The organism is Streptomyces lancefieldiae, from assembly GCF_031845825.1.
GTDB lineage: Bacteria > Actinomycetota > Actinomycetes > Streptomycetales > Streptomycetaceae > Streptomyces > Streptomyces lancefieldiae.
The window spans coordinates 55,631-137,395 of record NZ_JAVRFH010000020.1; the positions used below are offsets into that span (position 1 = coordinate 55,631).

The following is an 81,765-nucleotide window of genomic DNA, read 5'->3' on the forward strand; positions in this document are numbered from 1 at the left end:
CGGCCAGGAGGACACCGACCCGCACACCGAGCGCCGCCCCGGTGTGCCCCTCGGGCGGCCCGGCGACGCCCGCGAGGTCGCCGCCGTGATCGCCTTCCTCGCCGGGCCCGACGCCTCGTACGTCACCGGCGCGTCCTGGAGCGTGGACGGCGGCATGCTCCGGATGGGCCCGATGGCCGGGTCCCACCTGACGGGCGACGACTGGCGGCGCCCCTGAGGCGGCGCGCCCCCCTGAGACGGAGCCCCTGAGACGGAGCCCCTGAGACGGAGCCCCTGAGACGGAGCCCCCTGAGCCGGCGTGCCCCGAGGCGGGCGAGCCGCTCCGCGGCCCGCTCGCCCGGCGGCTACCGCGGGTTGCGGCCTACCCTCGGTTGCATGACCGAAATCGCGACCCCGCACATCGGCAGTCCGCGGATCCTCGTGCTCCGGGTGCAACCGGGCACGCCGCCGTTCCGGATCGTGGAGATCGACGGCCAGGTGGTCGGTGAGGCCAAGGCCGTCACCGACGTACTGGAGGCCGCCGCGGCCTTCGGCATCACGGTCCACGACCTGGACGACCCGGACGTGGTCCGCTGGGTGGGCGGGGACAAGTTCACCTGGACGCTGCACTGAGGCCTGTCGGACAGGCCCCGGGCCCCGTCCAGGACCTCAGCCGACCGTCCACTTCTGGTTGGCGCCGCCCGTGCAGGTCCAGATCTGCAACCGGGTGCCGTTGGCCGAGGCGTTGCCGGTGACGTCGAGGCACTTGTCGGCCTGCGGGTTGACGATGTCGTTCGCCGCGGTGACCACCCAGCGCTGGGCGCCGCTGCCGTTGCAGTCCCAGAGCTGGACGGCCGTGCCGTCCGCCGTGCCACCGCCGTTGACGTCGAGGCACTTGCCGAGCGCCCGGATCGTGCCGTCGGAGCCCACCGTCCACCGCTGCGCCGCGGTGCCGTTGCAGTCGTAGAGCTGCACGGGGGTGCCGTTGGCGGTGTTCGCCGCGGCGACGTCCACGCACTTGCCCGCGAGGCCCCGGATCGCGCCGCCGGTCCCCGAGTCGCTCGTCGTCACCGACACGTGGTCGACCACCAGCGTCTGCGGGAAGACCGTGGAGCCGTCCGGGTCGCCGGGCCAGTATCCGCCGACCGCCAGGTTCAGGATCAGGAAGTACGGCCGGTTGAACACCCACTGCTTCCCGCCCAGGTCGGCCGGGGTGCGCCGCTGGTAGACGTTGCCGTCCACCGACCAGGTGATCGAGTCGGGCGCCCAGTCGACGGCGAAGGTGTGGAAGGCGTCCGCGAAGGCCTGGCCGCCCGGCAGGGTGTAGCCGGCTCCGATGCCGCCAGAGCCGGAGTAGCCGGGGCCGTGGAGGGTGCCGTGCACGGTGGAGGGCTCGAATCCGACGTTCTCCATGATGTCGATCTCGCCGGAGTCCGGCCAGTTGACCGGTGTGCCCAGCATCCAGAACGCGGGCCACATGCCCTGCCCGCGCGGCACCTTCATCCGGGCCTCGACGTGTCCGTACTGCGCCGTGAACTTCCCGGAGGTGTTGAGCCGGGCGGACGTGTACTGGCAGGTGCCGTACCAGCACTGGTAGTTGGCCGGGTTCTCCTTGCGGGCGGTGATGACCAGGTGCCCCTGGCCGTCCAGGGCCGCGTTCCTGTTGCCGGAGGTGTAGTACTGCCGTTCGTGGTTGTTGACGTTGTCGCCGGTCTCGATCTGCCACTTCGAGGAGTCGACGGCCGCACCGGCAGGTCCGTCGAAGGTGTCGGAGAACGTCACGGCGGCGGCCGAGGCGTCGGCGGCGCCGACGGTCCGGGGTTCCGCCTGGGCGGGACCGGTCACGAGGGACGCGGCCAGTCCCGCGGACAGGGCGGCGGCGAGGAGACATCTGCGGAGCAGGCGTGGACGGGCCACGGCTCTCCCTTCCGTACGGCGTCCCGGGGGACGGGAGCGCCGACCGAGTGGGGGTAAGGGTGTCACCTCTTGATTCAAGTAGTGAGGTAAGGGCCGGTCAATACCCTGGTACGGACCACCTTGGTACGGAGGTACGGACCGCGTTCCCTTCCCTTGCTTCCCTCACGTACGGGCCGAGCGCCTGTGCACCGCCCGGCTCATCCGCCGGCCCAGGAGCAGGTAACCGACCAGCGCGCCCGTGGTGTTGAGAATGACGTCGTCGATGTCGAAGGCCCGCCCGGTGACCAGCGCCCCCTGGGCGGACTCCACCAGCAGCATCACGACGGCCGTCAGCAGCAGCACCCGCAGCAGCCCGCGCGTGCGCGGGGCGACGACGGGGACCAGCACGCCGAAGGGGACGCCCAGCAGGAGGTTGCCGCCGATCTGCCTGACGGCGTCCCGCAGCGCGGGCTGGTCCAGGTAGGCCTTCAGCGAGCGTCCGGGCCGCAGGTTGGTGTGGGTGAGCGCCTCCGAGGCGGGGGAGGGGTGCAGGGTCAGCCGCGCCAGCACCACCGCGAACGCCACCATGAAGACGAACGCGCACACCATCGCCGACAGCCGCAACAGCAGGGCGAGCGGGCGCCGTTCGTGCCGGTCGGCGTCCTCCGCCCCGGCGGCGCGGGGGCGGGACGGGAAACGCGACCCTGAGGCGGCACGAGCCATTTCGGTCCTCCAGTCGTCAACGTCCCCGCGTGGTAGGGCGGTTACCCGCCGAACCGCCGAGGATGCCGGGCCGCCGTACGCGGAACCGGCCGCACCCGCCCCCCGGTTTCGCCCCGCCCGGCCGGGGCACTCCGGCCGGGAAGCCACCGCGCGCCGTCGTCCGCCACCCTCCGCGCGGTGCTTGGATGACGGCGAAGACGGGACGAACATCGACAAGAGCAGCGTACTGGTCATACCGGGCCGCGAGGCGGCCGGTACGGGCCGTGGAGGTGGCGTGTGAAGGGCCGTAGGACACTCCTCGCCGTGGCCGAGGTGGCCGCCTGGTGGGTCCCGACCGCCGCGCTGTGGCTGGTCCTCGTCAGCACCGTCGACACCCTGGAACTCGCGGTGGGCGCCGGCGCCTCGGCCGTGGCGGCGCTCGTGGCCCGGGGCGCACGGCGGGCGGTGTCCGGGCGGTGAACGGCTGGATCCTCGCCGCCGCCGTCGTCCTCACCGCCGGGGTCGGAGCCACCCTGTGGGGGGTGGCCACCGGGCCCCTGCGCCGCCGCGCCGCCGCGCAGAACCTCTCCACCGCCCTGGCCTGCCCGGTCCTCCTGCTGCTGGCCCAGGGCTACGACCGCCCCGCCTACGTCGACCTCGCCCTGGTCCTCGCCCTCCTCGGCCCCGTCGGCACGCTCGTCTTCGCCCGGATGCTCGCCGACGAACTGGCCGACGACCCGCCGCACGCCCGGGGACCGACCTGGTCGGCCGCCGCCCTCGGCGCCGCGGTGGTGGTCGCCGTGTGCGTGGCCACCGGGCCGGGCAGGGCCCTTGTCAAGCTGCTGGTGATCGGCGCGCTGCTGGTCGGCGGCAACCTCGTCGCCTCCCGGGCGCTCGCGGGCGGGATGCGGGAGGCACGCCGTGGCTGAGGCCGTGATCGTCGTCGCGCTGCTGCTCGTCGCCGCGTCCGCCACGGTCGCGGTGGCGGTCCGCGACCCCGTGCGCCAGTCCCTCGTCCTGGCCGTCCTCGGCGTCGTCCTCGCCGTGCTGTTCACCGTGCTGCAGGCGCCCGACGTCGGCCTGTCCCAACTCGCGGTGGGCTCCGCCCTGACCCCCCTGCTGCTGCTCCTGACGGTCCGCAAGGTGAAGCGCCGCGGCCGGCGGCGGAAGGAGAGCGAGTCGTGACCCCCCGCCTGCGGCTGTGGCTGGTGGTCACGGGCGGCGCGGGCCTCGCCGTCCTCCTCGTCGCCGCCTGCCTGCGCCTGCCCGACTTCGGCGGCGACCGGCACCCGTACGGCGACCGGGCCGTCGTGGCGTCCCTGGCCCGGCACACCGCCAACACCGTGGCCTCCGTCAACTTCGACCAGCGGGCCTTCGACACCCTCGGCGAGATGACCATCCTGTTCGCGGCCGTACTCGGCTGCATGGTCCTGCTGCGGCAGACCCGCGACGAGCACCGGGCCCGCCCCGAACCCGAAGCCGTCGCCCTCCCCGTGCGCCGCTACGCCCTGCTCGTCCTGCCCGTCGCCCTGCTGAGCGGCCTGTACGTCGTCGCGCACGGCCAGGTCAGCCCCGGCGGCGGCTTCCAGGGCGGAGTCGTCGCCGCCACGGCCCTGCACCTGCTGTACCTGGGCGCCGACTACCGTGCCCTCGAACGCGTCCGGCCGGTCGCCCCCTACGAGGTGGGCGACGCGCTCGCCGCCTCCGCCTACCTCGTCACCGGCCTCGCCGCCCTGATCGGCGGTTCCGCCTTCCTCGCCAACACGCTGCTGCCGTACGGCACGTTCAACACGCTCTCCTCCGCCGGCACCGTTCCCCTGCTGAACGCCGCGATCGGCATGGAGGTGGCCTGCGCCGTCGTCGTCCTGCTCGCCGGGTTCCTGGACCAGGCCGTGGAGATCGAGGACGAGGGCGAGAGCGGTGACCGCCTCGACGACCCCGAGGAGCCCGGGAAGTGAGAGCGCCGTGACCGACCTGCTGCACGTACTGCCCTACCTGGTCGCCGCCTGGATCTTCCTGGCCGGCTGCTACGGTCTCGCCACCAGCCGCAACCTCATCCACGCCGTCGGCTGTCTGTCCGTGTGCCAGGCCGCCACCTACGTCCTCCTGCTGGCCGTCGGCTACCGCGACGGCGCCACCGCGCCGGTGTTCTCCGACATCGAGCCCGGCTCGCGGCCGGTGGTCGACCCCGTCGTCCAGGCCCTCGCCCTCACCGACGTCGTCGTCGGCGCCACCGTCACGGCCCTCCTGCTGGCCCTGGTCGTGCAGGTCGCCAAGCGGCACGGCACGGTCGACCCCGACGAACTGAGCGAGCTGCGCGGCTGATGCACCACCTGTTGCCCCTCCTCGTCGCCGTTCCGCTGCTCGGTGCCGCGCTGCTCGCCGCCGGGGGCCGGGTGGTGCCCCGCTTCGTCGCGGAGAGCGTGGCCTGCGCCGTCTCGGCCGGTACCGCGGCGCTGGCGGTCGTCCTGCTGACGCACTCCTCCGAGCCGCTGACCGAGTGGGTGGGCGGCTGGGAGCCCGTGGACGGCCACAGCGTCGGCATCGTGCTGATCGGCGACGGCCCGGGTCTCGGCATGGCCGCGCTGGTGTCCGTGCTGACACTCGCCGCCCTGGCGTACTCCTGGCGCTCCTTCGACGCGCCGCCGCACGGGCACGCCGGGGCGTTCCCGGCGCTCGTGCTGGTCTTCCAGGCGGGCATGAGCGGCTTCGCGATCGCCGGCGACCTCTTCAACGCCTTCGTGTGGTTCGAGCTGATGAGCGTCGTCGCGTACGCCCTGACCGGTCATCGGGTCGAGGAGGCCAGAGCCGTGCAGGGCGCGCTGACCTTCGCCGTGGTCAACTCGCTGGGCGCGTACACCCTGCTCATGGGCATCGCCCTGCTCTACGCCCGCACCGGTGAACTCGCCATGGCGGAGATCGGACGCGCCCTGGACACCCACGGCCCGCCCGACGCGCTGATCCTGGCCGGCTTCGTCCTCGTCCTGACCGGGCTGCTGGTCAAGGCGGCGGCCGTGCCCTTCCACTTCTGGCTGCCGGACGCGCACGCGGTCGCCCCGACCCCGGTGTGCATGCTGCTGTCCGGAGTCATGGTCGAGCTCGGCGTCTTCGGCGTCTGGCGCGTCCACGACACCGTGTTCTCCGGCCCCGGCGGACTGCCCGCCACCGACGTGGAGCGGGCCTTGACGGTGCTCGGCGCGCTGACGGCGGCGATCGGCGCGGCGATGTGCTGGTACCAGCGGCACATCAAGCGGCTGCTGGCGTACTCGACGATCGCGCACACCGGCCTGTTCCTGCTCGGGGTCGGCACCCTCACGCCCGAGGGCGACGACGGGATCGCGCTCTACCTCGTCGGGCACGCCGGGGTCAAGGCCGCGCTGTTCGCCTGCGCGGGCATCCTCCTCGACCGGTACGGCAGCGTCGACGAACACGTCCTGTACGGCCGGGCCCGCCCGCTGCGCGGCGTCGCCGTGATGGTCGCCGTCGGCGCGCTGGGCCTCGCGGGGCTGCCGCCGTTCGGCACGGCGCTCGGCAAGTCCGTCGCGGAGGAGGCGGTGGGCGGCCCGCTCACCGTGCTCTACGTGCTGGCGAGCGCGGTGACCGCCGCAGCGGTGCTGAGGGTCGCGGCACGGGTGTTCCTGGGCCTCGGCCCCAGACCGCGCGACGGCGACGGGGAGGGCGCCCCCGACGCCTACGAGACGACCGGTTCCGGGGAGGAGCCCGAGACCCGCCAGCGGCTCGGCCGCGTGCCCGACACCATGACGGCGGTACCCGCCCTCCTGCTCGCCGGGGCGCTCGCCGCCGGTGCCGTCCCCGGCTTCGGCGACGCGGTGGCCCACGCGACGAGCGGGGCCACCACCGCCGGGCTGGTCCGCACCTCCGTGCACTGGACATGGCACGGCGTCGGTCTGGGGCTGCTGTCCACCCTCCTGGCCGTGGGACTGGCCGCCGTGGCCGTCACCCGCCCGGGGCTGCTCACCGCCCCCGGGTGGGCGCTGCCGCTACGGCGGCTGCAGTCCGGTCACGTCGGGGACTACGTGGCGTGGCTGCTGGTGGGCACCACCGTGCTGGGGGTGCTGGCCCTCCCGGCCCTCCTGCCCGGGTGAGCGGCGACGCCCCGCCCGTCCGGGCCCCACGGCCGCTCAGCCCCCGTGGACCACGCGCACCTCCTCGCAACCGAGGGAGCGCGGCAGCCCGCCGACAACAACCACACGGACAAGCCGCGGCGAGTCGGTCAGCGCCCTGTTCGGCGCTCCGCCGGCCGGGTGACGCCGAGCGCCTCCTGAAGGGTGGACCGCGGGGGCAGCAGCCGTGCCAGGCCGGTCATCCGCAGCATGCGCAACGTCAGCGGGTGGGTGCACACCAGGTGCACCTGCCCGCCCCGGTCGAGTGCCTGGCGCCGGGCGCGGTACAGCAGCCGCAGTCCGGAGCAGTCGAAGAACTCGATCCCGCTCAGGTCGATCACGACCCGGGCCCGGGGACGCCCCGTCTCGCGGTCCAGGTGCGGGGCGATCTCCGCCGCCGACGCGATGTCGATCTCGCCCCGTAACTCCAGCACCGTGTGACCGCGGTGGCGGTGGACCCGCAGATGCCGGGTGGGCGACGCCGGTTCCTGCCGCACCACGACTGCCTCCAGCCTGCGGGTGGGGGCCTGGGGGGACCTCAGGGTCCCAACAGGCCTACTTACTCTGCAAGTTACCCTCGATGGAACGAATTTGAGCATGCTCGACTGACATATGTCACCGGTTTCTCACACCCTGATCGATCAGTCGACCACCAGAACGAGTTTCCCCGTGGTGCGGCCGGTCTCGCCGAGCGCGTGCGCCTCGGCCGCGTCGGCCAGCGGGAACGTCTGCGCGATCGTGGCCTCCAGTGCGCCCGACCCGACCAGGCCGGCGATCTCCCGCATGCCGCTCTGATCGGCGTCGACGAGCATCCGCACCGCCCGCACGCCGAGCCGCTCCGCCTCCTCGTAGAACTCGCCCGACCCCACCGGCAGGATGGACACCACCACCCCGCCCGGGCGCAGCACGCGCAGCGAACGCAGGGACGTGTCGCCGCCGATCGTGTCCAGGACCACGTCGACGTCCTTCACCACTTCGGCGAAGTCCGTCTCCCGGTAGTCCACCGCCTCGTCCGCCCCGAGGGAGCGCAGGAACTCGTGCTTGCCCGCGCTGGCGGTGCCGATCACGTACGCGCCCCGGGCCTTGGCGATCTGCACCGCCACATGGCCGACGCCGCCGGCCGCCGCGTGGATCAGCACCCGCTGCCCCGGCTGGACGTCCGCCCGCTCCACGAGGGCCTGCCACGCCGTCAGCGAGACCAGGGGGAGGGCCCCCGCCTGGACGTGGTCGATCCCGGCGGGCTTGTGCGTGAAGGCGCGGGCCGGGGCCGTGACGTACTCCGCGTGGGAACCGTGCCCGAACGGGTAGGACAGCATGCCGAAGACCTCGTCACCCGGCCGGAACGCGGCGACGCCGATCCCCACCGCCTCCACCACGCCCGAGACGTCCCAGCCCAGTACGAACGGCGGCGCTCCGAGGAAGCCGCCGTTCTCCCGGTGCTTCCAGTCGGTCGGGTTCACTCCGGCGGCACGCACCCGCACCAGCACCTCGTTCGGGCGCGGCTTTGGGCGTTCCAGCCGTACTTCCTTCAGGACCTCGGGACCGCCGAGGGTGTCCTGGCTGATGGCTCGCATGGTCTCCACATCGCTCATGGTCACCCAGCCTGCCCCGCGCCGCCCGTCCAGGAAATGGCACGAATGCCAATCTCCGATAAGATCGTGCCATGCGACAGGCGAAAGATCCGGCGGGGAACGGGCCGACGGGCACGGCGAGGCGTCCGGAACGGGTCGTGGTGCTGGCCCTCGACGGGGTCTACCCCTTCGAGCTGGGCATCCCCAGCCGCATCCTCGGCGCCGCCGACGGCCGGTACGAGGTGATGACCTGCACCGTCGACGGACGCCCGGTGCGCACCGAATCGGACTTCACCGTCACCCCGGAGCACGGACCGGAGATCCTGGCCACGGCCGACACGGTCGTCATCGCCGCCGTCGCCCCCTCCCGGGTCACCGCGGAACCGTCCCCCGAGGTCACCGCCGCCCTCGCGCTCGTCCGTCCCGACGCCCGCATCGTCTCCATCTGCACCGGTGCCTTCGTGCTGGCCGCCGCCGGGCTTCTCGACGGCCGCCGGGCGACCACCCACTGGCAACTCGCCGACGTGTTCCGGCAGATGTTCCCGCACGTCCCCCTGGACCCGGACGTGCTCTTCGTCGCCGACGGCCGCATCCTCACCTCGGCGGGCGCCGCCTCCGGCGTCGACGTCTGCCTCCACCTCGTCCGCGAGGACCACGGCACGGAACTGGCCAACAAGGTCGCCCGTCGCTGCGTGGTGCCGCCCTTCCGCGACGGAGGCCAGGCCCAGTACATCGAGCAGCCCGTGCCCGAGCAGGGCGCCACGAGCACGGCCGCGACCCGGGCGTGGGTCCTGGACCACCTCGGCGAGGCCCTGACCCTGGCCGACCTCGCCGCGCACGCCCGCATGAGCCTGCGCACCTTCGCCCGCCGCTTCCACGACGAGGTGGGCCTGAGCCCGGGCCGCTGGCTCATCCAGCAGCGCGTCGCCCGGGCCCGGTACCTGCTGGAGTCCACCGACCTGCCGGTCGACCACATCGCGGGCCGGGTCGGCTTCGCCACGGGCGCGTCACTCCGTCAGCACCTGCACACGTCGATCGGTGTCTCACCCCAGGCCTACCGTCGTACGTTCCAGTCGACGCGCTGAGCGGGCGCGGCCCGCCGGCCGACTGAATCCGCCGGGCCGGGATATCAGCAAGGGGAGGGCGGCGCGGCACGACGGCCCCGCGGCCCGGAATCCTTCGGAGGAGACATGGCACTGGTCAACGCGGGCGTCGTGGTGCTCGACTGCGCCGAGCCCGAGAAGCTCGCCGAGTTCTACAAGGGGCTGCTGGGCGCGGAGGAGACCGACGTGTCCGCCAACCGGATCGAGATCCTGGGGCCCGACGGCTTCCGCATGGCGTTCCGACGGGACGTCAACGCGACCCCGCCGAGCTGGCCCCGCCCCGAGAACTCCCTCCAGGTCCACCTGGACCTCGTGGCCGAGGACCTGGACGAGGCCGAGCGCGGGATCGTGGGTCTGGGCGGTCGCCCGGTGGAGGCGAAGGACCCGGCGGGCCCGCACGAGGAGCGCGGTTTCTCCGACCCGGCGGGCCACTCCTTCACCCTCCGCCGCAGCGCCGCCCCGACGGCACCCAAACAGGGCTAGGGCCTGTCCGACCCTTCCCGCCTGCCTCGCCCTCCGGGCGGACGCCGGGAATGGTCGGACAGGTCCCCGCGGCTGCCGGATGCCGTCGGCGACCGGGGAGGTCCGGGCCGCGGTCCGGTCAGTCCCGGCCGGCCCTGTCGCCGGTCGGCCAGACACCGGTCGAGCGCTGGATGGCCTTCGCGCCGGTCCGGTCCACGGCACTGCGCACCGCGGCGAAGATGGCGCCCTGGATCGCGGCCGCCAGCAGGATCTCTCCCCAACGGCGGTCCGGGTCCAGCGCGTCGGGCGCGTCGTCCTCGTGACGGAGCAGCTTCCAGGTCTTCTGGAAGGCCATTCCGGCGAGCGTGCCGCCCACCCACCCCAGCGCGAAGCCGATGGGCTTGTAGGCGAGGGGGAGCTTCTGCTTCTTCTTCCTTGCCACGTGGATCTCCTTGGGTTCGGTGGGTGGATCGGGGCTCGGGCAGGCGCGGGTCAGGGCCTGCCGCGCACCGGAACCTCCTCGTCGGCGGGGACCGGCCCGGGCGGGGTCCCGTCGCCGAACGGCCGACCGCCCAGTTCCTGCCGGTGATGGGGCGTGAGCCAGCCGGACAGGTCCGGGCCCAGGGGCACGATGGCGGTCGGATTGATGCCCGTGTGGACCTGGTAGTAGTGCCGCTTGATGTGGTCGAAGTCGACGGTGTCGCCGAAGCCGCGCGTCTGGAACAGGTCACGGACGTACCCCCACAGCACCGGGTTCTCCGTCAGCTTCCAGCGGTTGCACTTGAAGTGGCCGTGGTAGACGGCGTCGAAGCGGACCAGCGTCGTGAACAGCCGGATGTCCGCCTCGGTGATCGTGTCGCCCACCAGATAGCGCTGTCGTTCCAGCCGTGGCGTCAGCTGCTCCAGGCGCCGGAAGACGCCCGCGCACGCCGCCTCGTACTCCTCCTGACCGGTCGCGAACCCCGCCCGGTACACACCGTTGTTGACGTCCTCGTAGACGTCCGCCATCACCTCGTCGATCTCGTCGCGCAGGGCGTGCGGATACAGGTCGGGCGCGCCCGGCCGGTGCAGGGACGTCCACTCCGTCGCGAGGTCCAGGGTGATCTGCTGGTAGTCGTTGGTGACCAGCTTCCCGCTGGGTACGTCCACGATCGCCGGCACGCTCACCCCGCCCGGGTAGCCGGTCTCCCGCCTGTCGTAGGCCTCGCTCAGATAGCGGATGCCGAGGACCGGGTCACGGCCGTCCGGGTCCAGGGTGAACCGCCAGCTGCGGTCGTCCTGGACCGGATCGGTGATCGCCAGGGACAGGGCGTCCTCCAGGCCGAGCAGCCGCCGCGACACCAGGGCCCGGCTCGCCCATGGACAGGCGCGGCTCGCCACCAGCCGGTAACGGCCGGGAGTCACCGGCCAGCCGTCCCGGCCGTCCGCGGTGATCCGGTCCGTGAAGTGGCTCCTGGACCGCTTGAACGCCTTCCTGCCGTAGCCGCTGTTGCCGGGCGTCCCGTCGTCACCGCTCATGAGCCTGCCTCCCAGTCGTTGGTGCGCCCTGGTGGACGCGTTCCCCGTTTTCGGCCGTCGGCACTGGTGGGCCACTCACAAGGCGGGTGTGAGCGGCGCCGCCCGGGGCAGTCGGCCCCACGTGAGTGGGACAGTCGTGGAAGAGAAGCCGGACCGCAAGAGCGACCGCAGGACGCGCGTCACGGTGCTGGTGGCCCTGGCCGCCAACCTGGTGATCGCGGCCGCCAAGGCGACCGGTGGTGTCGTCGCGGGGTCGCCCGCTCTGCTGTCGGAGGCGGCGCACTCGGTGGCCGACAGCATGAACGAGGTCTTCCTCCTCGCCGCACTGCGCCGCAGCCGCCGCCCCGCCGACCGGAGGCACCCCTTCGGCTACGGCAAGGAACGGTTCTTCTGGTCGCTCCTGGCGGCCGTCGGCATCTTCGTCATGGGCGGCTGCTTCTCCTTCTTCCAGGGCGTGGAGGCCCTGCGCACGGGCGCCGAGGAGGAGCTCAGCGGCTATGTGGCCGGACTGATCGTGCTCGGTGTCGCCCTGCTCGCCGAGGGCGGCTCGCTGCTGCGGGCCCTGCACCAGGTGCGGGGACGGGGCGGGGCCGCCGCCAATCTGCGCGACCCGGCCCTGCGCACGGTCGTCGCCGAGGACGGCACCGCGGTGCTCGGGGTGACCCTCGCCATGATCGGCATGGTGCTGCACATGGTCACCGGACAGGTGGTGTGGGAGGCCTGCGCCTCCCTCGCGATCGGCGCGCTGCTCGTGTACGTCGCCTACCGGCTGGGCCGTGAGGCCCGCGACCAGCTGATCGGCGAGGCCGCCGACCCGGAGGCCGACCGCCGGATCCGGTCACTGCTGCGGGCGCAGCCGGAGATCGACAGCGTCGAGGCGCTGTTCACGATGAAGACGGGCCACGACTCCGCCCTGGTGGCGGCCCGCGTCGACCTGGCGCCGGGCCTGGACAGCGAGCGCGTGGAGGAGGTCGCCGTGCGCATCAAGAGGTCGATCGCGCGCACCGTCCCCGAGGCGCGGCAGATCTTCCTCGATGTCACCGACCGGCCCGCGCGGGAGGCGGCGGAAAGCCCCGCCGCGACGGGGGAACGCGGCGGGGCCTGACCGGCGTGTGCCCGGCGGGCGCCGGTCCATGCACGCGGATCCGGGAGAATCCTCCGTCCGTACGGTTCAGTTCCCGTCGGCCGGTTCCAGGACGAACACCGGGATCTCCCGGTCCGTCTTCTCCTGGTACTCGGCGTACGGCGGAAACGCCACGACGGCACGCTCCCACCACTCGGCCTTCTCCGCGCCGGTGACCTCACGGGCCGTCATGTCCTGCTTGACCGGGCCGTCCTGGAGTTCCACATGGGGATCGGCCTTGACGTTGTGGTACCAGACCGGGTGCTGGGGAGCGCCGCCCAGGGAGGCGACCGCGGCGTAGCGGCCGTCGTGCTCGACGCGCATCAGCGGCGTCTTGCGGAGCTTGCCGCTGCGCGCGCCCCGGGTGGTCAGCACGATCACGGGCAGGCCCGTGTCCATCAAGGTCGTCCCCTTCGTGCCGCCCGAGCTCTCGTAGAGCTCGACCTGTTCGCGCACCCACTGCGTCGGGCTGGGTTCGTACTCGCCGTCAAGAGGCATGGCATCCGTCCCATTCGTACGTCGTACGGCTGACTGGCACTGCGGTTCAACACCGACCGCTGCGAGATCCATCCCTACCCCATCCCGCCCGCGAACTTCCCGCGCCGCGCGATCGCCTCGCGCGGCGTGGTGCCTCCGGAGGCGTCGGGGACCCCGCGGTGCCCGGCGAGATCCGGCAGACCGCCGCGGCCACCGGGCGGCCCTATCGCGCCAGGTTCGCCCCGCACCCGGCCTTTCCGGACGTCCCGGTCGTGGCACCATGGGGATGAGGTGGCGATACTCGGCCAGTCTGCTCCCGCCTGTGGTCTGGCCGAACCTGACGTCGCCACATAGATGCCCGAGGCATCTAATGAAGAGCGGCACGACGCACTCTTCGTCTGCGAGGTCTTCCATGACGGACACGACGGACATAACGGATACGGCGGATAGGGTGAAGCCCGTCGCCTTCCCCCAGGACCGGACCTGTCCCTACCACCCTCCCGCCGCCTACGATCCACTGCGCGCCACCCGCCCGCTGGCCCGGATCACCCTCTTCGACGGCCGCCCGGCCTGGCTGGTGACCGGGCACACGGCCGCCCGCAGGCTGCTGGCCGACCCCCGGCTGTCGACCGATCGCACCCGCCACCGCTTCCCCGCCACGTCGGCGCGCTTCGCCGCGGTACGCGACCGGAGGACCGCCCTGCTCGGTGTCGACGACCCGGAACACCGCGCCCAGCGCAAGATGGTGCTCCCCGAGTTCACCCTGAAGCGCGCCGCGGCCCTGCGCCCCCGCATCCAGCGGATCGTGGACGAACGGCTCGACGCGATGATCGCGCAGGGTCCGCCGGCCGAGCTCGTGACGGCCTTCGCGCTGCCCGTCCCCTCCATGGTGATCTGCGCGCTGCTCGGCGTCCCCTACGGCGACCACGACTTCTTCGAGGAGCAGTCCCGTCGGCTGCTGCGCGGCCCCACGGCCGCCGACACCCAGAACGCCCGCGACCGACTGGAGGCCTACCTGGGCGAGCTGATCGACCGCAAGCAGCAGGCACCCGGTACGGGGCTGCTGGACGACCTGGTCCGGTGCCAGCTGAACGAGGGCGCGGTCGACCGCGACGAGGTGGTCGCCCTGGCGATCATCCTGCTCGTCGCGGGCCACGAGACGACCGCCAACATGATCTCGCTGGGCACCTACACCCTCCTGACCAACCCCCGGCGGCTGACCGAGTTGCGGGAGGACCCCGCGCTGCTGCCCGGCGCGGTCGAGGAGCTGATGCGCGTCCTGTCGATCGCCGACGGGCTGCTGCGGATGGCCACCGAGGACATCGAGGTGGACGGGCAGACCATCCGGGCCGGCGACGGCGTCGTCTTCGCGACCTCCGTCATCAACCGCGACGAGAGCGTCTACCCCGAGCCGGACACCCTCGACTGGCACCGCCCGGCCCGCCACCACGTCGCCTTCGGGTTCGGCATCCACCAGTGCCTCGGCCAGAACCTGGCCCGTGCCGAACTCGAGATCGCCCTGCACACCCTCTTCGACAGGCTGCCCACGCTGCGCCTGGCCGCCCCGGCCGAGGAGATCCCCTTCAAACCCGGCGACACGATCCAGGGGATGCTCGAACTCCCCGTGACCTGGTAGGGGGCGCCCCGCATGCCCCACATGCACATCGACATCGACAAGGACACCTGCATCGGCGCGGGCCAGTGCGCACTGACCGCCCCGGACGTGTTCACCCAGGACGACGACGGCTACAGCACCCTCCGGCCCGGCCGGGAGGACGGCGGCGGCAGCCCACTGGTACGCGAGGCGGCCCGGGCGTGCCCCGTGGGGGCCATCACGGTGTCGCAGACGGTGGACTGACGGCGGGAGCGTCCGGCGCCGGGAGACCGGCGCCGTCGGCGCCCAGCAGCACCCGCGCCACCTCGCGCGCCTGACGCGCGGGTTCGGTGCCGCCCGTGACGCCCGCCGTCACCATGGCACCCTCGGCCAGCAGGAACAACTGCCCGCCCACCGCGGCGGGCAGTTGCGCGTCGGCCGTCAACCCGTCGAGGAAATCCCGGAACGCCCCCTTGTGCGCCCGCACCCGCTCCGCCACCCGGGACGACGTGGCGCCCAGTTCGCCGTAGACGTTGAGCCACGCGCAGCCGCGGAAGTCCGGCTCGGCGAACCACTGCCCGAGCCAGTCGAAGACGGCCAGGATCCGCGGGCCGGCCCCCTCGTGCCGGTCGACGTACCGCGCCAGCTCCCCGCGCCAGCGCGCGTCGCGCCGGTCCAGATACGCCACCACGAGCTGCTCCTTGGCCGGGAACAGCTGGTAGAGGCGCTTGAGCGAGACCCCGGACGTGCGGCGTACGTCGTCCATGCCCACGGCCTGGACGCCCCGCCCGTAGAAGAGCCGCTCCGCCGCGTCCAGCGCGCGCTCCCGGGCGACCTCGCTGTCCATGCGGCACCTCTTCCTTGACGTGAGAACGGGCGTTCTCCTACGGTAGCAGCACGCCGGAGAACGCACGTTCTCCGCTTCTGCCACGGAGGCCGCGCCATGACGACCGACCGCCCGCCCCTGCCGCCGTTCACCCGCGAGACCGCCGCTCGGAAGGTGCGGGCGGCCGAGGACGCGTGGAACACCCGCGACCCGCACAAGGTCGCGCTCGCCTACGCGCCGGACTCGCAATGGCGCAACCGCGACACCTTCCTGACGGGCCGTGCCGCCATCGTCGAGTTCCTGACCGCCAAGTGGGCGCGCGAGCAGGAGTACGCGCTGCGCAAGGACCTGTGGGCGCACGACGGCAACCGCATCGCCGTCCGCTTCCAGTACGAGTCCCGGGACCTCGACGGCCAGTGGTGGCGCTCCTACGGCAACGAGCTGTGGGAGTTCGACGAGCACGGCCTGATGACCCGGCGGGAGGCGAGCATCAACGACGTGCCCATCGACGAGTCGGACCGCCGCATCCACGGCCCGCGGCCCGTCGACGATCAGGGGCAGGACCTGTTCGAACAGCGCTGACCTCGCCCCGGCTTCGACGCGCTGGAAGACGTACGCTGCCCACTGGTACTGATGATCCCGAAGACAGGAGCGGCAACGATGCAGTACGTGAAGCTCGGTTCGACGGGCCTGGACGTGTCACGGATCTGCCTGGGCTGCATGACCTACGGCGTTCCCGACCGCGGCGCGCACGAGTGGACCCTCGACGAGGAGGCCTCGCGTCCGCTGATCCGGCAGGCGCTGGAGGCCGGCATCACCTTCTTCGACACGGCCAACGTCTACTCCGACGGCACCAGCGAGGAGATCGTCGGCAAGGCGCTGCGCGACTTCGCCCGCCGGGACGACGTCGTGGTCGCCACCAAGGTGCACGGCCGGATGCGGCCCGGGCCCAACGGCGGCGGACTGTCCCGCAAGGCGATCATGACCGAGATCGACCACAGCCTCAGGCGCCTGGGCACCGACTACGTAGACCTCTACCAGATCCACCGCTTCGACCCGCACACGCCGGTCGAGGAGACGATGGAGGCGCTGCACGACCTGGTGAAGGCGGGCAAGGTCCGCTACATCGGGGCCAGTTCCATGTACGCCTGGCAGTTCTCCAAGGCCCAGTACACCGCCGAGCGACACGGCTGGACCCGCTTCGTCTCCATGCAGAACCACTACAACCTCATCTACCGCGAGGAGGAGCGCGAGATGCTGCCCCTCTGTGCGGACCAGGGCGTCGGCGTGCTGCCCTGGAGCCCGCTCGCCCGCGGCCGGCTCACCCGCGACTGGGACACCGCCACCGGGCGCAGCGCCACGGACAACTTCGGCAGCACCCTCTACCAGGAGGGCGACCGCACGATCGTCGAGGCCGTCACCCGCATCGCGGGCGACCGCGGCGTGCCCCGCGCCCAGGTGGCCCTCGCCTGGCTGCTGCACCAGGACACGGTGACCGCGCCGATCATCGGTGCGTCGAAGCCCCGGCACCTCGACGACGCCGTGGCCGCGGTCGAACTGACGCTCACCGAGAAGGAGATCGAGGAACTGGAGCGTCCCTACGCGCCGCACCCGATCGCCGGTCACTGATCCACGCACCCCGGGGCCCTCCCACGGCGTCCCGGGGTTCAGGGACCGGTGCCCGCGTCCAGGACGGTGACGGACACCGATGACGCGTTGCCCCCCACCGGGACCTCGCCGGCCGTCCACGTCACCTTGATGGGCTCCCGTTCGTCCGGCGGCGTGACGAGCAGCGCCGCCGGAGTGGCCGTGCGGGCCCCGCTGATCTGCGGGCTGGAGAACGACAGCCCGGCCCACGCGCTCTTCCCCGGCGCCAGGGTGACCGTCTGCGGTGACGCGGGCGCGCGTCGGGGATCCGGGCCGAGCTGCTTGCCGGACGCGTCCACGAAGGCAGCGCCCGGATAGCCGTAGAGGGTGCAGGTGCCTTCGGAGGTGTTGGTCAGCACGATCGGGAAGTTCCGCTGCCCGGCACCCGGGTCGACGCGGCCGACGGCGGCGCTGAGCGCCGAGGTGTGGCAGCGGCCGTCGGTGCGGACGGAGGCGGACGCGGACCCGCCCGTGTCGCCCGGTGCCGCGCCGACGGCCGGTGCGGTGGTGGTGCCGCTGTCCGGACCGGCCGTGCGAGAGGCCTCGACTGCCCCGGACGGCCGTGGTGCGCTCGACGTGCCGCTGTCGTCGCCGCAGGCGGTCAGCAGGCCGAGAACCGCGACCGCGCTCGCGAGCAGGGCCGTCCGGCGCATCGGCTGGGACGTGTTCGCCATCGCTTCTCCACACTCCCGTCAGGTCTTCTGGCGCACGGACCGGCCCAGAGGCGGCACCGTGCGCGCTGTTCCTCCGAGTGTCCCGCCGGGCGGGCCGGGAAACGAACGGCTCACTCCTCGTCGAGCAGCCCCAGCTCCGCCCAGATCGTCTTGCCCTCGGACGTGTGCCGGCTGCCCCAGCGCTGGGTGAGCTGGGCCACCAGCAGCAGACCGCGGCCGCCCTCGTCCCAGGTCCTGGCCCGGCGCAGATGCGGCGCCGTGTGATTGCTGTCGGAGACCTCGCAGATCAGCGTGGTCGCGTCGTGGATCAGCCGTAGCCGGATGGGTGGTGCGCCGTACCGGATGGCGTTGGTGACCAGCTCGCTCACCACCAGCTCGGCGGTGAAGGACGCCTCCAGCAGGGCCCAGGCGGACAACTGCTCGAGAACCTGCTTGCGGACGGGGGCGACCAGCGAGGGGTCCGCGGGGATGTCCCAGGTGGCGACCTGGCCCGCGGGCAGTCCCCGGGTACGGGCCAGCAGCAGGGCCACGTCGTCGGTGGAACTGCCCGACGGCAACAGGGTGCGCAGCACCCGGTCGCAGGCCGCGTCCAGCGAGTCGACGGCGATCGCCAGCGCCTCGCACAGCAGCACCTGACCGGCGTCGGCGTCCCGCTCCCGGCTCTCGACCAGCCCGTCGGTGTACAGCGCCAGCACGCTGCCCTCGCGCAGCTCCAGTTCGGCCGACTCGAACGGCAGCCCGCCCACGCCCAGCGGCGGACCCGAGGGCAGCTCGACCTGCCGGGGCGGGCCGGCCGGCGGAACCAGGACGGGCGCCGGATGCCCGGCCCGGGCCATGGCGCAGCGCCGCGACACCGGGTCGTACACGGCGTACAGGCAGGTGGCGCCGACTTCGCCCGCGCGGTCGTCGCCGGACTCCTCGGACAGCCGGACGACCAGGTCGTCGAGGTGGGTGAGCAACTCCTCCGGCGTCAGGTCGATGTCGGCGAGGGTGCGGACGGCGGTGCGCAGCCGGCCCATGGTGGCCGAGGCCTGGATGCCGTGGCCGACGACGTCCCCGACGACCATGGCGACCCGCATCCCGGACAGCGGGATGACGTCGAACCAGTCGCCGCCGACCCCGGAGCGGGCGGCCGGAAGGTAGCGGGAGGCCGCCTCCACCGCGGCGGTGGGCGGCAACCACCGGGGGAGCAGGCTGCGTTGCAGGGTCAGCGTCGCCTCGCGCTCGCGGGAGTAGCGACGGGCGTTGTCGATGCAGACGGCGGCGCGGGCGGTGACCTCCTCGGCCAGCAGCACGTCGTCGTGCGTGAAGGGGTAGGGGCGCCGGAACCGGGTGAACACCGCGACGCCGAGGGTCGTGCCGCGGGCCTGGAGCGGCACGGACATCGTGGCGTGGACGCCGTACTCCTCCACCCGGCGGAGGCGGACGGGGTCCCACTCCAGCCATCGTTCGAGGTCGCCGAAGGAGACCGCGGCCACGATCGCCTGCCCCGCGACCAGGCACTCGGCCTGGGGCGAGCCGGCCGGGTAGACGTGCAGCTGCCCCGGTTCGGCCACCGCCTCAGGGGATCCCGGGTTGACCGACCGGTGGGCCGTCCGGCGCAGGCCGACCGGCGGTGACACGGAGGCGGGTTCGGCGCCGTGATCCTGAGGGTCCAGCAGGTCGACGCTCACGAAGTCGGCGAGCGCCGGGACGCACACGTCCGCCAGCTCCTGCGCCGTTCGGGTGACGTCGAGCGTGGTGCCGATGCGCACGCTGGCGTCGTTGACGAGGTACAGCCGCTCCCGGGCGAGGTGCTGCTCGCTGAAGTCGTGCGCGGTCGCGCAGACGCCGCGCACCTGTCCCTCGGTGTCGGTGAGCGGGGCGACGCGGACGAGCCACGGGTGGGCGCGGGTCTCACCCACGGCCTTGAAATGCGAGTGCAGGTCGTACGGTCGGCCGGTGGCGAGGACCTCTCCCATGCGCTGTTCGAGTTCCGCGTTCTGCGGCCGGCCGGAGAGGTCCGTGGGCCGCAGTCCGCGGACCAGGTCCGGCGGGAGCCCGAGGAGCCGCGCGCACGCGTCGTTGACGCCCCGCAGCCGGAGTTGGTCGTCGAAGATCATCGTGGCGCAGGGGGACTGCGTCAGAGCCGCCCCGACCAGGGGGTCGGTCGGCTGGTCGGGGCCGCGGTCCAGCGGGGTGACGGCGAGCCAGGCGCCCGGGCCGCCGTCCGTCGACGGTCTGCGGGTCGCGAGCACCCACACCGACACGGTGTGCCCGTCACGGTGCCGCAGCGCCAGTGTGCCGCTCCAGCGCTCGTCCTCGGGTCCGGGAGGCGTGTCGTCGCCGTCGGCCAGCAGCTCGGCGGCGGGGCGCCCCACGACATCGGCGGCCGGGTGCCCCAGCAGCAGGCGCGCGCCCTCGTTCCACTCCCGCAGTGTGCCGGAGTCGTCGACGACGACACGGGCGGTGGCGGCATCGTCGAACGGGTTGACCGGACTCATCGTCGCCACTCCATTGCGCACACCCACAGTGAACAGCGCGTCACCTGGTTCCCAGCCTAGTGCGTCCGGGCCGCGCGTGGACCCGAACCACAGGGACCACGGAGCAGTCCCGTCGGCACACGGGCAGCACCGCGGCGGTGGGCCGTCCGCCGGCCGTGCCCGTCCGGTGGCCGAGGGGTGCCGACGGACCGGGCCACCGCGTCCGACACCGCCCTCCGACGCCGTGGCGCACCGGGACCGGGCGGGAACCAGTCCGGTCCGGACCGTTGACGGGGTGTCATGTCTGCCACAAGCATGGCCCCGACCGCTTTTGGGAGCGCTCCCATAAAGGTGAGCGCCACCTCCCCCGAGGAGCCCGGACGTGAAAAGACGCAGAACCGCCCTCGTCTCCCTGACGGCACTGCTGGCGGCGGCCGTCACCGCGCTGCCCGCCGCGCCGGCCGGAGCCGACGAGACCGAGCAGGTCAGGAACGGCGCCTTCGACAACGGCACCGACTCATGGTGGACCAGCAGCAACGTCACCGCGGGTGTCACCGACGGCCGGCTGTGCGCCGACGCCCCCGGTGGCACCACCAACCGCTGGGACGCGGCCGTCGGCCAGAACGACATCACCCTGGTCGCGGGGGAGTCGTACAAGTTCTCCTTCACCGCGACCGGCACGCCCGCCGACCACGTGGTCCGGGCGATCGTGGGCCTGTCCGTGTCCCCGTACGACACCTACTACGAGGTCAGCCCACAGCTGAGCGTCTCCGGCAACACGTACTCCTACACCTTCACCTCGCCCGTCGACACCACTCAGGGACAGGTCGGCTTCCAGCTCGGCGGCACGCCCGAGGCCTGGCGGTTCTGCGTGGACGACGTGTCCCTGCTGGGCGGCGTGGCGCCCGAGCCGTACGTGCCGGACACCGGGCCGCGGGTCCGGGTCAACCAGGTCGGCTACCTGCCGTCCGGCCCGAAGAACGCCACGCTCGTCACGGAAGCGACCTCGCGCCTGCCCTGGCAGTTGAAGGACGAGGGCGGCCGGGTCGTCGCCCACGGCTGGAGCGTGCCGCGCGGCGTCGACGCCTCCTCGGGACAGAACGTCCACTCGATCGACTTCGGCCGGCACACCAGGCGCGGCGAGGGCTACACGCTGGTCGCCGACGGGGAGACCAGCCGCCCGTTCGGCATCGGCACGGCCGCCTACGAGCGGCTGCGCGTCGACTCCGCGAAGTACTACTACACGCAGCGCAGCGGCATCGCCATCCGCGACGACCTGCGCCCGGGCTACGCCCGCCCGGCCGGACACGTGGGCGTCGCGCCCAACCGGGGCGACACCGAGGTCCCCTGCCAACCCGGAGTGTGCGACTACACCCTCGACGTCTCCGGCGGCTGGTACGACGCCGGCGACCACGGCAAGTACGTCGTCAACGGCGGCATCTCCACCTGGGAGCTGCTGAGCACCTACGAACGCTCGCTGCACGCCCGTACGGGGGAGCCGTCGAAGCTCGGTGACGGCACGCTCGCCATCCCCGAGAGCGGCAACAAGGTGCCGGACATCCTCGACGAGGTCCGCTGGGAGCTGGACTTCCTGCTGAAGATGCAGGTGCCGGACGGGCAGCCGCTGGCGGGCATGGCCCATCACAAGATCCACGACGAGGGGTGGACCGGGCTCCCGCTGCTGCCCAGCGACGATCCGCAGAAGCGTGAACTGCACCCGCCGACCACCGCGGCAACCCTGAACCTGGCGGCGACGGCCGCGCAGGCGGCCCGCCTCTACCGCCCCTACGACCGCGAGTTCGCCGCCAAGGCCCTCGACGCGGCCCGCGAGGCCTGGGCGGCGGCGCTGGCCCACCCGGACGTGCTCGCGTCGGAGAGCGACGGCATCGGTGGCGGGGCCTACCCCGACAGCCGCGTCGACGACGAGTTCTACTGGGCGGCGGCCGAGCTCTATCTGACGACGGGGGAGCGGGACTTCAAGGAGTACGTGCTGAACTCCCCGGTCCACACCGCCGACATCTTCGGCCCGATCGGTTTCGACTGGGCGAGCACCGCGGCCGCGGCCCGGCTGGACCTGGCGACCGTGCCGAACCGGCTCCCCGGCCGGGACAAGGTGCGCCGGTCCGTCGTCCAGGGCGCCGACGGCTACCTGGCCACGCTGAAGGCGCACCCGTACGGCATGCCCTACGCACCCAAGGGCAACGTGTACGACTGGGGCTCCAGCCACCAGATGCTGAACAACGCGGTCGTCCTCGCCACCGCCTACGACATCACCGGCGGCTCGAAGTACCGTGACGGCGCCGTCCAGAGCATGGACTACATCCTGGGCCGCAACGCGCTGAACATGTCGTACGTCACCGGCTACGGCGAGGTCAACGCACACAACCAGCACAGCCGCTGGTACGCCCACCAGCTCGACCCCGCGCTGCCCGCCCCGCCGGACGGCACCCTCTCCGGCGGTCCGAACTCGAGCATCCAGGACCCCTACGCGCAGAGCAAACTCCAGGGATGCGTCGGCCAGTTCTGCTTCATCGACGACATCCAGTCGTGGTCGACCAACGAGCACACCATCAACTGGAACGCCGCGCTGGCCCGGATGGCCTCCTTCGTGGCGGACCAGAGCTGATCGCACGACAAGCCCCGCCCGTCTCCCGCGGTACCGCCGGGTACGTGCTCTGACCTGCTGCTATTTACGGGTCAGTACCCGCGCGGTACCGTGGGGGGCATGCCAGCTCTGAACGTGGAGTTCAGCGACCGCGAGCTCGAGGACCTGCGGCAGATCGCCAAGGAACGCGGTACGTCGATGAAGGCGCTCGTGCGGGAGGCCGCCGCCGCCGACATAGCCCGGCACCGGGCGCTGCAGGAGGGGGCGGAGGCGTTCCGCCGGTTCTTCTCGGCCCACGCCGACGAGTTCGCCGCCGCCTTTCCCGACGACGAACCACCGCCCGTCCGGGGCGAGGGGCGGGCCGCCTGACCCATGGCGCAGGTCCTGCACATCGACGTGCCCTGGCTGCTCCAGCGCCACGAGGAGGTGCTGCCGGAGCAGCCCACGATCAACGACTTCTCCGCGCTGGTCGCCGCCGTCGCCCGGCACCGCGTCGACCCGCCCCGCCTCGGCGTCGACTCCGACCCGGCCTGGCGGGCCGCCGCGCTGCTGCACACCCTCGCCGTGCTCAAGCCCCTGCCCTCGGCCAACGCCCGCTTCGCCTGCGCGACGGCCGTGGCCTACATGTTCGCCAGCGGCGTCGGCATCGATCCGCCCTACGGCGCCCTGGTCGACCTCGCGCGTGACCTGATGTCCGGCGAGGCCGACGTCTACGGTGCCGCCGGCCGGCTGCGTTCCTGGCAGATCTGAGCGCCGGGCGATCGGTGACCGCGCGTCACCGGGGCCCCGGACCCGCGGAGCAGGCCGAAATCCGTTGCCGGATGACTCGCAGGCGGAGGCCGGGGTCGTCATCCTCGGTACCTGCGCCGACGAGGGCACCGAGCGGGGCGACGACGTGCGCCACGCCCTGACCGCGCGGGGGGAGTTGCTGCCGCGCCGGCAGAAGCAGCTCGCCCTGGCCGCCGCCACCGGAGCCCCGGACGCCGACATCGTCGTCGAGGTGCACGACGGCTTCGAGGACCGGCGCCGGCGGACCGACCCGGTGCCGACGACGGAGGGCTCCGTGACCATCGCCGGCACCGGCGCACCGGACGCACGGTCCGTGGAACTGCCGGGCGACTGAGCGACTCCGGGCCCGGCCGGCCGGTCAGGCGCGGTCCTCGACGAGGTCGGCGGGGCCGGGCGTGGCGGGCGAGGCGTGCCCGGACAGGGCCAGCGTCAGGTCCAGTTCGGCGAGCAGGCAGCGGATCACGTGCTCGACGCCCGCCTGCCCGTCCAGGCCCAGACCGTAGACGTAGGGCCGGCCGAGGAGCACCGCCCGGGCGCCGAGCGCGAGTGCCTTGAAGACGTCGTCGCCGGTGCGGACGCCGCTGTCGAACAGCACGGTCAGCCGGTCGCCCACGGCCTCCACCACACGCGGCAGGGCGTCGGCCGCCGCGACGGATCCGGCCACCTGGCGGCCGCCGTGGTTGGAGACCACCACGCCGTCCATCCCGGCGTCGGCGGCAAGCCGGGCGTCGTCCGGGTGCAGGATTCCCTTGAGGACGATCGGGCCGTCCCAGTTCTCCCGCAGGAAGGCCAGATCCGGCCAGGACTTGGCGGGGTCGGAGAACATGCCGACGAAATGCATCACCGCCGCGTTCGGGTCCTCGTGCACCGGCTTCGCCAGCCCCGCCCGGAACGCCGGGTCGGAGAAGTAGTTGGCGGTGCCCACGCCGTGCAGGAACGGCAGATACGCCTGGTCGAGGTCGCGCGGGCGCCAGGACAGCAGCGGCGTGTCCAGCGTGACGAACAGCGCGGTGTATCCGGCCGTCCTCGCCCGGTCCAGGAAACTGCGGGCCACCTCGCGGTCCTTGGGCCAGTAGAGCTGGAACCAGCGCTCGGCGTCCCCCATCGCCTCGGCGACCTGTTCCATGGGTGTGCTGGACGCGGAGGACAGGATGTAGGGGACGCCCTGCGCGGCGGCGGCCCGGGCGGCGGCCGGCTCCGCCTCCGGATGCATGATCGACAGGACGCCGACCGGCGCCAGCGCCAGCGGGGCCGGCAGGGGGCGGCCCAACACCTCGACCGAGAGGTCGCGTTCGTGCACGTCCCGCAGCATGCGCGGCACGATCCGGCGCCGCTCGAGAGCCACCCGGTTGGCGCGCGCGGTGCTGCCGTCACCCGCGCTGCCCGCGACGTACCCGACGGGACCGGGGCCGAGCCGTCGCGCGGTGAGCTCCTCCAGCCGGGTCAGGTCGGTGGGCAGCCGGGGCACGGCACCCGTCATCCCGTTCAGGTAGATCTCGTACTGGAAGTCCGCCCAGTGCTTCGCCATTCCCGGGTCCCGCCTCTCGTCGTCGAGCTCGTGCCGTCGGCACCATACTCGCGGGTAGGTCGGGGCCGGCGGCCGGCGAACCGGCGCGTTTCGGGGGTGTTTCAGGCCTATTGAAGAACGTGTGGATCACGCCAATCGGCCCGTTCACGCCTCAAGAACCGATCAAGAACCGTGCCGTTCCGGCCTTGGAACGTTCGAATTCTGTGACTTCACGCCACTGATTCAATACGCAAGGTTACCGAAATCCATGGGGTCGAGATGAGTTTCGGCGGCGGACTCGGCAGACTCGCGCTCGCCGTTCCGGCACCGACCGAGCCGGGCCGGCGTCACCCTCATCCCGAGCGGAAGGATGCACACAATGCGGAACACCGCGCGCTGGGCAGCGACTCTGGGCCTGACGGCCACCGCCGTCTGCGGGCCCCTCGCCGGGGCCTCCCTCGCCTCCCCGGCCACCGTCCCCGCGTCGCTCCACGCCCCCTCGGCCCTCGTGCTGACCGTGGGGCGAGGAGAGAGCGCTGCCACCACCGCACCGGTACGCGCGGTCAGCCTGACCTGTGCCCCGACGGCCTCCGGAACCCACCCCGCCGCCGACCTGGCCTGCGCCGAACTGCGCGGTACCGGCGGCGACTTCGACGCCCTGACGGCGGACGCAGGCGTGCTGTGCACCCGGGAGTACGCCCCCGTCGTCGTCACCGTCGACGGGGTCTGGCAGGGCCGGCGCCTCTCCTACGAGCGCACCTTCGCCAACGAGTGCGTGAAGAACGCCGGAAGCACGAGCGTCTTCACGTTCTGAGAGACCGGGACCGCCCGGGCCCGCGCGGCGTGACCGGCGGCTCGCTACTGGGGAGTGCGAGCCGCTGCCGCAGGGGCCCGGCGGTCCCACACCGGGGGCGGCGGACGGAGTGGGGCCGTCCGCCGTTCCTCGGGACCTGCGGAGCCGGCGAGGCCAGGGGGACCAGCCGGAGCCGGGAGCCGGCGGACTGGGGTCGGCCGGCCGGGGATCAGTCCTTCGCCGACGCCTCGTCACCGGTGTCGGACGAGCGGGCGCGGTGGCTGGTGTCGCACCAGGGGTAGCGGCGACTGCGGCGGCAGGTGCACAGGGCGACCCGGAAGCGGTCGCAGAACACCGTCGTGCCGTCCTCCAGTTCCACCTCCACCGGGCCCTCCACCAGCATCGGCCCCCGGCGCTGGACCTTGATCCGGCGAGGAGAGCCCGAGTCGGAGGGACGCCTGGGCTCAGACGGGGAGTTCGGCACGGACCACCACCAGCTCCTCCTCGTTGTCGGCCACGGACAGCAGCCCGCGCTGCCGCAGCCAGCGTTCCCGGCCGCGTACCACGGGCCCGAACGCGATCCGCTGCCGTCGGGTCACGGCCGCCTTCAGACCGGCCCCGCGCAGCAGTCCGACGGTCCGGTCGGGATCGCTGAGCGCCGACTGCACGAGCAGCAGTACGCCGCCGGGGCGCAGCAGGCCGGGCACCTCGCGGCAGATCCGGTCCAGGACCAGCCGGCCGTCGTGGCCGGCGTCCCAGGCCCGCGCCGCACCCCGGGGCCGGCGGCCACCGCCCGGCGCCGGGACGTACGGCGGATTGGCGAGGACGAGGTCGAACGACTCGCCGCGCACGGGGGCGAAGAGGTTGCCGCGCCGGACCCGGACCGGCAGTCCCGTCCGGGCGGCGTTCACCCGTGCGGCGCACACCGCACGCCAGGACACGTCCACCGCGGTCACCCGGGCGCCGCGCCGTGCCGCCGCCAGGGCGAGGGCGCCCGTGCCGGTTCCCACGTCGAGTACCGCCGCGCCCAGGGGCAGCGCCTCGTCGGACAGCGCCCCGGCCAGCAGGGCGGTGTCCTCCTGAGGGGCGTAGACGCCCGGTGGCACCAAGAAATTCACGGCACCCAGGTACCCCGGCCGTCACGAAATATGGGAGGTGCCGGACGGCTCGAGGGACAGCTCGGGCAGTGGCGTGCGCAGCGACGAGCGGCCGGCCCGCCAGTCGGCGAGCAGCCGGGCGCCGAAGCGGTCCTCGACGTGCCCGGTGGCGTCGATGCCGAAGGCGACGTCCGCCGCGAGCTGCGGCTCCTGCTCCAGCAGCCCGCCGATCACCTCGTGCCGCACGATCTGCTCGTGCACCGCGTCGGCCTCCACGTGCTCGTCGTAGAAGTACTCGGCGGCGGGCCCGGCGCCGGTGCGGCGCATCGCCTCGGCGAGCCGCCGGGAACCGGGCGACGACGTGATCTCGACCGCCGCGAAGTGTCCCACCAGGGCGCCGCGCAGGGCCCGGTGCAGACCGAACAGGGACATCATGTTCACGGTGGCCAGGCACTCGGCGGAGGACGCGTCCAGATGACGACCGTATGTCGTGTCCAGACCGAGATCGGTCATCAGATCCGCGAACAGGCGGGCGTGTACCCGGTCGGCACGGCCGCCGCCGTACTCGTCGAACTCCACCGCCGCCATCGCCGCCTTGGCGCGCCCCCACAGCCGCGGCAGCACCCAGGTGTGCGGGTCGGCCTCCTTCAGGTGGTACAGGGAGCGCTGGGCCGCGTACTCGCGCAGGTGCCACAGTTCGCCCTCGTCCCGCAGGAAGTGGCTGACGCCCTTGCCGTCGACGGGTTCGACGAGCAGCGCGGCGACCGCGTCCTCGACGCTGTCGTGGACCCGGGTGTCGGCGCGCAGGGCGGCCAGGAAGCGGCGCTCCAGCGCGGCCCGGACGCGCAGCAGTCCGGGGTCCCACTCGAGGCCGGGGGGCACGCCGGCGAAGCCCCGGTAGTGCAGCTCGTAGCACTGGTACAGGGCGAGCTGCAGGTCGTCCCCGTACGCCGGTGCGGCGCAGGCCGTCCCGGGGCCGGGCAGCGGGCCCGCGCCGAGCAGGTACGCGCCGACGGCCGCGGAGAGCGGACCCCGGGCCGCCGGTAGCTGTGGTCCTTCGCGGTCGTACTCCATGGCGTCGCGAGTACCCGGGCTCCGCCGCGGCACCCCCGCCCGTGCGACGCGGTGTGTCACTCGCCCTCGGCGTCCTCCTGGGCCCCGGTGTTCGGCGAGATGGCGTCCCCCGCCTCGCCCCGGTGACGGCCCTCCTCGGACTCCGCGTCACGCGGCTTGGCCTCCTTGATCTCGCGCAGGACCTCGTCGATGGCCGTCTCGGGCCGCTTGTCGGTGTGGTCGCCGTCCTGGGACACGAAGGTCTCCTTTCCCTCGTACGGTTCGGTCGTTCGTTCCCGGCACCGTTCGTTCCCGGCGGGGCCGCCGGGCCCGGCCCCACCCCCTTCGCCCGGTCAGCCGGACGTGGTCGCGACGCGCAGGGGCACCGGGGCCGCGGCGGTGGCCTCCTCGTTGCGTCGGGTGATCTCCGCCCACCAGGCCGGGCCGTCCTCGATGTGGCGCAGCAGGACACCCTCGCGGATCGCCCACGGGCAGAGCGTGACCGCTTCCAGCCCGGTCAGCTTCATCACGGTGTGCCCGACCACGGCCCCGGCCAGGCTCTGCGCCGCGCGCGGTGCGGAGATGCCGGGCAGCCGGGCCCGTTCGGCGGCGGACAGGGCGGCCAGCCGGCGGGCCGCGTCCCCGAGGTCCGAGCAGCGCATCTGCCGTTCCACGAACGGCCCGTGCCGGCCCGGCGAGGCCCCGCACAGCCGGCCGAGCTGCTGGAAGGTCCGCGAGGTGGCCACCGCGGTGCGCGGCCCCTCCCAGCGGATCCGCGCCGCGACGTCCCGCAGCTGATGACGGACCTTGCGGCGCAGCGCCCGCACCTGCTCCTCAGGCGGCGGATCCTCACCGCCCCCGAGGAACTCGTGGGTCAGCCGGGCCGCCCCCAGCGGCAGGGAGGCCACGAAGTCGGGCAGCCGGCCGCGGCCGAAGGCGACCTCCAGCGAGCCGCCGCCTATGTCGAGCAGGGCGAGCGGACCCGCCCGCCAGCCCATCCAGCGCCGGGCCCCGAGAAAGGTCAGCTCGGCTTCCACCTCACCCGGCAGGGTGCACAGCGCGACCCCGGTGCGGGCCCGGACGGCGCGCAGCACCTCCTGGCGGTTCGGCGCGGCCCGCACCACGGCGGTCGCGAAGGCCAGCGGACCGGCCGCGCCCCACCGGGTGGCGGTCCTGCTCGCGTCCGCGACCGCGTCCACGAGCCGCTCCACGGCCTCCTCGGGGACCGGACCGCCCGGCTTGACCTGTTCCGACAGTCGCAGCCGCCACTTCGCGGTGTGGACCGGCAGCGGCACCCCGCCCTCCGCGTCCGCCACCATGAGCCGGACCGTGTTCGACCCCACATCCACCACGCTGATACGCATGAAGGCCCACGTACCCATTTACGCGCCGGTCCAACGGCCACCGGGGCGGTACGACGGAAACCGGGCGGCCGTCGTCCGGGCCCCGTCAGGTCAGCTGCCGCCGCACCAGCTCGTGCAGCCGGCCGCCGGTGTCCGCGAGCAGCCGGTCGGGCGGGCCCTGCTGCGTGACCTTGCCGTCCTCCATCACGATCACGCGGTCGGCGTCCAGCACCGTGGACAGACGGTGCGCGATCACGATCCGGGTGGCGTTGAGCGCCTTGGTCGACTCGATCACCGTGCGCTGCGTCTCGTTGTCCAGGGCGCTGGTCGCCTCGTCGAAGAACAGGATCCGCGGCCGGCGGATCAGCGCCTGCGCGATCATCAGCCGCTGCCGCTGGCCCCCGGAGACCGCCCCGCCGCCCGAGACGATGGTGTGCAGGCCCATCGGCATCCGCCTGATGTCCTCCGCGAGCCCCGCCATCTCGGCCGCCGCCATCGCCTCCTCGGGCGTGTACGCCTCGGTGCCGCAGATGACGTCCAGGATCGAGCCGGTGAACGGCTGCGCGTGCTGGAGCACCACCCCGCACTGCCGGCGCACCGCCGCCTGGTCGAGCGCGGCCAGGTCCTGGCCGTCGTAGAGGACACTGCCCGACAGCGGCCGGTCGAAGCCGATCAGCAGCCTCAGCAGGGTCGACTTGCCGCAGCCGCTGGGACCGACGACCGCCACGAACTCGCCCGGCCGGACCTCGAAGGACACGTCGTCCAGCACCAGCGGCCCGTCGTCGGTGTACCGGAACGACAGCCGCCGCGCCTCGATCGCCCCGGACAGCGGCCCCGGCCGGGTGCTCGCCGTACGCACCTCGGGTGCGGCGTCCAGCACCGGCCTGATCTCCTCGAACAGCGGCAGCGCGGCCACCGCCGACACGAACGCGCCGGTCAGCTGGGTGACCGAGGTCAGCAGCATCGTCACCGAGGCGTTGAAGGTGAGGAACTCGGCCGCCGACATCGAACCGCGCGCCGGACCGGCCAGCAGCATGAACATCAGCAGCGTGCACAGCGGCAGGTACACCGCGCCCAGCACCGCGTTCAGGTTCTTGACGCGCCCCGCCCTCCGCTGGAGCTCGCGGCTGCGCGCGAACCGCTCCGCCCAGGCCGCGTACGCGTAGTTCTCGGCCGCCGCGACCCGTAGCTTGGGCAGCCCGCGCAGGGTCTGGAACGCCTGGTTGTTCAGCTTGTTGGTGAGCTGGACCAGCCGCCGCTGCCAGCGCACCTGCCACAGCCCGAGCCCCAGGAACACGGCGGCGACCACCACCAGCATGCCGATCGCCGCGAGTGCCATCGGCACGCTGTACCAGAGGAGCAGCCCCAGGTTCATCGCCCCGACGGTCACCGACTGGGTCACCGTCGGCCCGACCCCCGCCAGCAGTCTGCGGATGGCGCTGACGCCCATGGCCGCGCTCGCCAGCTCACCGGTGGAGCGTTCGGTGAAGAACTTCGTCGGCAGGCGCAGCAGCCGGTCCCACACGGCCGGCTGGAGCGTCGCCTCGATCCGGCCCTCCAGCCGCAGGATCGTGAGGTTCTGCAGCAGCATGAAGGCCGCCGCGACGACACTGCTCAGCATCACCGCGAGACACACCTGCACGATCAGTCCCGTCTGGGCCTTCGGCACGAACTCGCCGAGCACCTTGCCGGTCGCGACCGGCACCAGCGCGCCGAGCGCCACCGTCACCAGTCCGCCGAGCAGCAGACCGGTCAGATCACCGCGCGTGCCCCTGAGACAGAACCGGAACAGCCCCAGCGGACCGAGCCGGCGCTCGGGCAGTGGCCGGTAGAACATCACCGCACGGGGCTCGAACTCCTCGGCGTTCGCCTTCTCCACCGGGGTCTCGCGGCCGGTCGCCGGATGGACTGCCACGTAGCCGCCGCGCCGCCACAGCAGCGCCACCGGTGCCCCCGACAGGGCACGGTGACCGACCAGCGGGCCGACGTCGTCCCGCCACCAGCGGCCGTCCAGTCGCACGGTCCGGGTGCGCACGCGCGAGGCGACGGCCACCCGCTCCACGGGGTCGAGCCGGTCGCTCTCCGTGCCGTTCCGCACGGGCTCGGCGAGCGGGATGCCGGCGGCGCGGGCGACCAGCTCGCAGGCCGCGTAGGTGGCGTCGGCGTCGGCGGCCGTGGTGCGCCGCCCCGACCGCCTGCCGATGGAGGCCAGCAGCGTCCGGTCGGCCCGGGCGCGCACCGCCTCACCGGCCTTGAGGCCGGCCGCCGTACGGGTCTCGTGGGTGCGTTCCACCTGCTCGATCCAGCGGTCCAGGGCGGTCAGCAGCCGGTACTGCTGGTCGACCATGCTCTGCCACAGCGCCGGGTCCATGAGCAGGTCGGCGGCCGCCTCGTCGCCGTACAACGCCCCGTACTGCACGCTGCCCGGCGGGACCTGCATCCAGAACACGTCGTCGTCATGGGGTGCCGCGGTCCGCTCGGTGGCCTGCGGCGCCTGGAAGAGGACGGTCAGGCCGCGGCCCACGCCGAGGGCGAGGGCGTACTCCAGCGGGCTCGTCGTCGGCGGCACGTACTGGGGATTGCCGTACGCGTCGTACGACCACGTCTGGGTGCTCGCGGGCTGGTACAGCTCGCGCAGTCCGATGCGGTGCACCACGCAGTCCCGCAGCGGACGGGCGACCAGTGTGTGCCGCGGTCCGGACACCGGCCCGAGCAGCACCGAGCCCGCCTCCAGACGGCCGAGGTGGTGCCAGTGCCCCTGCTCCCCGGCATCGACCGCGAACAGGTCCACCGCGCCGGACACCACCAGCCACAGCACCTGCGGACCCTCCAGGTCCAGGCGGCCGGACCCGGCGCAGTCGACACGGGTCCCCAACGCGCCGAGCGCCCCCAGGACGAGGTCGTCCTGCCCTTCCCGCACGGCTCTCATCTCACCGCTCCCTGACCAGCGCCGCGTACGCGCCACCGCGCGCCACCAGCTCTTCGTGCCGTCCGCGCTCCACGACCGTGCCGTGGGCCAGGACGACGATCTCGTCGCTGTCCCGCACGGTGCTGAGCCGGTGCGCGATCACCACGCAGGCACAGCCGCGCCGGCGCAGGTTGTCCATGACCACCAGTTCGGTCTCGGCGTCCAGGGCGCTCGTCACCTCGTCGAGGACGAGGACGCTGGGCCGGCGGACCAGGGCGCGCGCGATCTCCAGGCGCTGGCGCTGTCCGCCCGAGAAGTTGCGGCCGTCCTGCTCGACCCGGCTGTGGATGCCGCCCGGGCGGCGCATCACGACGTCGTACAGCGCGGCGTCCCGCAGGGCGTCCACCACCGCGTCGTCCGGGACCGACGGGTCCCACAGCGCCACGTTGTCGCGCACGGAGCCCTCGAAGAGGAACACGTCCTGGTCGACGAAGGAGACGGAGGACGCCAGCGCCCCGCGCGGGAGGTCCTCCAGGCGCTGCCCGTCGATCCGGATCACGCCGTCCCACGGGGCGTACAGGCCCGAGATCAGCCGGGACACCGTGGACTTGCCGCTGCCCGAGCCGCCCACCAGGGCCACCTGCTGCCCGGGCCCGACGGTCAGGTCGAAGCCGGTGAGCAGCGGCTTGTCGAGGGGGCTGTAGCCGAAGGAGACGTGTCGAAGCTCGACGTGGCCGTGCAGCCGGCGGGTGGAGTCGACGCCGCCGGGGCGGTCGTGGAGCGGGTCGGCCCGGAAGTTCTCCACGTCCTTGAGACGGGCCACGTCGGCCGCGAAGTCCTGGATGCGGCCCGCGACGCCGTTCAGCCGGGTCAGTGGGGCCGTGAAGCGGACGACCAGCGCCTGGAAGGCGACCAGCAGGCCGATCGAGATGTGGCCCTCGACCGCGCGCATCCCGCCGATCCACAGGATCAGCGCGCTGTTGAGGGTGGCGAGCGTCGGCGCCACCACACCCAGCCAGGCGCTCGGCACCCCGAGCCGCTGCTGCTCCTCCAGGGTGGTGGCGTGCTGCCCCGCCCACTTGCGGAAGTAGCCGTCCTCACCACCGGTCGCCTTCATCGTCTCGATCAGCTGCAGGCCGGTGTACGCGGTGTTGGTCAGCCGCGCCGTGTCCGCCCGCAGCTTCGCCGTACGCGTGGCGCGCAGCCGGATCACGATCCGCATCGCGAGGATGTTGAGCAGCGCCACGCCGATCCCGACGAAGGTGAGCTGGGGGTCGTACGTGTACAGCAGCACGGCGTACAGGACGACCACGATCGCGTCGACGCCCGCGGCGGCGAGGTCGCGGGCCAGTGTCTCGGCGACGGCGTCGTTGGACTGCAGCCGTTGCACCAGGTCGGCCGGGCTGCGCTGGGAGAAGAAGGTCACCGGCAGCCGCAGCAGGTGGCGCAGGAAGCGGGCGCTGGAGAGGGTGGAGGAGATGATGCGGCCGTGCAGCAGGTTCGCCTGCTGGAGCCAGGTCAGGACCACCGTGAGCAGCACGCAGGCCGCCATCGACGTGAACAGCACGCCGAGCAGCGAGGTCTGGCCGCCGATCAGGAACATGTCGATGTAGGTGCGGCTGAGCGCGGGCACCGCCGCGCCCACCGCCACCAGCAGCAGGCTCGCCAGCACGGCGGCGGGCAGCGTGCCCGCGGTGCCGCGCAGCCGGGCCGGCATGGCGCCGAGCACGCCGGGCCTGCGGCCGCCCCGGGTGAAGTCCTCGCCGGGCTCCATGGTCAGCACGACCCCCGTGAAGGACCCGTCGAAGTCCTCCAGGGACACGAAGCGGCGTCCCTTGGCGGGATCGTTGACGAACACCCCGCGGCGGCCGAAGCGGCGCCCCATGCCCTCGTAGACGACGTAGTGGTTGAACTCCCAGAACAGGACGGCCGGCGCCGTCACCTCGGCGAGGGCGGCCAGGTCCATCTGCATGCCCTTGGCGGTGAGGCCGTAACCGCGCGCCGCCTTCAGCAGGTTGCCGGCGCGTGAGCCGTCGCGGGAGACACCGCACGCGATGCGCAGCTCCTCCAGCGGGACGTGCCGGCCGTAGTGGCCGAGCACCATCGCGAGGGATGCGGCACCGCACTCCACGGCCTCCATCTGGAGCACGGTGGGTGTGCGGACGGTCTTCACCCGGCTCGTGGGCGTCCTGCGCCCGGTCGGCGCGGCGCGGCGTCTGCCCCGGGTCTCCTGTGCGGTGCTCACGGCAGCAGCCAATCGACGGGACGCTGGTCGGCCAGGCGGATCGAGCCCGTGGCCAGGGTCATGGAGGTCAGTTCGAACGGCGGTCCGTCGGCCGACGACCAGGCGTAGCCGCTCTTCGTCGACCTGGAGGTGTCCAGCCGTACCGTCACGGCCACCGGCCTGCCCTCCTTGGTGAACTGCTCGCCGAGCTGGCTGTCGCCGAGGAAGGCGGCGATCGTCTGCGCCGACTGGGCCGAGCGGTCCACCGACTTCACCTCCCCGCGCAGCACGCCGTACTGCTGGGTCGGCACCGACTGGACGGTCAGGTCGACGGAGGCGCGGGCGGGGATGGCGGCGGCGTTCTCGGCGGGGACGTAGACGGTGGCGTAGAGCGGGTCGCCGACGTGGGCGACCTTCTCGACGGAGGCGACGTTCGCGCCGGTTTGGATGATCTGGCCGACGGTGGCGGCCAGCGCGCTGACCCGGCCGGCGTCGACCGTGCGGACCACGCTCTCGCCGTCGGCGGTACGGACCTTGAGCACGGGGGAGTCGGCGGGCAGCCGCTCGCCCTGTCGTGCGAGGACGGCGGTGACCTGACCGGAGACGGGGCTCTGGAGGAGGTAACTGCCCTGTCCGTGGGTGAGGATGGCGGGTGCCCCGACCGTGGAGGTCACCGAGCCGCTCACCGCCCACACGGACGCGGCGGCCATCGCGACCACGGTCACGGACAGCACCAGCCATCCCTGCGGGCGGGCGAAGCGCACCGGGAGGTCCAGTTCCTGTGGGGACTGGAGTTTGGTGAGGGCCTGTTGGCGGAACTGCACGTCGGACGTATCCCAGAGATTCCCGAAGAAGCCGGAGAGGAAAGGCCGAAGAGCCCCGGAGCCGGGGTGGCTCCGGGACTCGGCGGCGCGGCGGGCGCGATCAGAGACCGGCGACCAGGTTGGTGACCGGGGCCGTGTTCAGGCCGGTGACACCCTCGACAGTGCCGATGGCCGTGTTGAGCAGGCCCGAGACCGGGGCGATGCCGTCCACCAGGCCGGTGACGGTGCCGACGGCGTTCACGGACAGGCCGCCGGAGACGTTGTCGAGCTCGGCGTCGGAGATCTCGACGGTCTCGACCTGGGGGGTGGAGTTCATGATGGAACTTCCCTTCGTATAGCCAGTTCACAAGGGGGGAGCGGCCCCCTCTGGGGACAGATGACGGCCGCCACCGTGGGCGCCGGGCGCCCTTCTCCAGAGCCCTCCGCGGCCCCCGCGGTGCGATGGATCAAAGCACGCGGCCGGTCCGCGCTTCCACTCGATCACCCCTCCCACCAGGGAACTTGCAACGCCGAGGCACCCAACCGTGCAGGTCCGCGCACGCCTTCGCGGCGACTTCTTCACAGGGGCCGTCACATCGACCCGTACGACCCCTTGCCCGCGAGGTGGCGAATCCGGCACTCCCGCCCCAAAGGCGTGCGGGGCGCCCCGGGTTTGTGCAGATCCCCCAACGGGGGTGACCGGGATGGGCATTCGATGTGCAGATTCGCCGAAGCGGGGATTCCGCTCCGCGATCGGTACGGACTGTGGCCGGACGAATGCGCAGGGTGCCTGGCGTCGGCGGGGACGTGGGCGCCGACGGCGAGGGCGACGGCTCAGCCGCCGGTGACGCGGGCGACGGTACGGGCGTCGGGAGCGGGGCGGGGCCGGACCCGGGCTGACCGGCTCACGCGAACGAGCCGCACCTCCGGGACGCGTTCCGGACCGGAGGGCCGACCCCCGCGGGAGTGCTCGCCCGCCGCGCACCGGACGCACCGATCGCCTCTCGCCCGTCCGTCGGCCCGCGTGGTGGCGCACCGGTTCGCCTGCGTCCGAGGGCGTGCCGGACCGAGGTGAGTACCCTGCGGGCGCGTTCCCGCCGTCTGCGGAACGTGTGCCTCCGGGATACGTTCCGGATCGGTGGGCGGCCCCCGGCGGGAGTCGCCGCCGGGCCGCCGCCCGCCGGACAGGCCGATCGCCTCTCGCCCGTCCGTCGGCCCGCGTGGTGGCGCACCGGTTCGCCTGCGTCCGAGGGCGTGCCGGACCGAGGTGAGTACCCCGTGGGCGCGTTCCCGCCGTCCGTGGAGCGTGCAGCCACGAGCCCCTTCCGTGCCGCTGACCGCAGGTACCCGGTCCGCAGGGGCTGCGCAGGTGTCCCATAGGCGCTGTAATGGGCGGCGTGGTCAGTGAGGGCGCTGCGGAACGCGGAACGAGAACGCTGCGTGCCGAGAGTGCCCTGAAGGCGCTCGGGCCCGGCCCGGACCGGGGCGAGCGCCTGCGCCGCGCCCTGGAGCAGGCCCTGGTCTTCGCGGGCGCGTCCTTCGTCGGCCTCTACACGCCCGGCGAGGACCGCGAACTGCTGTGCCTGGCCGAGTCCGCCGGCGTGCCCAGGACCCTGTACGGCGTGCGCGACACCTACCCCGCGTCCGGCGGCACCCCGGTCGCCGACGCCCACCGCGGCGGGGCGCCGGTATGGCTCGGCCCCGAGGAGTTCGCCGGGTCGGCCGAGTCCCGGCGCGTACCGTCGAGCGGCTTCTCCCTGGCGGCCCTGCCCGTACGGGGGAACGGCGGTGGCTGCCTCCTCGCCCTGACCGAGCGCCCGGGCGGCTTCGACGCCGAGGACCGCACCTGCCTGGAACTGGTCGCCGAGGCCGTCGTCTGCCCCACCCCGCCCGTCGCCGTGGAGGCCGAGGGCGAGGGCGAGGAGCTGCCGCCGGGCGCCTTCAGCCTGGCCATGGACACCGGCCGCGTCGAGGTCGGCGACGACATCAGGCGCCTGTTCGGCCTCGCCCCGGGCGAGTTCGACGGCAAGGTCGAGACGCTGCTCGGCCTCACCGTCCCCGAGGACCTGCCCTCGCTCATGTCGGTGACGGAGGCCGACCACATGTCCATCGGCGACCGCGAGCTGGAGTTCCGGGTGCTGCAGCCCACCGGCCCGCCGAAGTGGCTGCGGCTGAACGGGCGCCTGCTGCCCGGCGGGGAGGGTCAGCCGGCCCGTCTCGTCGGCACCGTCGCCGACGCCTCCACCCTGCGCCCCGACGTCACCGACGTGACCCGCGTCCAGCGGCTGGCCGCCGCGCTGGCCACCGCCGGCACCGTCCGCGACGTCAGCCAGGCCGTGGTCGCCGCCCTGCGCAGGCCGCTGCGCGCCGACCGGATCGCACTGGCCGAGCTGGAGAACGACCGGCTGGTCGTCACCGTCCTCGACCCGCCCGAGCCCGAGTCCTGGCCCGAGCTGTGGCGGCTGGAGTGGCGCACCGAGTGGCCCGACGCCCCCGTACGGGCCATGCCCACCCTCGCCGCCGCGCTGCGGGAGGGCCGCGCCCAGATCTGGCCCGCCGGCACCGCTCTGGAACCCGCGCTCGCCGAGGTGGGGCCCGGCGGCCTGGCCGTACTGCCGCTGCCCGCCGCCGGCCGCATGGCCGGTGCCTGTCTGATCGGCTGGGACACCCCGCACGACTTCGGCCCCGACGAACGCGCCCTGCTCACCGCCTCCGCCGGCCTGGCCGGGCAGGCCCTGATGCGCGCCCGCGCCTTCGACGCCGAACACGAACTCGTCGGCATGCTCCAGCGCCAGCTGCTGCCGCGCCGCCTGCCCGGACTGCCCGGCGCGGTCGCCGTCGCCCGCTACCTGCCCAGTACGGCCGGACTGGAGCTGGGCGGCGACTGGTACGACGTGATCCCGCTGCCCGACCACCACGTCGCCCTCGTCATCGGTGACGTCCAGGGCCACAGCGCGGGCGCCGCCACGCTGATGGGCCAGATGCGCACGGCCCTGCGCGCCTACGCCGTCGAGGGGCACCCGCCGGACGTGGTGGTCTCCCGCGCCAACCGGCTGCTGGTGGACATGGAGAGCGACCTCTTCGCCACCTGCGCGTACGTCGACCTCGACATGGAGGAGGGCTCCGCCTGGTGCGTCCGGGCCGGGCATCCGCCGCCCGTGCTGCGCCACCCCGACGGCACCACCGAGATCCCGGAGGTGGAGGGCGGCCCGCCGCTCGGTGTGGTGGCACAGGCCGACTTCCCGATGAGTCCGCTCCGGCTGCGGCCCGGCACGCTCATCGCCCTCACCACCGACGGCCTCGTGGAGTCCGCCGACACCGACATCGACGAGGGCATGGACCGGTTCGCACACGCGCTGGCCGTCTCCGACCCCGCCCACCTCGGCCCGGTCGCGGACGCCCTGCTCGGCCCCGCCCACCGGAGCGACGACGTGGCCCTGCTGCTGGTGCGCTACGACGGCATGGCCATACGTCCGCTGCGGGAGAGCTGGACGGTCTGGCGGCTGCCCGAGGCCGTGCGGCACGCACGCCGCTTCACCCGACGCACGCTGCGCTCCTGGGACGTACGGGAGGACGCCGTCGATTCCACCCTTCTGATCGTCTCCGAGCTGGTCACCAACGCCCTGGTGCACACCGACGGCAAGGTCCGCCTCGACCTCACCCTGGTGGGCGGCCGGCTGCGCGTCGCGGTCGCCGACGCCTCGCCCCGTACGCCCGTCAAACCGACCAGCATCGGCTGGGAGGCCACGGGCGGGCGCGGCATCCTTCTCGTCGAGGCGATGTCGGGGTCCTGGGGGGCGCTGCCGGTCAGCGGGGGCAAGCAGGTGTGGAGCGAGATCACGCTGGACCGGTGAGCGGAGCGTTCGGGCGTTTGGACCATTTGGACCGTTCGGACCACGTGGACCGGAGCCCCGGCGAGGTGCGGGAACCGCCGCGCGGGGTACCCGGCGGGCCGCACCACGAGCGAACGAAGGATCGAGGATCACGTCATGACCCAGTACGTGCGCGACATCATGGCCGGCGACCCGGTGACCGTGGAGCCGCAGACCTCCGTCACCGCGGTGGCCCGCATCATGCGCGACCAGGACCTCGGCGCCGTCCTGGTCACCGACGGCGACCGGCTGCGCGGACTGGTCACCGACCGCGACCTGGTGATCCGGGCGGTCGCGGAGGGCGGCGACCCGGACGAGACCACCGTGGCCGGCGCGTGCAGCGACGACGTGGTGACCGTACGGCCCGACGAGGAGCTGGACCACGCCGTCGAGGTGATGCGCGAGCACGCCGTGCGCCGTGTCCCGGTCGTCGACGACGGCCTCGCGGTCGGCATCGTCTCCCTCGGCGACCTGGCCATGGAGCGCGACCCGGAGTCGGCGCTGGGCGACATCAGCGCGGCCCGCCCCAACCCGTAGGGCCCACCCGCCCCGTGTTTCACACCGGCACGCCCGGGGACCCGGAGCGGAACACCGGACGCAGAAGGAGGATGATGCCCCGTGACCACGGACGCCGGCCGGAAACCCGTTGTCCGTCGCCTGGAGACGGGCTGGTCGAAAGCCCGCCGCCTGCGGAGCAGGGGTGCGATGCGCACCTGGATACCGGCCGTCGAGGACGGCAACGTCGCACGCGCACCGCAATCGGGCCAGGAGTCGAACATCGTCCGGGGCGAGGACTGACCGAGCCCCGGGGGCGGTGGAGACCGCCCGGCGCGCCGGCCAGAGTGCCGGCGCGGTGCGCGTCGGGGTCGGACGAGGTCCGGCAAGGGGACGCCGGTAACGTCGGCGGCGCCCGTCCCACCTCCCTCCGCCCGACCGCAGCAAGGCTCAGCACCGTTCATGAACATCCTGGTCACCGGCGCCGCCGGATTCATCGGCTCCCAGTACGTCCGTACGCTCCTCGACTCCCGCACGCCCGAGCCCGCGCACGTCACGGTCCTGGACAGCCTCACCTACGCCGGCATCCTCGACAACCTCGAACTCGGCCACCCGCGGTTGCAGTTCGTGCACGGCGACATCCGCGACACCGGAGTCGTCGACAAGCTGATGGCCGGGACCGACCAGGTGGTGCACTTCGCCGCCGAGTCCCACGTGGACCGCTCGATCCACGCCGCCTCCGACTTCGTCCTCACCAACGTCGTCGGCACCCAGGTCCTGCTGGACGCGGCCCTGCGCCACGGCGTGGGGCCCTTCGTGCACGTCTCCACCGACGAGGTCTACGGTTCCGTCGACTCGGGATCGGCGACCGAGGAGCACCCGCTGCGGCCGAGTTCCCCGTACTCCGCCTCGAAGGCGTCGGGCGACCTGCTGGCCCTCGCGTACCACCGCACCCATGGCCTGGACGTACGGGTCACCCGGTGCTCCAACAACTACGGCCCGCGCCAGTTCCCCGAGAAGCTCGTGCCCCTGTTCGTCACCCACCTCCTCGACGGCCGGCGGGTCCCGCTGTACGGGGACGGACGCAACGTCCGCGACTGGCTGCACGTCGACGACCACTGCCGGGGGGTCGAACTCGTGCGGACCCGAGGCCGGGCCGGCGAGGTCTACAACATCGGCGGCGGCACCGAACTGAGCAACCGCGACCTCACGGGCCTGCTCCTCGACGCCTGCGGCGCCGGCTGGGACCGGGTCGTGCACGTCGAGGACCGCAAGGGCCACGACCTGCGCTACTCGGTCGACTGGAGCAAGGCCCGCGACGAGCTGGGCTACCGCCCCCGCCACGACTTCACGGCCGGGCTGGCCGGGACCGTCGCCTGGTACCGGGACAACCGGGCCTGGTGGGAGCCGCTGCAGCGGCGCGCCGCCACGGAGGTATGAGCCCGGCGGCCCGAGTGCCCGGGCGATCCTCCGCCACTAGCCTGGAATCCGTGCGCCTGCTGCTCATGTCCGACACCCACCTGCCGAAGCGGGCGAAGGAACTGCCCGCCCGGCTGCTGGCGGAGATCCCGCGCGCCGACGTCGTCCTGCACGCGGGGGACTGGGTCGACACGGCCACCCTCGACCTGCTGGAGAGCCGCAGCCGCAGGCTCGTCGGCGTGTACGGCAACAACGACGGGCCCGGCCTGCGTGCCCGGCTGCCCGAGGTGGCGTACGCCGATCTCGGCGGCCTGCGCTTCGGCGTCGTCCACGAGACAGGCGCCGCGCAGGGGCGCGAGACGCGCTGCGCCGCCCGCTTCCCCGACCTCGACGTCCTGGTCTTCGGGCACAGCCACATCCCCTGGGACACCACCACCGGCACCGGACTGCGCCTGCTCAATCCTGGTTCGCCGACGGACCGGCGCCGTCAGCCGTACTGCACCTACATGACGGCCACGGTCGCCGACGGCCGGCTCGAGGAGGTCGAGCTGCACCGGCTGCCGCGGCGGTAGGCGGTCACACCGGCGAGCGCCGAGCCCGGGACGCAAGAAGAACGGGCGGCGCCCGCGAGGACGCCGCCCGGTGCGGACCGGGCCGCTCCGTGTCGGGGGAAGCGGCCCGGGCGCTTTCTGGAGTGCGCTGTCACGGACCTCCTTCCGAGGGGAGTGGGAGCGAGGACATGCATGCCTCATCCGATACCGGGCGGCTACCCCTCCCGGGCAGCCTCACACCCGATTTCCGGACGACATGTTCCGCCGCGGTCCGGGCGGCCCGTCGGCCGACCACGCAGGCGCCGGCCGCGCCGCCCGGCCAGCCCGAGGGCTCGCCGTCACCGCCGTCGTCACCGTGACCGCGCCGGCGCTGCCGCTCGACGGTCCGAGCACCGCGCCCGCCGCACCCCGCCCGCCGGTCGTGCGGGCCGACGCCACCGGCGCGCCCGGCGTGCGCGTCAGCCGCCGGCGGCCAGGAACTGGGTCGCCGCCAGCTCCGCGTACAGCGGATCGGCGCTCACCAGCTCCCGGTGGGTGCCGACCGCGCGGACGCGCCCCGCGTCCATCACCACGATCCGGTCGGCCATCGTCACCGTGGACAGCCGGTGGGCGACGACCAGCACCGTGGTCGTGCGGGCCACATCCGCCACGGTGTCGCGCAGCGCCGCCTCGTTGACCGCGTCCAGCTGCGAGGTGGCCTCGTCGAGCAGCAGCAGCCGGGGACGGCGCAGCAGGGCCCGGGCGATGGCCACCCGCTGGCGCTCGCCGCCGGACAGCTTGGTGCCGCGGTGCCCGACGAGCGTGTCCAGGCCGTTCGGCAGCCGGGCGACCAGACCGTCGAGGCGGGTGGTCTTCAGCACACGGGCGAGGGCGCCGTCGTCCGCCTCCGCGTTGCCCAGCAGCAGATTGTCCCGCAACGATCCGGACAACACCGGGGCGTCCTGCTCCACGTAGCCGATCGCGGCCCGCAGCGAGGCCAGGTCCCAGTCCGCCAGGCTCCGGCCGTCCAGCGTGATCTCCCCGGAGCCGGGGTCGTAGAACCGCTCGATGAGGGAGAAGACGGTGGTCTTGCCCGCGCCCGAAGGGCCGACGAACGCCGTCATGCCCCGGGCCGGCACGGCGAAGGTCACTCCGTGGTGGATGTACGGCAGGTCGTCGGCGTAGCGGAAGCGCACGTCCTGGAAGGCGATGGAGGCCGGCTCCGCGCCGGGGGACGGCAGCGGGGCGGGGCGGGTCGGCGGCTCCGCCGGCAGGCGCAGCGCGTCCTGGATGCGGGCGAGCGCCGCCTTGCCCGTCTGGTACTGCGTGACCGCGCCGACCACCTGCTGTATCGGCGACATGAGGTAGAAGACGAACAGCAGGAACGCGACCAGCGTGCCGACGTCGATCGCCTCCGTCGCCACCCGTGCCCCGCCCACCGCGAGCACCGTGATGAAGGCGATCTGCATCGCCAGCCCGGCCGTGTTGCCCGCGGCGGCCGACCACTTGGCGGCCCGCACGCTCTGCCGCCACGACTCCTCGGCCGCGTCGTGCAACGCCCGCTCCTCCCGGGGCTCGGCGCCGGACGCCTTCACCGTGCGCAGCGCCCCGAGGATCCGCTCCAGCGCGGCACCCATCACGCCCACCGCGTCCTGCGCCTGCCGGCTCGCCCGGTTGATGCGCGGCACGATCAGGCCGAGGACCGTTCCCGCGCCGAGGACCACCGCCAGGGTGACCCCGAGGAGCACCGGGTCGACCAGGCCCATCATCACCAGGGTCGCCACCAGCGTCAGCCCGCCGGTGCCGAGACCGACGAGGGAGTCCGTGGTGACCTCGCGCAACAGGGTCGTGTCGGAGGTGATCCGGGCCATCAGGTCGCCGGGCTCCGTGCGGTCCACGGCCGTGACGCGCAGTCGCAGCAGGTACGACGACAGGGAGCGCCGCGCGCCGAGGACGACCGACTCGGCGGTGCGCCGCAGCACGTACGAACCCAGCGCGCCGAGCGCCGCGTTGGTGACCACGAGCCCCGACATCGCCAGCAGCGCGCCGGTGATGGTCCGGTCGTGCGCCAGGTCGTCGATCAGCTCCCGCGCCACCAGCGGCAGCAACAGCCCCGTGGCACCCGTGACCAGTGAGAGCACGGCGCCCGCGAACAGGGCCTTGCGGTGCGGCCGTACGTAGGACAGGAGCAGCCGCCAGGCGGGCGGTCCGGTCTCCGGCTCTGCGGTGCTCACGATGCTCCTTCGACGGGCGGACGGGGGACTCAGGCTACGTGGGCGCCGTACGGCGGTGCCCGCGGATATGCGGGAGGTGCCCGGCACACCCTTCCGACCGCCCTGTCACCCGCCCTTCACCGATCCGTTGCGCGTAGGGTCGGGGGGAACGCTGAACAGCAGAAGAAGGGGTCAGGACCATGGCGCAGGAAGTACGCGGCGTGATCGCACCGGGCAAGGACGAGCCGGTGCGGATCGAGACGATCGTCGTGCCCGATCCCGGCCCGGGCGAGGCCGTGGTCAAGGTCCAGGCGTGCGGGGTGTGCCACACCGACCTGCACTACAAGCAGGGCGGAATCAGCGACGACTTCCCCTTCCTGCTCGGCCACGAGGCCGCGGGCGTGGTGGAGTCGGTCGGCGCGGGCGTCACCGACGTCGCCCCCGGCGACTTCGTCGTCCTCAACTGGCGCGCGGTGTGCGGCACGTGCCGGGCCTGTCTGCGCGGGCGGCCCTGGTACTGCTTCGACACCCACAACGCCGAGCAGAAGATGACCCTCGCCTCCACCGGCCAGGAACTCTCCCCGGCCCTCGGCATCGGCGCGTTCGCCGAGAAGACGCTGGTCGCCGCCGGACAGTGCACCAAGGTCGACCCGGCCGTCTCCCCGCAGGTGGCCGGCCTGCTGGGCTGCGGCGTGATGGCCGGCATCGGTGCCGCGATCAACACCGGGAACGTCGGCCGTGGTGACACGGTCGCCGTCATCGGCTGCGGTGGCGTCGGCGACGCGGCGATCGCCGGCTCCCACCTGGCCGGTGCGGCGAAGGTCATCGCCGTGGACATCGACGACCGCAAGCTGGAGACCGCCCGGGGCATGGGCGCCACCCACACCGTCAACTCCCGCGACACCGACCCCGTCGAGGCGATCCGCGAACTGACCGGAGGCTTCGGCGCCGACGTCGTCATCGAGGCGGTCGGCCGCCCGGAGACGTACCGGCAGGCCTTCTACGCCCGCGACCTGGCCGGCACCGTCGTCCTCGTCGGCGTCCCCACGCCCGAGATGAAGCTGGAACTGCCCCTGCTGGACGTCTTCGGGCGCGGCGGGTCGCTGAAGTCGTCCTGGTACGGCGACTGCCTGCCCTCCCGCGACTTCCCGATGCTCATCGACCTCCACCTCCAGGGCCGCCTGGACCTCGGCAAGTTCGTCACGGAGACCATCGGGCTCGACGAGGTGGAGAAGGCCTTCGAGCGGATGCACGCCGGCGACGTCCTGCGTTCGGTGGTGGTGCTGTGATGACCGCCCGCATCGAACGCCTCGTCACCTCCGGGCAGTTCAGCCTCGACGGCGGCACCTGGGACGTCGACAACAACGTCTGGCTCGTCGGCGACGACCACGAGGTCGTCGTCATCGACGCCGCCCACGACGCCGACGCCATCGCCGAGGCCGTCGGGGACCGCCGGCTCACGGCCATCGTGTGCACCCACGCCCACAACGACCACGTGAACGCCGCGCCGGCCCTGGCCGAGCGCACCGGCGCCACCATCTGGCTGCACCGCGACGACCTGCCGCTGTGGCAGCAGACCCACCCGGACCGGGAACCGGACGCGTGGCTGAGCGACGACCTTGTCCTCGAGGCCGCCGGCGCGGACCTGACGGTCCTGCACACCCCCGGGCACGCACCCGGCGCGGTCTGCCTGTACGACCCGGGCCTGGGCGCCGTCTTCACCGGCGACACCCTCTTCCAGGGCGGGCCCGGTGCCACCGGCCGCTCCTACTCCCACTTCCCGACCATCATCGACTCGATCCGCGACCGGCTGCTGGTGCTCCCGCCCGAGACCAGGGTGCTCACCGGCCACGGCGACGAGACCACCGTCGGCGCCGAGGCCCCGCACCTCGAGGAGTGGATCAAGCGCGGCCACTGACCCCGGCCCGCGCCGGCGGCTGGAAGACCGGCGGGGAGACACAGCTGGGAGACACGCGAAAAAGGTGACAGAGGATGTCCGGTTTCCCGGGCACTCTCGAGCACGAGCCCGCTTGTGCGGGCGTTCGAGCGAGAGGAAAACGGGAACCGGACATGGCACGTTCACTGGAAGGCAAGGTCGCACTGGTCGCCGGAGCGTCCCGGGGTGCCGGACGCGGCATCGCGGTCGAACTGGGCGCGGCCGGCGCCACCGTCTACGTCACCGGCCGCAGCACCCGCGCCCGGCGCTCGGAGTACGACCGCCCCGAGACCATCGAGGACACCGCCGACCTGGTCACCGAGGCCGGCGGGCACGGCGTCGCCGTCCCCGCCGACCACCTCGACCCGGCGCAGGTCGCCGCGCTCGTCGACCGCATCGCCCGCGAGCAGGGCCGTCTCGACGTCCTCGTCAACGACATCTGGGGCGGCGAGAACCTCTTCGCGTGGGACAGCCCCGTCTGGGAGCACGACCTCGACAAGGGGCTGCGGCTCCTGCGGCTCGCGGTGGAGACCCACGCCGTCACCAGCCACCACGCCCTGCCGCTGCTGCTGCGCCGTCCCGGCGGACTGGTCGTCGAGGTCACCGACGGCACCGACGACTACAACCGCGACCACTACCGCACCTCCTTCTTCTACGACCTCGCCAAGGCTTCCGTCCTGCGGATGGCCTTCTCCCTGGGTCACGAAGTCGGGCCGCGCGGTGCCACCGCCGTCGCGCTGACCCCGGGCTGGATGCGCTCGGAGATGATGCTCGACCACTTCGGCGTACGCGAGGAGAACTGGCGCGACGCCCTCGACCGCGTCCCGCACTTCGCCATCTCCGAGACGCCCCGCTACGTCGGCCGCGCCGTCACCGCCCTCGCCGCCGACCCGCACGTGGGGCGCTTCAACGGCCGGTCCTTCTCGAGCGGCGGCCTCGCGCAGGAGTACGGCTTCACCGACCTGGACGGCAGCCGCCCGGACGCTTGGCGCTACATCGTAGAGGTCCAGGACGCGGAGAAGCCGGCCGACGTCACCGGCTACCGCTGACGGGTGGCAGTGGCCACCGGGCCGCGTGACCCGGTGGGAGGGCCAGGTCCTCTCGCACGGCCCTGTAGTAGCCCTCACGGCCGGCGCGCTGCCGCTCCAGCAGGGCCTGCCAGGCGTCCGGGTCGCGCGTCCCGTCGCGCAGGAACCGTTCCATCTCCATCACCGCGACGACCCAGACGCGCGCCTTCTCCACCACCCGCTCGCTGCCCAGCATGAGCAGCGCCTCTCCCGCGGGGTCCCGGGCGAGCGTGGCCTCCGCCTGCGCCGGCGCGGCCTCCTGGGGAGCCAGGGGATGCGGGTGCGGGTCGTTGCCGAGGTGGGCGGCGACCCGGTACGCCAGCGTGACGGAGGCCTTGAGTGCCCGGGCGTAGTCGCCGTAGACCGCGAGCCTGCGCTCCTCCCAGCGGGCCGCGGTCTCCCCTCGGAACCGGGCCCGGTCGCTGCGGACCACGGCGAGATACGAACCGAGCGCACCGATGACGACACCTATGAGCGCGGGGAGTTGCTGCAGGAACGCGGACATGGGCGCACGCTATCCGCCGGGTGGTCGTTCGGGCAGTGCCGTCACGGACCGACGGGGCGGGCCGCGTGGTGCGGTATGTCACTGTTTCGTCGCGACACGGGTCGGCGGGCAACCGGGACGGCCGTACGGCGGTCTATCTCCAGCAGACGGAGGAGCGCACCACGGGCGCGGTCCTCCGCCCGTTCCATCCCTTCGACGCGAAAGGCTGACCGGCCATGGGGGACGTACGCAGACGGGGAGTCGTCGTACTCGGGGTCACCGCGCTGGTGGCACCGCTCACGTTCGCGCTCGGCGCCGCACCGGCACAGGCGGCGAGCTGCACCACGAAGACGGGTCCGCACCAGAAGAAGGTGGAGAAGTTCCTCGGCCGTCCGGCCGACGGCAAGCAGTCCACCGCCGACTGCAAGGCGATCCGTGCCTTCCAGACCAGGCACGGCATCACGCCGAACATCGGCTACGCCGGGCCCGTCACATGGGGCGTGATGGACCTGATGACGAAGCAGAAAGCTGTCGGGAAAAATCCGAACAAGTCGGGCAAGTGCCCGGTGAACAAGGGCCGCATCGCCTGTGTGGACCTGTCCCTCCAGCTGAGCTGGATCCAGGACGGCAAGAAGCTCGTCCACGGCCCCGTCCCCGTCCGCACGGGCCGCGACGGCCACGAGACCCGCACCGGCCTGAAGAAGGTGTACTGGCGCAACATCGACCACGTCTCGACCATCTACGACGTGCCGATGCCCTACAGCCAGTTCTTCGACGGCGGTCAGGCCTTCCACTCGGCGGGTGTCAGCATGTGGAACCCGCCGGGCTCGCACGGCTGCGTCAACATGACGAAGGCCGACGCCAAGAAGTACTGGTCGCTGCTGAAGAAGGGCGACGACGTCTACGTGTACGGCCGCAAGCCGGGCACCTGACGGACGCGGGCACCCGGCGCGCGGGCGGCGCAGGCGTGAACCAAGGGGGCGTTGTGCGGCAGGACACAGTCGCAGTGAACGAACTCGCCGGTAGCCCTTGACAGATGGGGAGATCGACGTGATCAGTAACACGGTCCGCTATGTCCGTTTGGCTCGTGATTACTCACATCCTCTTCACGCCTGGCGCCGTATGCTTCACAGCATGTCCACCACTGTTGAACCCTCCTCCGAGCGATCGGCTGCCGAGGTCAACGAGGAGATCCGGGCCCTGTGGCTCCGGTCGGGCGGGACACTGAGCGTCGAGCAGCGCGAGGAGTACCAGCGGCTCGTCATGGAGTGGGCCACCGCGGCCCCGGAGTCGGTGAAGGCCGCCTGACCGCTGCCTGGGACTCCTCGGCGCATCGGAGCCCCGGCCCCCGGCACCCTCCGCAGGACGGGTGCCCTTCTCGTACCGGCCTCGGCCGTCCGTCACGGCGTCGCCGACTTCGCCGACGCCCCGCTGTCCCGGCCCGGCCGGGCTCAGGGCGGCGCTCGCCCTCGCCGGACCCGCCGCCGCCGCCGACCTCGCGCGGACGCCCGAGGAGGTCGGTCACGCCGCACGGGCGTACGGACCCGGACTCCGGGGCATGGGCGACGCGTCACCGGCCCGGCTCGGCGCCGGCAAGCGCCTGCTGCTCACCACCTACCGCAAGAACGGCACACCGGTCGACCCCCCGGTGCGGGTCGTACGCGACGGGGACGCGCTCGGTGTGTGGACGGCCGCCGACTCCTGGAAGGTCAAGCGCGTCCGCAACCACGCCGACGTCCTGGTGGGCCCCTGCGACGTGCGCCGCAGGCCGACCGGAGACCAGGTCCCGGCGACCGCCGAGATCTGCGACCCGGCCACCACCGCCCACTACCGGCGGCTGATCGTCCGCAAGTACGGCGTCCTCGGCCGGCTGACCCTCTTCGGCAGCCGGCTGCGCCGGGGCACGAGCGGCACCCTGGGCATCCGGGTCACGCTGGAACCCTGACCCGGCCGGGCACGGCCCCTCCCGGCGGGCCGACGTCCGGACCGGGCGGTCCGCCGCGGGGACTGACCGGCACTCAGGTCCACGCCCGGTAGGGCTCGTCGACCAGTTGGAAGACCGGCTCGCCCCGTACCGGGTCCTTGGCCGTGGACAGCCGCACCCGGTCCCCGCTGTGGATGCCGATGAGGGGGCCCATGACCCGGCCGCGGAGCACGAACCCCTCGGCCATCTCGATCAGGGACACGTTGCGTGCGGCGGGGGTGTTGCGGTGCACCACCGTGGAGTGGCGTACCGTGCCGGTGCCTTTGCTGCGTTCCGTCCGCAGGTCGCTGCCGCGACACACCGGACACAGCACCCGGTGGTGCATCGCGGTGCCGCACCAGGTGCAGCGCTGGAAGAAGAGGGCCTCCGCGTCCGCGGCCGCGGGGTCGAGCACGCCCGTCGCGGCGCCGACCGTCTGCTGAGCGACGTTTCCTGAGGGGTGGTACACGCTGGTCAACTCCCTGCACTCGGGCCGGAATCCCGCGTGCCCGGTCACCCGGCACGCGTGTGCGCGGCTCGCCGTGCCACCGTGCACGCCCGCCAGCGTATGGCACTGAGTGCCACCCGTAAAGGCACTCCGTACCCTCGGCAACGCGGCCCGCCTGTCGCCTCGGCACCCTTCCTGTCACCGTGTCGCCCAGTTGTGCGACCGCTTACGATCGCTTCCCACCAGCCCGCGAGGAGTTCCGCATGCCATCCGCCCGCCCCCGCATCCTGTACGTCACCGACCTGGCCTATGCGGCGCGCGGACGGCGCTACTGCGACGAGGACATCTTCCTGACCTCCCGCCTGCGCGAGGACTTCGACCTGGCCCTGTGTCATCCCCGGGACGCCGCCGCGCTGCTGGACGCCTTCGACGCGGTCGTCGTCCGCAACAGCGGCCCCGTCCTGGGGCACCGGGCCGCGTACGACGCCTTCCGCGAGCGCGCGACCGAACGCGGAACCCCTGTCTACAACCAGCTCACCGGCAGGGCCGACATGGCGGGCAAGCAGTACCTGCTCGACCTGACCGCGGCGGGATACCCGGTCATCCCCACCGTGGACCGGCCGGAGGACCTGCACCGGCTGCCCCCGGCCGACGAGTACGTCGTCAAGCCCAGGCTCGGCGCCGACTCGATCGGACTGCGGATCGTGCCCGCGGACCGCGTCCGCGAGGCGGTGCGGGGCGACGCCGGGGACCTGCTCGTCCAGCCGCGCGTCGACTTCGCCCACGAGATCTCCTTCTACTTCGTCGACCACGACTTCCAGTACGCCCTGTACGCGCCGGACCCCGGTCGCCGCTGGGAGCTGGAACCGTACGACGCCACCCCGGACGACCTCGCGTTCGCCCGGCGGTTCATCGAGTGGAACGGCATCGACCACGGCATCCAGCGCGTCGACGCCTGCCGCGCGCCCGGCGGTGAGCTGCTCCTCGTCGAGCTGGAGGATCTCAATCCCTATCTGTCGCTGGACGCCCTCGACGAGGCCGGCCGGAACGCCTTCGTCACCGCCCTGCGGGACGCCCTGCGACGCCTCCTGGCGGCCTGACTCCGCCTACGGCCCGTCTGACCATTCCCGCCTGCCTCGCGACGCCATGCAGCACTCTCGCCGCACCGGGCGCAGAGCCGAGTACATCCCGTACGAGGCTCTGCGCCCGGCACGCCGAGAGCACGCACCTGACGCCGCGAGGCCGCCCTCCGGGCGACGACGGGAATGGTCGGACAGGCCCTACTAGCATGGCCGCCATGGACGTGTTTGTCGGCCGGCTCGACCCGGAGATGTGCGTCGTGACGGCCGCGGCGGACGGGGAACGGGCGGGCTGCCTGGTCGGCTTCTCCTCGCAGTGTTCCCTGGAGCCGGTGCGGTTCGTCGTGTGGCTGTCCGAGGTCAACCGGACCTACCGGGTGGCGCGGTCCGCCGAGTTCCTCGCCGTCCATCTGCTCGCCCGGGACCGGCGAGAGACGGCCGAGGTCTTCGGCGGGCAGACCGGCGACCGGGTGGACAAGTTCCGGCAGGTCCGCTGGCGTGAGGGGTACGGCGGGGCCGCCGTGCTGGAGGACGCCGAGGCGTGGTTCGTCGGCCGGGTCGTGTCGCGGGCCGACGGGGGCGATCACGTCGGCTTCGTCCTCGACCCGGTCGAGTGGGGCGGGCGGGACCCGTCCGGCGGACCGCTGCTGCGGCTCGCCGACGCCCGGGCCATCGAGCCCGGCCACCCGGTGGACTGACCGGCGCTCACGCCGGTCCGGCAGGATCGTCCGGCGCCCGGATGTCGTCGTCCGGCACGCGTATGTCGAGGACACAGACGTCGTCCCTGCGGTCCTCCTCCTCCAGCATGGCGGCCAGCAGGGGCTCCAGGAAGCCGGGGGAGCCGCGGTGGTGGGCGGCCGCGGTCTCCGCGAGCCGATCCAGCCCGCGGTCGATGCCCTCGGTGGGCCGCTCGACCAGACCGTCCGTGTACAGGACCAGACGGTCACCCGGCTCGAGGAAGCACTCGGCCTCCGTGAAGACCGGCGTGGTGCTCGCCCCCAGGAGCATGCCCCTCGGCCGGTCGAGGTAGCGCGCCGTTCCGGAACGCAGTAGCAGCGGCGGCAGATGTCCGGCCTGGGCCCAGACCAGCCGGCGCCGGGTGGGCTCGTACCGGGCCAGGACCATGCTCGCGGTGCCGTGGGCGTCCCCGGAGTGCAGCAGCAGCGTGTTGAGACGGACGAGCGCGCCGGTCAGCGACGAGCCCGTGATGATCATGCCCTTGGCGGTGAACCGGAGCTGCGCCATCGTGGCGACGGCGTCCACACCGTGTCCGGCCACGTCGCCGACCACGAACAGGGCGTCGCCCTCGGGCAGTTCTATGGCGCTGAACCAGTCGCCACCGACCTGCACCCCCGACTGGGCGGGCAGATAGGCGACCTCGACGCGCAGCCCGGCCCGCCGCACCGGCCGCCTGGGCAGCGGTAGCAGCGCGTCCTGCAACCGGGCGGCCAGTGACCGCTCGGCCCGTAGTACGTCGTGCTGCGTGAGCATCGCCCGCTCGCTCTCCACCAGGGCCAGCTCCGCGCGCCGCCGCGCGGTGAGATCCTGCACGAAGCCGTGCACCTCGACCGGCGTGCCGTCGGCGTCCCTCGCGGCCTCGGCGACCATCCGCAGATGCCGGACACCGGCCGGTGTCCTGGCCCGGAACGGAACGTCGCACGGCCGCCCCTCACACACCAGGGCCCGCACCGCACGGTCCAGCGCGGCAGCGTCTTCGGGCAGCGCCAGCTCCGGCAGTCCGGTGAGACGGACCGGGCCGTGCGAGGGGTCGCGGCCGAAGATGGCGAAGACCTGCGCGGACCAGGCGGCCTCCCCGGTGACCGGGTTCCAGTTGACCCAGCCCAGGTTGCCCAGCCGCTGCAGATCGGCCAGCCGCTGCTCCTGCCGGTCGACGGGACCGCGTGCGCCACCGGCCGCCATCTCGTACGACTCCCAGGCGGCGGAGGCGGAGGCGGCGGCACGAGCCGGGGCGCTCGGAGTCGCGCGAGTGGGCTCGGCGCGGCCAATGGGTCGTGTGGCAGGGCCGGGCAGCCCCGGGGGCGCGGAGGCGGGGTCGGGGGAGCCCGGTGTCCCTGTCGCGGGGTCGGGGGAGGGCCGGGAGGCGGGTGCGAGGGCGGGCGACTGCGGGGGTGCGGGCGGGCGGTCGGGGGAGCCGGTGGTGCCGGACGCGGCGGGCCCGGAGTCAGGGAGGTCGCCGTGCGGGGGCGGTGCCAGCGAGCCGAGGGTGAGCCGGCACTCCTCCAGCAACGTGCGCCCCTTCGCCTCCGCACGCCGCGTCAGCGTCTCGTGCGCGGCCTCGGCGGAGCCGCCGGTCAGTGCCATCACCGCGCCCTTGGCCCGCTCGACGACCGCCGACGTCGCCGTCGGCTCGCGCAACCGGTCCGACTCGGCGCGCTGCTCGGCGACGACCCGGGCCAACGGGGCCGGGTCGGGCGCGGCCCCGGCGCCCGCCGGCGTGGCGTGCTCGCTCGTCACGCGACGAGCATCGCACACCGGGCCGGATTCGAAGACGCCTCGGGTCCCCTGATTTCCCCGGCGGGCGGCCTGCGGCCGTGCCGCGCCGGTCAGCGTCCGGGGCCGCCCCGCGCGACCAGCGCCTCGGTGACCGCCCGCACGCTGCGCGCGATGTGCTGCAACTGCAGGATCTCCGCCGCGTACAGCTTGATCGTGTGCTCGATGACCGACTCGGGCAGCCCCAGCCGGGGCAGGTCGGCCCGGGCGGTCCGCAGGGCGGTGCGGGCCACCCGGATCTCCTGCTGGACCTGGATCTGCGCGTGGCGGGCGAGCAGCACGGGGTGGCGGATCAGCGCGGGGTAACCGGCGTAGCGGGCCGGTACCAGCTCACGCAGCCACCTGGCGGCCGAGCGCTCCCAGTCGTAGCTGCCGGGGGTCTTGACCTGGCACGGCCAGTCCGGGCTGATGCGCGTGGTCGTCAGGGGCATGATCATCGCTTCCGGGTGTGCGGCGTCGGCGGGGTGGTGCGACGGGTGTGGGGCGGCCCCGGTCCACGGAATGACCGGGAGCGCCGGGGGCGCTCGTGCGGGCGATGCCCGACGGAACACCCCGGGGTGCGGCCGGAGCGGGTGGGGAGTCGGCGACCAGAGAGGTTCGCGCAGGTGCGGACGCGGTCCGGTGCGGCCGGGTTGCGCTCCGTGAGCAGTATTTATATATGCCATCCGCTTTGCAAGACGTATGAAAACATTCATGTCTGCTTTATGGGGTCGGCCTTGTCCGAGCCGCCCTCCCGCCGGCCCGGTCGCGGACGCGGGGCCGACTCAGTCCCGGAGGAAGAACTGGTACTGGTCGGCGACGTGCTCGTACTCCTCGAGCCGGGCCTGCGTCCGCTCGGGGTCGGCGTCGGTCATGGCCTGGAGCAGCGCCGCGCACATCACACCGGGCGCCGCGTAGGAGTCGAAGACCAGCCGTGACCCGGTGCCCGTGGCGAAGGCCACGTCGGCCTCGTCCACCAGCGGGCCGAGCGCGAGGTCGGTGATCAGCGCCACCTTCAGTCCGGCACCGCGTGCCACCCGGACGGCGCCCAGGGTCTCGTGGGCGTGCCGGGGCATGGAGAAGGCCAGCACCCAGGTGCCGCCCGCCTCCCGGGACTGGAGCAGGGCGTCGTAGGCGACACTGCCGCCCCGGGTCACCAGGCGCACGTCGGGGTGGACCCGGCGGGCGGCGTAGGCGAAGTACTCGGCGAGCGAGACGGAGATGCGCAGCCCCAGGACGGTCAGCGGTGCCGACGCCGCCAGCTCGCGGCCGACGTCGATCACCCGGTCGGCGTCGGCGAAGTCGCGCCGCAGGTTCTCCAGGTTCTCGATCTCGGCGTCGACGGCCGCCTGGAGTTCGTTGCCGCGGTTCTCCTCGGCCGGGGAGCCCCGGCCGCCCAGCGCGATCGACTGGAGCTGCTCCCGAAGCGCGGGGTAACCGCTGAAGCCGACCGCCGAGGCGAACCGCGTCACCGACGGCTGACTCACGCCGACCCGGTCGGCGAGGTCGGTGATCGACAGGAACGCCGCCTCGGTGAGGTGATCGATCAGGTACTGCGCGATGCGTCGCTGGCCCGGGGAGAGCCGGGGCCGGTCGAAGAGCGTCCGGAGCCGGGACGTGGGGGAGACCTCCGTCTGCGGGACCGCCCGTCCCGAGGTGATCGCCGATGCCTGCGCGCGAGCCTGCTGCGGCGATGACACGGGTGCGCCTCCTTCGTCTCCCACGGAGGTCAACATAGCCCACCGGCCGTGGACGTCAGGGCCGCTCGACGGGCCCCACCGCGGTCCGCCCGGGCCGGGGTCCGCCCGGTGCGGAACCGGCGTCCGCACCCCGTGGGGGATAGCACCGCGCTGCCCGGGAACCCGCTGTCACGGAAGCGACCGACGGTACGGAAGTACCTGACAGCACGGACGAGGAGTCACCGTCATGACCGTCCCGGAAGAGAACCGGCCGAAGACCGACACCACCGACGACGTTCTCGAACAGCGCGAGGAGGACGCGCCCCGCCCGCCGGGCGGCACCGGCCGGACCATGCGCGAGGCCCTGGAGGAGGCGCACGTCCATCCCGACGACTACGACGAGCGGTGAACAGCGGGTAACCGCGCCCCACCGGCGGCAGACCGGCCGGGCGACCACCCCGGCCGAGCCACCGCCCGTCACCCGCCCGCCTCCGCGACGGGCAGCGCCGTCGCCGGTACGACCAGGTCCGCGCGGTCCCGGGTCGCGGCGACCAGGCCGGCGTTGCGCTGGTCCGTGCCGTGCACCCAGGCGACCGCGCCCTCGGGGGACTTGCCGAACTCCACGTGCCGTGCCACCAGCCGGCGGATGCGCTCCTCCTCGTCCAGCTCGCAGAACCACACCTCGTCGAGCCAGGACCGCACGCGCGGCCAGGCCCCGCTGTCCAGCAGCAGGTAGTTTCCCTCCGTCACGACCAGCCGCGCCGTCGGCGGCACCGGGACGGCCCCCGCTATCGGCTGCTCCAGCACGCGCTCGAAGCCCGGCGCGTACACGGTGTCCCCGTCCCCGTCCTCGCGCAGGCGGCGCAGGAGCGCCGCGTACCCGGCCGCGTCGAACGTGTCGGGGGCGCCCTTGCGGTCCCGGCGGCCGAGCCGGTCCAGTTCGGCGTCGGCGAGGTGGAAGCCGTCCATGGGGACGTGCGCGACCCAGGCCTCGCCCGCACCGTTCAGCTCCCGCACCAGCGCCTGTGCGAGCGTCGACTTCCCGGCACCGGGGCTCCCGGCGACACCGAGGATCGCGCGCCGCCCGCCCAGGGGGAGGCGGCGGGCCCGGGCGAGGAGGTCGTCGAATGTCAGCGGCACACCGCAGAGTGTCTCACCCGACGAACCGCCCCTCGGAGGGCTTCGCGGCCTTCGATCGCCCTGTGGCCCGTACCACCCGATGGGACGCGCCTCGCCGGGGAACCTGTCGGGTATGACGACGCAGCTCGGACTTCCCGACGACATCCAGGCCTGCCTCTTCGACCTCGACGGGGTCGTCACCAGGACGGCGGTGGTGCACGCGGCCGCCTGGAAGGAGACGTTCGACGCCTTCCTGCGCGAGCGCGAGGGCGCGGACTTCCGTCCGTTCACCGACTCCGACTACGACGAGTACGTCGACGGCCGCCCCCGCGCCGACGGCGTCCGCTCCTTCCTCGCCTCCCGCGGCATCGAACTGCCCGAGGGCGGTCCCGACGACCCGGCGGACGCGCACACGGTCAACGGCGTCGGCAACCGCAAGAACGAGCTGCTCCTCGAGAAGATCCGCACCGACGGCGTGGAACCGTACGAGGGCACGCTGCGCTACATCGACGCCGTCCGCGCCGCGGGCCTCGCCACCGCGATCGTCTCCTCCAGCGCCAACACCCGGGACGTGCTGCACTCCATCGACGCCGAGCGCCTCTTCGACGTACGGATCGACGGGGTGGTGGCCCGGGAACGGAGACTGCCGGGCAAACCACACCCGGACACCTTCCTGGCCGCGGCCCGGGACCTCGGCGTCGAGCCGTCCCGCGCCGCCGTCTTCGAGGACGCGCTCGCCGGCATGGACGCGGGACGCTCGGGGCACTTCGGCTACGTGGTCGGCGTCGACCGCGTCGGCCAGACCGACGCCCTCTACGCCCACGGCGCCGACCGTGTCGTCAAGGACCTCGCGGAGCTGGGAGGCCAGGCGTGATCACCAACCGGACGTACGCCGTCGAACCCTGGTCCGTACGCGAGACCGCCCTCAACCTCGACCTCCTCGCCCAGAGCGAGTCCGTCTTCGCCCTCTCCAACGGCCACATCGGCTGGCGCGGCAACCTCGACGAGGGCGAGCCGCACGGCCTGCCCGGCAGCTACCTCAACGGCGTGTACGAGCTGCACCCGCTGCCGTACGCCGAGGCGGGTTACGGCTACCCCGAGTCCGGCCAGACCATCATCAACGTCACCAACGGCAAGCTGCTGCGGCTGCTGGTCGACGACGAGCCGTTCGACCTGCGCTACGGGCGGCTCGTCAAGCACGAACGCACCCTGGACCTGCGGCGCGGCGTGCTGGAGCGGGCCTGCGAGTGGACCTCCCCGGCCGGCAAGACCGTCCGGGTGCGCTCCACCCGGCTGGTCTCCCTCACCCAGCGGGCCATCGCCGCCGTGCAGTACGAGGTCGAACCCGTCGACAGCCGCACCCGGGTGGTCATCCAGTCGGAACTGGTCGCCAACGAGAGCCTGCCCGACCCCAAGGGCGACCCGCGCACGGCGAAGGCCCTGCAGTCCCCGCTGGAACCCGAGGAGCACCTGGCCATCGGGCCCCGGCTGCGACTGGTGCACCGGACCCGGCGCAGCGGCCTCAGGGTCGCCGTGGCCGCCGACCACGAGCTCGACGCCCCCGGGGAGACCACCACGAGCAGCGAGAGCGACACGGACGTGGCCCGCCTGACCATCACCTCCGTGCTGGAGCCGGGACAGCGGCTGAGGGTGCGCAAGACGGTCGCCCACGGCTGGTCGAGCGCCCGGTCCCGGCCCGCGATGAGCGACCAGGTCGAGGCCGCGCTCGCCGCCGCCGCACACAGCGGCTGGGACGGTCTGGAGGGCGAGCAGCGCGCCTACCTCGACGATTTCTGGGCACGGGCGGACGTCGAGGTGCACGGCGACGAGGAGATCCAGCAGGCCGTGCGCTTCGCCCTGTTCCATGTGCTGCAGGCCGGGGCCCGCGCCGAGCAGCGGGCGATTCCGGCCAAGGGACTGACCGGCTCCGGTTACGACGGGCACGTGTTCTGGGACACCGAGATGTTCGTGCTGCCCGTGCTGACCTACACCGAGCCCAGGGCCGTCGCCGAGGCGCTGCGCTGGCGCCGGGACACCCTGCCCGCCGCCCGGGACCGCGCCGCCCAGCTCGGCCTGCGCGGCGCCGCGTTCCCGTGGCGGACGATCGACGGCTCGGAGGGCTCCGCGTACTGGCCGGCCGGCACGGCGGCCTTCCACGTGGCCGCCGACATCGCGCACGCCGCGGTGCGGTACACGGCGGCGACCGGTGACACCGACTTCGAACGCGACACGGCACTGGAACTCCTGGTGGAGACGGCCCGGCTGTGGCGCTCCCTCGGCCACCACGACCACCACGGCGTCTTCCACATCGACGGCGTCACGGGTCCGGACGAGTACAGCGCCATCACCGACGACAACACGTACACCAACCTCATGGCACGGGCCAACCTCCTGGCCGCGGCCGACGTGTGCGAACGCCACCCGGACGAGGCGAACCGGCTCGGCGTCGACGACGAGGAGAGCGCCAACTGGCGGGACGCCGCCGAGTCCGTGAACATCCCCTACAACGACGAGATCGGCGTCCACGAGCAGCACTCGGGCTTCACCCGCCACCAGCGCTGGGACTTCGCCGCCACCGCCGCCGACCAGTACCCGCTGTTGCTGCACTTCCCCTACTTCGACCTCTACCGCAAGCAGGTCATCAAGCAGTCCGACCTCGTGCTGGCGATGTACACCTGCGGCAACTGGTTCGACGCCCACTGCGACGAGGACCAGATCGCCCGCAACTTCGCCTACTACGAGCCGTTGACCGTGCGGGACTCCTCGCTGTCCGCCTGCTGCCAGGCCGTCGTCGCCGCCCAGACCGGACATCTGCGCCTGGCCTACGACTACGCCGCCGAGGCCGCCCTGATGGACCTGGCGGACCTGGAGCACAACACCCGCGACGGGCTGCACATCGCCTCGCTGGCCGGCACCTGGATGGCGCTGGTCGCCGGGTTCGGCGGCACCCGGCGCTTCGGCGACAGCCTCCGGTTCACACCGCGCCTGCCCGAGAAGTTCAGCCGCCTCGCCTTCCGGCTCCAGTTCCGCGGCCGGTGCCTGAGCGTGGAGATCGACGCCGACAAGGCGACGTACACCCTGCTCAACGGCTCCCCCCTGACGATCCACCACCACGGGAGCGCGGTGGCCCTGAACGGGGACGGCCCCGTCACCCTTGCCATCCCCGCACCCAAATGGCGTCCCACACCCGAACAGCCCCCGCACCGCCGCCCCAACGCTCGCTGACCGGCCCGACGGGGGCCCGACGGGGGCGGGTGACGGACGAGGCGGCGCGACTGGCCGAGAGCCCGGGCGCGACTGGCCGAGATCCGACCTGCACTTCCATGACACACGGGTTAGTTTGGCTTCGCTTTCCGGGATTCCGGGCTCCCGCCACGGGCGGCAGGAGGTGAGGACCGAGGGCCGAGCGGCCCCGCGACGCGCGGGGGTGAGGGGTACACGATGGCCGACGGTGCCGACACCGTTCTCGTCGGCAGACGGCGGCGTGATCCGACGACGACGTCCCGTACCCCCCGACGCCTGCGCGGTGACGCCCTGCTCGCGGCGGTGGCGGCCGTCTTCACCGTGGCCCAACTGGTCCTCGTCCACCCCGGTATGGGTCTCGGCTGGGACGAGACGGTGTACGTCAGCCAGGTCACCTCCCACCACCCGGCCGCCTTCTTCAGCGCGCCGAGGTCCCGCGGTGTCTCCCTGCTGGTGGCGCCCGTGGCGTCCTGGTCGTCCTCCACCGAGCTGCTGCGCGTCTACCTCGCCGTGCTGTCCGGCGTCGGCCTGTATCTCGCCCTGCGGGCCTGGAAGGGCCTGTACCCGTCCCGGGTCCTGGCCACGGCCGGCGCGTTCTTCGCCACCCTGTGGGTGACCCTCTTCTACGGTCCGCAGGCCATGCCCAACTACTGGGTCGCGATCGGCGCCCTGATCTGCGTGGGCTGCTTCCTGCGGTCCTGGCAGGGGCTGTCCGGCCGGGCCGCCCTGTGGGGTGTGGTGGCCGGGACCGCGCTGATGGCATGGATGCGGCCGACCGACGCGGTCTGGGTGACCCTGCCCCTGCTGGTCCTCGTCCTCGTACGCCGCCGCCGGCTGCCGCTGCTCGCCCTCGTGGGCGGCCTCGCGGCCGGGGGAGTGGAGTGGGTGATCGAGGCGTACGGCTGGTACGGCGGCCTCGGGGAACGGCTGTCCCGGGCCTCCGAGATCCAGGGCGGCCTCGGCTGGAACATCGCCGTCGACGACCAGATGCGCAGCCTGGGCGGGCGGGCCCTGTGCCGCCCGTGCAGCGGTTCGCTGCCGCACCCGGTGGTCACCCTGTGGTGGGTCGTCCTCCCGGTCGTCGCCGTCCTCGGAGTCGTCGTCGCGGTCCGGGCCGGGCGCGCGGCCCGCGCGCTGATCCCGTTCGCCTGTGCCGTGACGGCCGCGGTGCCGTACCTGTTCATGATCGGCTACGCGGCGCCACGCTTCCTGCAGCCCGCCTACGCCCTGCTGGCCGTCCCGGTCGCCGACGCGCTGTGGCACCTGGTCAGGACGGAGCGCGGCCGGTGGCGTCCGGTGGCCGCGGCGGTGGTCGCGCTCGCCCTGGCCGGGCATCTGGCGGTGCAGTTCGCCGTCCTCGTGGGCACCGTGGACCGCAACGTCGCAAGCCGCCAGGACTGGACCCGCCTCGCCGACGAGCTGCACCGGCTCGGCGTCCGCCCGCCCTGCCTGATCACCGGGCACGAGTCCATCCCGATCGGCTACTACACCGGCTGCTCCTCCGGAGCGACCAGCGGCAACAACGAGAACACCACCGTCGCCGAGATCGTCGACACCGCCCGCAGGATCCCGGTCGCCACCGTCATCGGCCCGGGCGGCACCCCGCCCGGGTACGCCCGCACCTGGACACCGCACCGCATCGTCGACCTGGGTGTCCGCGTCGCACCCCGGGAGTGAGGATCCCGGACCGGGAACGGGTTAGAGATCGCGTATCGGGAAACGCGAACCGACACCGAGACCACCGAGCCGACGCAGCGCGAGAGGGAGGCAGCGATGGGCACGGACCCGATGGCCGACGACGCCTACCAGCCCACCGGAACCAACGAGGAGCAGGAGGACGCCGCGCCCCTCGACCTCCAGGACGCCGTCGACGAGCGGAACTACGACGACACGCTCGACGAGGGGTACTCCCCGCCGGAGAAGCCCCTCGGCGTGACCAAGCACGGCACGACGGCCGCCGAGCAGCACGACGGCGAGACCCTGGACGAACGGCTGTCCCAGGAGGTTCCCGACGTGTCCGCGCCCGCCGGGGACGGTGTGGGCGACAAGCCCGGCGGGGAGGGCGAGCCCGTCGATCCCGAGGCGGGCACCGACCGCTCCGGCCGGCTGGTCGCCCCCGACGAGGGCGTACGCACCGACACGACCAAGGAGACGATCGCCGACGACGTGGGCATCGACGGCGGAGCCGCGGGTGCCGAGGAGGCCGCGGTGCACGTGGTGGAGGACGAGACGGCGCTGCCGGAGGGCGAGGAGGACCGGGAGGGCGGCGACCGGACCGGCTGACCGCCCGGCCGGGACCGCCCAGCCAGGACCGGCAGGGGCGGTCCCGCCGCGGCCGGTCCTGGCTGGGCGGTCCCGCCGCGGCCGCTTGTCCACCGACCGGGTCCGGTGCGCCCGCACCGGACCCGGCGTCGTGCTTTCCGGCGGCCCTCGGTCAGGGCAGCAGCTTGTCCATGGCCGCGGGACCCTCCTCCGCCAGCTTGCGCCGGGCCCATTCCAGGTTCTTCGGGGTGACGTCCCGGCCGGCCGCGAGAACGAGGTCCTCCGGTGCCACGTCGGTGCCGGTACGGGTGTGGAGCAGGTCGTCCGGGGTGGCGCGGTCGTCGCCCGCGCGGGCTTCGGACGCCCGGGAGGCGTCGGGCTGTGACGTCGACATGATCAGTGCTCCTCGGATCCGGATCGCTGCTTCGGTGCCGTGCTGTTGTCGGTGCCGGATATCCCGATAACACCATTCAATGCGTGAACGGTCCGCGCATCCGGAGCGCCGGAAGGTCCGACGGGCCGCACGGCGTCGCCCGCACCGGCGTGGTGGCGGAAGGGACACCGTTCACACCACCACGCTCCTATGCCGCCCCGCCCTCCGCACGCCGAGCCGTCCGCTCCGGGAAACCAGTGGCGCGACCCGCACGGCGCCCCGTACTGTGCGCACCACGCCCGAGACCGAGGGAAGGAGGGCAGAGCCGTGCAGTGCACCTCACCCATGCGCTCCCTCCCCGTTGGCCCGGCGTGCTTCGACTGACCGGGAGCGCACCCCGCATGACGCATCCCGGAGGAATCCGTGACCGATCCGGTCATCCGCGTACTCGACGCGAGCGACGCCCCTCTCTTCGACACCATGCCCGACCCGCTGGGCGCCCGTGAGGGCCACCGGCTCACCCGCCACCGCCCCGACTGGAAGCGGGTCGCCCTGCGCGACGGCACCGTGGTCGCCCGCGCCGCCTGGTGGGGTGGCCCCGACGACACCGAACCCGTCACCGTCAACTGGTTCGACGTGGCCGAGGGCGAGGAGGAAGCGGGAGCCGAACTCCTGCGCTCCGCCCCCTGGCAGGTCGAACTCGAACTGAACCCGCCCGGCACCTGGCGCGAGGAGCCCGCCCTGCGTGCCGCCACCGAGGCACGCTTCACCGCGGCACGGGCGGCCGGGTACGACCTCCTCGTCGAGCGCTTCCTGTACCGCTGGACGCCGGAGTGCGGGCTCCCCGAGAGGCCCGGGCGGCTGGACTTCCGTCCCGAACCCGACGACGCGGTGTTCTTCGACGCGCTGCGCCGTATCCACTCCGTCACCCTGGACGCCCACGCGTTGATGGACATCGAACAGGGCGGTCTCGACCAGGCCGCCCAGGCGGAGCTCGACTTCTTCCACTGGTGTCCGTCGCCGCGTGAATGGTGGCAACTGGCGTACACGGCACGGGGCGAGTTGGCGGGCATCCACGTCCCCGCGCACAATCCGTCCGGCCCGTGCGTCGGATTCATCGGCGTCCTGCCCGAGCACCGCGGACAGGGGTACGCCTACGACCTGCTGGCCGAGTGCACCCACTTCCTGGTCGAGCGGGGCGCGGAGTTCGTCTCCGCCGCGACGGACCGGGGGAACCGCCCCATGGCCGCCAACTTCGCCAAGGCCGGCTACCCGGTCGTGCGGGAACGGATCAACTTCCGCCCCGCGGAGAGCGGTCGGTAGCCGAAACCGACCGGGCCGGGGCACCTCCGGCCCGGTGACGGTGCCGGGTGGGATGCTGTCCCGCACGGTGATCACCAGCGCGGGCGGCGGAGGCGACGTGGGATTCGAGGGCGAGACCTGGCACGTGTGCGGGGTGCCGGACCCCGGGCAGGACGGGGAGGACGGCGCCGGGACCGGGGGGACCCGAGAGACGGGGGAGATCGGCGAGATCCTGATCGACGACGCCGACTTCCCCTGGCTGTCGGGCCGGTTCCGCGCCGGGCCGGCGTACGGTGCCGTCCAGGACCTGTTCGCCCGCGAACTCGCCCTCGCGGAGCGGGACGACGCGGGACACTGGGCGGAGTGGGAGAGGGTCTACGCCGAGATCGGACACCGCGTACGGCTGGTCTCGCCCGACGGCCCGGTCGCCGAGTTCCTGCTGCACATCAAGGGCGACCGGGCCTGGTTCCGCTGGAGCGACGAACCGTTCGGGCGCGAGCCGGCCGACGGCTGAGAGCGTTCACCGCCGGTCGGCCAGCACGGCCTCGGCCTCGGCCAGGATCTCGGTGACCCGCAGCCCGAACGCGGCGTCGCACGGGTGTGGGCGCCCACCGCCCGCGGCGGCGAGCAGAGCGTCCGCGGCCCGTCGAAGGGCGGGCACCGGCCCCTCGGTGGTCTCCGGCAGCAGCGTCGCGCCGGCCCGGCCGCGCAGTTCCACCGTCGCGCCCGCCGCGGCGGGCGGCGCCGTCAGGCTGAGCGTGAGCGTGCTGGACGCCCCGCCCGTGTGGTCGAGGACCAGATGCACGGTGTCCCCGGGGCCCGGTGCGGCCGCCGCCACGCGCCGGGCGTCGCCGAGGACCGGCAGCAGCACCGACAGGGCGTGCGGCCCCACGTCCCACAGGGCGCCCTTCTCCCGTCGCCACGGTGAGTCGGCGAACGGGCTGTCGCCGGTGAACACGGCGCCGAGCCACTGCGCCCGGGCCGTGAACCAGCTGTCCGAGGCGGCCTGTTCGGTGATCCATGCCTCGGCCTCCGGCTGGAACCGGGTGGTGAGGAAGACCACCGAGGCGACACCTGTCGCACGCACCGCCTCCACCACCGCGCGCCCCTGCGCCACCGTCGCCGCGAGCGGCTTGTCGAGCAGCAGATGGCATCCGGCCCGGGCCGCGCGCACCGCCAGGTCGGGCTGCACGGCCGGGGGCAGGGCGACGGCGACGGCCTCCACGTCGGCCAGCAGGGCGTCGACGTCGTCGTAGGCTCGTGTGCCGTGCCGCTCCGCCAGCTCCTTGGCGGCGTCCGGGCGGCGCCCCCACACCCCCACGAAGTCCAGGTCGTCGTGCCGGCCCAGGGCGGGGGCGTGTGCCAGGTCCGCCCACGGGCCGGTGCCGAGCAGTCCGATACGCATGCGGCCACCTCTCCACGGTGCCGGACCCGGTGCCGGGCCCCGGCGACGTTCCTCCATGACGGCCGGCGCGCGACAGTCCGGCCGACGCCGAGCGTGTCACACCTGCCGGTGAGCGGACAGGGGCGCGGGGCCCCGAACGAACCCGTTCCCGACCCTTCCGGGGACCGGGGGCCGGGGGCTGGGGGCCACCAGGTGTTCCGCCCCTGCGTCGCCCTTGTCCCACCCCCGCGGGCGCACCAGGAGGCCCCCCGGGCCGGCGTACACGCTCCGGGCTCGTCCCGCGGCCGGCCGGGCGCTCAGGCTCCCCGGAGGCCGGCCCGGCGCTCCCGCGTTCGGGGAGCCGGACCGACCCCGCGTCGCACGAGACCGGTGATTCTGCCGATCCCCCCGGCCGCGCCGCCCGCCCACAGTGGCACCGCCAGCTCATCGGCGACGCCCGTGCGGTGGATGTCCCGGGACGCGACCCCACGTGTTCCGGGCCGTGTGCGACCGCCGGCCGGGCCCCTCGCCACGACAGAGAGGACGACTCCTCGTGGAGCAGCAGAACCCCCACACCCACGCCGCCTCCCGGGCCAAGCGCCCGGCGTTCCGCGGAACGCGGCGGCGGCTCGCCGGCGTCACGGCGGTGGTCGCCGCCGTCGTCGCGCTCAGCACCCTCACCGGCCCGGGCGCCCAGGCCGCCGACAACCCGTACGAGCGCGGCCCGGCGCCCACCGAGTCCAGCATCGAGGCACTGCGCGGCCCGTACTCCGTGGCGGACACCAGCGTCTCCTCGCTGGTGGTCACCGGCTTCGGCGGCGGCACGATCTACTACCCGACCAGCACCAGCGACGGCACGTTCGGCGCCGTCGTGATCGCGCCCGGCTTCACCGCGTACCAGTCCTCCATGGCCTGGCTCGGCCCGCGGCTGGCCTCGCAGGGCTTCGTCGTGTTCACCATCGACACCAACACCACGCTGGACCAGCCCGACTCCCGGGGCCGGCAACTGCTGGCAGCCCTGGACTACCTCACCGAGCGCAGCTCCGTGCGCAGCCGGATCGACAGCAGCCGGCTCGGCGTCATGGGCCACTCGATGGGCGGCGGCGGCACCCTGGAGGCCGCCAAGTCCCGGCCGTCGCTCCAGGCGGCGATCCCCCTCACCCCCTGGAACCTGGACAAGAGCTGGCCCGAGGTCAGCACCCCGACACTGATCGTGGGAGCGGACGGCGACACCATCGCACCGGTCGCCTCGCACTCCGAGCCGTTCTACTCCAGCCTGCCGTCCGGGACGGACCGCGCGTACCTGGAACTGAACAACAGCACCCACTTCTCGCCGAACTCGTCGAACACGACGATCGCGAAGTACAGCATCTCCTGGCTCAAGCGGTTCATCGACAACGACACCCGCTACGAGCAGTTCCTGTGCCCGCTGCCGCGGCCGAGCCTGACCATCGAGGAGTACCGGGGCAACTGCCCGCACAACTCCTGACACCTCCCACGGCACCATCCGACGGCGGTCGCGGTACGTTGCGACCGCCGTCGGCGTGGTCTGTGCGGCCGCACGGCCCCGGGCCCGGATCGCTGGGCAACGGCACAGTGCGTGCCCCGCCCGTACGGGACACAACCGCAGGTGACGCGGCCGACGCCCTGCCGAGACGCGGCGGACCGACGGCTTCCACCTCAGGTTACGCGCGCGTAACCTCCCGTGGATGACCGGAGAGACGACCGTACGTACGGCCGTGCGCATCCACGGCCGGAGCGCGCAACGTCAGGCGGTGCGCCGGCTGTTGGACGGCCTGCGCACCCGCAGCGGCCACCTCGTCGTGACCGGTGAACCCGGGCTCGGCCGGACCGCCCTCCTCCAGTGGGCCGCCCGCTCCTTCCGGGCCGGTCCCGTACTGCACCTCGCGCCCGGCCCGGACCGGTGCGCCCGGGTCACCGCCGAGGAACTGCTCGCCACCCTGCGGGCGGCGGCCGGCGAGGCTCCACTGCTCGCCTGCGTCGACGACGCCCACCTGTGGGCCGCCCCGGCCCGGGCCGCCCTGGGCCGCGCGGCCGAGCGCCTGCACGGCGCGGGCCGCGTCGCCCTGCTCCTCTCCGTCGCCGGACACCGCGCCGTCGACCCGGAGTACGCCCATCTGCCCCTGGTCCGCCTGGACCCGCTGACACCGCCGCAGGCCGACGCCCTGCTCGACGACGTGACCGACGGCGCCGCCGACCCGGCCGTCCGGGAGGAACTGCTGGCCGAGGCGGAGGGGAACCCCGCCCTGCTCCACGCCCTCGTACGCCGGCTCTCGCCCGCCGAACTGTGCGGCGACCGGCCCCTGTCCAGACCCCTGGCCGACGCCGCGACCCTGGCGGAGGTGGCGGGCGGGGCGCTGACCGGCCTCTCCGCGGACGCGCGGGACCTGCTGCTGACGGTGGCGGCGGCCGTACGGGCCACGGACGGACCGGACGTCGACGCCGGCCTGGTCCTCGACGCCGTACGGCGGTTGCGGCCGCCCGGGGCGCCGGCCCCTCCGCTGGAACCTCCTCCCGCCCCGCTCGCCCTGGCCGACGATCGGCTCCGTTTCCACGGCCCGCTGGTCGGCCGCACCGTCCACGCCACCGCCGCGCCGGACCGGCGCCGCGCCGCGCACCGCGCGCTGGCCGACGTGCTGGAGGCCGACGGCAGGCCGCTCCCGGGGCTGCTGCACCGCTCCTGGTCCCTGACCGGCCCGGCGCCCGCGCCGCCGCTCGCGGACCGGCTGGCGGCGGTGGCGGCCGACGACACGGTGCCGGCCTCGTACGGGCTGCGCGCGACGGCGTACGCCCGCGCCGCCGAGCTGACCGCCGACGGCCCGGCCCGGGCGGAGCGGTACACGGCCGCCGCCGAGCAGGCCCTGCTCGCCGGCCGCCCCGACCGGGCACGCCCCCTGCTGGCCGCGGCCCGGGGCTGCGCCGCGACGGCGGTCGTGCGGGGGCGGGCCGAACTGGTGCGCGGCCTGAGCGAACTCCGGGACGGCCCGGTCGGTGACGCCCACCAGTCGCTGCTGCTGGCCGCGTCCCTGCTCTCCCCGGACGCCCCCGCCGACGCCGCGACCGCCGCCCTGGCCGCCGTCGACGCCGCCTGGGCGGCGGGAGACCTCCCGGCGTGCCTGGCCGCGCTCGCCCCCGAACCACCCCACCGCGACGAGGCCCCGCCTCCTCGGCACCCCGACCCCCGGCACCCCGCGGCGCCCGTGGCCGCCGCCGTGCGCGACCACCGCGCCGGCATGCGGGCACTGCTCGAAGGGCGGCTCGACCGGGCCGCCGTACCCCTCGGGCAGGTGGTGGAACGGGCCAGGACCGACGACCGCCCCGAGGTGCTGCTGCGGTCGGCGGCGGCCGCGCTGCTGCTCGGTGACGTGGACTCGGCCCGCCGGGCCGGGGCGCGGGCCCTGGCCGCCGCCCGGCAGCTCGGGTCCCAGGCGCTGGTGCCGCGGGCGTTGGAGTACCTCGCCTACGCCGAACTGCGGGCCGGCCGGCACCCGCAGGCCCGCGCCCACGCGGAGGAGGGGCTGCGCACCGCGCTGCGGGGCGGGCAGCGCAACACGGCCGCCCACCACCAGGCCGTACTCGCCCTCGCCGCGTCGATCGAGGAGGAACCGGAGGTCGTCGCGCGGCATGTGACGGCCGCGCTGACCACGGCCCGGCGGCACGGACTGGTCCAGGCGGCCACCCTGGCGGAGTGGGCGGCGGCCCGCGCCGACCTCGGCCGGGGACGCCCGCTGGACGCGGCCGACCGGCTCGGACTCCTGGTCCTGCCCGGGCCCGGACGCGGACACTTCGCGGTGTGGCGGCTCGCCGTGCCGTGCTTCGTGGAGGCCGCGGTCCTCGCCGGACGCCACGAGGACGCCCGGGCCGTCCTCACCGACTACGCAGACTGGGCGGCCTTCGGCGCCGATCCGCAGGCCGCCGCGCAGCTGGCCCGCTGCCACGCCCTCCTCGCGCCGCCGGACCGCGCCGACGACCTGTACCGGCGCGCGCTCGCCCGGCACGAGGAGGCGGGCGGCGACTTCGAACGGGCCCGCACCGCGCTGCTGTACGGCAAGTGGCTGCGCCGGCGGCGCAGGCCGCGGGAGGCCCGCGGTCGCCTCGGCACCGCGCTGGCCGGCTTCGACCGCTGTGGCGCCGGCGTCTGGGCGGCGCAGGCGCGCGGCGAACTGCGGGCGCTGGGAGCGGCCCCGCACCAGGAGGGCGCCGGAGCACTGACCCGCCTGACGCCGCAGCAGCTGCGCATCGCGCGGCACGTCGCCGAGGGCGCCACCAACCGGGAGGTCGCGCTGACCCTCGCGGTGAGCACGCGCACGGTCGACTACCACCTCCGCAAGGTCTTCGCCGCGCTCGGCGTACGGTCCCGCCTGGAGCTGGCCCGCATGGTCGAGCAGGCCGAACAGGCCCGACAGGCCGAAAAGACCGGTGCACAACCCTAGGGACCGACCGGACGGTATGCCATCCTTCGGGGCAGGACGAGTCAGGGGGCAGGCCCGGCGCGGGCGGGACAGCCCGTCGCGGGGCGCCCCCGCAAGCCCTGGCCCGGGGAGGACCGCGATGCAGCAAGCCGTACGGTCACGAGTAGCGAACCGCGCGGGGCTGACGCCCGTTCCACGCCCGCGGACACCGAGCGTCACGTCGCTCATCGACGCCGACGCCCTGCGTGTCCTGCACCGGGCCGCCCGCGCCCTGCTCGACGACCTGCCCGACCTGACCGATCGGCTGGTGGCCCTGCTGCAGGAACAGGAGCCGGCGTACCGCACGGCGGTCGTCCAGGACCCCACCGCCACCTGGAAGGAGGCCCACCGCTCGCTGCGGCACGGCGTGGCCTCGCTGCTCGACCCCCGCGGTGCCCGGGACGCGGCCCGCCGCTGCTCATGGCGGATCGGCGCCACCCGCGCCGAGCAGGGCCTCCCGCTGGACGCCCTGCTGCACGCCTTCCGGCTCGGCGGCTCCCTGGTGTGGCAGCGGCTCGTCGAGGAGACCTCCCGGACCGCGCCCGAGGACGTACGCCTCCTCGTGCACGTGGCCGCCGACGTGTGGAACTTCGTCGACGAGCACTGCACTCTCGTCGCGGACGCCTACCGGCAGACCGAGTGGCAGCTGAGCCGGCGCCGCGAGAACCGGGCCCGGCTGTTGGCGGCCGGCCTGCTCGACGGCACCAGCCGCATCGCCGACCTGCCCGAGGCCGCCCAGGCGCTGGGCCTGCCGGAGCAGGGCCGGTACGTCGTCGTCGCCGTCGCCGGCGGCCACCCCGCCCGCCCCGACGTCGCCCGCGCCGCCGCCGTACCGTCCGGCACACGCGTCCACTGGCACGCCGGGGCGGAGGTCGACTACGGCATCGTCCTGCTGGACGCCGGCCACGACGAGCTCGCGCGGCCGCAGGAGCCGGAGGGGCCCGCGCCGGGACCGCGCGGCCCGGCCCCCGGCCTCCGGATCGGCGTCGGCAGCCCCGTCGAGGGACTCGCCGCCGTCGGCGACGCCCGCCGGTCCGCCGACACCGCCCTGGACATCTGCCCCGAGGGCGGCGGCACGGTCAGGCTCGCCGACCACCTGCCCGCCGCCCTGGTCGTCTCCAGCCCCGAACTCGGCCGGGCCCTCGCGGAGAAGGTGCTCGGTCCGCTGCTGCGCCTGGAGCCCGCCGACCGGGAGGTGCTGCTGGACACCCTCACCACGTGGCTCGACTGCGACGGCTCGGCGCAACGGGCCGGCGAACGCCTCTACTGCCACCGCAACACGGTCCTCAACCGCCTCCGCCGCTGCGAGCAACTGACCGGCCGCTCCCTGGCCCGCCCGGCCGACGTCGTCGAGTTCAGCCTGGCCCTGACCGCCCGGCGCGTACTGCGCGACTGACACGGACGGGGCGGCCGCCGCCCGGACCCCCGGGCCCGGCCGCCCCTCACCCTTCGCCGACCGCTGCCTGCGGTCCCACGGCCGTCGGCCCCGATGTGCACGCGCGCCGCTCCGGTCGCCTGCGACGCCCGGTAACGACCTGCCCGCCGGTCCCGCAGGTCTCCGGTCAGGCGCACCCCTTTGAGGCCTCCTGGCGTTCGAGCCGCCTGCCGCCTGCCGCCTGCCGCCTGCCGCCCGGTCCTCCGGGTCCTCCGGGTCCCGGCCGCCCCTCACCTTTCGTCGACGGCTGCCTGCGGTCCCACGGCCGTCGGCCCCGATGTGCACGCGCGCCGCTCCGGTCGCCTGCGACGCCCGGTAACGACCTGCCCGCCGGTCCCGCAGGTCTCCGGTCAGGCGCACCCTTTCCGGCCTCCTGGCGTTCGAGCCGGCCGCCATCGCGCGCGCCGGGGTTCCCGTTGTCGGCAACGCCCGTGCCGACCGCCCCGGCGGCCCCGTCACCCCCCTTCGGTCCCTCGGGCCTCCGGCGGTCGCACCCCCTGCCGCCCCGCGGCCGTCCGATCGCCCCGCCGTCGCCCGTGCCTGGGCATCCGCACAGACTCACCGGTCCGGGACTGGGACGCCGCAGCGACCCGGCCCGGACCCCCTGTACGGCCACCGGCGCCCGTGCTGTCGTGAGCTCCCCCCGTTCACCCGTCACCGTGCCGCTTCGGCACGGTCCCAAGGAGCCGCGATGCCCGCAGCACCACCGGACGGCGAGCCCGCGCTGCACGTCGAGAGCCTCGACGTGACGTACGGGCGCGCACTGTCCGCCCTCCGTTCCGTGTCCCTGACCGTCCCGCACGGCGGTGTCGTCGCGCTGCTCGGCGCCAACGGAGCCGGCAAGACGACCCTGCTGCGGGCCGTGTCGGGCACGCTGCGCCTGCACCGCGGCGCGATCACGGCCGGCCACGTCCACTACGGCGACACCGCCCTCGACGGCCGGGACCCGGTCGCCGCGGTACGCGCCGGAGTCGTACAGGTGCCCGAGGGCAGGCGGGTGTTCGCGGGGCTCAGCGTCGACGAGAACCTGCGCGCCGGCGGACTGGGCCTCTCCCGGCGCGCCCCGGCCCAGGTCCGTGAGGCGCGCGACCGCGTCTTCGCCCTGTTCCCGAGGCTCGCCGAGCGCACCGGCCAGGCCGCCGGCCTGCTGTCCGGCGGGGAGCAGCAGATGCTCGCGATCGGCCGGGCCCTGATGGCCGCACCCCGCCTGCTCCTCCTCGACGAGCCCTCACTCGGACTCGCCCCGCTGATGGTCGACCGGATCGCAAAGGTCGTCCGCGAGATCAACGCCCAGGGCACCGCCGTACTGCTGGTCGAACAGAACGCCGGCATGGCGTTGGCGCTCGCCGACCACGCCCACGTCCTGGAGGTCGGCGAGATCCGGCTGTCCGGCCCCGCCGGCGAACTCGCGCGGACGGACGCCGTACGCCGCCTCTACCTGGGCGAGACCGCCGACGGTCAGGGGGCCGCGTGACCACCCGTACCACCACCGCACCCCCCACGCTCGAGGTCCGGAACGTGACCGTGCGCTTCGCCGGCCTCGTCGCCCTCGACGACGTCTCCTTCACCGTCGCGCCGGGCACCGTGCACGCCGTCATCGGGCCCAACGGAGCCGGCAAGTCCACCTGCTTCAACGTCCTGTCGGGCCTGTACCGGCCCACCGGCGGCACCGTGCGACTGGGCGAGACCGAGCTGACCCGGCTGGCTCCGCACCGGATCGCCGCCCTCGGGGTGGCCCGCACCTTCCAGAACATCGTCACCACCCAGGGCACCGTCGCCGACAACCTGATGCTCGGCCGGCACGCCCTCTCCCGCGCCGGGTTCGCCGCCAGCGCCCTGCGCCTGCCGCGCGCCGTGCGCGAACAGCGCGAACACCTCGCCAAGGCCCGCGAGTTCGCCGAACTCACCGGACTCGGCGCCCACTTCGACGCACCGGTCGCCCTGCTCTCCTACGGCGACCGCAAACGGGTCGAACTCGCCCGTGCCCTCTGCCTGGAGCCCCGTGTGCTACTGCTCGACGAACCCGTGGCAGGCATGAACGCCACCGAACGCATCCGCATGGCCGAGGTCGTCCGGGACGTCCGCGCCGAACTCGGCCTCTCCGTCGTCCTGGTCGAGCACGACATGGGCCTGGTCATGCGGCTCGCCGACGACGTGACCGTCCTCGACTTCGGCAGGGCCATCGCCCACGGCACCCCCGACGAGGTCCGGCGCGACCCCGAGGTGCTGCGCGCCTACCTCGGCACCGACAGCACGGGGGAGGACGCGGCATGACCGGCTTCCTCGACAGCCTCCTGGGCGGCCTCGCCCTGGGCTCCGTCTACGCCCTGATCGCCCTCGGTTTCGTCACCATCTTCAAGGCGTCGGGCGTCCTGAGCTTCACCCACGGCTCCCTGCTGCTGCTCGGCGGCTACCTCGTCGCCGTCCTCCACGACGACCTCGGCTTCGCCGGGGCGCTCGCCGTCGCGGTCCTCGCGACGGCCGCCGCGGCCGGGTTGCTGGACCGGCTGGTGCTGCAGCGCGTCGGAGGGAGCGACCCGCACGCCGCCCACGTCCAGACCATCGTCACCATCGGCATCGACATCGTCCTGGTGACCGACCTCGCCCGGCGCATCGGCGGCGACCTGCTGCCGCTCGGCGACCCCTGGGGCGACGCGGTGACCGACCTGGGACCGGTGACCGTCGCCGACAGCCGCATCGCCGCGATCGTGGTCTCCGCCGTGGCCATCGGCGGCGCCTTCGCCCTCTTCCGCTTCACCCCCTGGGGCCTGTCGCTGCGCGCGGCCGCCGAGGACGCCGAGGCCGCCGCACTCATGGGCGTACGGCTGACCCGGGTGCGCACCGTCGCCTGGTGCCTGGCCGGCGGCCTCGCCGCACTCGCCGCCGTGTTCCTGGTCGCGTTCCCCGCGCCGGGACTGGAACGCACCACCGGGCAGATCGCCCTGAAGGCCTTCCCGGCCGCGATCCTGGGCGGCATGGCCTCCCCGGTCGGCGCCCTGGTCGGCAGCATGCTGATCGGCCTCACCGAGGCCTTCGCCGCCGGCTACCAGTCCGACCTGCACGTCCTCGGCGAGGGCTTCGGCGACGTCGCCCCGTACGCCGTGATGGTGCTCGTCCTCCTGGTGCGCCCCGCCGGGCTCTTCGCGGCGAAGGGAGCGGCCCGTGTCTGAACTCCTCAAGAAGAGCGGCCTCCTCAAGCGCGGCGGGTTCCTGCTGCCCGCCCTCCTGCTGTGCGTCCTGCCCTTCTACCTGGACGCCTTCTGGCTGCGCATCGGCCTGTTCTCCATGGCCGCGGCCATCGGCGCCGTCGGGCTGGGCGTGCTCAGCGGCACGGCGGGACAACTCTCCCTCGGACACGCCTTCTTCCTCGCCGTCGGCGCCTACGGCTACGTATGGCTGGCGGGCGAGCCCGGACCGGGACTGCCGCCCGCCGTCGCCGCCGTCCTGGCCGTGCTGCTCGCCGGTGCCGCGGGCGGCCTGTTCAGCCCCGTCGCCGGCCGGGTCAAGGGCGTGTACCTCGGCGTGGCGACCCTCGCGCTGGTCTTCCTCGGCCACCACGTCCTGCTCACCGCTGACTCCGTCACCGGCGGCTTCAACGGACGCTCGGTGCCGCCGCTGGAGCTCGGCGGGTTCACCTTCGCGGAGTCCGACCCCGAACTGACGGTCCTGGGCGTGCCCTTCGGCGCCGAGGAACGGCTCTGGTACCTCGGCCTCGCCCTGTTCGCCCTGACCTGGTTCACCGCGCGCGGACTGCTGCGCGGGCGACCCGGACGCGCCCTGGTGGCGCTGCGCGACAGCGAGACCGCGGCGTCCGTGATGGGCGTGCACGTGGCGGGGTACCGCTCGGCCGCGTTCGTCGTCTCCTCGATGTACGCGGGCCTCGCCGGCGTCCTGCTGGCGCTCTCCTTCCGCCGTGTCGTGCCCGACTACTTCTCCCTCGCACTCTCCGTCGACTACCTCGCCATGATCGTCATCGGCGGCCTCGGCTCGGTCGCCGGAGCCACCGCCGGAGCCGTCTTCGTCACCGCGCTGCCCCTGCTGATGACGCGCTACGCCGACCAGTTGCCGCTCGTCGCGACACCGGGCTCCGGTGACGGCTCGATCGGCCCGACGGAAGCCTCCCGCTACCTCTACGGGGCCGCGATCGTCGTGATCCTGCTGTACGCCCCCGACGGACTGCACGGGCTGGCCCGCCGGACCCGGGCCCGCCTGCGCCGCCGGCCGGCCCTCACCGACCCTCCCGACACCGGAGCCACGCCCCGGACCCCCGCCACCGCCGCACGAGCCAAGGAGCACACCCCGTGAACGTCCCGCACACCAGGCCCCGCGCCACCCGGACCGCCGCCCTCGCCGCGGCACTGGCCGCCGTGCTGCTCGCGGGCACCGCCTGCAGCACCAAGGCGGACGGCAAGAGCACCGACGACGGCGCCGACGGCGTCAAGGCCGGCCCCGGAGTCAGCGACAAGGCCATCAAGCTGGGCGCGCTGACCGACCTCACCGGCCCCTACGCCACCCTCGGCAAGAGCATCGTGCAGGCCCAGCAGATGTGGGCCGACGAGACCAACGCCGCCGGCGGCATCTGCGGACGCAAGGTCGAGATCGTCGTCAAGGACCACGGCTACGACGTGCAGAAGGCGGTCACCGCCTACGCCGACATTGCCCCGGACGTCGTCGCCCTGCCCCAGGTCATCGGCTCACCGGTGGTCGCGGCCCTGCTCGACGACATCCAGCGGGACCACATCCTGACCTTCCCGCAGGCCTGGGCGGCCTCCCTGCTCGGCAAGGACTCCATCCAGGTCCTCGGCACCACCTACGACCTCGACATGATCGCCGCCGTCGACTTCCTCACCCGTACCAAGAAGGTCGCCAAGGGCGACACGATCGGCCACGTGTACTTCGAGGGCGACTACGGCGCCAACGCGCTGGAGGGCTCCGAGTGGGCCGCCGAGCAGGCCGGGATGAAGGTGGTCGGCCAGAAGATCAAGGCCACGGACACCGATCTGTCCGCGCAGGTGTCGGCGCTGAAGAAGGCCGGGGTGAAGGCGGTCCTGATCAGCGCGGGCCCCGCGCAGACCGCGTCCCTCGCCGGTGTGGCCGCCGCCCGCGGCCTGAAGGCGCCGATCGTCAGCAGCGCCCCCGGTTACTCCCCGCAGCTGATGAAGACGCCCGCCGCGCCGGCGCTGGCGGCCATGGTCCACGTGGCCAGCGCGGCACCGGCGGTCAGCTCCGACCTGCCGGGCGTCAGGAAGATGGTCGCCTCCTACAACAAGAAGTACCCGGGCCAGCCGGTCGACTCCGGCGTGCTCTCCGGGTACAACGCCGCCCAGCTGCTGGGCGCCGACCTGAAGAAGGCCTGCGAGGGCGGCAGCCTCACCCGCGAGGCCGTGGTGAAGGCGCACCGCTCGCAGAGCAACGCCGACACCGGTCTCGGCACGCCGCAGAACTTCACCGACGTGTCCGCGCCGGCGAGCCGGTCCACCTATGTGCTCAAGCCCGACGCCAAGGCGGTCGGCGGCCTGGTCGGCGTGGAGGAGGCACACCAGGCGCCCGGGATCGACGCGTACCTGTCCGCCCGCCACTGACCCGAGTGGGTGGCCGTCAATTCGCCTGTTCCACAGGAGTCTTGACGGCCACTCGATCCGGCCACCGGTTTGCCTGACCGGCGGGTCCCCAGGATGTACTCTCTGTCATGCCGGTCCAGTTGGCGCGGTACGAAGCTGGGGGAACGATGCGAGCCGACAAGCAGCTGTCCAGGGAGATCGACGCCAACGTGCCCACGGCGGCACGCATGTACGACTACTACCTGGGTGGCAAGGACAACTACGCGGCCGACCGGGCGGCGGTCGGCGAGCTCGACAAGGTCGTTCCCAGCACCCGTCGCCTGGCGCTGAACAACCGGCGCTTCCTCCAGCGGGTCGTCAGGATCCTCGCGCAGGACTACGGCATACGCCAGTTCCTCGACCACGGGTCCGGCCTCCCCACCCAGGACAACGTGCACCAGGTCGCCCAGCGCGTCGCCCCCGACTCTCGCGTCGTGTACGTCGACAACGACCCGATGGTGCTGGTCCACGGCCGGGCCCTGCTGGACCAGAACGACCGGACCGCCGTGATACACGCCGACATGCGTTCGACGGAGGAGATCTTCTCCCACCCGGACACCCAGCGGCTGATCGACTTCTCGCAGCCGGTGGCGGTGCTCTTCAACTCGGTCTTCCACTGCATCCCGGACAGCGAAACCGACGGCCCGATGGCGGTCGTCCGCCGTGTGACCGAGCGGCTCGTGCCCGGCAGCTACGCGGTGATGTGCCAGTTGGTCAGCGAGGACGCCGAGGTACGGAAGTTCGTCACCGAGTTCATGGACCAGGCGACCCAGGGGCACTGGGGCCGGGTCCGCGAACCGAAGGACGTCGAGGCGTGGTTCGAGGGGATGGACATCCTCGAGCCGGGGCTGGTGGAGGTGTCCACCTGGCGCCCGGACAACGAGGTGGCGCCGCGACAGCTCACCGACGAGTGGATCGAGTTCGGCGGCCTCGGCCGGCTGCGCTGACCCAGACCCGGAGGGCGTGCGCGTCGATCCCGCCGCTCACTTCTTCGCGTAGCGCCCCTCATGGTCTCGCGCAGCATCTCCACCGACTCCCGCGGCGTCAGCGCCTCGTCGGCCAGCCGGTCCAGGGCGACCCGGTACTCCTCGGTCTCGTCGCGGTCCTCGAGGAAGTTGGCGCTTTTGATGTGCTCGAGGTAGACGACGTCGGGAAGGTCGTTGCCGCCGAAGCGCAGATAGGTGACCGGTATGGCGGGCGCGGACGCGTTGGTCACGTCCAACGGCACGATCTGCAGGGTCACCTGGGGCCGCGTGGCCATGTCCACGAGATGTGCGAGCTGGTCCCGCATGATCTCGCGACTGCCCAGCACCCGGAGCAGCACCGACTCGTCGATGATCGCCCACAGCTGCGGGGCGTCGGCACGGTCCAGCAGCTTCGCCCGGCGCGTGCGCAGGTCGACCCGTCGCCCCACCTCACCGGCGGGTGCGTTGGGCAGCCCCCGCTCGACCACGGCGCGGGTGTACTCCGGCGTCTGGAGCAGGCCCGGGACGTACTGGATCTCGAAGGTCCGGATGGTGGCGGCCGCTTCCTGGAGGCCGACCAGACGGTCGAACCACTCCGGCATCAGACGCTTGTCGTACCGCTGCCACCAGCCCGGTTCACCGGCGCGCTGCAACAACTTGATCAGCACGGACGCCTCGTAGTCGTCCGTGCCGTACCGCTTCAGCAGGGCCCGGACGTCGGTCTCCGTCGGGGGCCTGCGGCCCTTGCCCGACTCGATGCGCGAGAGCTTCGCCGCGCTGAACCCCAGCTCGCGTGCCGCCTGCTCCTGGGACAGGCCGGCGTCCTCGCGGAAACCCGCCAACTGCACACCGACGAGCATCTTCAGCAGAGTCGGAGCAGGCTCGGCCCGCTCCAGATAGGGTTCGAGAGGGGAGATGCGATGCGGCGCGGCGGACATCCTGACTCCCAGCAGACCGACAGACGTGAGAAACAGACTATCTCATCCCGCCGGCGCGCATCCCATCCACCCGCGGAAATCGGGTAGTTGGCCTCCGTTTGACCTCACACCAGGTGGTCGAACTCGCCTTCCTTCGCCCCGGCCAGGAAGGCCGCCACCTCCGCGGAGGTGTAGACGAGCGCGGGGCCGTCCGGGTCACGGGAGTTGCGCATCGCGATGCCTCCGTCCACGAGGGCGACCTCGACGCAGTTGCCCTCGGCGTTGCTGTGTCGACTCTTCTTCCAGCAGGCGTCCAACGAGCTGGCCTGCACTCCGTTGCGCACTGGTGGCACCGCGGTCTCCTTGCCGTTCGGGGAGCGGATCGAGTCCCGTCGGTCCCCGAACGCTCCCGGCCGATTCTTTTCGCGCAATTTCTCGTGCAATTGCACGCGAGCGCTGTCAGCGTGGATAATAGCCGTGGCGTCAACCCCCCGGTCAACGCCAGATCCTGACGAATCATCAGGGAGATGCCGTGCCGTCACCTGTGCGTCCAACGCTCCCGTCGCCCGGCGAACCCGGGTCGGACGCAGGCGTGGTGAGCCGGTTCTCCCGTCCCGGGGACAGCACGCCCGGTTCCGGCCCGTCCGCCGGCTCCGCCCCTCAGGAGCGCGGTCGCGGCCCGAGTATCGCCGACGCCCCGGCGGAGGAGTGGGGCCGGACCCCGAGACCTCCGGCGGGCGAGACCGTCCGGGCCGCATCGTCGACCCGCCCCGTCCCCTGACCCGACTGCCGCGGAAGGGCCCCACACCATGCGCAGCGCTCCGACACCGAAGCCGAGCACCCAGCGCACCGACCGTCAGACGCCGCCCGGCTCACCCCGGACCGCCCCCCTCGCGGGACTGGACGGGGTGCCCTGGAGCGAGATCCAGGACTCCAGCGGTTCGGCCGCGGCCATTCCCCGGCTGCTGCGCAAGGTCGCCTGGGGTGACCCCGATACCGCCCGGGCCGCCCTCGTCGATCTACGGAAACGCATCTGCCAGTACGGTTTCGTCGTCGAGCAGGCGACCGCCGCGACCGTGCCTTTCCTGTGGGAGCTGGCCCAGCGGCCCCAGGTGAGCTGCCGGGCGCAGATCATCCAGCTGCTCAAGAACATCGCCGACGCCCGGCAGTGGGAGACCACCGCCACCGCCTATCCCAAGCTGCTCAACCACCGGGAGAATCCGGTGGCGTGGGAGCGTGCGGCGCGGCAGGCCGTCCGGGCCCGGCGGGACGAGCTGGAGCGGCTGCTGGCCGAGGGCGACAGCGAGATCGCGCGGGCCACGACCGAACTGGCCCGCACACTCGGAGACTGAGACCCGCGCCCTCCACGGGGGAGAAGGCGCGGGTCTCCCTTCCGACTGGCGGAACGATGTGGCGTACTCCTCGCCGACGGGGTAGGAAAGCGCGGGAAGAAAGCGCTTGCCCCACTCGGTCGCATGGAGGACCACGCCCATGGCGTCGCCGCCCGAAAAACCGCTCGATCACCGCTACCGCGGCGAACACCCGATACGTACGCTCGTCTATCTCTTCCGCGCGGACCGCCGCCACCTGGCCGCGGCGGTCGCCGTCTTCACCGTCAAGCACAGTCCCGTCTGGCTGCTGCCCCTCATCACCGCCTCGATCATCGACACCGTCGTCCAGCACGGTCCGATCGGGAACCTGTGGACCAGTACCGGGATCATCATGTTCATCCTGGTGGTCAACTATCCGCTGCACCTGCTGTACGTCCGTCTCCTGTACGGCAGCGTGCGCCGCATGGGCACCGCCCTGCGCTCCGCGCTGTGCACGCGCATGCAGCAGCTCTCCATCGGCTACCACTCGCGCGTCAGCGCCGGCGTCCTGCAGGCCAAGGTCGTCCGGGACGTGGAGACGGTGGAGCAGATGGTCCAGCAGACCGCCGAGACGGGCCTCGGCGCGTTCACCGTCCTCGCCGGCGGCCTCGTCATCATCGCCGTCCGCACGCCCGAGTTCCTGCCCGTCTTCCTCGTCGTCGTACCGGCCGCCTCCCTCCTCGTGGCGCGGCTCCGTGCCCGCCTGCGCACGCACAACGAGCACTTCCGCCACGAGGTGGAGACCCTGTCCTCCCGGGTCACGGAGATGACCCGGCTCATCCCGGTCACCCGTGCCCACGGCCTGGAGGGCAAGGCGCTGCGCCGCATGGACGGCACCCTGGACCGCCTGCTGACCTCCGGGATGCGCCTGGACCTGGTCAACGGCCGCTTCGGCTCACTGTCCTGGGTCGTGCTCAACGTGGTCGGCGTACTGGTCCTCGCGGGCGCCGCGCTGATCTCGTACTACGACGTCTGGGGCGTGAGCGCGGGCGACGTCGTCATGCTCAGCGCCTTCCTGACCACCCTCACCAACTCCACGACAACGTTGGCAGGGCTGGCCCCCGTCATCACCAAGGGCCTGGAGTCCGTCCGTTCGGTCGGCGAGGTGCTCCAGGCCCCCGAACTGGAGGACAACGAGGGCAAGGCGGAACTCACCACGCTGCGCGGGGCCGTCACGTTCGAGGGCGTGGGGCACGTCTACGAGAGCGACGGGCGGCCCGCGGTGAGCGACTTCACGCTCGCGGTCGAGCCCGGCGAGACCATCGCGCTGGTGGGGGCGTCGGGCGCGGGCAAGTCCACCGTGCTCAACCTGGTCATCGGCTTCCTGCGCCCGACCTCGGGCCGACTGCTGCTCGACGGCACCGACATGAACACCCTCGACCTGCGCACGTACCGGCGCTTCGTCTCGGTCGTGCCGCAGGAGTCGATCCTGTTCGACGGCACGATCCGGGAGAACGTCGCCTACGGCATGGACGACGCCGACGAGGAGACGGTGCGCGCGGCGCTGCGGGACGCCAACGCGCTGGAGTTCGTCGACCGGTTGCCGAAGGGCCTCGACACCCTGGTCGGCGAGCACGGCGCACGGCTGTCCGGCGGGCAGCGACAGCGCCTGGCCATCGCCCGGGCCCTGATACGGGACCCCAAGGTCCTCATCCTGGACGAGGCCACCTCGGCGCTGGACACCCGGTCGGAGGCGCTCGTACAGCAGGCGCTGGCCCGGCTGTTGCGCGGACGCACCACGTTCGTCGTGGCGCACCGGCTCTCCACGGTGCGGGGCGCGGACCGGATCGTGGTGATGGGCGAGGGGCGCATCCAGGAGGCCGGCACCCACGAGGAACTGCTGGGCAGGGGAGGGGCGTACACGGCGCTGCACAGCGGCCAGGTCGCCTGACCGCCCACCGCGAGCCGTTCGATCCCTTTTCAACCAAATTCTGGCAGCTTTCACGGTAGGGGCCGGACACAAAGCGACGGGTTTTCGTCAATTGCGAGCGGGGGCGCGCATGATGTGAATGGTTCGACCGGGTCCGGGCATACGCAGCGAAAATCGAGAGAGGGGCGCTTCGTGCTCGAACCGGACCCGAGGGTCGTCAGGGAGTTGCTGACGCGGTACGCGTCACTGCGGATCGCTCAGGCGGAGAGGGACAGGCCGGCGACGGCGCGCGAGCTGGCGGACGTGAGCTACACGCTGTGCGTGATGACGGCGACGACCAGCATCCACGACGCGGTGGCCAAGGCGGACGCGCTGCTGCTCGCCAAGGGGGAGCCGCCGGGGGCCGCCCGCGCGGTGGACCCGGACGGGGAGAGCGGCCTGTCGCTGGCCGTGTGACACCGTCGCACCCGGGGCCCGTCGCGGGGATCGGGCCGGACC

At 73.3% G+C, this 81,765-nt stretch carries 81 protein-coding genes and 2 pseudogenes (1 of these 83 running past the window's edge); 52 read left to right on the plus strand and 31 right to left on the minus strand.

Annotation, left to right across the window (positions count from 1 at the left end; genetic code table 11):
- Both RM812_RS20470 and RM812_RS20475 read left to right on the plus strand, forming a co-directional pair.
- Window positions 1-217, plus strand: partial view of an SDR family oxidoreductase gene (locus RM812_RS20470; protein ID WP_311574507.1) — the 3' portion only. 593 nt of this gene lie to the left of the window's left edge; only the last 217 of its 810 coding nucleotides appear in the window; the start codon falls outside the window, past its left edge; it ends in the stop codon at window positions 215-217.
- Window positions 218-375: 158 nt separating this feature from the next.
- Window positions 376-612: a hypothetical protein gene (locus RM812_RS20475; RefSeq protein WP_311574508.1), complete on the plus strand. Its 237-nt coding sequence runs from the start codon at window positions 376-378 to the stop codon at window positions 610-612.
- Window positions 613-648: 36 nt separating this feature from the next.
- Here RM812_RS20475 and RM812_RS20480 read toward each other — a convergent pair whose 3' ends face one another.
- Together RM812_RS20480 and RM812_RS20485 are read right to left on the minus strand one after the other, a co-directional pair.
- Window positions 649-1,896: a ricin-type beta-trefoil lectin domain protein gene (locus RM812_RS20480; protein ID WP_311574510.1), complete on the minus strand. Its 1,248-nt coding sequence runs from the start codon at window positions 1,894-1,896 to the stop codon at window positions 649-651.
- A 162-nt stretch (window positions 1,897-2,058) separates the two neighbouring features.
- Window positions 2,059-2,598, minus strand: a complete 540-nt coding sequence (locus tag RM812_RS20485; protein WP_311574512.1) for a VanZ family protein — start codon at window positions 2,596-2,598, stop codon at window positions 2,059-2,061.
- Between the two features lie 276 nt (window positions 2,599-2,874).
- Here RM812_RS20485 and RM812_RS20490 point away from each other — a divergent pair, with 276 nt between their 5' ends.
- From RM812_RS20490 to RM812_RS20515, 6 genes are read left to right on the plus strand one after another with little or no spacing between them, the layout of a single operon-like run.
- Window positions 2,875-3,057: a hypothetical protein gene (locus RM812_RS20490; RefSeq protein WP_311574514.1), complete on the plus strand. Its 183-nt coding sequence runs from the start codon at window positions 2,875-2,877 to the stop codon at window positions 3,055-3,057.
- Window positions 3,054-3,506: a monovalent cation/H+ antiporter complex subunit F gene (locus RM812_RS20495; RefSeq protein ID WP_311574516.1), complete on the plus strand. Its 453-nt coding sequence runs from the start codon at window positions 3,054-3,056 to the stop codon at window positions 3,504-3,506. Before RM812_RS20490 ends, RM812_RS20495 begins: the two co-directional genes overlap by 4 nt.
- Entirely contained in the window at window positions 3,499-3,762 is a 264-nt protein-coding gene (locus tag RM812_RS20500) for a hydrogenase subunit MbhD domain-containing protein (protein WP_311574518.1), read from the plus strand. Before RM812_RS20495 ends, RM812_RS20500 begins: the two co-directional genes overlap by 8 nt.
- On the plus strand, window positions 3,759-4,535 hold the full coding sequence (gene mbhE / locus RM812_RS20505; protein ID WP_311574520.1) for a hydrogen gas-evolving membrane-bound hydrogenase subunit E: 777 nt from the start codon (window positions 3,759-3,761) through the stop codon (window positions 4,533-4,535). Before RM812_RS20500 ends, mbhE begins: the two co-directional genes overlap by 4 nt.
- Before the next feature lie 19 nt (window positions 4,536-4,554).
- A complete protein-coding gene (locus tag RM812_RS20510; protein WP_394816492.1) occupies window positions 4,555-4,902 on the plus strand; it encodes a sodium:proton antiporter in 348 nt (115 codons plus the stop codon).
- Complete coding sequence (locus tag RM812_RS20515) at window positions 4,902-6,683, plus strand: complex I subunit 5 family protein (RefSeq protein ID WP_311574522.1); 1,782 nt, start codon at window positions 4,902-4,904, stop codon at window positions 6,681-6,683. Before RM812_RS20510 ends, RM812_RS20515 begins: the two co-directional genes overlap by 1 nt.
- Window positions 6,684-6,811: 128 nt before the next feature.
- On the opposite strand, the gene RM812_RS20520 is transcribed toward RM812_RS20515, so the two are convergent.
- Window positions 6,812-7,198: an anti-sigma factor antagonist gene (locus RM812_RS20520; protein ID WP_311574659.1), complete on the minus strand. Its 387-nt coding sequence runs from the start codon at window positions 7,196-7,198 to the stop codon at window positions 6,812-6,814.
- Window positions 7,199-7,342: 144 nt separating this feature from the next.
- Window positions 7,343-8,293: an NADP-dependent oxidoreductase gene (locus RM812_RS20525; RefSeq protein WP_311574524.1), complete on the minus strand. Its 951-nt coding sequence runs from the start codon at window positions 8,291-8,293 to the stop codon at window positions 7,343-7,345.
- Between the two features lie 71 nt (window positions 8,294-8,364).
- Here RM812_RS20525 and RM812_RS20530 point away from each other — a divergent pair, with 71 nt between their 5' ends.
- Both RM812_RS20530 and RM812_RS20535 read left to right on the plus strand, forming a co-directional pair.
- Entirely contained in the window at window positions 8,365-9,357 is a 993-nt protein-coding gene (locus RM812_RS20530) for a GlxA family transcriptional regulator (RefSeq protein ID WP_311574526.1), read from the plus strand.
- A 105-nt stretch (window positions 9,358-9,462) separates the two neighbouring features.
- The gene (locus RM812_RS20535) at window positions 9,463-9,858 is read left to right on the plus strand and encodes a VOC family protein (RefSeq protein ID WP_311574528.1); all 396 of its coding nucleotides are present in this window, start codon (window positions 9,463-9,465) and stop codon (window positions 9,856-9,858) included.
- A 118-nt stretch (window positions 9,859-9,976) separates the two neighbouring features.
- Here the strand turns inward: RM812_RS20535 and RM812_RS20540 are convergent, their stop codons facing one another.
- Entirely contained in the window at window positions 9,977-10,279 is a 303-nt protein-coding gene (locus RM812_RS20540; RefSeq protein WP_311574530.1) for a DUF4235 domain-containing protein, read from the minus strand.
- Between the two features lie 50 nt (window positions 10,280-10,329).
- On the minus strand, window positions 10,330-11,355 hold the full coding sequence (locus RM812_RS20545) for a glutathione S-transferase family protein (protein WP_311574532.1): 1,026 nt from the start codon (window positions 11,353-11,355) through the stop codon (window positions 10,330-10,332).
- A 184-nt stretch (window positions 11,356-11,539) separates the two neighbouring features.
- Between RM812_RS20545 and RM812_RS20550 the strand changes: the two genes are divergently transcribed.
- Window positions 11,540-12,460 carry a cation diffusion facilitator family transporter gene (locus RM812_RS20550; protein WP_311574660.1) on the plus strand — a complete coding sequence of 307 codons (921 nt, stop codon included), beginning with the start codon at window positions 11,540-11,542 and terminating at the stop codon, window positions 12,458-12,460.
- 66 nt (window positions 12,461-12,526) lie between these two features.
- On the opposite strand, the gene RM812_RS20555 is transcribed toward RM812_RS20550, so the two are convergent.
- Window positions 12,527-12,976, minus strand: a complete 450-nt coding sequence (locus RM812_RS20555) for a nitroreductase family deazaflavin-dependent oxidoreductase (protein WP_311574534.1) — start codon at window positions 12,974-12,976, stop codon at window positions 12,527-12,529.
- Between the two features lie 391 nt (window positions 12,977-13,367).
- On the opposite strand from RM812_RS20555, the gene RM812_RS20560 reads away from it, so the two are divergent.
- Window positions 13,368-14,591 carry a cytochrome P450 gene (locus RM812_RS20560; RefSeq protein WP_311574536.1) on the plus strand — a complete coding sequence of 408 codons (1,224 nt, stop codon included), beginning with the start codon at window positions 13,368-13,370 and terminating at the stop codon, window positions 14,589-14,591.
- 21 nt (window positions 14,592-14,612) lie between these two features.
- Window positions 14,613-14,813 (plus strand): ferredoxin, encoded by a 201-nt coding sequence (locus RM812_RS20565; protein ID WP_311574662.1) that lies wholly within the window; start codon window positions 14,613-14,615, stop codon window positions 14,811-14,813.
- Here RM812_RS20565 and RM812_RS20570 read toward each other — a convergent pair.
- Window positions 14,788-15,396 carry a TetR/AcrR family transcriptional regulator gene (locus tag RM812_RS20570; protein WP_311574538.1) on the minus strand — a complete coding sequence of 203 codons (609 nt, stop codon included), beginning with the start codon at window positions 15,394-15,396 and terminating at the stop codon, window positions 14,788-14,790. The genes RM812_RS20565 and RM812_RS20570 overlap by 26 nt on opposite strands.
- A 96-nt stretch (window positions 15,397-15,492) precedes the next feature.
- On the opposite strand from RM812_RS20570, the gene RM812_RS20575 reads away from it, so the two are divergent.
- Window positions 15,493-15,957 (plus strand): nuclear transport factor 2 family protein, encoded by a 465-nt coding sequence (locus tag RM812_RS20575; protein ID WP_311574540.1) that lies wholly within the window; start codon window positions 15,493-15,495, stop codon window positions 15,955-15,957.
- A gap of 78 nt (window positions 15,958-16,035) precedes the next feature.
- Window positions 16,036-17,004 carry an aldo/keto reductase gene (locus RM812_RS20580; protein ID WP_311574542.1) on the plus strand — a complete coding sequence of 323 codons (969 nt, stop codon included), beginning with the start codon at window positions 16,036-16,038 and terminating at the stop codon, window positions 17,002-17,004.
- Between the two features lie 38 nt (window positions 17,005-17,042).
- Here RM812_RS20580 and RM812_RS20585 read toward each other — a convergent pair whose 3' ends face one another.
- Both RM812_RS20585 and RM812_RS20590 read right to left on the minus strand, forming a co-directional pair.
- A complete protein-coding gene (locus tag RM812_RS20585) occupies window positions 17,043-17,696 on the minus strand; it encodes a DUF4232 domain-containing protein (protein ID WP_311574543.1) in 654 nt (217 codons plus the stop codon).
- Between the two features lie 110 nt (window positions 17,697-17,806).
- Window positions 17,807-20,179 (minus strand): SpoIIE family protein phosphatase, encoded by a 2,373-nt coding sequence (locus RM812_RS20590; RefSeq protein WP_311574545.1) that lies wholly within the window; start codon window positions 20,177-20,179, stop codon window positions 17,807-17,809.
- A gap of 361 nt (window positions 20,180-20,540) precedes the next feature.
- On the opposite strand from RM812_RS20590, the gene RM812_RS20595 reads away from it, so the two are divergent.
- The 4 genes from RM812_RS20595 to RM812_RS20610 all read left to right on the plus strand — a co-directional run bounded on the left by RM812_RS20595 (window position 20,541) and on the right by RM812_RS20610 (window position 23,886).
- Complete coding sequence (locus RM812_RS20595) at window positions 20,541-22,784, plus strand: glycoside hydrolase family 9 protein (protein ID WP_311574547.1); 2,244 nt, start codon at window positions 20,541-20,543, stop codon at window positions 22,782-22,784.
- Window positions 22,785-22,883: 99 nt separating this feature from the next.
- Window positions 22,884-23,132: a hypothetical protein gene (locus RM812_RS20600; RefSeq protein ID WP_030975726.1), complete on the plus strand. Its 249-nt coding sequence runs from the start codon at window positions 22,884-22,886 to the stop codon at window positions 23,130-23,132.
- Between the two features lie 3 nt (window positions 23,133-23,135).
- Entirely contained in the window at window positions 23,136-23,513 is a 378-nt protein-coding gene (locus tag RM812_RS20605; protein WP_311574554.1) for a toxin Doc, read from the plus strand.
- A gap of 64 nt (window positions 23,514-23,577) precedes the next feature.
- Complete coding sequence (locus RM812_RS20610) at window positions 23,578-23,886, plus strand: hypothetical protein (protein ID WP_311574556.1); 309 nt, start codon at window positions 23,578-23,580, stop codon at window positions 23,884-23,886.
- Between the two features lie 24 nt (window positions 23,887-23,910).
- Here the strand turns inward: RM812_RS20610 and RM812_RS20615 are convergent, their stop codons facing one another.
- Window positions 23,911-25,080 (minus strand): lactate 2-monooxygenase, encoded by a 1,170-nt coding sequence (locus RM812_RS20615; protein WP_311574558.1) that lies wholly within the window; start codon window positions 25,078-25,080, stop codon window positions 23,911-23,913.
- Window positions 25,081-25,438: 358 nt separating this feature from the next.
- Here RM812_RS20615 and RM812_RS20620 point away from each other — a divergent pair, with 358 nt between their 5' ends.
- Complete coding sequence (locus RM812_RS20620; protein WP_311574560.1) at window positions 25,439-25,873, plus strand: protease inhibitor; 435 nt, start codon at window positions 25,439-25,441, stop codon at window positions 25,871-25,873.
- Window positions 25,874-26,081: 208 nt separating this feature from the next.
- Here the strand turns inward: RM812_RS20620 and RM812_RS20625 are convergent, their stop codons facing one another.
- The 9 genes from RM812_RS20625 to RM812_RS20665 all read right to left on the minus strand — a co-directional run bounded on the left by RM812_RS20625 (window position 26,082) and on the right by RM812_RS20665 (window position 35,617).
- Entirely contained in the window at window positions 26,082-26,336 is a 255-nt protein-coding gene (locus RM812_RS20625; protein ID WP_394816491.1) for a CDGSH iron-sulfur domain-containing protein, read from the minus strand.
- Window positions 26,317-26,979: a HemK2/MTQ2 family protein methyltransferase gene (locus tag RM812_RS20630; protein WP_311574666.1), complete on the minus strand. Its 663-nt coding sequence runs from the start codon at window positions 26,977-26,979 to the stop codon at window positions 26,317-26,319. The genes RM812_RS20625 and RM812_RS20630 overlap by 20 nt, the downstream gene beginning before the upstream one ends.
- A gap of 12 nt (window positions 26,980-26,991) precedes the next feature.
- Window positions 26,992-28,023, minus strand: coding sequence for an iron-containing redox enzyme family protein (locus RM812_RS20635; RefSeq protein WP_311574561.1), 1,032 nt, complete (start codon window positions 28,021-28,023; stop codon window positions 26,992-26,994).
- Between the two features lie 56 nt (window positions 28,024-28,079).
- Window positions 28,080-28,259 (minus strand): hypothetical protein, encoded by a 180-nt coding sequence (locus RM812_RS20640; RefSeq protein WP_311574563.1) that lies wholly within the window; start codon window positions 28,257-28,259, stop codon window positions 28,080-28,082.
- A gap of 96 nt (window positions 28,260-28,355) precedes the next feature.
- Entirely contained in the window at window positions 28,356-29,366 is a 1,011-nt protein-coding gene (locus RM812_RS20645) for a Ppx/GppA phosphatase family protein (RefSeq protein WP_311574566.1), read from the minus strand.
- A gap of 85 nt (window positions 29,367-29,451) precedes the next feature.
- On the minus strand, window positions 29,452-32,274 hold the full coding sequence (locus tag RM812_RS20650; RefSeq protein WP_311574567.1) for an NHLP bacteriocin export ABC transporter permease/ATPase subunit: 2,823 nt from the start codon (window positions 32,272-32,274) through the stop codon (window positions 29,452-29,454).
- A 1-nt stretch (window position 32,275) separates the two neighbouring features.
- Window positions 32,276-34,498, minus strand: a complete 2,223-nt coding sequence (locus RM812_RS20655) for an NHLP family bacteriocin export ABC transporter peptidase/permease/ATPase subunit (RefSeq protein WP_311574569.1) — start codon at window positions 34,496-34,498, stop codon at window positions 32,276-32,278.
- The gene (locus tag RM812_RS20660; protein ID WP_311574571.1) at window positions 34,495-35,301 is read right to left on the minus strand and encodes an HlyD family efflux transporter periplasmic adaptor subunit; all 807 of its coding nucleotides are present in this window, start codon (window positions 35,299-35,301) and stop codon (window positions 34,495-34,497) included. The genes RM812_RS20655 and RM812_RS20660 overlap by 4 nt, the downstream gene beginning before the upstream one ends.
- Window positions 35,302-35,401: 100 nt before the next feature.
- Window positions 35,402-35,617 (minus strand): type A2 lantipeptide, encoded by a 216-nt coding sequence (locus tag RM812_RS20665; RefSeq protein ID WP_311574573.1) that lies wholly within the window; start codon window positions 35,615-35,617, stop codon window positions 35,402-35,404.
- Window positions 35,618-36,668: 1,051 nt separating this feature from the next.
- Between RM812_RS20665 and RM812_RS20670 the strand changes: the two genes are divergently transcribed.
- The 5 genes from RM812_RS20670 to RM812_RS20690 all read left to right on the plus strand — a co-directional run bounded on the left by RM812_RS20670 (window position 36,669) and on the right by RM812_RS20690 (window position 41,638).
- Window positions 36,669-39,134, plus strand: a complete 2,466-nt coding sequence (locus RM812_RS20670; protein WP_311574575.1) for a SpoIIE family protein phosphatase — start codon at window positions 36,669-36,671, stop codon at window positions 39,132-39,134.
- Window positions 39,135-39,269: 135 nt separating this feature from the next.
- Window positions 39,270-39,689: a CBS domain-containing protein gene (locus RM812_RS20675; RefSeq protein WP_311574577.1), complete on the plus strand. Its 420-nt coding sequence runs from the start codon at window positions 39,270-39,272 to the stop codon at window positions 39,687-39,689.
- An 81-nt stretch (window positions 39,690-39,770) separates the two neighbouring features.
- Complete coding sequence (locus RM812_RS20680; protein WP_311574579.1) at window positions 39,771-39,950, plus strand: hypothetical protein; 180 nt, start codon at window positions 39,771-39,773, stop codon at window positions 39,948-39,950.
- Between the two features lie 159 nt (window positions 39,951-40,109).
- The gene (rfbB, locus tag RM812_RS20685; protein ID WP_311574581.1) at window positions 40,110-41,087 is read left to right on the plus strand and encodes a dTDP-glucose 4,6-dehydratase; all 978 of its coding nucleotides are present in this window, start codon (window positions 40,110-40,112) and stop codon (window positions 41,085-41,087) included.
- Window positions 41,088-41,137: 50 nt separating this feature from the next.
- Window positions 41,138-41,638, plus strand: a complete 501-nt coding sequence (locus RM812_RS20690; RefSeq protein WP_311574583.1) for a metallophosphoesterase family protein — start codon at window positions 41,138-41,140, stop codon at window positions 41,636-41,638.
- A gap of 437 nt (window positions 41,639-42,075) precedes the next feature.
- Here the strand turns inward: RM812_RS20690 and RM812_RS20695 are convergent, their stop codons facing one another.
- Window positions 42,076-43,830, minus strand: a complete 1,755-nt coding sequence (locus RM812_RS20695; RefSeq protein ID WP_311574585.1) for an ABC transporter ATP-binding protein — start codon at window positions 43,828-43,830, stop codon at window positions 42,076-42,078.
- A gap of 179 nt (window positions 43,831-44,009) precedes the next feature.
- Between RM812_RS20695 and RM812_RS20700 the strand changes: the two genes are divergently transcribed.
- The 3 genes from RM812_RS20700 to RM812_RS20710 all read left to right on the plus strand — a co-directional run bounded on the left by RM812_RS20700 (window position 44,010) and on the right by RM812_RS20710 (window position 46,794).
- Window positions 44,010-45,098, plus strand: coding sequence for an S-(hydroxymethyl)mycothiol dehydrogenase (locus RM812_RS20700; RefSeq protein WP_311574587.1), 1,089 nt, complete (start codon window positions 44,010-44,012; stop codon window positions 45,096-45,098).
- Complete coding sequence (locus tag RM812_RS20705) at window positions 45,098-45,727, plus strand: MBL fold metallo-hydrolase (protein ID WP_311574589.1); 630 nt, start codon at window positions 45,098-45,100, stop codon at window positions 45,725-45,727. The genes RM812_RS20700 and RM812_RS20705 overlap by 1 nt, the downstream gene beginning before the upstream one ends.
- A gap of 152 nt (window positions 45,728-45,879) precedes the next feature.
- On the plus strand, window positions 45,880-46,794 hold the full coding sequence (locus RM812_RS20710) for an SDR family oxidoreductase (protein ID WP_311574591.1): 915 nt from the start codon (window positions 45,880-45,882) through the stop codon (window positions 46,792-46,794).
- Here the strand turns inward: RM812_RS20710 and RM812_RS20715 are convergent.
- Entirely contained in the window at window positions 46,778-47,317 is a 540-nt protein-coding gene (locus tag RM812_RS20715) for a hypothetical protein (RefSeq protein ID WP_311574593.1), read from the minus strand. The two genes, RM812_RS20710 and RM812_RS20715, sit on opposite strands and share 17 nt — an antisense overlap.
- Window positions 47,318-47,532: 215 nt before the next feature.
- On the opposite strand from RM812_RS20715, the gene RM812_RS20720 reads away from it, so the two are divergent.
- The 3 genes from RM812_RS20720 to RM812_RS20730 all read left to right on the plus strand — a co-directional run bounded on the left by RM812_RS20720 (window position 47,533) and on the right by RM812_RS20730 (window position 49,241).
- Window positions 47,533-48,228, plus strand: coding sequence for a L,D-transpeptidase family protein (locus tag RM812_RS20720; protein ID WP_311574594.1), 696 nt, complete (start codon window positions 47,533-47,535; stop codon window positions 48,226-48,228).
- A gap of 190 nt (window positions 48,229-48,418) precedes the next feature.
- On the plus strand, window positions 48,419-48,604 hold the full coding sequence (locus RM812_RS20725) for a hypothetical protein (protein ID WP_311574596.1): 186 nt from the start codon (window positions 48,419-48,421) through the stop codon (window positions 48,602-48,604).
- A 250-nt stretch (window positions 48,605-48,854) separates the two neighbouring features.
- Window positions 48,855-49,241, plus strand: a complete 387-nt coding sequence (locus RM812_RS20730; protein WP_311574668.1) for a PPOX class F420-dependent oxidoreductase — start codon at window positions 48,855-48,857, stop codon at window positions 49,239-49,241.
- Window positions 49,242-49,314: 73 nt separating this feature from the next.
- Here RM812_RS20730 and RM812_RS20735 read toward each other — a convergent pair whose 3' ends face one another.
- The gene (locus tag RM812_RS20735) at window positions 49,315-49,728 is read right to left on the minus strand and encodes a Zn-ribbon domain-containing OB-fold protein (protein ID WP_311574598.1); all 414 of its coding nucleotides are present in this window, start codon (window positions 49,726-49,728) and stop codon (window positions 49,315-49,317) included.
- A gap of 242 nt (window positions 49,729-49,970) precedes the next feature.
- Between RM812_RS20735 and RM812_RS20740 the strand changes: the two genes are divergently transcribed.
- Both RM812_RS20740 and RM812_RS20745 read left to right on the plus strand, forming a co-directional pair.
- Window positions 49,971-50,807 carry an ATP-grasp domain-containing protein gene (locus RM812_RS20740; protein WP_311574600.1) on the plus strand — a complete coding sequence of 279 codons (837 nt, stop codon included), beginning with the start codon at window positions 49,971-49,973 and terminating at the stop codon, window positions 50,805-50,807.
- A 188-nt stretch (window positions 50,808-50,995) separates the two neighbouring features.
- Complete coding sequence (locus RM812_RS20745; RefSeq protein ID WP_311574602.1) at window positions 50,996-51,484, plus strand: flavin reductase family protein; 489 nt, start codon at window positions 50,996-50,998, stop codon at window positions 51,482-51,484.
- 7 nt (window positions 51,485-51,491) lie between these two features.
- On the opposite strand, the pseudogene RM812_RS20750 reads toward RM812_RS20745, so the two are convergent.
- From RM812_RS20750 to RM812_RS20760, 3 genes and pseudogenes are all read right to left on the minus strand, one after another.
- Window positions 51,492-52,676, minus strand: a pseudogene (locus RM812_RS20750) (PP2C family protein-serine/threonine phosphatase); the annotation flags it as partial.
- A 674-nt stretch (window positions 52,677-53,350) separates the two neighbouring features.
- A complete protein-coding gene (locus RM812_RS20755) occupies window positions 53,351-53,734 on the minus strand; it encodes a hypothetical protein (RefSeq protein WP_311574606.1) in 384 nt (127 codons plus the stop codon).
- A 327-nt stretch (window positions 53,735-54,061) separates the two neighbouring features.
- Window positions 54,062-54,976 (minus strand): MurR/RpiR family transcriptional regulator, encoded by a 915-nt coding sequence (locus tag RM812_RS20760; RefSeq protein ID WP_311574608.1) that lies wholly within the window; start codon window positions 54,974-54,976, stop codon window positions 54,062-54,064.
- Between the two features lie 226 nt (window positions 54,977-55,202).
- On the opposite strand from RM812_RS20760, the gene RM812_RS20765 reads away from it, so the two are divergent.
- The gene (locus tag RM812_RS20765; RefSeq protein WP_311574610.1) at window positions 55,203-55,364 is read left to right on the plus strand and encodes a hypothetical protein; all 162 of its coding nucleotides are present in this window, start codon (window positions 55,203-55,205) and stop codon (window positions 55,362-55,364) included.
- Between the two features lie 68 nt (window positions 55,365-55,432).
- On the opposite strand, the gene RM812_RS20770 is transcribed toward RM812_RS20765, so the two are convergent.
- Entirely contained in the window at window positions 55,433-56,095 is a 663-nt protein-coding gene (locus RM812_RS20770) for a nucleoside/nucleotide kinase family protein (RefSeq protein ID WP_311574611.1), read from the minus strand.
- A 112-nt stretch (window positions 56,096-56,207) separates the two neighbouring features.
- Between RM812_RS20770 and RM812_RS20775 the strand changes: the two genes are divergently transcribed.
- The 4 genes from RM812_RS20775 to RM812_RS20790 all read left to right on the plus strand — a co-directional run bounded on the left by RM812_RS20775 (window position 56,208) and on the right by RM812_RS20790 (window position 61,600).
- Entirely contained in the window at window positions 56,208-56,948 is a 741-nt protein-coding gene (locus tag RM812_RS20775; protein ID WP_311574613.1) for a beta-phosphoglucomutase family hydrolase, read from the plus strand.
- Window positions 56,945-59,299: a glycoside hydrolase family 65 protein gene (locus tag RM812_RS20780; RefSeq protein WP_311574615.1), complete on the plus strand. Its 2,355-nt coding sequence runs from the start codon at window positions 56,945-56,947 to the stop codon at window positions 59,297-59,299. The genes RM812_RS20775 and RM812_RS20780 overlap by 4 nt, the downstream gene beginning before the upstream one ends.
- Window positions 59,300-59,515: 216 nt before the next feature.
- Window positions 59,516-60,994, plus strand: coding sequence for a hypothetical protein (locus RM812_RS20785; protein WP_311574617.1), 1,479 nt, complete (start codon window positions 59,516-59,518; stop codon window positions 60,992-60,994).
- A 96-nt stretch (window positions 60,995-61,090) separates the two neighbouring features.
- Window positions 61,091-61,600 (plus strand): DUF5709 domain-containing protein, encoded by a 510-nt coding sequence (locus RM812_RS20790; RefSeq protein WP_311574619.1) that lies wholly within the window; start codon window positions 61,091-61,093, stop codon window positions 61,598-61,600.
- A 151-nt stretch (window positions 61,601-61,751) separates the two neighbouring features.
- Here RM812_RS20790 and RM812_RS20795 read toward each other — a convergent pair whose 3' ends face one another.
- Complete coding sequence (locus RM812_RS20795; protein ID WP_311574621.1) at window positions 61,752-61,973, minus strand: hypothetical protein; 222 nt, start codon at window positions 61,971-61,973, stop codon at window positions 61,752-61,754.
- A 402-nt stretch (window positions 61,974-62,375) separates the two neighbouring features.
- On the opposite strand from RM812_RS20795, the gene RM812_RS20800 reads away from it, so the two are divergent.
- Entirely contained in the window at window positions 62,376-63,275 is a 900-nt protein-coding gene (locus RM812_RS20800; RefSeq protein ID WP_311574623.1) for a GNAT family N-acetyltransferase, read from the plus strand.
- A gap of 97 nt (window positions 63,276-63,372) precedes the next feature.
- Window positions 63,373-63,768, plus strand: a complete 396-nt coding sequence (locus tag RM812_RS20805; protein ID WP_311574670.1) for a hypothetical protein — start codon at window positions 63,373-63,375, stop codon at window positions 63,766-63,768.
- Window positions 63,769-63,774: 6 nt separating this feature from the next.
- Here RM812_RS20805 and RM812_RS20810 read toward each other — a convergent pair whose 3' ends face one another.
- Window positions 63,775-64,659 (minus strand): Gfo/Idh/MocA family protein, encoded by an 885-nt coding sequence (locus RM812_RS20810; protein ID WP_311574625.1) that lies wholly within the window; start codon window positions 64,657-64,659, stop codon window positions 63,775-63,777.
- A gap of 532 nt (window positions 64,660-65,191) precedes the next feature.
- On the opposite strand from RM812_RS20810, the gene bdeA reads away from it, so the two are divergent.
- The 9 genes from bdeA to RM812_RS20855 all read left to right on the plus strand — a co-directional run bounded on the left by bdeA (window position 65,192) and on the right by RM812_RS20855 (window position 77,092).
- The gene (bdeA, locus tag RM812_RS20815) at window positions 65,192-66,127 is read left to right on the plus strand and encodes a bis(hydroxyethyl) terephthalate hydrolase (RefSeq protein WP_311574627.1); all 936 of its coding nucleotides are present in this window, start codon (window positions 65,192-65,194) and stop codon (window positions 66,125-66,127) included.
- Between the two features lie 220 nt (window positions 66,128-66,347).
- On the plus strand, window positions 66,348-69,092 hold the full coding sequence (locus RM812_RS20820) for a helix-turn-helix transcriptional regulator (RefSeq protein WP_311574629.1): 2,745 nt from the start codon (window positions 66,348-66,350) through the stop codon (window positions 69,090-69,092).
- A 118-nt stretch (window positions 69,093-69,210) separates the two neighbouring features.
- Window positions 69,211-70,506 carry a PucR family transcriptional regulator gene (locus RM812_RS20825; protein ID WP_311574631.1) on the plus strand — a complete coding sequence of 432 codons (1,296 nt, stop codon included), beginning with the start codon at window positions 69,211-69,213 and terminating at the stop codon, window positions 70,504-70,506.
- Between the two features lie 730 nt (window positions 70,507-71,236).
- Window positions 71,237-72,019, plus strand: coding sequence for an ABC transporter ATP-binding protein (locus RM812_RS20830; protein ID WP_311574633.1), 783 nt, complete (start codon window positions 71,237-71,239; stop codon window positions 72,017-72,019).
- Window positions 72,016-72,819: an ABC transporter ATP-binding protein gene (locus RM812_RS20835; protein ID WP_311574636.1), complete on the plus strand. Its 804-nt coding sequence runs from the start codon at window positions 72,016-72,018 to the stop codon at window positions 72,817-72,819. Before RM812_RS20830 ends, RM812_RS20835 begins: the two co-directional genes overlap by 4 nt.
- Window positions 72,816-73,715, plus strand: coding sequence for a branched-chain amino acid ABC transporter permease (locus tag RM812_RS20840; protein ID WP_311574638.1), 900 nt, complete (start codon window positions 72,816-72,818; stop codon window positions 73,713-73,715). Before RM812_RS20835 ends, RM812_RS20840 begins: the two co-directional genes overlap by 4 nt.
- Window positions 73,716-73,755: 40 nt before the next feature.
- A complete protein-coding gene (locus RM812_RS20845) occupies window positions 73,756-74,850 on the plus strand; it encodes a branched-chain amino acid ABC transporter permease (RefSeq protein WP_394816493.1) in 1,095 nt (364 codons plus the stop codon).
- Window positions 74,847-76,127: an ABC transporter substrate-binding protein gene (locus RM812_RS20850; protein WP_311574642.1), complete on the plus strand. Its 1,281-nt coding sequence runs from the start codon at window positions 74,847-74,849 to the stop codon at window positions 76,125-76,127. The genes RM812_RS20845 and RM812_RS20850 overlap by 4 nt, the downstream gene beginning before the upstream one ends.
- A 146-nt stretch (window positions 76,128-76,273) precedes the next feature.
- Window positions 76,274-77,092 (plus strand): SAM-dependent methyltransferase, encoded by an 819-nt coding sequence (locus RM812_RS20855; protein ID WP_311574672.1) that lies wholly within the window; start codon window positions 76,274-76,276, stop codon window positions 77,090-77,092.
- 56 nt (window positions 77,093-77,148) lie between these two features.
- Here the strand turns inward: RM812_RS20855 and RM812_RS20860 are convergent.
- Window positions 77,149-78,048: pseudogene (locus tag RM812_RS20860) on the minus strand (helix-turn-helix domain-containing protein); the annotation flags it as partial.
- 104 nt (window positions 78,049-78,152) lie between these two features.
- A complete protein-coding gene (locus RM812_RS20865) occupies window positions 78,153-78,380 on the minus strand; it encodes a DUF397 domain-containing protein (protein WP_311574644.1) in 228 nt (75 codons plus the stop codon).
- 456 nt (window positions 78,381-78,836) lie between these two features.
- Here RM812_RS20865 and RM812_RS20870 point away from each other — a divergent pair, with 456 nt between their 5' ends.
- From RM812_RS20870 to RM812_RS20880, 3 genes are all read left to right on the plus strand, one after another.
- Entirely contained in the window at window positions 78,837-79,379 is a 543-nt protein-coding gene (locus RM812_RS20870) for a hypothetical protein (RefSeq protein ID WP_311574646.1), read from the plus strand.
- A gap of 139 nt (window positions 79,380-79,518) precedes the next feature.
- Window positions 79,519-81,288, plus strand: a complete 1,770-nt coding sequence (locus RM812_RS20875) for an ABC transporter ATP-binding protein (protein WP_311574648.1) — start codon at window positions 79,519-79,521, stop codon at window positions 81,286-81,288.
- Window positions 81,289-81,459: 171 nt separating this feature from the next.
- On the plus strand, window positions 81,460-81,723 hold the full coding sequence (locus RM812_RS20880) for a DUF5133 domain-containing protein (protein ID WP_311574650.1): 264 nt from the start codon (window positions 81,460-81,462) through the stop codon (window positions 81,721-81,723).
- Window positions 81,724-81,765: the final 42 nt, after the last annotated feature.

Coding starts and splice junctions, on each gene's coding strand:
- RM812_RS20475 (WP_311574508.1), top strand. CDS start 376: ATGACCGAAATCGCGACCCCGCACATCGGCAGTCCGCGGATCCTCGTG.
- RM812_RS20485 (WP_311574512.1), bottom strand. CDS start 2,598: ATGGCTCGTGCCGCCTCAGGGTCGCGTTTCCCGTCCCGCCCCCGCGCC.
- RM812_RS20515 (WP_311574522.1), top strand. CDS start 4,902: ATGCACCACCTGTTGCCCCTCCTCGTCGCCGTTCCGCTGCTCGGTGCC.
- RM812_RS20525 (WP_311574524.1), bottom strand. CDS start 8,293: ATGAGCGATGTGGAGACCATGCGAGCCATCAGCCAGGACACCCTCGGC.
- RM812_RS20530 (WP_311574526.1), top strand. CDS start 8,365: ATGCGACAGGCGAAAGATCCGGCGGGGAACGGGCCGACGGGCACGGCG.
- RM812_RS20535 (WP_311574528.1), top strand. CDS start 9,463: ATGGCACTGGTCAACGCGGGCGTCGTGGTGCTCGACTGCGCCGAGCCC.
- RM812_RS20545 (WP_311574532.1), bottom strand. CDS start 11,355: ATGAGCGGTGACGACGGGACGCCCGGCAACAGCGGCTACGGCAGGAAG.
- RM812_RS20555 (WP_311574534.1), bottom strand. CDS start 12,976: ATGCCTCTTGACGGCGAGTACGAACCCAGCCCGACGCAGTGGGTGCGC.
- RM812_RS20560 (WP_311574536.1), top strand. CDS start 13,368: ATGACGGACACGACGGACATAACGGATACGGCGGATAGGGTGAAGCCC.
- RM812_RS20565 (WP_311574662.1), top strand. CDS start 14,613: ATGCACATCGACATCGACAAGGACACCTGCATCGGCGCGGGCCAGTGC.
- RM812_RS20570 (WP_311574538.1), bottom strand. CDS start 15,396: ATGGACAGCGAGGTCGCCCGGGAGCGCGCGCTGGACGCGGCGGAGCGG.
- RM812_RS20575 (WP_311574540.1), top strand. CDS start 15,493: ATGACGACCGACCGCCCGCCCCTGCCGCCGTTCACCCGCGAGACCGCC.
- RM812_RS20580 (WP_311574542.1), top strand. CDS start 16,036: ATGCAGTACGTGAAGCTCGGTTCGACGGGCCTGGACGTGTCACGGATC.
- RM812_RS20585 (WP_311574543.1), bottom strand. CDS start 17,696: ATGGCGAACACGTCCCAGCCGATGCGCCGGACGGCCCTGCTCGCGAGC.
- RM812_RS20590 (WP_311574545.1), bottom strand. CDS start 20,179: ATGAGTCCGGTCAACCCGTTCGACGATGCCGCCACCGCCCGTGTCGTC.
- RM812_RS20600 (WP_030975726.1), top strand. CDS start 22,884: ATGCCAGCTCTGAACGTGGAGTTCAGCGACCGCGAGCTCGAGGACCTG.
- RM812_RS20605 (WP_311574554.1), top strand. CDS start 23,136: ATGGCGCAGGTCCTGCACATCGACGTGCCCTGGCTGCTCCAGCGCCAC.
- RM812_RS20615 (WP_311574558.1), bottom strand. CDS start 25,080: ATGGCGAAGCACTGGGCGGACTTCCAGTACGAGATCTACCTGAACGGG.
- RM812_RS20620 (WP_311574560.1), top strand. CDS start 25,439: ATGCGGAACACCGCGCGCTGGGCAGCGACTCTGGGCCTGACGGCCACC.
- RM812_RS20635 (WP_311574561.1), bottom strand. CDS start 28,023: ATGGAGTACGACCGCGAAGGACCACAGCTACCGGCGGCCCGGGGTCCG.
- RM812_RS20645 (WP_311574566.1), bottom strand. CDS start 29,366: ATGCGTATCAGCGTGGTGGATGTGGGGTCGAACACGGTCCGGCTCATG.
- RM812_RS20650 (WP_311574567.1), bottom strand. CDS start 32,274: ATGAGAGCCGTGCGGGAAGGGCAGGACGACCTCGTCCTGGGGGCGCTC.
- RM812_RS20665 (WP_311574573.1), bottom strand. CDS start 35,617: ATGAACTCCACCCCCCAGGTCGAGACCGTCGAGATCTCCGACGCCGAG.
- RM812_RS20670 (WP_311574575.1), top strand. CDS start 36,669: ATGGGCGGCGTGGTCAGTGAGGGCGCTGCGGAACGCGGAACGAGAACG.
- RM812_RS20675 (WP_311574577.1), top strand. CDS start 39,270: ATGACCCAGTACGTGCGCGACATCATGGCCGGCGACCCGGTGACCGTG.
- rfbB (WP_311574581.1), top strand. CDS start 40,110: ATGAACATCCTGGTCACCGGCGCCGCCGGATTCATCGGCTCCCAGTAC.
- RM812_RS20700 (WP_311574587.1), top strand. CDS start 44,010: ATGGCGCAGGAAGTACGCGGCGTGATCGCACCGGGCAAGGACGAGCCG.
- RM812_RS20705 (WP_311574589.1), top strand. CDS start 45,098: ATGACCGCCCGCATCGAACGCCTCGTCACCTCCGGGCAGTTCAGCCTC.
- RM812_RS20710 (WP_311574591.1), top strand. CDS start 45,880: ATGGCACGTTCACTGGAAGGCAAGGTCGCACTGGTCGCCGGAGCGTCC.
- RM812_RS20715 (WP_311574593.1), bottom strand. CDS start 47,317: ATGTCCGCGTTCCTGCAGCAACTCCCCGCGCTCATAGGTGTCGTCATC.
- RM812_RS20720 (WP_311574594.1), top strand. CDS start 47,533: ATGGGGGACGTACGCAGACGGGGAGTCGTCGTACTCGGGGTCACCGCG.
- RM812_RS20725 (WP_311574596.1), top strand. CDS start 48,419: ATGCTTCACAGCATGTCCACCACTGTTGAACCCTCCTCCGAGCGATCG.
- RM812_RS20730 (WP_311574668.1), top strand. CDS start 48,855: ATGGGCGACGCGTCACCGGCCCGGCTCGGCGCCGGCAAGCGCCTGCTG.
- RM812_RS20740 (WP_311574600.1), top strand. CDS start 49,971: ATGCCATCCGCCCGCCCCCGCATCCTGTACGTCACCGACCTGGCCTAT.
- RM812_RS20745 (WP_311574602.1), top strand. CDS start 50,996: ATGGCCGCCATGGACGTGTTTGTCGGCCGGCTCGACCCGGAGATGTGC.
- RM812_RS20755 (WP_311574606.1), bottom strand. CDS start 53,734: ATGATCATGCCCCTGACGACCACGCGCATCAGCCCGGACTGGCCGTGC.
- RM812_RS20765 (WP_311574610.1), top strand. CDS start 55,203: ATGACCGTCCCGGAAGAGAACCGGCCGAAGACCGACACCACCGACGAC.
- RM812_RS20775 (WP_311574613.1), top strand. CDS start 56,208: ATGACGACGCAGCTCGGACTTCCCGACGACATCCAGGCCTGCCTCTTC.
- RM812_RS20785 (WP_311574617.1), top strand. CDS start 59,516: ATGGCCGACGGTGCCGACACCGTTCTCGTCGGCAGACGGCGGCGTGAT.
- RM812_RS20790 (WP_311574619.1), top strand. CDS start 61,091: ATGGGCACGGACCCGATGGCCGACGACGCCTACCAGCCCACCGGAACC.
- RM812_RS20795 (WP_311574621.1), bottom strand. CDS start 61,973: ATGTCGACGTCACAGCCCGACGCCTCCCGGGCGTCCGAAGCCCGCGCG.
- RM812_RS20810 (WP_311574625.1), bottom strand. CDS start 64,659: ATGCGTATCGGACTGCTCGGCACCGGCCCGTGGGCGGACCTGGCACAC.
- RM812_RS20820 (WP_311574629.1), top strand. CDS start 66,348: ATGACCGGAGAGACGACCGTACGTACGGCCGTGCGCATCCACGGCCGG.
- RM812_RS20825 (WP_311574631.1), top strand. CDS start 69,211: ATGCAGCAAGCCGTACGGTCACGAGTAGCGAACCGCGCGGGGCTGACG.
- RM812_RS20830 (WP_311574633.1), top strand. CDS start 71,237: ATGCCCGCAGCACCACCGGACGGCGAGCCCGCGCTGCACGTCGAGAGC.
- RM812_RS20840 (WP_311574638.1), top strand. CDS start 72,816: ATGACCGGCTTCCTCGACAGCCTCCTGGGCGGCCTCGCCCTGGGCTCC.
- RM812_RS20855 (WP_311574672.1), top strand. CDS start 76,274: ATGCGAGCCGACAAGCAGCTGTCCAGGGAGATCGACGCCAACGTGCCC.
- RM812_RS20870 (WP_311574646.1), top strand. CDS start 78,837: ATGCGCAGCGCTCCGACACCGAAGCCGAGCACCCAGCGCACCGACCGT.
- RM812_RS20875 (WP_311574648.1), top strand. CDS start 79,519: ATGGCGTCGCCGCCCGAAAAACCGCTCGATCACCGCTACCGCGGCGAA.